Source organism: Rufibacter roseus (assembly GCF_001647285.1).
Classification (GTDB): domain Bacteria; phylum Bacteroidota; class Bacteroidia; order Cytophagales; family Hymenobacteraceae; genus Nibribacter; species Nibribacter roseus.
The window spans coordinates 115,344-230,686 of the sequence record NZ_LRML01000001.1 but is presented as its reverse complement, the minus strand read 5'-3'; the positions used below and the strand labels follow the sequence as shown (position 1 = coordinate 230,686).

The window sequence follows — 115,343 nt, the reverse complement described above, 5'->3', positions numbered from 1 at the left end:
TTGTACAATAATATTTGCTGTGATCGCCACACCTCTGGTTGAATAACAGATGGTGGCATTAAGAAGGGTGTCTTGTATGAAAAGAAGGAAGAAAGGCTTTCCTTTTCAAATAAGGAAAACTCTGTTTTTAGCTTATTTTTCCAAAAACAAGCCAAAAACAGATACTGCTCATACCCTTCTGATTTAAAGCGTAAAAGCAGAGATTAAGCTAAACTCTTTACCTGAACCATACGGGTGGCTTTAAATTCAGAAGGGCTCATGTTAAAATGGTTTTTAAAAGCGGTAGAGAAATAAGTTGGAGAAGAAAAGCCAACTTCATAGGCTACTTCTGAAATGTTTAACTGGCTATTCAGCAATAAATGCCGAGCCTTCTTTAAACGGGCATCTACCACGAAGTCGTTTAGAGAGCGGCCTATGAGGGCTTTCATTTTACGATAGACGTGCACCCTTGACATTCCTAATGCAGCAGCTACATCATTGGCACTTAACTCAGGATTCTGTAGGTTTTTCTCCACCAGCGCTGTCAGGTCATTTATAAACTTCTTATCTAATTGTTTGGGAGCAGTAGCAGTAACTTTATGATCAATGGCAATGGCACTGTTATAGTAAACCTTCAGCAGCTCACGGTTCCTGATTAAGCCTTTTACCCGTTCCAGCAGATAGAGAAAGCTGAACGGCTTTGTGACATACAAGTCTGCACCTGCCTGTACTCCGTTAATTTTATTCTCCAAAGCATCCTTGGCTGTAAGCAACACGATGGGGATATGTGAGGTTCTAATGTCTTGCTTAAGGGCAGTTGTAATTTCATATCCGTTTTTCTGCGGAAGCGACACATCGCAAATTATCAGATCAGGTACATGTTCCAGGGCCTGCTGCAGCCCAAAGGCACCCTGGGGAGCATCAATGACAGTAAAATCATTCTGCAACCGAGTCACTAAAAACTCCCTCAGTTCTCTATTGTCCTCTATTACAAGCACTACATGATCCTTCAATGCCTCTGTCTCTCCAGTAAATTCCTCCTGGGTCCACTCCTGATCTGCATCTAACACACCTGCCATTAGCGGTGCCTGCCGGTCTTGCAGGCTTGCCTCGTTTATGATTTGTTCTGCCTGTAAATGTGCAGCACCCAACGGCAGGGCAATGATAAACCGTGTACCTTCCCACTCCTTGCTCGTTACAGAGATTTCTCCCTGATGCAACTTGACAAACTCCTTTGATAAAGCTAAACCAAGCCCTGTTCCAAAATTACTGCTGTCTTCTGCGGTATAGAATCGGTCAAAGGCATGCGCTAGTTGGTTCGCAGACATTCCTTTTCCATTATCTTCTACAGAGACAACAGCATAATCTTTATTATCAGAAAGCTCTACAGATATGGTAATGCGGCCTTTGTCCTTGGTGAACTTAAAGGCATTAGACAAAAGATTGAAGAGCACTTTGTCTAACTTATCACGGTCAAAATACACCTTAGCTTCTTTAAGGTCAGTTTTAAACCGTAGTTGAATCTGGCGTTTACGGGCTAAACGGTCAAAAGAAAAAACTACATCTCTCACAAATCCAACCAAATCACTCTCTGTTGCCTGAAGCCGCATTTTTTTGCGCTCTACTTTTCTAAAATCCATCAGTTGGTTAACCAACTTCAGCAAACGCAAAGCATTTTGTCTAACCAAAAGCATGTCTTTCTTCAAGCCAATAGAGATATTGCTTTGCAAAGCATCTTCCACCGGCCCCAAAATCAGAGTCAGAGGAGTACGGAATTCATGGGAGATGTTCGTGAAAAACTTCAGCTTTGCTTCAGTAGCTTTTGCAGCTTGTTGAGCCATGGCTTCAATCTCATTACGCTGGCTTAGTATTTCCTCGTTTTTAGCCAGAAGCGCTTTGTTTGCCTCTTGCTTGGCCTTTAAAGAATGCAAAGCTAACGCCCCCAATATGACTATACTTACAAGGCAAAATACCAACACATAGAGCAGGGTGCGTTGGTTGTTATATATTTTTATTTGCTCCTTCACCTTGGCTTGCTGACGCTTAATACTTTCTTCCTGTTTCAGAATTTTGTCAGCCTGCTGCTTCATGATGTGCACATTACGCCCATCAATTACGGTTGTACCCAGGAGGGTTTCTTTCTTGTAGGCCTTATGGTTTAGAATATTAAAAGCCAACTGCATGATTTCCTCACCACCCGTTGGATAAAGGAAAGTTGCGTCTAATCTTCCGTCTTTCACAAATTGCAGACCGCCATTCGCTCCACCCAACCCGTCAAACCCGGTAAACTTTAAGCGGTCTCGTACATTTTTGTCTGCAAAGCTCTCATAAGCACCTAGTGCCATCATATCATTATGAGCAAAAACTAAATCTGCATCCGGATTCTTTTCAAAAATGAGAGGGAAACGTTTTTTTGCTACTTCTTTTTCCCATTCGCCTTTTACCTCTGCCACTATACTAATTAAGGGGTATTTGGAAATAGCTTCTACAAACCCTCTATGCCGCTCAATAGCAGGAGAAGAGCCCTCTAATCCCCAAACTTCTATGATCTTTCCGCTGCCGTTCAATAAGTTTGCTATATACTCACCAGCCAGCTTCCCAATCTGGTAATTATCTGCCCCTACGTAGGCACTATAAAGCTTTGAATTAACTTTTCGGTCTACCAAGATTACAGGAATCCCTTTCTCAAAAGCCTCTTCTATTACTGGCGCAATCGGCTCAGATTCATTGGGAGAGACTATCAATAAATCCACTCCTTCTCTTATAAATTCTTTGATTTGTTTTATTTGGGTAGCACTGTTGTTTTTAGCGTCTTTGATACTAAGCATAATTTCAGGATGGAATGACGCCTCTCGCTCTATCTCCCTACGCATTGTTTTTCGCCAAGCATCGCCTTCGGTACATTGAGCAAACCCAATGGAAACTTCTTTAACCTCCTGCTTGGTGTTACATGACACTAAAATATTGGCAACAACTAAAAACACTATGGCTAAAAAACTTCTGGATAGTACTTTCATTTGATCACCAATTGCCCAATACAAAACATTAATTTTTTAGTGTTTAATTAAAAATAACAAAAAGTTCTTAATACACACTCCTCTTTTCTAAGATTTATTGATAGAATATTAATACACCCTCCCGCTATGTGCATATGAAATCTTCGCACTCAACATACACCAACCGCTTTCAATGCTCCTAGAGTCTTTGTAGTGACTTAAATCTATTTAATCATTAGCTGGTACAACAACTTGAAAATTTAGATGAAAGAGAAACCTTAATCCAAATTGTTAGAGCAAGTGAATTACCCCCTAAAAAAGACCAAAAGGGATGGTTACCGGAAAAGCCCAACGTTTCTAACAACATAAAAGTCTAATCAATTATAAAAATAATGTAAGTGAGTAAGAGAAAGTGTATTATCTTTGTGTCCCCCCTTTTTATAAATCCCCCGAAGTACATTTTAAGTAGTACAGCTGCTTAGGCGGCAATATTTATTTTAAAATATGGAAACGCGAATCACCTTTTTCTTTAAAAGCAGTAATTCGTCGGCCCTATTTTAAATATAGGGTTTATCGAATATCTTCTTTCACTGTAGCTTTCAAACAGGAGTAGTACGTCCTATTTGAAAACTTTTGCGAAGACCCTTTTTCATAATCAAGGAATTTAGCTTTCACCTCCATTTTAGTTGAATGAAGAACTTTTACCTGTTACCTTTTTTACTCTTATTCTCCTTTTTGTCATTTGGTCAAACCAAAGGTTTAATTTATAAACCAGCCTCTACCACCGCTGGCAGAGCAGTTTTAGACCCAAATGGAGATGGTTACTCCTCTCAAAACACTCTTGGGTATCAAAACAACGACAGAGGAGAAAGCGAGATAGACTACAAGGCTATTCCTATTTTGGAAAATGAGCCTAATCAAGACCCCTTAAGAGGAGCTGGCTGCGGCTTCACAGACATGGTAGATTCTGGCATGGGAGATCCGGTCATGTTCTACTTTGATGGCATTAACTTCCTGGCACGCTTCCGACTCAACAAATCTTCCCCTAATTCAAAAGGATACAGTGTGCTGATCGATATTGATCAGAAATTTGGATTTACAGGACCAAATGCTGATCCTAACGCTATTGCCGGCAACCCAGGTTTTGAAATGGAACTGGTGCTTAGGACAAACCATGGGGTTTCACTTTACAACATTGACGGCACCACCACCCCTTCGCTTATAGTCAATAAAGACTATGAAGCGCATACACAAAAGTCTATTGCGTTTACTGAAGAATGTGGCGATTTTGACTACTTCTATGACTTTTACATGCCGTGGTCTGATTTTGGTCTACCAGTAGACACTAAGCTAAGAATGGTAGCCTTAACGGTCATGAACCCACATGCATCTACCGGCAACAATGCGAAGTCAGATGTAGGCGGAGTAGATGACAGAAAGTACGTTGGTAACTATGACAAATTATTTGAGGACTTCATTGAAAACTATAACCCAACCTCACCACGAGACAATAACACGGGCATTAACGCCAGAACCCTTTGCCCTTCCATCAATGCACCTATACTGATCACCTCAACAAGTATTACCGGTACTTCTACAGAAGCTGCCGGAACCATTGTCACGGTCTATAAAAACGGTACTCCCCTAGAAAACAAAGCCATTGTATCTGCCAGCGGAACCTGGGCTCTTTCAGTTTCTGGTTTATCTGTAGGAGACGAGATTACAGCCTCTGCAAAAGCCGCGGGCAAAGCTGAATCAGAAAGCAACTGTAGCGGAGTATTTGTTGGGCAAGTATGCGTAAACCCAGCAGCTCCTGTCATTAGTGGCTCAAACGGAAACAGCAACAAATATGTCACGATCAATGTACCTGTCGCTGGCTTGTTGTCTTTGTACTTTGGCGACCAGGTAATGCTAACCAATGTACCTGTTTCTGCAGGTACTTATTACTTTTGCCCAGAGGGGGGGTTAGGAGACAGAACAAATATATGCTCTGGAGCACAAAACCTACAGGCAGGAGTATACCGGGCAACCATTACAGTAGCAGGCTGTACATCAAACTCAGCCTTCTATTGCGTTAACGTTAGCACTGAATCTGGCACTCCTACCATCAACAGTCCCATCACTACTCAATCCAGAACCATTACTGGTACCGCAGCCCCTAATGCGCAGGTAATTCTTAAAATTAACGGTTCTGAAAAAGCCCTAACAACAGCTGATGCTGCTGGCAACTGGTCTGTCCCAACGGCTTCTCTTGGTTTAACTGGCTTAGAACTGATTTCAGCCTTTGCCATAGAAAACGGTAAATGCCAATCTCCAGAAACTGCCCAGATAACAGTTGCAATACCTGTTTCTGTAGCACCTGGTATAACCGGCACCTATTGCGGCACTACCAGCATAGTTACAGGTACTTCGTCAGAAATTGCCGGAACAATTATTAAACTATTCGCTGGCTCAGCTATTGTTCCTATAGCCATTACCACTACCGATGCAGAAGGCAAATGGTCTGTTTCAGGACTCTCCCTTGCACCCGGCACTCAACTGACTGCCAGAGCCACCGCCCCTGGCAAAGCAGAAAGTAACCCCTCAGTAATAGTACAAGTCAAGGCTATTTCAAGTAATGTCGGCTTTACCGTCAATAGTTTAACAGACCCAGCCACTTCTGAAAGATACATATCAGAAAGTGCTACCACTATCTCTGGAACAGGTCCGGCAGGAAGTGGAACAGTAAGCCTGTACTTAAATGAGATATTTATTGGCTCAGGCACGTTGGCTGGAGGAGTATGGTCAGTCAATCAAGAAAACTTCCCGAACGATTTCCGACTTTTTGCAGGAGCTACACTAACGGTCACCTACACCGCACCTAACGGCTGCGAAAGCGCTCACCTTCCTGCAAATATTGAAATAAGATGCGCCCCTCCAGTAGACAAAACGATTACTCCTACTAATCTTATTCTTTGCCCGGGCACAATTCCAGAGGTAACAGTAAAGGCATCTGAGCCTTTCATGATTTACCAGCTTTACCATGAAACCACCCCAATCAGCACCTCCAGATTGGGTACAGGCGAGGACATCATATTAAAAGCTACGGAACCGTTTTCTTCTACTGTTCCTAATACCCTGCTCAACTTAAGAGTTGTAGTTTCCAAAATCCCATATGTACAGGGTTTCAACTGTGCATTACCCTTATCTGAACAGGTAGCGGTTATTTTAAATCCGGAGATAGTTGGCAACACCATCAGTATTTCTGGAGGGGAATCTCTTTTTTGCGGTGCGGAACAAGTAAGCCCCCTCACTGGCTCTACCCCTACTGGCGGAGGTGGAAATTATGTATACCAATGGCAAAAGAGTAGTGACAATATAACCTGGGTAGATATTACTAACGCCGTTAACAAAGATTACACCCCGGGGTTAGTTTCCACTACCACCTATTACAGAAGAATAGCAACTGACGGCGCCTGCACTGAAGAAAGCGCCAGTGCCTCAGTACAGATAACTATACTTCCGGCCATCATTAATACAATCTCCTACAACGGTCAGTCCTCTTTCTGTGTCTATGGGAACCCTTCTGAATTACAGGGAAATACAGATGTATCTTTTGTCCGTTATCAGTGGCAGAGCAGCTTAGATGGCACCAATTTCCAAGATATTGACGGCGCAGTTTCTGCCAATTATACACCAAAAACTCTTTCTCAAACCACTACTTACAGAAGGCTGGTAAATAACGGCAACTGTGACCATTACAGCTCTACTGTTACTATTACCCTTCTCCCTGCTTTAGAGAACAATAAGTTAACCGCACCAGCAACTACCCTACTTTGCGGCCCGGGCAATGTTGGCGAGATACTAGGTTCTACCCCTGATGGCGGTGATAACACCTACACCTTCAAATGGCAGAAAAGTACCGACAATGGAGCAACCTTCACAGATATCCTGCCAGCGGTCACCTCTAAGAACTACACTCCGGGAGCTGTCACATCCACTACGTACTACAGAAGAATAGTATCTAGCGGGCCTTGTACCGATTTAGTGAGTGATCCGGTAAAAATCACGGTAGTTTCTTTAGAGAAGTCTACCATCACCACTGATGAGAATACGCTGGCAGCTGATGGCACCAGCAATACTATAGTTAGAGTACAGCTAAAAGATGAATTTGGAACTGACATTGACACAGACGCCTGTACACTACTTATAGCAACAGACAAAGGCACTGTAACTAATGCAGAATATGCTGGCAACGGAACCTACACAGCTACTTTTACAGCCGGCACTGTAGCTGGCATTGCACAGATTTCCGCTACTCTTAATGGCAGAGCATTTACCAATGTAGCTGAAGTTACTTTGACTCCAGCCCTGAAACTTTCCGCCACTACTATAACAGCTAACCCTACCACACTTTTTGCCAATGGCACCAGTACCTCTCTTGCTACCGTGCGGTTCAGAGACTATGCGGGCAATTCAATCAATGTAGACCCTACTAAACTAGTGGTAATGTTAAATGGGGTTGTCGCTACGGCAACTGCCAATGGCATTGGTGTATTTGAAGCAACCGTTCCAGCTAGAACTGTTGCCGAGGTGGTAGAAGTGACAGCCATGTATGACGGAACTGAAATCACAGATAAAGCATCTGTAGAATTCATCGCAGCTCCTAACTTAGCCGTTACTATTGTGTCTGCCATACCAACTACGGTACAGGCAGATGGAACAAGCATCTCTATAGCCAGAGTATCTTTCAAAGACTATGCAGGCAACAGCATTTCTGTAGACGCGGCAAAACTTACCTTACTAGAAAAAGGTGTAGCATTAGCGGGCTTAGTAGACAAAGGCAATGGCGTTTATGAAGCAGTGGTACCTGCCAGAACAGTTGCTGAACTGGTGGAAATAACAGCAAGATATGACGGGACCCTTATAGATGATAAAGCCACAGTAGAATTTATAGCTATAGTAAATTTGGCTGCCACTCAAATAACGGCTACTCCAGCTGTAGTACATGCAGATGGCACCAGTACCGCTTCAGTTAAACTAGAGTTTAAAGATTATGCCGGCAACCCTATAGCAGTCAATTCTACATATGTGACTATACTGTTGAACGACGTAGCTGTGACAGCTGTATTGAGCTCACCAGGCATCTATACAGCCACCGTTCCAGCACGCACTGTCGCAGAAACAGTAGAGGTGACAGCTAAGTTTAATGGAAATACTCTTCCAGACAAAGCGGAAGTACAATTTATTCCAGTTGTTAATTTAGCCGCTACAGAAATTTCTGCGTCGCCCACTGTAGTAAATGCCGACGGCAGCAGTACATCAACGGCTTCTATTCAGTTTAAAGACTATGCAAACAACCCTATCAGTGTAGACATCGCAAAAGTAGAGCTTCTCCTGAATGGTGCTTCAGCTACTTTAACTCCAGGCGGCTCAACAGGAAAATTCACCACCGTTGTGCCAGCCAGAACAGTGGCTGAGATAGTTGAGGTAAGAGGGAAATATGATGGTGATTTACTGAATGGAAGTGCATTAGTTGAGTTTATAAGAGCTGTTAACCCACTTGCCACAGTAATAAGCGCCACACCTGCCAGAGTAAATGCAGATGGCACAAGTACCTCTACCGCACGGGTTACCTTCAAAGATTATGCGGGCAACAACATTGAGGTTGCTTCTGCTGATGTTACTCTGCTTCTAAACAACACTGCTGTCACATTTATTTCTATTGGCAACGGGGTATTTGAAGCGACAGTGCCTGCCAGAACCGTTGCCGAGGTGGTGGAGGTAACCGCCAAGTACCAGAATACATTAGTTAATAACAATGCTACTGTAGAATTCATCCCAACATTGAATTTAGAGGCCACGACCATCACGGCTAACCCCGCTCTAGTGGACGCTGACGGAGTGAGCACCTCTACTGCAACTGTCACCTTCAAGGACTATGCAGGTAACCTGATGAACGTGACTGCCTCAGAGGTGAAGATTTTCTTAGACGGCGCGGAAGCAACGGTAACCTCAGCAGGCACAGGCATATTTGAGGCGACGGTGCCGGCCAGGATCGTGACCGCAACCGTTGAAGTCACCGCCAGCTACAGCGGGGCGCCTGTCACCGACAAGGCGTCCGTGGAGTTCGTTCCTGCCCTGAACCTTACCGCGACCGTGGTCTCCGCGAGCCCGGCCACCGTGGCGGCCGACGGCACCAGCACCGCCACCGCCAGGGTGGAGTTCTTCGACTACGCGGGCAACGCCTTCGGCGTGGAGGCCTCCGGCGTGCAGCTTCTCGCGAAGGGGGCGGCGCTGGCAGGGCTGCAGGAAACAGGGAAAGGAGTGTTTGAGGCCACTATACCTGCCAGAACAGTGGCCGAACTGGTGGAGGTAACCGCCAGCTACAACGGAACTGCCGTAAGCGACAAAGCAGAGGTTCAGTTCATCCGGACCATCAACCTTTCCGCCAGCCAAGTGACCGCTACACCTGCCACCGTCAACGCCGATGGGGAGAGCACCTCTACCGCACAGGTAGTTTTCAGAGACTACGCAGGCAACCCCATGGCTATAGACGCCGCCAACGTATCTTTACTTGCCGATGGTTTAGTATTGGCAGGGCTACAAGACAAAGGAAACGGAACGTATGAAGCGACGGTGCCAGCCAGAACAGTGGCCGAAGTGGTGGAGATAACGGCCAGCTACAACGGAACATTGGTTACAGACAAGGCATCCGTTGAGTTCGTTCGTACAGTTAACCCCCTCGCCACCTTGGTAAGCGCCTCACCTGCCAGGGTGAACGCCGACGGCACCAGCACCGCCACCGCCAGGGTGCAGTTCTTTGACTATGCTGGCAGCAGCATGGAGGTTGCCCCCGCTGATGTGGAGCTGCTGCTAAACAACACCGCCGTGACGTTTGCCCCAGTAGGCAACGGGGCATTCGAGGCAACGGTGCCTGCCAGAACAACAGCCGAGGTGGTGGAGGTAACCGCTAAGTATCAAAATACTTTAGTCAACAGCAGAGCCAACGTAGAGTTCGTGCCGGCATTGAACATTATGGCCACCACCATCACAGCCATCCCTACGCAGGTCAACGCGGACGGCGTAAGCATCTCTACCGCTACTATTGTATTTAGGGACTACGCAGGCAACCTGATAAATGTGAATGCCTCGGAGCTGAAGCTCTTCTTAGACGGCACGGAGGTAACCGCAACCGCTGCCGGCACGGGCACCTTCGTGGCGACGGTGCCGGCAAGAACCGTGGCCGCGACCGTTGAGGTCACCGCCAGCTACGGCGGAGCGCCTGTCACCGACAAGGCGTCCGTGGAGTTCATCCCTGCCCTGAACCTTACCGCGACCGTGGTGTCAGCGAACCCAACCACCGTGGCGGCAGATGGCACCAGCACCGCCACCGCCAGGGTGGAATTCTTTGACTACGCGGGGAACGCCTTCGGCGTGGAGGCCTCCGACGTGCAGCTTCTCGCGAAGGGAGCGGCGCTGGAAGGGCTGCAGGAAAGAGGGAAAGGAGTGTTTGAGGCCACCGTACCGGCCAGAACCGTGGCCGAACTGGTGGAAATAACCGCTACATATCAGAACGCCTTAGTTAATAGCAAGGCAGCCGTAGAGTTTGTGCCGGTAGTAAACCTACAGACCGCCACCGTCACAGCTAACCCCGAGCGGTTAGACGCCGACGGCGTGAGCACCTCTACCGCAACTGTTACTTTCAGGGACTATACAGGTAACCTGCTGAACGTAGACGTCTCTGAGGTGAGTATCTTCTTAGATGGCACCGCAGTTACAGTAACTGCTGCCGGTACAGGCATTTTTGAGGCGACAGTACCAGCAAGAAACGTGGGCGCAACCGTAGAGATCACCGCTAGCTATGGTGGTACGCCTGTACCTGACAAGGCATCTGTGGAGTTTGTGCCGCTTCCAGTACCTGTTCTTAGTTTGCAATTATCAACGGTTGAAGCAAGCCCTACCATAGTAGTAGCCGACGGAGTAAGTGCTTCTATTATTACCGTCAAACTAAAAGACACTGATGGCAAGGACTTCATCACAAATGACCCTGTTACAATTTCCACCAGTTTTGGTACCATCGGAACAGTAACCAATAATGGGAACGGAAATTACACCACCACCCTTACATCTACTAGGGTTGGCACTGCTACCATAACTGCACAGGTTGCCACACAAGAGCTACAGACCAAACCTGTTGTAACATTTGTTGTAGGAAGTGCAAGTGGCGCAACATCTACCATAGCTGCCTCAGAACCATCCATACCTGCAAATGGCACTAGTACTTCTGTTATAACTGTGGCCTTATTTGATGCACAAGGCAACGAGATTACCACAGGCGGACACACGGTAGTACTGTCTACTACCTTAGGTACTTTAGGCGCTGTTACTGACAACAACAATGGAACTTATTCCGCTGTGCTTACTTCCGGAACAATAGACGGCGTAGCCCTAATCAGCGGAACAGTAAATGGAGCCCCTATCAGTAATACGGCAAGTGTGGTGTTCACTCCGCTTATACCACCTAACCGAGCACCTGTTGCTGTTAATGACACTTATACCGTCAACAACCACGAAAAGCTTACCGCTAATGTACTCTTGAACGATACAGATCCAGATGGAGACGAATTACGAGTGAAGACTACTCTGATACGTCAGCCGCTCAACGGAAGTATTGTAATACAAGAGAACGGCAACTTCACCTATACTCCTGATAAAGGCTATGATGGTGAAGATAGCTTTACCTACGAAGTGTGCGACAACGGCAATCCGGCATTATGTGCGCAGGCAACTGCTACTATTCAAGTAAAACAAAGCCTGGTATTCATTCCTGAAGGATTCTCCCCAGATGGTGATGGCGACAATGATGTGTTTGTAATCTATGGTGCCGAACAGTTGAGGGTTTCTCTAAAAGTGTTTAACCGGTGGGGAGACATAGTTTATGAGAACAGCCTCTATAAAAATGATTGGAATGGAGTGGCAAACAAAGGAGTTGTGCTGGGGAATAAACTTCCAGATGGCACCTACTTCTATATCATAGACCTGAACAACGGCGAAAAACCAAGAGCTCACTCACTCATCATCAAAAGAAGATAAATAAATACAGTTTAGGTGGCGGGCAAGTTAGTTTTCCTGCCGCCTAAGCTGATAATTATAATACCGTATGAAAAGTATTTTCCTTAAACTTTGTTTTCTTGCAGGCTTCCTGACCATGACGTCAGCTGCTGCCCTGGCCCAGCAAGAGGCTATGTACTCACAGTACATGTTTAACGGCCTTATCTTAAACCCTGCTTACGCCGGAAGCAGCCAAGGCCTTAGCGTAGCCGCGCTCTATAGAAACCAGTGGGCAGGGCTAGAAGGCGCACCTGTAACTCAAACTTTTTCACTGCATGCCCCTGTACAAAATGATCAGGTGGGCGTTGGATTTTCTGTTGTAAACGACAAAATAGGGGTAACAAATACCTTGAACGCAAATGGCGTGTATGCCTTCAGAATTAAGATGGCCTCAGGTGTACTGTCAATGGGTTTGCAAGCGGGGCTCACCCGACTTCGTGCAGATTATACCCAGGTTGCTTTAAACCCTCAGGGCAGAACAGATGCTCAATTCAACGAGATACAGAATTTTCTTGTGTTCAACTTTGGTACCGGCATGTACTATCACACTGACAATTTTTATGCAGGCATTTCTGTCCCAGATCTGGTTAAGTCTAAAATAACTGGCTTAGGCGCTGAAGAAGCAGCGTTTCCAGATTATGCCCGGCACTATTTTCTAAGTACCGGTTATGTATTTACATTAAATAAAAAAGTAAAAATTAAGCCGTCTACCATAGTAAAATTCACCGAAGGGGCTCCCGTACAGGTTGACCTGAACACGAATGTGTGGCTACATAATTTTCTGGGTTTAGGAGCATCTTATCGTACAAATAATTCCTTAGTAGGTTTAGTGGAAATGCAGCTTTCAAAACAATTCAGGGTAGGCTATGCCTATGACCTACCTATGTCTGAACTGAGCCGCTACACCGCTAACACTCACGAGCTCATGCTTAGGTTTGACATGCTTTCTGCAGGTCGGCGCTATGTTTCGCCAAGATTATTTTAACTATCAACATAAAAAGAACAAGACAGTATACTCTACCCCAGTGGGTGGGATGAAAGCACCAGCATGAAAAAACGTTACGTGTTACCCTTGTTACTGCTATTAGCCGGCTCAGCAGTTGGACAAACAAATCAAACCGCCAAGGCCGATAAATACTATGAAACTTATGACTTTCCTGCCGCAGCAAGCGCTTATGAGAAAATACTCAAATCTCAACCAAACAACACAACGGTTATCATCAAACTCGTACAATCTTATGCAAGATTAGGGAATACTGCACAAGTAAACTACTGGCTAAACAAAGCACTTGAAGCCCCTATAACCGATAATAAGCAATACAAAGAGTTAGCTGCGCTTTTGGCAATGAACAACCGCCATGCCGAGGCTGAGCAGTTGTACCAAAAAGCAGTTGCGCAGAACGATGAAGAAAGTATCAAGTGGCAGCAGGCGTACCAGAACATACATTCCTTCTATGAAGATTCTTTATTATACGAAGTAAGCAAAGTCCCTTTCAATTCTGCTTATTCAGATTTTAGCCCTGCTTTTTACCACAACGGAATTGTATTTAGCTCTGCACGAGGCAGCAAAGAGAATGCGAACAAACAAGACAACAATTATGCAAGATTCATTGACTTGTTTTACGCCCAATCTGGAAGCAGCGCCCCAGTTCCTTTCAGCCCTGAGCTAAACTCAAAATACCACGAAGGTCCCCTCTCCTTTAACGAAACTAAAGACACCGTCTATTTTACCAGAAGCAGTAGCCAACAAAAAAACGGTTCTCGCCCAAATGCCACAAATCATTTGAAGGTGTACACTGCAGTTTTTGTAGACGGGAAGTGGCAAAAGATTGAAGCTTTGCAATTAGGGGCAGAAGGGTTTTCGTACGGTCACCCGGCTTTGGCAGGTAGCGAAACCTTATACTTTGTATCTGACATGCCAGGCGGATTTGGCGGTACTGACTTATACAAAACAGTGAAAGTAAACGGGCAGTGGCAGACACCTACCAATCTTGGCTCACAAATTAATACATCCGGCAACGAAATGTTCCCTTTTATCGATGATAAGGGCACTCTGTATTTTGCCTCAGATGGACATCCTGGTTTAGGTGGCTTAGATATTTTTTATGCACCACAGCTCGGCAACCAATTTGGGCAGGTTACCCCCATGAGCTATCCGCTCAATTCACCCGGCGATGACTTCGGATTGATCATTAAAGGAGACAGTGGCTACTATAACACAAATTATAAGTCAGCCTATGATGATCTGTATGCATTCAAGATTAATAGAACAAAGCAAGTGGTACTACTTCCTGTAGACCGCAAGGGAAAACCTTTGGCAGGTGTACAGCTTGAGGCAAGTTCAGCTACAGCACCCGTTAGCACCACTATGCTACAAAACGCTCCCGCCGTCTTTACCTGGAATTTCGGTGAAGTTGATAGGCTTTCCCTAAGCAAAAAAGGGTATGAAGCAGGTGAAATCAAGCTTACCAAAGCTGATTATTTCCGGTACAACAACCTTGACACCATACGGGTAGAAATGCCAAACACTGCTATCCAAAAGGGGAACAGAAAAGTACAGGTGGCCCTGTTTCAAGATGGAGACAGAAGACCACTTAGCGGTATAATTGAGTTAACAGATTTGGGCACAGGTAAAAGGAAATCTTATACAGTCAAAGAAAATGGCTCTGCCACAATAACACTTTTACAAAACAAACACTACAGCATACGAGGAAGTAAAGGAGGCTTTCTAGATGCTCTCCTCATACTTGACCCTCAGGAAATTGATGAGATCTCCTCTAATGACCAGCTCAACCTCTCCCTTAAACCGCAAGGACAACAAGTTCCTTCAGCCCTTGCTGATGCAATAAAATTGGAGATAAATTATGATTTCAACAAAGCTCATATCAGACCAGATGCAGCCAAACGATTAGATAAGCTGGTGAGTTTTTTAAAAAGAAACCCTGAAAGAACAGTAGAGCTTAGTGCGCACACTGATAGCCGTGGCACAGCCAGCTATAATAAAGCACTTTCTGAAATAAGAGCAGAGGCCGCCAAGGTATATGTTGCTTTGAATGGTATAGATGAAAGTAAAATATTAACTGTTGGCTATGGTGAAACAAGGCTAAAGATTCCGAATGCGAAAACAAAAGCTGAGCACCAGGAAAACCGCAGAGCTACTGCTCAACCCATACCTGATGGAGCTACAGAAAGCGAAGTAGCCGCTTCAAACACAGCAAGCCGCATCATTAGAACTAAAGCAAAACGGTACTATGTTATAGTGGGCGGATTTGCTAAATTAGAGGGAGCTACCAGAAAATTCAGTGAGTTATCACGTTTAAGCGACAAAATCAAAATTATTGTTCCTGTTGATAGCCCAAAAATTTACAGACTTTCAGTAGCTGACTTTGAAAACAAAGAAGATGTTTTAAAAGCATTGCCAATCCTGAGAAAGAAGTACGGTAATAGCGCATGGATTCTATTCCACTAAAGGTTATGCACGAGCAGGAAGTATAATCAGTTTTTTTACTGAAGGTTACTAAGTATACTATCTAGCCAAAGGATGAGGTTGTAACATATCTTTTCAGACCGTTTGCCCCTAGCATAGATAAGAATAATAGAAGGGCCTGATCATCAAGCTATAGCTTTGTGATCAGGCCCTTCTAATTTCCTGTTTATCGAGCTTATTATTCTAACATTTACTACTCAGACAGCAGCAGAGACTCCTGCTTAAAGTGATTAAATATCTCTATTTTGCTTCAACTCTTGACCTAACTGTTATTATTATACCCACCTACGCAGTACCTACTGAAAAATCTAATTCTCTACTGAATCTACTTCTGCTAACAGTCTTAGTTTGTGTGATATATTTGCCTGAGGGCTAAAAGCAATCACGTTTCTAATGAAACGGAAGACTAAATAATGGCAAGTGTTATTTTATCTTTAACTTTATTGCCCTCAAAATATTCAAAGCAGCCTTTAAACATAACATACTGCTTAGAACTAAGTTAAAACTCGGTTGATTAAATTTAACATGCACGCGAAAGGAAGGTTTTGGGTAACAGGGTTGCTGCTGTGGATTTTTTCTTCCTCTGGGGCTTGGTCTCAAGTAGCGCAAGACTTTAGCTTTCCTTTCGTACAGAATTACTCTAAACTGGTGCATCAGGCTGGTAACCAAAACTGGTCTATCACCGAGGGCCCTAACAAAGTAATGTATTATGGCAACTCTGACGGACTTCTCGCATTTGACGGGCATTTCTGGCAGCTCTACAAAATGCCAAACAAAGTTATAGTACGTGCTGTAGCTTCAGATAAAAAGCAGAACAGGGTGTATGCGGGGGGCTTTGGCGAATTTGGCTACTGGGGCTACAATAATCAAGGCCGGTTTGTTTACCATTCACTCATTCCGCTGGTTCCTAAAAACCAAGAGCTAAAAGATGAAATCTGGAAAATATACGTGGAAGATGACCGTGTAATTTTTCAGTCATTTTCGGCCATTTACATTTATGAGCAAGGGAAAGTGCAAGTAGTTAAAGGCGAACACACCCTTCTCTTTCTCTTAAAAGCAGGTAACCGCTACTTTGTGGAGGTTATTGCCAAAGGTCTATATGAGCTAAAAAAAGACAAACTCTCTCTTATACCTGGTAGTGAGTTTTTAGGGAATGAAGGAGTACTTTCAGTTATCCCCTTTCAAGACAGCAGTTACTTGATCGGAACCGCTAAAAGTGGTCTTTTCCTTTATAATGGCACTACCATTACACCATGGGCGAATAAGGCAAACAATTTCTTGATAGCCAACCAGCTAAACAACGGGGTGACACTGCCAAATGGTTTTTTTGCCTTTGGCACCATTTTGAGCGGAATTGTGATTCTTGACCAGCAGGGCAATATTGTGCACCGCATTAACAAGGCGAGCGGCTTGCAAAATAATACAGTATTAAGCCTTTATTCAGACCAGGAACAAAACCTTTGGGCAGGGTTAGATAATGGCATTGACCGTATTGAGGTGAACTCCCCTTTTTATTTCTACTTTGATAAAACCGGAAAATTCGGAACAGTTTATTCCAGCATCATCCATGATGGAAAGATATATTTAGGAACTAATCAAGGCTTATTTTATAGCGACTGGCCTTCCCAAGGCAGCCAAAGTTACCAATCTTTAGACTTCAAAATCATAGAGGGATCACAAGGCCAGGTGTGGGAGTTAATCTTACTGGATGGGCAGCTTCTGTGCGGACACAATGAGGGTACTTTTAGGGTAACCGGAAACCAGATACTTAAAATTTCTGATTTCAAGGGAGGTTGGACGCTCAAGAAACTGGGCTCACATAGTAACATGCTCATTCAGGGCACCTATACAGGTTTAGTGCTATACAAAAAAGATACAGCAGGCAATTGGGTCTTATCTCATAAGCTGGAAGGGTTTGGGGAACCATCAAGATATGTGGAGCAAGACAACAACGGTCATATATGGGTAAGTCATGCATACAAAGGCCTGTATAAGCTAGCCCTAAGCCAAGATCTTAAGCAGGTAGAGCAGATGAAACTGTACAACCAGCAACAAGGTCTTCCGGAGGAATATCACATCAATACTTTCCGGCTCGACGGACGCATTGTGTTTACCTCAGACGCTGGTTTTTATGTGTATGACGCCATCAGTGATTCTTTTTCTAAATATACTGAACTAAATAAGAAGCTAGGTCAATTTGCCTCTTCCAATAGAATCATAAAAGCGGCAGGAAACAACTACTGGTTTATCAACCACGGCAAAGTAGCCCTTGTAAGCATTCCTCAGGCAGGCACTGTGAAAGTCAACGCGAACCCGTTTATCATGCTAAACGGCCGTATGGTGCAGCACTATGAGAACATCAGCAGAATTAGTAATTCTATCTATCTGATTAGTATAGATGAAGGCTTTGTAGTATATAACGCAGATGCTCAACCATCTAAAAAAAGAATTATTCCACCGGTGCTCATCCGAAAGGTGCAGCAAAACTCTGAAGATAATTCCATTCTTACAGAGCTTAGCTCTCACAGAATTGAGCTTCCCTACCGCAAAAACAACATCAGCTTTGCTTATTCACTGCCCTACTACAGCCAGCTACGCCCTAAGTTTCAATATTTTCTAAAGGGTTATTCTAAAGAGTGGTCAGACTGGACGCATGCCACCCAAAAAGAATTCACTAATCTGCCACAAGGAGACTATACCTTTCTGGTAAGAGCTAGAATTGAGAACGAAGCAGACTCTCCGGTAACTGAATTCAACTTTGTGGTTGGTCCGCCTTGGTATGCAACCTATTGGGCAGCTATAGGCTACATTTTAGTGGGCTTCTTGCTTCTTTATCTTTTCAAATATTTGTACCAGCGTAAGCTTCAAAAAGACAAAGAGCGGTACCGATTAAAAATAGAGCAGGAGAAAGAAGAAGTTCTGAGGCGGGAAGCTTTGATCAACGAACAGAAATTGGTAAAGCTCCGGAATGAGCAGCTGGAAAATGAATTGGCATCTAAAAGTAGAGAACTGGCTAATTCTGCTTTAAGTATAGTTTCTAAAAATGAATTGTTAGAGGGTATACGAGCCGAGATTCTGCAGCTCAAAGACGCTACGGGCAAGAAACTTTCTCCTGAGCAACTGAAAAAGCTCCAGAAAGTGATAGACGAAGGACTTGACAACGACTATGACTGGAACTTGTTTGAAAGCAGTTTTAATGAGGCTCATGAAAACTACTTCAAGAAACTTAAAGCCTTACACCCAGATCTTACCCCTAAAGACCTTAAACTTTGCGCCTATCTACGCCTGAACATGAACAGCAAAGAGATTGCTTCCCTTTTGAATATTACTGTCAGAAGTGTAGAAATAAGTCGTTACCGCCTCAGGAAGAAGCTTAACCTAGACCATGAAAAGAATCTGGTAGAATTTCTGATGGAAATGTAGGCTTTGTCGTTTAGGTCTGTTTTATAGAAAACAGACCTAAACGACAAAAATTCTCTGTACCTAAATTTTGGCCACCATTAAATAAAAAACGGCCACTATAAGTGGTATCAAACAGAGTCATTCCCCGCTGGCCCATCCTATACATAAAGCAAATCCCGCCATAAAAAGAGACAGCCAACGCATTTAACAATTCTTGTACTTTTCCTTTTCAGCTTTCAATCTACATGCTGTTATTCTATACCCCACACAAATCTGCTGGCTATAGTTTCAATTCTGCGCCTACAACATAAATGACTTTTAATAAACAAAGACAGACGATCCATCCTAAAAGCTACTTTTAAAGCCAAATCTGCTAGATAGCATTGCCGAAGTGCAATGCTTTGCACCTCACATCTCTTATCAAGCTCCTTTATTTCACCTCAACATTACCACACAAACAGGTAAAATAGCCCATAACTGTTAATTGACAAATTTGTAAAACCACCTGCAGCAATCTCACTCTATTCAACAAATTAGGCCTTTCTTTTATCTTAAATTAACATTATTGCATTTGATGTAGCCATGTATAGGTCATTTTTTAAGATTATTGAAAATAAGTCGGCAGTTTTGAAGACACAACCGGCCCACATAAAGGGCATCACCACTAACCTATTCCTACAATGAAGAGACCACTACTATTATTACTCATTAACCTTTTACTGTTACCCTCTCTTTATGCTCAGGAGACGTTAACAGTAAGTGGCAAAGTAACAGGGGGCACTACCTCTGAGCCTCTTATTGGAGCCAGCGTCCAAGTGAAAGGCGCTACTACCGGTACCCAAACCGATGTAAACGGACAATATTCACTTTCTAATGTTCCAGCAAACGGCACACTAGTAATAAGCTACATTGGTTATTTGTCTCAAGAGATAGCTGTGAACGGAAGAAACCTGTTAAACATCCAATTACAGTCAGATGCTCAGACATTGGAGCAAGTGGTGGTGATTGGCTACGGCACCCAGGAAAAAAGAGATGTAACGGGTTCAATTGTCTCTTTGAAAGCCGAAGAATTTGAAGATGTGCCTGTGCCCAACGCTCTTAATGCCATTCAAGGCAAGGCGGCCGGGGTATTAATTACCAATAACGGTTCTCCCGGATCAGCACCCAGTATCAGAATAAGAGGGGTTGGCTCTATTAATGGGCTAGAGCCTTTATATGTGGTAGACGGAATTTTCACCAACAATATTGACTTCCTAAACCCCAACGACATTGCTTCAATGGAGATTTTGAAAGACGCTTCTTCTCTGGCAATCTTCGGTTTACAGGGAGCAAATGGCGTAGTCATTATAACTACCAAAAGAGCAAAAGAAGGCCAAACCAACATCAATTTTAACAGCTACGCTGGCGTGCAGCGGGTAGGGCAAAAGATCAAATTGGCCAATGGCCCTCAATTCCGGCAGCTGTACAACGAACAGCTTTCCAACCTGGGGCAGTCACCCTTTGATTTCGATTTTAACGGCTACACTGCCGATACTGATTGGCAAGACCAGATTCTGCGTGAAAATGCCTTTATCAGCAACAACAGTATTAGTATCACTTCAGGTACCGAGCGGAACTCAGCCAGCTTTAGCTTAAGCTATTTCAACCAGGAGGGTTTGGTAAAATATGACTCATACAAAAGATACACGGCCCACTTACGCGATGAATTTAAAGTAAACGAACACGTAAAAGTGGGAGGTGACATAAGCCTATTCCGCTGGGACCGCACCCCAGCCACTGGCAATATCTTAGGTTCGCTATGGGCAGCTCCAGTGTATAATCCTTACCATGAGACCGGAGTCTTCAACTCTGGACCGTCTTTTCAAAGAGCACAAGTTGCCAACCCTGTGGCTTTCATGGAAATAAACAAAGGCACGGTTATCAGCAATGGGTACCGTCTGTTGGGTTCAGCTTTCGCTGAAGTGAAATTCTTAAAGAACTTCACCTGGCGCTCCACTTTCTACACTGACCTGGGCTTTAACCAAGAACGTGGCTACACCCCTATCTATTCCATAGGATTTGGAGACCAAAGAGCTCAGTTTAACAACATAAGTGGGGTACGGCAAAACAAAAGCACTTTTACCAGCTGGCAGCAAGACCACACCCTTACCTATAACAGAAATTTTGACAAGCATGATGTCACTGTTTTGCTAGGAGCAACTGCCCAATACAGAGGAGATGATCATTTAAACGGCTCAGTACAAGGCATTACTGCCCCTATCCCTAATAATCCAGATCTATGGTTCTTGGGCATCAGCAACGACCTGGAAACACAGCGTAACGGAGGCGGGGGTAGTGAGGAAGCATTGGCCTCTGCTTTCTTCCGGATTAACTATTCTTTTGCAGACAAATATTTGCTAAACGTGTCTTTGCGAAGAGATGGAACATCAAGGTTTGGCCCCGACAACCAGTTTGACAATTTCCCGGCAATAGGCTTGGGTTGGGTGATCACTGAAGAAAGCTTCATGCAGAACCAGAACTTTATTGACTTCTTAAAGCTGAAGGCGTCTTGGGGTAGACAGGGGAATCAGAGCATCGGGAACCGGTATGTTACTTACCCAACATTGAATACAGGGGTTTCTGCCGTGTTTGGAGATAGAGTTTATCCGGCCGCAGTACCAGCCTATGTACCTAACCCAGGTATTCGCTGGGAAGTTATTGAAGGCTTTGACGCGGGTATAGAGCTCAACCATTTCAACAACAGACTTACCATTGAAACCGATTACTACAACCGGAAGTCTTCAGACATACTCACGTTAGTTCCTAGCTTAGGTACTGTGGGTATTGACAGAACTTTCCTGAACGCAGGTGACATCTTGAACCGCGGCTTTGAATTTACAGCCACCTGGCGTGACAACATCTCAGAATTTGGTTACAGCGTAAGTGCTAACCTGACCACCATCCACAATGAGGTTCTTTCTATTGGAGATACTGGCTATGAGTTAATTGAAGCAAACTCCAGAACATCTGCCGGTAACCCTGTAGGCTCTTTTTACGGCTATGTGCATGATGGCATCTTCCAAACTCCTGAAGAAGTATCTAATTCATTGCAGGCAGCCACAGCTAAACCTGGTGACATACGTTTCAAAGACGTGAACGGTGACGGTGTGTTTAATGATAAAGACCGTACTTACCTTGGCTCTCCTACCCCAGACCTTACGTATGGCGCTTCCATCAACCTGACTTATAAAGGCTTTGAACTAGGTATAGATGTACAGGGTGTGGCTGGTAATTATATCTATAACAACAGAATTGCCCAAAACTTCTCTATTCTAAACTACGAAGCCAGAAGACTTGACCGCTGGACCGGTCCGGGTACCTCCAATTTTGAGCCCATCTTAGACAACACCCGTGCTCAAAACTTTCTGCCGTCTAACTACTTCCTTGAAAAAGGAGATTACTTCCGGATCAGAAACTTAACGCTTGGTTACAGCCTTGGTGCAGATCTTTTAGCAAAACTTCGCATGAAAGGCGCTAAAATTTATGTAAATGCCCAAAACCTGAAAACTTTCACAAACGCTACTGGCTATTCGCCTGAAGTGGGCGGCGGCACATTGAGCTTTGGCGTAGACAACGGCACTTACCCTGTTCCTACCATCTTTACCGGAGGCGTTAACATTAACTTCTAATTCCCATGAAAAACATAGCAAAATATACTTCCATTGCCCTACTAGGCACTCTTTCGCTTACAACTCTTTCCTGTGATGATTTTCTGGATCGGCAGCCACAAGGTAGGTTTACTACTGAAACGTATCCTGCCGGAGGTTTAACACAATATGTGTATGGCATGTATTCAGACCTACGGGCTTGGGGTGTTCATGCCTTCGCATTTGTAGGTATTACCAGCATTACCTCTGATGATGCAGACAAAGGCAGCACACCCGCTGACGCCGCTGATCAATTAGCGTTAGATAACTTCACTGTTCTGCCCAACAATGGCTTGATCACAGACTTTTACAGATCACATTACACTGCCATAAGCAAAACCAATATTGTGCTGCAGCAGGCAGAAGAATTTAAAAATTCCATCAGTCCTGAAGATTATGTCAGATCACAGGCTGAGGCCAGGTTTGTAAGAGGCTATCTGTATTTCAATTTAGTTAGAACGTATGGCCGCGTTCCTATTGTAGACCGGGTTTTCAAAGAAGGCGATAACTTTAACATTCCACAGTCATCTAAAGCAGAAGTATATAACTTCATTGAACAGGATCTGCAGTTTGCCGCCATGAATTTGCCTACTACCTGGGGCCCGGAATTCCCTGGCAGACCTAATAGCTATGCCGCTCAGGGCATGCTGGCCAAAGTGTATCTGTACCAGCAGAAATGGTCCAGCGCCCTGGCCAGCGCAAAAGCTGTCATAAACTCTGGCATGTATAACCTAAGCACGCCATACAACCAGATTTTCACTGAAGCAAAAGAAAATGGTCCTGAATCAGTTTTTGAAATTCAAGCTGTCTATACCCAAACCAACCGTTTCGGCACCCAATATGCCCAGGTGCAAGGGGTTAGAGGATCCGGCGACATGGATTTGGGCTGGGGCTTTAATGTTCCTTCACAGCTTCTGGCTAATGCCTATGAAGCAAATGACCCTAGAAGGGATGCCACTATTTTGTTCAGAGGCGAAATCACTCCCTATGGTGAAGTTATTCCAGCATCAGTGCCAAATGAGCGCTATAACCAGAAGGTTTATACTGACCCTAAGATCAGAGTAGAAGCCAACAACAGACAAGGCATGTGGGTGAACATTCGTATTCTGCGTTATGCAGACGTAGTGCTTATGGCCGCAGAGGCAGCAAATGAATTGGGCGGAGCCGCCAACACAGACGATGCTTTAATGTATCTGGAGATGGTAAGAGCCCGCGCCCGCGGTAGCAACGCAGCCATTCTGCCAAGAATCACTGAGCGCAACCAAGCCGCGTTACGAGATATCATACGGCACGAACGCCGCATAGAACTGGCCATGGAGCACGAACGCTTTTATGACCTGGTGCGCTGGGGCATAGCCGGGGAAGTACTACGCGCTGCCGGCAAAAACTTTGTGACAGGCAAACATGAATTAATGCCTATTCCACAAGGAGAAATAGATAAATCTGCTGGAGTATTAACTCAGAACCCAAACTACTAATGGTTGAAGTGCGGCAGGTTGAAAGAAACTTTCTGCCTGTCGCACCCCATACCGCACAAGAAAAAGCTATACCCTGAAGCTGCTGTTTTTGACCTGTTTTCAGAAAAACAGCCCTAAACCGCCCCTCTTTCAGAGTGGGACTGGGTGCTTACTTTCTTTAGTTTACCAAATACAACTTTTACAAACCAGTAACCGGAGCTTATGATGGAATTGTTGAAACGCCTCCCGCTTTTGCTAATCACCCTCTTTTGCATGGAATATACCCTAGGCTGCAAAGAGAAAGAAGATCCTACGCCTGACCCAGAACCTATTCCGCCAACCTCCACGGTAGAGGACAAAAAGTTATTGGACCAGGTGCAACAGCAGACGTTCAACTACTTCTGGGACTTTGCCCACCCTACCTCAGGAATGGCAAGGGAAAGAACCACTTCCGGCGATTTGGTTACCAGTGGCGGAACCGGCTTTGGCATTCAGGCTATTATTGTAGGTACCCATCGCAATTTCATCACTCGCACTCAAGCAGTAGACAGATTACTTAAAATCACCAACTTCCTGACTACTGCTGACCGGTTTCATGGAGTTTGGAGCCATTGGCTCAACGGCAACACAGGCAAAGTAATTGCGTTCAGCGCCAAAGACAACGGCGGTGACGTCATTGAAACTGCGTTCTTGGTAAACGGGTTGCTCACGGCCCGGGCCTACTTTAACGGATCAGACGCTAAAGAAACGGAGCTGCGTAACAAGATCACTCACCTTTGGGAGACAGTGGAGTGGGACTGGTATGCTTCTAGAGGCGACAACAAACTGTATTGGCACTGGAGCCCCAACTTCGGCTGGGATATGAACATGCCTATTAGTGGTTGGAATGAGGGTCTTATTCCCTATGTGTTGGCGCTTGCCTCCCCTACCCATCCTATTGCTCCTGCGGTATACCAAAACTCCTGGACCCGGAACGGAAGCTTTGTGAACGGCAACACATATGAAGGATATAGATTACCCCTAGGCCCTGCGTTTGGCGGCCCGTTGTTTTTTGCCCATTACTCGTTTATCAGTTTAGACCCACGTCAGCTGCAAGACCAGTATGCTAACTACTGGAGGCAGAATGTCATCCACACGCTCATCAACAGGTCATACAGCATCAACACCGCCCCTAAAAATTACGGTTACTTTGCCAGTCTTTGGGGCTTAACGGCTTCAGACACGTACAATGGTTACACAGCGCACAGCCCTACCAATGACAACGGCACCGTAACACCAACGGCGGCTCTTTCCTCCTTCCCTTACACACCTTACTTCTCTATGCAGGTGCTTCGGTACCTGTACAAAAACTTAGGCAATACCATGATTGGCCCTTACGGTCCTTATGACGCCTATAACAAAGACAAAAGTTGGGTTGGCACGCAATACCTCGCCATTGACCAGGGGCCTATTGTTACCATGATTGAGAATTACCGCAGTGGTCTGCTATGGTCTCTGTTCACCGATTTACCGGAAATACAAACCGGCTTGGCGAAAGCGAATATCTCCAAGCCAAACTATGAGACCGGATTCCCGCTGGCTATAGTTGAGGTACAAGCCAATTTGGTTGACCTGTTAAAGCACCCTGACTATGATGCCTATCAGATAGCGGTAAGCGTGCAAAACGAACAAGGTCTCACCCTAACTGTGGAGAAAGGAGACGGCACCGTGGTTGAAACGGTATGGAAAGATGAAAACAAAGCCAACGGGTTGCATACAGCCAATTTTGGTAAAAATCTTTCTCCAGCCACGTATCGCCTCCGGCTTAAAAACAGCACTGTCAATAAAGAGCTCACCGTTTTTCTCCATTAAACCTTTTTGCTCTTATGCCTGAGAATTCTTTAGCATAAGCTTTAATCACTTCAGAAACTAACTAACAATTTCTACCATGCGAAAAAATTTACTCAACCTATTCTGCCCAAAGTTCCTGGCGCTCTTGCTAGTAACTTTATTTCAGTACTCTTTTGATATTAGCGCTTCTGCTCAAGGCACAAAAGACACCATCAACATTGACTTTGGTAACGGTACCAGGCTTTCAACGGGAGGTTGGAACAACGTAACTGATTCTAAAGCTGGTGCTGTGGCAAACCTTGTCAACTACCAAGGTGTCAATTCAAACATTGCTGTGGCCGTTACAGATGCTTTTAATGATGGTAGCAACACAGCTGGCGCCGCTGCCGATGATTCCCTACGGATTCCGTACAATGCTTCTTCAGACAGCTTCTTCGGGAGTAAAAGATCTGCGGTAGGTGGCTTTGAGCCAACGGGTGGAGTAACCTTCTCTAACCTCAACCCTCAGACAGCTTACAGCTTTGCCATTTTTGCCAACAGGGTAGATCCTGTAGCTAATGCTAACCGTGAAACCAAATATACTGTTACCGGAAAAACCACTCAGGTAGTAGCCTCTAACCCAGCTGGGCCTAAAGGATATTTTGTGCGGGTAAGCAACATGATGCCTGCCGATGACGGAACCATCACGGTTATTGCCACCACTGGCGACAATAATACGAACGCAGATGGTTATTACTACTTGGGAGTAATCAGAATAACCTATTTAAACACCTCTTCTACCGCTGGTCCAAAATCAGTAAAACTTCTTTCTCCAAATGGCAATGAAAGCTGGGAAGCCGGAAAGCAGGTAACCGTTAGCTGGCAGAGTGAAAATATTATCTCCGCCGATTTGGAATACTCCACAGACAATGGAACCAGCTGGTCTCCAATTGCCTCTTCAATAGCCGCGATAAATAAAAAGTATACCTGGACAGTTCCATCTACCCTTACAAACCAAGCCATAGTGCGCATCAAAGACCATGATGACGCCACCGTTTCAGATGTGAGCAACAATCCATTTACCATTAGGGCAGACAACGGAAAAGACTATACTATTGTAGTATTAGGTTCTTCCACTGCGGCAGGTGCTGGCCCTACCGTACAAGACAGTGCCTGGGTGTGGCGGTACAGAACTTACCTTACTCAAAAAAGCACAGACTTTAACGTAGTGAATTTGGCTGTGGGCGGATATACCACTTTTAGCATTTTGCCAGACAACAACCCGCAGAACAACATTACCAAGGCTCTTTCTTACAACCCTAACGCCATAATCATTAACATGCCGTCTAATGATGCAGCCCAAGGGTATTCAGTGCAGACTCAAATGGGCAACTACAATACCATAGCCCAGTTAGCTACTGATGCCAACGTGCCTCTATACGTCACCACCACCCAGCCTAGAAACTTCAGCGGCGACCAAACCAAAATTCAGATTCAGGTAGACATGGTGCAGGCAACCAGAGACAAATTTGGCGACAACACCATTGACTTCTGGACCGGCTTCCCAGATGAAACAAACCAAATGAAAACCATCTACAACAGCGGCGATGGCGTGCACATGAATAACCTGGCGCACCGTATCTTGTTTGACCGCGTGGTAGGTATGAATATTGACCAAGCCATCATCAATAATGATCCGCTAGGAATATCAAAAGAAAGAAATGCGAACTACAGCGTTTACCCTAACCCTACCTCAGGGCTGTTGAACATTGCCACCAAAGACGGTAGCACCATTCAAAAGATCACGCTTATTACTGCTTCTGGCCAAAAGGTGCTGGAGAAAGATTTTGCCAAAACAGGAGTGCAGCAAATTGATGCCTCAGGCTTGGGCAAAGGGCTGTACCTTTTGAAAGTGCAAACGGCCAAAGGCACCACCACCTCCAGAATTTTACTTCAGTAAAATACCTCCGGCAAAGGACTCTTTTCACCTGAGCCCTTTGCCGGATTACTTCAAGTTCAAGATGACAGTTCCTGAAATTCTCACTCAATAATAGTTACCCATTAAATTAAAACGCACACATGAAAAACAAACTAAATCGTTGGAGTGTATGGCTGGCAGCCATAGCGCTTATTTCTTTTACCGCCTGCGGCGATGACGATGCAGCAGAACCTACCAAATTTGAGCTAAAGTCTTTGATGGCCGGAACGGTAGACCTCAACACTACTACTGCAGTTACTGATGTGCCTACTGATGCAGCTATCAAAGCTACTTTCTCTACCAATGTAGACGCCACCTCTGCAACAAACACTACTGTAACGCTTACCAAGCAGGGTGAAACCACAAGTGTACCTGCTGCTATAGCAGTGAGCGGTTCAGAGGTTACGTTAACACCTAATGCAGCCCTTACCGCCGGTACCGCCTACACGTTGACTTTAGGATCCATTAAATCTTCTGACGGGCAAACATTAGCCACCAAGACAAAGAACTTCACTACTGCTGGTACCGCACCCCTGGTTGGCACGTTGGCACACTGGTCTTTTGACGGAAACACTAATGCCATAGTAGGCAACTTCAACCCTGCCGCCAGTATTGACATTACCTATGGCCCAGACAGAAAAAACCAAGCTAACAAAGCGGCAGTGTTTAACGGTTCTACATCCATCATTGAGATCGCCAACGGAAGCCAGTTACTGAATGCAAACAACTTCACCTTGAGTTTCTGGATGAAACTTAATTCTGACAATGGTGACAGAGACCACTTTGTGATGGGTCTGGGTGCTTTCCAAGGCTTGGGAATTGAAGTACCAAAAAGCTATAACTCCATTAAAATTGCCGCTCAATATGAGTGGGCAGATGGTAGCACCGGAGCGAATGACTTTTCTTTCAACGGAGACGGTAAAACCGGAACTAACGGAGGCTGGGCAGCCATTGAAACCGAGAAAGATTTAACTAACGCCGGCGGATTATCTGCCTTAATCAAAGACAAGTGGGCACATATTACTTTCGTGGTGAATGGTGCCACAAAATCTAGGTTCCTCTACGTGAACGGAGAACTTATGGAAAAAGACAACTTCACGTTACTGCCTGACGGTGAAAAGTTAAAGACTATGAAAGGTCTTAAGTTCAGCGGAAGCACAGAAGTGGAAGACAAATTAGCGTTTGGGTTCAACCAATCAAGAGGAGGCACCATGTGGGCAACAGAGCCTTGGGGCGGCTACAGCTTCCCAACAGCTAACCACTTCAAAGGAAGCTTAGACGAGATCCGTATTTTCCACACAGCTCTGACGGGTGCCGAAGTGCAGGCCATGTACAACTCAGAGAAATAAGAACAACAAAAGTATGTTTCGGGGCTGCTCTTATGAAAACAGCCCCGAAACATCTTGTTTCTAAACATTTTATACTCAACCCCTTTTTTCTTAATCCTGTTTCTATCTGAAGCAAAAGCTTCTGACAGACCACCTTCTTACCTGAAATACCCCAAAGAGAACAGGCGGCTTTTTCAATTTAATGCCTACTAAACCATGAAGCAATCTTTCATATACTTCCTTCTATTCCTCTGCCTTTTCACCTCAGCCGTTGCCCAAAAGAAAAGCGCCGTAAAACGCCCACAGAATTTAACAGATGAGCAATTGCTGGATCTGGTGCAGAAGCAGACGTTCAAGTATTTCTGGGATTTCGGTCACCCGGTAAGCGGCATGGCAAGGGAACGCAGCAACACCTCCTTTGACTATGGCAATGAAGTAGTGACCACCGGTGGCACTGGTTTTGGGGTGATGGCCATTATAGTGGCTGCGGAAAGAGGTTGGATTACCCGTGAACAGGCATCTGAAAGGGTACTTAAAATTGTGAATTTCCTCTGGAAAGCCGATATGTTTCATGGCGTATTCCCTCATTGGCTTAACGGTGAAACCGGCAAAGTCATCCGTTTCAGCCCCAAAGATGACGGCGGCGATTTAGTAGAAACGTCTTTTCTGTTTCAGGGGCTGCTCTGCGCCAAGCAATACTTCACTAACAATAATAATACTGAAAACCAGCTTCGCAACAAGATACAGTGGCTTTGGGATGGGATTGAATGGAACTGGCACACGAAAGACAACCAGAACGTGCTGTACTGGCACTGGAGCCCTAACAACGGCTGGAGCATGAACCACCAGATAAGAGGCTTTAATGAATGTCTTATTACCTATGTATTAGCTGCCTCCTCACCGCGCTACTCCATTTCACCACAGGTGTACCACCAAGGCTGGGCCAACAGCAATCACTTCCGGAATGATCGGGAGTTTTATGACATAAAGCTGCCGCTGGGCTTTGACTACGGCGGGCCACTCTTCTTCTCCCATTACTCTTTTCTGGGCTTAGATCCACGCGGCCTAAAAGACAATTATGCTGATTATTGGGAGCAGAACAGAAACCACACCCTTATTAACCGTGCTTATTGTATAGACAACCCCAAGCAATACAAAGGCTACGGCCCAAATAGCTGGGGGCTCACCGCCTCAGATAGCTACCGCGGCTACGCTGCCCACTCCCCTACCGAGGATTTAGGCGTGATCACTCCTACCGCTGCCCTGTCTGCTTTCCCCTACACTCCTGAGTATTCTATGCAGGCGCTCAAGCATTTCTACAACAACCTGGGCGATAAAATCTGGGGCGAGTACGGCTTTGTAGATGCGTTCAGCGAGCACCATAACTGGTACGCCAACTCCTATTTGGCCATAGACCAGGGTCCTATCATTGTCATGATAGAAAACTACCGCACCGGCCTTCTCTGGAAACTGTTCATGTCAAACAAAGACGTGCAGAATGGACTCAGAAAACTGAATTTCAAAAGCGACAAAATACCCGCGGAGGCAGCAAAATGAGATTAAAACTTTTCCTTTTCTTCCTGTTCATCGGGTATATGGCACAGGCGCAGCAAAAGCAGCTGACCTACTGCAATCCCATGAATCTGGACTACGGCTACACGCCCATCCCTGACTTTACGCAGTCTGGGAAGCACCGCGCCACCGCAGACCCTGTCATTGTGACCTACAAAGGTGATTATTACCTCTTCTCCACAAACCAATGGGGTTACTGGTGGAGCAGCGATTTATATAACTGGAACTTCGTATCCAAGTCGTTCCTGAAGCCGCACCACAAGGTCTATGATGACCTCTGCGCGCCCGCCGTGTTTGTGATGGGTGACACCATGCTGGTCTTCGGGTCTACGCATGACAAGAACTTCCCACTCTGGATGAGCACCAACCCCAAAGGAAACGACTGGAAGGAAGCCGTAGAGCCTTTTGAAGTGGGTGCCTGGGATCCGGCTTTTTTTCTGGATGATGACGGCCGCCTGTACCTCTACTGGGGCAGCAGCAACGTGAACCCGCTCTACGGCATTGAGATTGACCGCAAGACATTCAAACCAATCGGCGAAAAGAAAGAGCTTATTCACTTGAACCATGAAAAGTTTGGCTGGCAGCGCTTTGGCGAATATTTAGACAACACCTTTCTGGATCCGTTCATGGAAGGTGCCTGGGTAACCAAGCACAACGGCAAATACTACCTGCAGTATGGAGCCCCCGGCACTGAGTTCAGCGGCTACGCCGATGGTGTGCAGGTAAGCGAACACCCCTTAGGCCCCTTTAAGCCGCAACCGCACAACCCGTTCGCATACAAACCAGGCGGCTTTGCCCGGGGAGCGGGCCACGGCAACACCTTTCAGGACCAGTGGAATAACTGGTGGCATGTATCTACCATGGTCATTTCGGTGAAGAACAATTTTGAGCGGCGTTTAGGCGTATGGCCTGCGGGATTTGACAAAGACGGCGTGCTGTACAGTAATACCACCTTTGGCGATTACCCACACTACCTGCCCAATGGCCCGGCTGACCACCTGAAGAGCCGCTTCACTGGCTGGATGCTCCTGAACTACAACAAACCTGTAATGGTCTCTTCTACCCTGGCCGCTTACGCCCCTAATTATGCGGTAGACGAAAGCATTAAAACCTACTGGAGCGCTGCCACCGGAAACAAAGGTGAATGGATTCAAACAGATTTAGGCGCCTTAAGCACCGTTCACGCCATCCAACTGAACTACGCAGACCAAGATGCTGAATTTCTAGGCAAACAAACCAACACCTACCACCAATACAAAATCTACCACTCCACAGACGGTAAAAAGTGGAAAGTGCTGGTAGACAAAAGCAAGAACCAAACCGATGTACCGCATGACTACATAGAGCTGAAAGAGCCGGTTAAAACGCGCTACCTCAAGCTGGAAAACATTCATATGCCCACCGGCAAGTTTGCAATCAGCGGGTTCAGGGTGTTTGGCAATGGAATGGGCAGCAAACCCAAGCCTGTTGATAATCTGGTGGTGTTGCGCACCGAGAAAGACAAACGCAGCGCCTGGCTCAAGTGGTCACAGTCGCCAGACTCGTACGCCTACAACATTTACGTGGGCATTGCGCCAGACAAGCTCTACAATGCCATTATGGTGCACGGCAGCGGCGAGTACTATTTTAAAGGAATGGACAAAGACTTGCCTTACTACTTCCAGATAGAATCTATCAATGAAAATGGTATATCTGAGAGAAGTAGCATCATAGAATCAAAATGAGAGGCTGCGTTTTAAGCTAGTTTTTAGAAAAACAGGTCTAAAACAGAAAAAGCTCTCTCAGCAGAAGGGCAGTACTCTCTGCTCCAATAATATCAGAATTAAACACCGACACAAAACACGCATAAAAATGAGAAATATTACCCTCGCCCTGGTTTTGCTTATAAGTGGAAGCTGCACGCAAATGAACCCACAGAAACCCCAGGCAACACCTACTGAAACTGTAAAAAGTCAGCCAGAAGCTGGAGCTCAGAACGCCGCAAAGCCACGGGACCCCAAGATGGACGCCTTTATAGATGACCTGATGGCAAAAATGACGCTAGAGGAAAAAATAGGACAGCTGAACCTGGTGTCAGTGGGCTTCACCGTAACAGGCCCAGTGGTAAGCGAGAACGTAGACGAGAAAATCACCAAAGGCCTGGTAGGCGGTGTTTTTAACACCTTCACACCTATTGCGGTGCGCAAGCTGCAGGAGAAGGCGCTCAACCAATCGCGGTTAAAAATCCCGTTGCTTTTCGGGTATGACGTAATCCATGGACACCGTACCATTTTCCCCATGCCGCTTGGTCTTGCCGCCAGCTGGGACTTAGGCGCCATTGAACGCAGCGCCCGTATTTCCGCTGATGAGGCCTCGGCTGACGGCCTGAACTGGGTTTTCTCGCCCATGGTAGACGTTGCCCGTGATGCCCGCTGGGGTCGTATTTCTGAAGGTTCTGGCGAAGACACCTGGTTAACTTCTCAAATAGCAAAAGCCATGGTGCACGGGTACCAGGGCTCTGACCTTACAGCCTACAATACTGTAATGGCCTGCGTAAAACACTTCGCATTATATGGTGCCGCTGAAGCTGGTCGTGACTACAACACCACTGACATGAGCGACCGCCGCATGTTTGATGAGTACCTCCCCCCTTACAAAGCTGCTCTGGATGCAGGAGCCGCCAGTGTCATGTCTTCTTTCAACGACATTAACGGCATACCCGCCACGGGCAACAAATGGCTCATGACTGATCTGCTGCGCAAGCAATGGGGCTTTGATGGCTTTGTGGTAACCGATTACACCGCTATCAATGAGCTGATACCGCACGGTATGGGTAAAAATGAATATGAGGTTGCCAAAGTAGCCCTTGACGCCGGTATTGACATGGACATGGTGGGCGAGGTGTTCCTGCAACACCTGAACCAGCTGGTAAAAGACGGCAAAGTAACCGAAGAGCAAATTAACATTGCCTGCCGCCGTATTCTGGAGGGCAAGTACAAGTTGGGTCTGTTCGAAGATCCTTTCCGCTACGCCAACGAACAACGCGCCAAAGAAACATTACTTAAGAAAGAGTACCGCGATGCCGCCCGTGACATTGCCCGCCGCACTATGGTGCTGTTGAAAAACCAGAACCAGACGCTTCCACTCAAAAAAACTGGTTCTATTGCCTTAGTTGGCCCGCTGGTAAAAAGCCAGATTGACCAGTTAGGCAACTGGAACGGCGCCGGCGACTGGAAACAGGCGGTGAGCGTGGAACAAGGCATTAGAAATGTGGCTCCTAACGTAAAAATCACCTACGCCAAAGGCGCGAACATTGCCAGCGACACGCTCATGCTCAAGCGCCTCAACGCGCACGGCGGAATGCTGGAGATTGACAAACGTACTCCGGAGGCAATGATTCGTGAAGCCGTACAGGTGGCCCGCAAAGCTGATGTGGTAGTAGCCGTGGTAGGCGAATCACAAGGCATGACCGGTGAAGCCTCTAGCCGCGCAGATATTACCCTGCCTGGTCATCAGTTGGAGCTGTTGAAAGCCTTAAAAGCCACTGGTAAACCGCTGGTAGTGGTATTAATGAACGGTCGCCCATTGGCCCTGAAGTGGGAAAATGATAACGCAGATGCCATTCTGGAAACCTGGTTTGCCGGTACTGAAGGCGGTAACGCCATTGCCGATGTTCTCTTTGGGAATTACAACCCATCTGGCAAAATCACGGCTACGTTCCCGCAGGTGGTAGGGCAGGTGCCTATCTACTACAGCCATAAAACCACGGGCCGCCCATATGGTGGCGAAATGTTGGACAAGTATAAATCCCGCTATTTAGATGTGCCTAATGATCCATTATATCCTTTCGGATTTGGCTTAAGCTATACCAACTTTTCTTACACCGCCCCTACCTTAAACAGCAACACGTTAAGACCAGGCGGAACCATTGAGGTAACGGTACAGGTGAAAAACACCGGTAACTTTGACGGTGAAGAAGTAGTGCAGCTGTACGTGCAGGATTTGGTGGGCTCTGTGTCAAGACCGGTAAAGGAACTGAAGAACTTCAAGAAGATTTTCCTGAAGAAAGGCGAAACCCAAACCGTCACCTTTACCCTTTCTGAGGATGATTTGAAGTTCCATGACATCAACATGAACTACGTAGCAGAACCAGGAGAATTCAATGTATATGTTGGCACTAACTCCCGTGATGTGCAGAAAGCCTCTTTCACTTTAGTGAAATAAATATCTTTTAGTAGCTTCGTTTTCGGCTTGCTTTTGCAAAAACAGACCGAAAACGAAGCTCTTTAGTTAACTAGTCTTTATGTTTCTATTTAGAACCAATACGCTTACAAAATTTTCTTATCTGTGGCTATTCCTGCTGAGCATGGCATACTCTAACAGCCAGGCTCAGGACTTAGCTCAATTTGAACATAAGCAGTTTATTTTTGGGGCAGACACCCTCCGCTACCGCATACTGTACCCCCAGAATTTTGATGCCAATAAAAAATACCCCGTTCTTTTCTTTCTGCATGGAGCTGGGGAACGGGGCAGCAACAACGAATCACAGTTGGCTCACGGCGGCAAATTATTTCTGCGAGACAGTATAAGGCAGCAGTTTCCAGCCATAGTTATTTTTCCGCAGTGCCCCAAAGACAGCTATTGGTCAAACGTGAACATAGTGACAGAACCAGGGGGTAAGCGACACTTCAACTTCCTCACCGGCTGTGACCCTATGCCTCCTATGCAGCTCTTGCAGGAACTGGTAAAGCAAACTCGCTCTGAAAAGTATACTGACAAAAACAGAATGTATGTAGGTGGTCTCTCCATGGGTGGCATGGGCACCTTTGAGTTATTGCGGCGCGAGCCGAAAACCTTTGCCGCCGCCTTTGTCATTTGTGGCGGAGACAACGTGGGCAATGCCAAGAAATACAAAAAAGTACCGCTCTGGGTCTTTCACGGGGGCAAAGATGACATTGTGGAACCTCATTTATCTTCTAGGGTAGTTTCTAAATTACATGAGATTGGTGCCAAAGAGGTTAAGCATACCCTTTACCCCAATGCCAACCATAACAGCTGGGATGCTACATTTGCCGAGCCCAGGCTGTTGCCATGGCTGTTTTCCCATAAAAAATAAGGTATAGATAGTGGCCAAATAATTTTTTCTGTTTAAGTATAGATTTCATAAAGCCCTGTTGTTTTGATAGCGGGGCTTTTGTTTGCGGTTAATCTTCTCATTTCCATCAAAAGGTTTCCTCTTTCAGCCAAAACAGTCACCTAACCAGATCTTCTGTATCTGGAAAACATTCTTTTTTTATAATTTTTAACAGATCCTAGCACTAATATTACCTTCCTTATATCTCCCCCTTTGGTAAGCTTTTATTGCTTCATCATTTATCTAATTTCTTCAACCCAAAAAGCAAGGCCTCGTATAGCGTGAGTAGAAGAATATTCACAGATATACATATACCACTATGGCCAAACTAAAAAGCTTAGACGACTTGCTGGAGCACCAGCTAAAAGATTTGTACAGCGCTGAAAAGCAGTTGATAGACGCCCTGCCTAAAATGGCACGTAATACAGAAGACGCCAAATTGAAAAAGGCATTTGAGAATCACTTAGAGGAAACCAAAGAGCATAAAGCCCGCCTTGAAAAGGTGTGCGAGATTTTAGGCATCAGCCCTGGCCGCATGAAGTGTAAGGCTATGGAAGGCTTGATTGAAGAAGGCCAGGAAGCCATTGACGAAAAAGCTACGCCTGAAGTAAGAGATGCGAACTTAATTGCCTCTGCCCAACGCATTGAGCATTATGAAATTGCCGGTTACGGTACTGCCGCTCACTTTGCCGAGCGTCTGGGCCACAAAGAAGCCGCTGAAATTTTAGGCCAGACCTTAAGCGAGGAAAAGAAAACCGATACGTTGCTGAACAAGCTAGCGAAGAATTCTATCAACGAGAAAGCAGAGAAATAATCTGGTAACTCAATGATAAAAAGAATAGGGCTCCTGAAAACAGGAGCCCTATTCTTTTTATGGCTGTTTCTTATTTAGTATGGTTAAGAATGGCGCAAGCGTCCGCTTGTGCCTATACACATTGCCTTCTATGGCGCGGTAGTTACTTCCGTGGCATTGAAGGTAAAGGGCTGCTTCTGTTTCAAACCTGTTTTTGAAAAATAAAGCCTAAAACAGAAGCAGTGTTTCCCATTATTACTCCTACACCCCAGGCACTCCACACGCAATGTAGATCAGGAATGCGTGTGGACACAAGCGGACGCTTGCGCCATATTGCGCCATATTGCAAAAGCCGTCTCTGTTTTAGGCCTGTTTTCGCGAAAACAAGTCTAAAACAGAGACGGCTTCTGTGTTCTCTACTTACTCCTGAATACCAGGCACGCCAATTGGCATGGCACTGTGCCAGTCAAAGTCTGGGGCTTTCTTTTTAGTTGGAGCCAGTTCATCTAAGGTATTGGCATCATATAAGCGACCATTGCGCACCACGTACTTCACCGTATTGGTGTTGCGGATGTTTTCCAGCGGGTTTTGGTCCATGATGACCAGATCAGCCAGTTTGCCGTTCTGAATAGAACCTAAGTCACCATCTAAGCCAAGCGATTTGGCACCCAAAATGGTAGCGGTCTTCAAGGCGTCTAACGTGCTCATGCCGCCCGCCTGCATAGACCATAGCTCCCAATGGAAGCCTAAGCCCTGCAGCTGACCGTGTGAACCTACTCCAGCCAGACCACCGGCTTTCACCAAGTTATTTACAAATTCAGCGTGTTTGTCAAAGATGTGCTCTTCTTTCATGAACCAGCCTGGTCTGCGGCGCGACTTCTCATCTAACTCCACCTTAGGTGTGAAGTAATTCAGCTTTTTATCGTTCGCCAGATCTTCGGTGGCATAATAGTAATTCTCAGCCCATGGTCCGCCGTAAGACACCAGCAGCGTTGGCGTGTACGCAATCTGCGACTGCGACACAAACTCCACGAAGTCTTTGTAAAGCGGGTACACCGGGTACGAATGCTCATGGCCTGGGTAGCCATCCAGTACCTCCGTCAGGTTTAGTTTGAAATCAAGACCTCCTTCAGTAGTAGGCATCAGTCCCTGCTCCTTGGCGGCCATAATGATCCACTGCCGGTGCTGGCGGTTACCCACCAAGTACATCTTGATTGTCTTGGTGTTGTAGTATTCAGAATACTGCTTCAGCACGCTCTTGGCATGATCCAGGCTCTTGAGGTTGTAAGACCAATAACCAACTCCAGGGCCGGTAGAGTACACACGCGGGCCAATCATCTTACCCGTTTCGACCATGTCAGAGTAAGTCAAAACATCGGTAGTGGCGGTCTGTGGGTCGCGGGTGGTGGTGACGCCGTAGGCCAGGTTTGCAGCGTAAATCCAGACTTGATTGGAGTGAACGCCCCAACGCGGCCACATGTGCGCGTGAGTATCAATAAAGCCTGGCGTAATGGTTTTGCCATTCACATCTACCACGGTGGCGTTGCCAGCTTCCAAAGTACCGGTGGCTCCCACGGCTTTGATGCGGTTGTTCTCAATGAGTATGTCCCCGTTTTCAATCACTTCATCACCGTTCATGGTAATGATGCGCCCCCCCTGCAGCAAGATAGTTCCCTGCGGAATGTCACGCGGCACCTCAATGGCTATTCTGGTTTCAATTGGTTTGTAGCCTTCAATCTTTACAGCCTCTTTGGCACCGGTGCTGTCTTTCTTGGCCTCGGTGTCAGGTTTGGTTTCTTTCTTCTTTTCCTCCAGCGCCTCTAGCTCTCTTTTCTTGGCGAAGGCTTGGTCTAGATTGTAGGCGAAGAAAGCGTTCCCGATTGACCAGAAAACGGTTTTTCCGTCAGCAGACCAGCTTGGGAATTGCCCGCCAATGTCGGTCAGTTTCCAACTCGGGAATTGAGACGAAGCTACATCGGCTACGGAAATGGTTGGCGTTTCGCCGCCCACAAACGGGATGGTCACTACGTAAATCTCGTTGTTGATCAGGGCCAGAGCTTTGTCGCCTTTAGGGGCTTTGATCACGGTAGTGGCGGTTGAGGCCTGCATCTGCGGCTCACGTTCGTTCAAGTGGTGGTTGTGACTCATCTCCTCCTCCAGCATGTCGGCGTGGGTACCAAACGTGGTGATGCCTTTCACTTTCACGTACGGCTTCTTATCGGTACCATCCCACCGTATAGAAATCAATCCGTCTGAAGAGCTGTAGAGGTAGATGCGGTCATCGCCTTGTACAAAGTGCGGGTTGGCACCCAAGTTAGCTTTGGTTACAAAGGTGCTGGCACCGCCTTTGGCCGGAATCCAATTAATGGTTTGGCGCGAAGCAAATGCACCCGGCCCAGCCGATTCGCGGTAGGTCTGGGCGGAGCCTTTGATGAATACGATTTTGTCTCCCTTAGGCGACCACACCGGCTCCTGAAAAACAGAATTCTCTACGGTCAGTTTCTCTGGCTTACCTTTCCCGTTGGCGGCTACTTTGTAGATGGCTCCGCCGGTTTTCTCGTGCCAGGTCACAAACACCAGGCTTTTCCCGTCTGGTGACCAGGCAGGCTGAGCCTCGGTGAAGTCATGGTTCGTTACGCGTTTTGGCTTGCCGTTCGGGTAAGCTGATACGTACAGGCGGTCTAGTGCCGTGAAAGCCATCCACTTGCCATCCGGCGACACAGTAGCGTCCCTTATTTGGGTCACTTTCATGGTCTTTTCATCGGTGATGGGATATTTAAAATCCAGCTTCGGGCCGATGGCAATCTGGGTTTCTACTTCAAACGGAATTTCTTTGGCGGCACCACCGGCTACGGGAATGCGGTAGATTTTACCACCGTAAGAGGCCACCACTTCTTTGTTATCTGGCATAAACGACATGGCCGGCAACACGCCCAGCGGCGCAATGGACTCCTGCTCATCGCGTTGCACCGGGTAGGCCAGCCATTTCTCATCGCCTGATTTCAGGTTCTGAAGCACCAGTCCGGTTTGGTTGTTGTAGCGCGTACCGTACACTAGCCAGTTGCCGTCAGAAGAAAGCGTGGGTGAAAAGGCCGAGCCGTAGCGGGCGGTTCTGGTTTCTGTCTCGCCGGTTTCGCGGTCAAGGGTGGCCAACTGGTACTGGGGCAACTGGGCGTTGTAGTTCCAGGCACCGGTGCGGCGGGCGAACCAGATGTAGCGGCCATCCTTACCAAACGCCGGCTCCACCGTTTTCAGGTTCTCTGGCGTCTTGATCAGCTCCATGCCGCTGCCACTGTCTTTATGGTACAAGTGCAACTTCAGGTTACGGCGGCCCTTAGACACCACCAGGTACTCACCATCGGGCGTCCACTCGGCGGCCTGAAAGTTTTCGTTTTTGCTTTTGCTTATCTGGCGGGGCTTCTTTGTAGTCAGATCCATCACCCACACGTTGTCAGCACCATCGCGGTCAGAAATGAACACAATAGACTTACCATTAGGGCTGAAACGAGGCTGCACGTCCAAGGCCATACCTTCTGTCAGTTGCTCGGCTTTACCACCAGAAATTGGCAATAGGTAAAGGTCGCCCAGCATACTGAAGATTAACTTACTTCCGTCTGGGTGTACGTCTAGCGCCAGCCACGAACCCTCATTGGTTTTAATATCGATTTTACGGCCCGCCTCCAGGGGCAGGTCTTTTTTCTCCTCTTTCTTAGGAGCGTCTTTCTTTGCGGCCGGTACCTCCTGCGCCATCATCGGCTCAGAAAATAAACCTAGGGCGCAAAGCAGGAACACAGATTTTTTCCAGCGGTGGGAACGGCTGGCAAATGGCTGCTTCATGAAATAAAGGTTTAGTGTGGGTGATGTTTGTGTGTTGAAGTAGTGAAGGTAAGAATAACTTCAGAAAGTTGAAGTATATACACAAAATGAAACTTCTTTCGCAACGGATTAAGCTGCTTTCTTGGCAATATTATTCTTCCTCAAAAAACGCTCATAAACTAGCTCACATACCACCTCATCTTTCTTTACACCAACTACTTACATAAACAAAAAAAACAGAACCCTCTCTACAGGCCCTGCCTTTCTGCGGCTGTTTCAGGTCTGGTTTTCAAAAAACAAACCTAAAACATAAATATAATTATTAGACAATCCTCATGACTATGGACATCCCAACATTCATCTGAACCATCAAGCATTCATTTTTCTTACCGGCTTCATGTTTTTTGCTTTTTATTGCTGAACCCTCTTCAGAAATAAGCACAATGTGGGAGTTTAGTTTATCGCAAAGCGGTTTGTCAGCACTCAGTTAGTAGAAATTCATATCATGAAAAATGACGGGCTGTTTTGGTGCTGTTTTCTTAGAAACAGCACAAAACAGCCCGTCATTTTTCATGATATGTAGGAGCCTATGGGTTTCTTTAGCTCCAGCAATTCATTATGCCAACAATGAGTCTTTGACAAAACTGTGGCTTTGCTTGATGCTTTGGAATGGGTCCATGTTAGCGGCAAAGTTTTCCTGCTCCACAAAAATGCGGTCTACGCCAGACACTTCCGCTTTGTCAAATATGCTTTGGTAGTCTATGCTTCCTGCCCCTATCTCGGTATTCAGATCTGGACTGTTGTTGTCCATGTCTTTCACGTGCCACATCACAAAACGCCCCTGGTTTTTCTGGAAGATATCTACCGGCTGGTGACCCGCTCTTACTATCCAGTACAGATCAGCCTCAAAGTTCACTAAGGCAGGGTCAGTTTCTTGCAGGAGCACTTCAAAGCCAGATGTATTACCGTATGGAGTAAACTCAAAGTCATGGTTGTGGTAGGCTAATTTCAGCCCAGCCTCTTGGCAAAGCTGCCCGGCGTTGTTCAGTCGCTGTGCAATGTGTTTGTAGTCGTCTAGGCTGTTGCGCAATTCTTCTGCCAGCCAGGGCACTGTTATATACGTTTGCCCAATGGTTTTACCGGCTTCAGTGTACCGCTTTACTATGTCTGGGTTACCATCTGTCATGAATTGGGCAAAATCATAGTGCCCGCTACTAGATACTATGTTATTGGCAGAAAGAAGCTCTTTGAACTGTTTAGGGTCTAATCCCCAGTAGCCATCTTTTACACTGTACCCATAGGTTTCTACATCATTGTACCCTGCCTCGGCTACCTTTCTAACCACATCTTTTATGTTGTGGGGCAACAGTTCGCGTAAGGTGTACAGCTGTAAGCCAATGTCTTTGATAGTGCCTGTAGTAGCAGTGGTGGTAGCGGTACCTCCTGCGTTTTCACCAGCTTCTGTGTTCTTCTGCGTGGAGGAATCACAGGAAGTAAGTATTGCAGGCGCAAAGGCCACCCCCGCAGATAGTAAACCGAGTTGCTGTAAGAAGTTTCTTCTGTTCTTCATTTTATATTGATAAGTAGAAGGATGAGTATTAATGGCTTATTATGGCCGAAAATCAGACATCACAAATCTGGACAGCCTGTTTTATGGAGCCTAATTTATCTTTGGCCTTAGCGATGAACTCCTGCGCCACGTATCCTTTGAACCCTGTTTCTTTGATGGCACGCATAATAGCCGGATAATTCAACTCCTGAGAGTCATCTATCTCATGGCGGCCTGGCACCCCTGCGGTGTGGTAGTGGGCAATGTAGGCGTGGTTGTCACGGATGGTTCTGATGACATCTCCTTCATCAATCTGCATGTGGTAGATATCATAGAGCAGCTTGAAGTTTTCAGACCCCAAGCGTTTAGCAAGCTCCACGCCCCAGGCGGTGTGGTCGCATTGGTAGTCTTTATGGTCTATCTTGCTGTTCAGCAGTTCCATCACCAACACCACCTTATGTTTTTCCGCCAGCGGAAGTAGCTTTTTTAAACCTTCCACACAATTCTTCAAGCCGGTTTCATCATCTAGCCCATTGCGGTTGCCGCTAAAGCAGATCAGGTTGGTGTACCCGGCCTTGGAAACCAACGGAATCATTTCAGAATAATTTTTCTGGAGCTTGGCGTGGTACTGCGGATGGTTAAACCCTTCGGTCAGGCTGATCTCGGCGCCATTGCACATAGTAGAAACCAGACCGTACTTCTGCAACATAGGCCAGTCTTTAGGGCCTACCAGATCAATTCCTTTTAAGCCTAATTCTTTAGCCGCTTTGCACAGTTCCTCCATTGGCATATCATTGAGGCACCAGCGACAAACAGAGTGGTTTATATTTCCTTTGAGCATGTAGGCAGGTTCTTTTTTCTCAGAGGCAAAACTAGAGATGCCGCCGGTAGTAGCCACTGCCGCGGCACCGGCCAATAAACCTTTCAGGGCAGTTCTTCTTTGGCTTACGTTTTTCATGAGAATTCTAGTTTAGGGTAAGCTGGTAATTGCCGGGGCTTTATCAGTTTCGGGCTCAAAAGCAGGTACTTCTTTGTTGGGGTCTTTCTCATCTTTGAACGTTAACAAGAACAGCAGCGCTACCGCAGCCGCAATGCCAGCCGGCACCAGCCAAATGCTCTGCCAAATATTTTCTCCGCCCAAGCCTCTGTAGTACTCGCCTATATAACCGGCTACCCAGAACCCAATTAACATACCCACGCCGTAGGTGGCCAGTGTCACTAAACCTTGCGCAGAACTCTTGTACTTCTCCCCTGCCCGGGCATCGGTGTAAATCTGGCCAGACACAAAGAAGAAGTCATAGCAAATGCCGTGCAGGGCAATGCCGATAATCAGCATGAACGACAGTTCCCCCGCGTTGCCATAGGCAAACAGCACGTACCGCAGCGCCCAGGCCACCATGCCCACCAGAATGGTCTTCTTAAAGCCGTATTTGGAGAAGAACACCGGAAGCAGCAACAGGAACAACACCTCTGAGATTTGCCCAATGGTCATTTTACCGGTAGGGTTGTCCAAACCGATGTCGGTCAGGAAGGGGTTAGCGTTCTGGTAGTAAAAAGCCAGCGGAATACAGATCAGTACCGAAGCCAAAAAGAAAATCAGGAAATTTTTGTTCTTTAAGAGCTTTATGGCGTCTAGCCCTAGAATCTCAGAAATGGAATTGCTTTTGCCGTCATTTTTAACCGGTGGCGTTTTAGGCAACATAAAACTGTAAATACCCAGTATGAGAGAGGCCACACCGGCCATCATGAACGTGTTCCGGAGCATGCCCTGCCCAATGCCCTCGGCAGAATCCCAATGAAAAATATAGCTGATAGATAAACCTGCCGCAATCCAGCCAATGGTACCCCACACTCTGATCACCGAAAATTCTTTCTCGGGGTTCTTCATTTGCCGGAACGAAACAGAGTTTACCAAGGCCAAGGTAGGCATGTAGGCAATCATGTACGCGAGCACATACGGGTAAAAAGTACTCACATCATTAGAATTGTACATCTGGTACATCAAAAAGGCGCCCACCAAATGCAGAATCCCAAGAATCCGCTCCGCATTAAAGTATTTGTCAGCAATGAGCCCTATAATAAAAGGCGCGATGATGGCCCCGAACGACTGGGTGGAGAACACACTGGCGGTCTCTAGCTCAGAGGCTTTCAGGTTATTGCCCAGGAACGTGCCGAGGGTGACAAACCACGCTCCCCAGATGAAAAACTCCAGGAACATCATGGCTGATAATTTGGTGCGGGTAAGGGTATTCATGGTTTGTTTGTTAGTTGTAAGGTTTGTTGTTCGTTATTAGGAGCAAAAGTTCTGCAAAAACGCTAAATCCTGTTTTCAGCCTACTTTAAAGAAAACAAGCTAAAAACAGAAGAGCAGCCCATCCACCTCTTTTCTTCTGCCGCAAGTTTAGCAACAGCGTAACTTGTGGCTCCTATGGTGAAAGTTTTCAACTTTAGTAATGCACCTGCCTTGTCACGCAAGTTGAAAACTTGCCGCAATGTTGGCTCCAAGTTACGCTGTCGCTAAACTTGAAGCAGGCAAGCTGACATACAAGTGCCTCCTATCGGCAGTCGTTTCTGATGCTTTCTGATTTTGGCAGGATTTCTAAAAACCAAGCCTAAAACAAAACTACAGTCGTTTGATCATGATGTTCTTGAACCACACATCATCACCGTGGTCTTGCAGGGCAATCTTACCCGATTTAAACGTACCGAAACCAGGCATCTGAGAGAATTTGCTGCCCGCAATCATGTTCCGCCAGTTATCGTCCCACATGGTGGTGGTGAGCACCTTTTGGCCGTTCTGCACAACCTCCAACTTTCCGTTCTGGCTGATGATTTCCACCCGGTTCCATTGCCCGGCAGGCTTTACGGTTTCAGGGCTGCTGGCTACCAGATCGTACAGGTCTCCGGCGCGGTGCTTGTGGATTTTGGCATCTGGGTGGCCGTCGTTGTCCAACACCTGAATTTCAGGGCCAGTCTGCCACACGTACTGGTATTTGGCTGGCTCATCCTGCACATAGATGATAATGCCGCTGTTGCCGTTCTGGGCTATTTTCCAGTCTAGCTTCAGGTGGAAATCTTCATAGCTTTCTTCGGTGACAATGTCACCGCCTTCATTGGTTTGCCAGTCTTTCTTGGCCGAGGCGTCCAGACGCAGCATGCCGTCTTCCGCTTTCCAGGCTTTGCCGGCGGTTTCCTTTCCGTAGCTGTGCCAGCCGTTGGTGGTTTTGCCATCGAACAAGGGCTTCCAGTCAGAGCTCTTGGCATTGGTTTGTGCGTTTGACATGGTGTTTCCAGTTTGTGAGGACTGGCAGGACAAAAGTGCCGCCAATGATAGCACGGGTAATATTCTTTGGATCAACATCAGTTTCAATTATTTTTTAAGAGACATTACATATTGAGCCATGGCTTTGGCGTCTTCTTCGCTCATATTTGGGTGAGGGGTCATAGGAATCTCGCCCCATACACCTTTGCCTCCTTTAATAATTTTCTCAGCCAGATAATCCAGTGTTTTTTCGTTCACCTCATACTTTTGAGCTACGGCCTCATAGGCCGGCCCTACTAATTTCTGGTCGTTACGGTGGCAGGCGGTACAGTCAGACTGGGCCACTAACTTGGCGCCTTTGTCGGCATCAGGCAGGGCGGTGGTTCCGGCGGTGCGGTCAGTGCCAATATTCATAACATTGGTGTCTACATCGGCGGGCTGACGGGTGGCCGCACTTAGCTGGGCAGAACTGGTAGAGTCTTTGTCCTGGCTTTCGTAGTATTTGTCATATTCGTTTGTAGAAGACTTACTGTTGCAAGCTGCCATGAGGGCGCAGCAGCTAAAAAGGAGTGCTAATTTTTTCATGATTTGTGTAAGAGGTAATTGGTAAGTGGTTTTCTTTTAGTGCCTTTCTTATTTCTGTTGATGTTTTTGATCCGTTTTCAGAAAAACAGGCCAAAAACAGATGATGTTAGTTAAAAATCAAACCACAAAATCTGTCCATTTCTCAGCGCTGGCGCTGCTGGCTACCACGGTGTCTATAAAGGCCATGCCGCGTACACCGTCTTCAACCGAAGGAAAATCAAGTGCCTCTTCAGACGGTGTGGTTCCTTCTAACCTAGCAGAAAGCGTTAAGGCAAAATTGCGGTACAGATTGGCGAAGGCCTCAATATACCCTTCGGGGTGGCCACCGGGCGTGCGGGTATTGTGCTGTGCGTAAGACGTAAGTCCGCCGGTTCCGGTCCGTAGAAGTTGGGTAGGTTTGTCCAGCCATTTCACCACCAGGGTATTAGGCTCCTGCTGCGCCCACTCCAAACCTCCGTCTTCGCCGTACACGCGTATTTTCAGGCCATTTTCCTCACCGGCCATCACCTGGCTTGCCGTTAACACACCGGTGGCGCCCTCGTTGAACCGAAGCAGCACGTTACCGTCGTCGTCTAACGCGCGGCCTTCTACCACGGTATTCAGTTGCGCGCACACCTGCTGTATCTTTTGCCCAGAAATGTATTCTGCCAAGTGGGCGGCGTGTGTTCCAATATCGCCCATGCAGCCGCTTTTGCCGGACTTGCTGGGGTCGGTGCGCCAGGCAGCTTGGGCGTTGCCCTCTTGTTCAGACAGCCTGCTGAGCCAGCCTTGGGTGTATTCTACCAGCACTTTTCTGATTTTGCCCAGCTCCCCTGCCTGCACCATTTGCCGCGCCTGCTTTACCATGGGGTAACCTGCGTAGGTGTGGGTGAGCAAGAGCAACAAACCAGTTTCCTGTACTTTCTGCTGTAATTGCCTGGCCTCTTCTAAGGTGAAGGCCATTGGTTTTTCAATCACCACATGAAAGCCTTTGTCAAGCGCCTTCAGGGCCGGGTCTAAGTGCACGTGGTTGGGCGTTACAATGCTCACGAAGTCCATCCGCTCGCCTTCCGGCAGAGCGCTTTCTTTCTCCAGCATCTCCTCATAGCTGTTGTAAACCCGGTGCTCGGGCAGAAACAATTCCCGTCCGCTCTGTTGCGCGTTTTCGGGGTTGGTACTAAGGGCACCACAAACCAGCTCAATGGCTCCGTCCATGGTGGCGGCTATTCTGTGGATGGCCCCAATGAAGGCGCCTTTGCCGCCCCCAATCATGCCCATCCGTAATTTTCTTTTCATGTTTTATGTATGCAGTATTGTCAAAAAGCCGAACCCGCCCCTCTTAAGAAGAAAGTTTGGTGTAGCAGACTTTTCTTTCAGTAATAACTTATTTCTGTTTTGCGCTTATTAATTATAAAAACAGTTCCAAAACACTGCCATCGCTGTGACACTAGTTAGTACACCTCGCATTGTGTTACAGACCTGCAAATATCTATGCCACTGCGCCAGAGTGATTCCCATTTCGCTCTTCCAGATTTACCAGTCTGGAAGTTTTCTGTCGGGGACTTATTAATCCCCATGCAGTCGCTTTCTGAATTAGCCCGCAACGGGGATTACAACTCCCCGACAGAGTGGTTCAGACTAACCGGTAGTGTCTGTTTTGGATTTAATTTCTGAAAAATAGGCCTAAAACAGATAATATCTCAATGTTTGGAGGAAAAACACTCTTCCTTACTTACGCCCAGGCTCTGTCTCCTTTTTTGTATGGAATACAGGCTTCATACTTGCCTGGCACCTCCACGTAACGAAGCGCCTGCGTCTGACCTACTTCTGAGGTAAAAAAGCCCAGCATGGTCAGCTCTTTCATCATCCGGAAATAATGGTTCGGTTCGCCTTCTTTCTTGTTTAACTGGTGCTCTTTCTGCTCTTTATCTAGCTGGGTAAGCAGAGCGGTGCGCTCTTGGGGCGTAGCTTTTAAGAAACCCTTATTGAATTTCTTCTTACTCGCTTCGTCCAGCTGGTCTATGCCTTTCATGAAGATTTTCTGGTCTTCTTTGGTATAGCAGTCTTGCACCATAACGGCCATAAAACTGCCAATTTCAGCAGCTTTAGCCCCAGGGGTGCTGGTGGCGGGCAATATAGTTTCGCCTACCTCATCTAGAAAAGTCACCTGATCTTGATTAAACAGGTCATTTACCTTAGCTGAGGAGGAGGAGGTGCAGGATACTAAGAGCTCGGCCCCGATCATGGTACCGCCCAATATCCAGCCTACAGCGGCAATTGCTTCTCGTCTGTTCATGTTATTTTGGTTTAGGCATTTCTGCCATAATTTCTCTATCCGTTAGTTGCTTCAGATTCTTCTTCAAAGCTCTTTCCGTTAAGCCCCAAGAGTCCAGCCTTTGCGGTACTCACGCTTGACAAATTGGTTTACTTCATCAAAATTGGTGACCCGCATGTTTTGGTTGTCCCACATCAATTTAATGTTGCGGCCTGGGTAGTCAAAACCACTGCCATCTGCTTTGGGCCGCTGCACATCAATGCCTCTAATGGCGAGGTTGGCCATGAGCAAAGCCTCGGTAAGCGGACCGGCAATTTCAAAGGGGGCACTGACTTCTTTTTTACCGTGACCGGCAATACCGGCCTCTACCCACTGGGCGTAGTGCCCGCCAGCTCCGCCGGGTACGCGGGCAAATTTTTGTTTCACGTTTACCTGCTCGGTACGCGAAGTAGGCAATAGTCTTGGGTTGGCTCCGTAGGTACTGCACATCATCTTGCCTTTGGTGCCCACGAACAGAGTACCGTTGCCACCATCGCCAAACAGCTCATTCGGACCTAATTCTTCTGGCCGAACCGGTTGTATGCCCCCGTCCATCCAGTGTAGGGTAACAGGGCCTTTGGTTTTGTTTGTCTTCGGGAAGGTAAGGGTAACGTGGCTAGATGGCGGGCAACTTTCAGGGAAATAACCCCGTTTGAATTCATCTACGTACACGCTGCCCACGCTGGCTTGTACATCAGTGGCGTATTTGAGATTCAGCACGCTGAAAGGCGCTTCAATTAAGTGGCAGCCCATGTCACCTAGGGCGCCGGTGCCGTAGTCCCACCAGCCGCGCCAGTTGAAAGGCACCAGTTTTGACACGTATTCTTTATAAGGGGCGGTACCTAGCCACAGGTCCCAATCCAGGTCTTTCGGCACTTCGGCTTTGGCAGTTGGCCACGGAATGCCCTGAGGCCACACCGGCCGATTGGTCCAGGAGTAGATGGTGTGTACGTCACCGATAATGCCGGCGTCATACCACTCCCGCAGTTGCCGCACTCCATCGCCGGAGGCGCCCTGGTTGCCCATTTGCGTTACTACTTTGTAGCGTTTTGCCGCATCGGTGAGCAGGCGGGCCTCATAAATATCATGCGTGAGCGGTTTCTGCACATACACGTGCTTGCCCAGCTGCATGGCCGCCAGGGTGGTGATGGCGTGGTTATGGTCTGGGGTGGAGACGGACACGGCATCAAAGTTCTTGTGCTCTTTGTCAAACATCTCGCGCCAGTCTCTGTAATACTTGGCCTTCGGGAACCGCTTTCTAGAATTGGCGGCACGACTATCGTCTACGTCACAGAGAAACGCTATGTCGGCTTTGCCGCTGTCATAAAAGCTCTTGATGTCGCTTTCACCCTTGCCACCAACGCCTACGCCGGCAATGATTAATCGGTCACTAGGAGCTAAAAAGCCCGGACCACCCAATACGTGGCGGGGCACAATCATGAACCCTGCCGCCGCTAAAGCGCCCGCTTTTAGAAACTTTCTTCTGGCACCGTTTTCCGGAAGGCTCTTTTTATCTTCTTCGGCCATTGTAATTGTGAAATAAAAATAATGCTTGAAAGGTAAGATATCAGATGTTCATTCTTTTCAGCTCACCTACCGCGTGATCAACGGCGCGCGCTGTAAGGGCCATGTATGTAAGTGAAGGATTCTGGCAGCCTGCCGAAGTCATGGCCGAACCGTCTGTCACGTACAAGTTGGGCGCATCCCACACTTGATTATGTTTGTTCAGCACTGAGCTTTTCGGATCACGCCCCATACGAGCGGTGCCCATTTCATGGATACCCTGCCCCATGGCGTAGCCCGAGTCAAAGGTAGACACGTCTTTAAAACCGGCTATTTCCAACATTTCTTTTGCGTCTTCAGCCATGTCTTTGCGCATCTTGAACTCGTTTTCTTTTATCTCACAGCTGATATCCAGCACCGGCAGCCCCCATTTGTCTTTCTTATTTTTGTCAAGGCGCACAAAGTTCTCGTGGTACGGAAGGGTTTCACCAAACGCATTGATGCCCATTCGCCATTCGCCCGGCTCGCTGAGGGCATCTTTCAATTCGCCACCAATGTTCATTTCAGCAATTTCGCGGCCCCAGTTAGAGCGGCTGGCGCTGCCTTGGTAACCGAAGCCCCTGATGTAGTCACGCTTGTCACCGTTCACGTTCCGGAAACGCGGTATATAAATACCGTTAGGCCGGCGGCCGAAATAATATTTGTCTTCGTAGCCTTCCATGGTACCGCTGGCGCCGGTTCTGAAGTGGTGGTCCATGAGGTTATGGCCTAGTTGCCCGCTGCTGCTGCCCAAGCCTCCCTCCCACACATCGGTGGCTGAGTTCATGAGTACCCAGGTGGAGTTCAAGGTAGAGGCGTTCAGGAAGACTACTTTGGCGAAGTACTCGTACGTCTGGTTTGTTTCAGCGTCAAGTACCTCTACACCTGTGGCTTTCTTGGTGTCTTTGTCATACAAGATCTTCGTCACAATAGAGAAAGGCCGCAGCGTGAGGTTTCCGGTAGCCATAGCCGCCGGCAACGTAGCAGACTGGGTGCTGAAATAGGCGCCAAACGGACAACCCAACCAGCACTTGCTTCTATACTGGCAATTAACGCGGTCGTGGTGAGGTGCCGTGAGGTTGGCTACCCTACCAATAATCATATGCCGGTTGCCTTTGTAGTGGGCTTTAATACGGGCAGCCACATCTTTCTCCACGCAGTTCATCTCCATTGGGGGCAGAAAGTCACCGTCTGGCAAATGCGGAATGTTTTCTTTAGAGCCGCTAATGCCCGAGAACTTTTCAACGTAGCTGTACCATGGCTCCAGGTCTTTGTAGCGGATGGGCCAATCAACAGCTATACCGTCTTTGGCGTTGGCTTCAAAATCTAGATCAGAGAGCCGGTAGCTTTGCCGGCCCCACATAAGTGAGCGCCCCCCCACGTGGTAGCCGCGGTACCAGTCAAACCTTTTGGACTCTGTGTAAGGGCTTTCTTTTTCGTTTACCCAATATTCCAGGTTCATTTCATTCAGCGGGTAATCGCGCTTTAGAACAGGGTAGTTCTCTATCATTTCCTGGGTACGGCCTCCACGGTGGGGAAATTCCCATGGAGCCTTGCTCGCGTTCACATAGTCTTTGATGTGCTCTATGTTTCTGCCGCGTTCCAGCATTATTGTCTTTAGTCCTTTTTCGGTTAATTCTTTGGCGGCCCAGCCACCAGAAATTCCGGAACCAATGACAATTGCATCGTAATGATTATCGGCCATATGCTTTTGTTAGCTTAGTAGTATAAGGGTTTTCAGGTTTGGTTTTAGGAAAGTAAAATGCCGCAATGCCAACATTAGACCTTTCTTCTCTGCCTTTGTTAAAAGGATAGCAACAGAAAAGACTTTTAATAATAATTTTTTAAATCCTGAAAAGCAAACCACCTTTCTTAAACAGCAGGCTTTATGAGAGAATTAATAAAGTTTTGCCGCTTTATTCTAAAAGGGTTCTTATAGGCGTTAGGCTTAGAGATAACGTAGGCGAGTGTAGCTCTACCTTTCCTGCATTTCTTCTTCTTAAGGGATGCCCTTCACTACAGACAGACTATTAGCTGTTCTGCAAGTGGAGAAGCAGAAAAGAAATGAGGCCTGAGTGCAAGCTATAATTTCCGAAGCTCCTGTTTCTGCTGTTTTTAAGAAAACAGGCCAGAAACAGGGGCTTCGGGAAAATGAGACTCAGTAAAGTGAGAAGCCGTTACTCTTTCACACCTAAGTCTTGCATGGTAACCAACGGAGTATCTTTTACCACCTCCTGCTTTAACTCCTGAAATCCGTTTTCTGGATACTGGTAGCCGTCTTGGGTAAGCTCCCATAGCATGGGCGCCAGATTAAGGGTGGTAGCCTTGTAGCCTTGCATGATAGCACCCATGTTACCGGTTCCTTTTGACAGGCTGGCTTCATTTTCAATTTCAAAGGGGCCGGTAAAGCCTTTTTGCTTTAAGGTATTCACAAAGGCCCTCCAATCCATGCTGTCAGAACCTCCGAAACCGGGTAGCATTGCCTCATAGTTATGACGGTCCCACTCGTGCTGTGCGGTGGGTACTCCGGCATTTTGCGCCAACTGGGAATCTACTTTTTGCAAGGGGTACATGTTGCCCCAGTACACATTGTTTCCGTTGCGGGTGCCTTTTACGTGTATGCGGTGCAGGCGCCCCATGTCTGTGTGCTGAATTACCTGACTTGGGTCTACATGCTGCCAAACGTCATGTGATGGGTCGTAGATTTCGCCGTGGGCTTTGCTGGGAATAAGCTGGTACATAAGTTTACGCGCCGCCAGCACGCCAGGAAGATTGTTGAATGTACCGGTATAGCCAGCGGAACGCCAGCCTTCCATGGGGCAATTCTCATACAGCACGGTCACGCCTAAATCTTCCGCATATTTTATGATAGGGGTAAAGATGCGGGCGTACTCTTCCAGATTTTTCTGGAAGCCGTTTTCTTGGTTTCCGAGGTCATGGTTGTAGCCTACAAAGGTGCCTACCTTTACATCATTGGCATCGCCGCCCAAGAGGTGCGCCATCCGAATGAGCCTGAGCAGGTGGTTCTGGTTTTTCACGCGTTCTGCCGGGTCTCCCCCAATCAGGTTGTCAAACGCTCCCAATGATAGTCTCAGACGGTTTTGGTTGAATTTCTCCAACAGCGCCTTTGCATCTTCCGGCTCAAAACTCTCATAATTCAGGTGGGTGGCTACAAAGTCATCGCGGGTGCCGTCTTTTCTGAACACGCACACATCCAGCCCCTGCACTCCTACTTCCTTTGCTTTTACAATTACTTCGTCTAAGGTTAATTGGTCAAAAGCTGAGGTCATTATCCAGATGGGGTTGTTCATGGCGGTGTTAGTTGAAAAGAGTTTTACAATTGTTAGTGAACCCGCTACAGGAAGGCTCAAAGCCATACAGCCTGCCACTCCTGAGCCGGAAAATCTAAAATTATTAATTCTATGCTTCCTGCCAAACCATTGCTACAACTCTTTCCTGAAGTTTACCTGTACAAGGCACTCGTTTTAGCCCTGTTTTCAGAAAAACTAGGCTAAAACGTCTTTCTTATCTATTTATACTTTTCATGAGGCCTCCCTGCCAAATGGCAACAGAATGAAAATAGCAGACCGTTTAGGCAAGACACACAAAAAAAAGCTCCTGGCAATGCCAGGAGCTTTTGAAGCAGGTTAGTGCAAAAATCTTGCACGTTCAATTATCTAGTTACTACAAAGCGCTTAGAAACAGTTCCGCTGTTAGACACCAGGCGAAGTACGTATACACCCGGAGCCAACGTTGAAGAGTTTTCAGGGGAGAACCAGGTAACGTCATGGCTTCCGGCCGCAAAGGTGCCTAGGTCTTTTGACAACACTTTTACGCCGTTCAACGAGAACACTTCCAGCTGAACAGCAGAAGGCTTGGCCAAACCAAATTTAACGGCACCTTCAGTTGCCATTGGGTTAGGGTAAACCGAGGTCAGCACGAACACGGCTGGAGTGCCAAAATTACCACTAATAGAAGTTAAAGACGCTCTGTTCACTACTACCGTGTACGTATTTACGGTTGTACCGTCTTGTGCTGTTACCACAGTAGTGATGGTATTTTCGCCTACAGCCAAGTCTATGTTGCCAGAGGCGCTTCCGCTGGCAACGGCAGTACCGTTAACCGTAACGGTTGCAGTCTCGTCGGCTACGGTTGGGGTTACTGTCATTGAAGTAACACTATTGGCTACAGATGCGGTGTAGTTCATGGTAGCGGCATCAAAAGCTGGAGTTAAAGTTCCGGCACTCAGAGCCAACCCAGAAAGCGCTGCATTGGTAGAGGCCGCAGCTCTATTTACCGCCACGGTGTAGGTTTTAGTTGTAGCACCGTCTTGTGCCGTAACCACAATGGTAATGGTATTGTCTCCAACGACCAACGGAACGTCAGCTGAACCGGTGGCTCCCGTTAAAGGTGAGCCATTTACCGTAACCTGCGCATTGGCATCGGCTAAAGTAGGCGTTACCGTTAAAGAAGTAGTTGAAAATGGCACCGTAGCTGTGTAGGACAAAGTAGCCGCATCAAAATCAGGAGTAAGAGTACCGGCGCTAATGGTCAGGTTGGCTAAATCAGCATTAGTAGAGGCCGCAGCAGTAGTAAACTCTTGTACCGCTCCGTAAGATGTACCCACTTCATTCATGGCATACGCTCTTACATAGTATTTGGTGTTGAAGGCAAGCCCTGAAATGGTTTCAGAGAACACACCTGAACCTCCGGTGGTAAAGCTATCTTTCACATGACCATCAGTACCTATGGTTGGTTCTACAGCTGTTTCACTGGCCACGTAGACCACACCACGCTCCGTAACTTTCGCTCCGCCGTTAGCGGTCACATCTCCACCTAAGGTAGCACCCACACCCGTTATGTTGCTGGCAGTGGCAGTGGTTACAGTTGGAGCCACCGGTGCCATCATCTCGCTGGACATTTCTTCTGTAGCCGAGCTAGAATTCTGAGGGTTTGGTGTAGACAGTACAAAGTCAAAGCTATTGTCGTTGCTGTCAAAGCCATTGCCTTTGAGCTCATCTGCACCACCTGCTGCCATGGTAGCAGCTGTTGAATAGTTGTTAGCTTTTCTTTCAAGGGCAGTCAACTCATTTGTATTAGGCGCACGGAACGTTTCATAACCATTGGCGGCACCGACTGTACCCGCGGCGTTCGCCTCACCCCAGCCAAGTAAATCAACAATCTGAGCATCAGTTGGATTGGCTCCGGTAACGGCAGTGTTGTTGTTCGCCAACAATATTTTTCCTCTAAAACCTGATATGTTTAATGAACCAGAGGCATCTGGCGTTGGAATGGCTGAAGCACCTGAGCTACCTAATTCTTTCACCAGGAAGTAACCCTTGGCTTTAACAGTACCAGAAATAGTATGCACCGCCCATGAAGAGCTGGTAGAGCCCGCATATTGAATAGACCAGTTTTCCATTACTATATCCTGATCAGTAGGGTTGTACAGCTCTACATAGTCTGAAGAGTAAAGAGCGCCAGCGTTACCGGCTCCTCCGTATACTTCACTTATCACTAAGTGATCTGTCAGCGCTCTGTTCACCCTAATGGTGTAGGTGCTGGTAGTAGTACCATCTTGAGCGGTAACTACCACATCAATTGCATTGGCACCAGACTTCAGGGCAATTTCACTAGAAGCGCTGCCGCTGGCCACACTTTGGCCATTTATGGTAACAGAAGCGCCAGCATCGGCCACGGTAGGCGTAATCATAATAGAAGTGGTAGCCGAAGAAACAGAAGCGCTGTAGCTCAGGGTTGCCGCATCAAACGCAGGAGAAAGTTTTCCGGAACTTAACGCCAAGCCAGAAAGGCTGGCATTTGTAGAGGCCGGGGTGGTGAAGGAGAAGACATCGCCGTAGGCGGTACCAGCCGCATTGATGGCATATGCTCTGGCGTAATAGGTGGTCATGCTGTTCAGACCTGCTATCTGCGCCGAGAATTCACCGGCTCCATTTTGGTCATGCGCTGCTTTCACAGCGCCGGTAGTTCCTATAAATGGAACAGCAGCCGAGGAACTAGCCATGTACACTACTCCTCTTTCTGTTACGTCAGAAGCACCCGCCTCAGTAACGTTTCCACCTAAGGTGGCGCTGTTACTGGCTACAGCAGTTGCCGTTGCGCTGACTACCGTTGGTATTTCCAGGCCTTCCGTAGCAGAACCGGAATATTGTGGGTTTTGAGTGGTAGCGATCATAAAGTCAAAGCTGTTTACATCGCTGTCAAAACCGTTGCCTTTGCGGGCATCAGCTCCACCTGCAGCCATAGTTTCTACAGTTGACGAGGCAGTAGCTTTTCTCTCAACGGCACCTGTAGTAGTAGCCACTGGGGCGGGAGCACCCTCATACCCTGTAGCCCTGTTAGCTCCGTCATTACCCCAACCAACTTTGTCTACAATGTGTGCACCGGTTGGGTTGGCGCCAGTAACTGTTTCGTTATTGCTGACCAACACTACTTTACCTCTTAAAGCAGCGGTACTTAAGGAAGTGTTGATAATATCAGCGTAAGGCACAGAAGCTCCGCCGTTACCGGTGGCACCTACTAACAAGAAATAGCTTTTAGGCTTAATCGTGCCGCTAAGCGGGAGTTTGGTCCAGGTGGTTCCGGTTTGGGTCGAGAATTGCAAAGACCAATCATCAAGCACCACATCTGCAGAAGTAGGGTTGTACAGCTCTATGTAGTCTTCTTTATAAGGAGAGGGTGTGTTTGCGCCTCCTCCTGACACCTCACTGATCACCACATGATTGGCTATTCCTCCGGTTTCATCGGATGCCGGGCGGTTAACATTAATAGCATAAGATTGTGTAGTGGTGCCATCTTCTGCTGTCACTACCACAGTAATGGTGTTGTCTCCAACTGCTAAATTCACAGGGGCAGAAGTTGCTCCGTTTGAGACCGCTGTGCCATTGATCGTGATGGTGGCATTGTCATCTTCCAGAACTGGAATAAAACTAACCAATGTGGTGTAGTGATTCACTGCAACGGCATAGCTGGTAGTAGCCGGATCAAAAGCAGGGTTGAATGTACCTGAGCTAATCTGCAGTCCGGCCAGGTTGGCGTTAGCACTGGCAACGGTAGTGGTAAATTCTTCTACCTGCCCATAAGAAGTACCCGCTGAATTGACAGCATACGCCCGAACATAATATTTTGTATTTGGTGTCAGACCAGAAATCACTTCAGTGAATGCACCTTCCCCGGCAGAGCTATTGGCGTCTTGTATATGGCCGGCTGTACCTATGGTAGGTTCTACGGCTGTGGCACTAGCTACGTAAACAACGCCTCTTTCAGTAACTTTTGCACCACCATTCAGGGTTACATCACCACCTAAAGTAGCCGTTTTGGCATTTACATCCTCTACAACCGCAGTATTCAAAGTAGGCACAACAACAGGCACCAAAGCGGCAGGCTCTTCAATAGAAGAACTCATATTCTGCGGATTGGGCACACTGGATATTACAAAGTCAAAGCTGTTGTCATTGCTGTCAAACCCGTTGCCTCTTTCATAGTCTGTTCCGCCCGCAGCCATAGATGCTCGGGTAGAGGTGTTGGTAGCTTTTCTTTCTATAGAGGTAGAGATAGAAGTGGCTGGACCAGCAGCTGTTTCAAAATCGTTGGCCGTACCCCAACCTATTTTATCAACTATATGATCACCGGTAGGGTTGTTGCCAGTAACTAAAGTATTGTTTTTCACCAATACCACTTTACCGCCTAATGCAGAAATACTAAGCCCGTTATGGCTGTCATCAGCAGTTGGAAGATCTGCTTCACCATCTCCGGTGGCTCCCCTGAACAGGAAATAACCTTTTGCTGGAATAGATTTAGCTGGCAAATTTGTCTTAGCCCAGTTTGAACCAGTGGCATCTGCTTCCTGAATAGACCAACCCGTTAAATCAATAGCTTGATTGGTTGGGTTATACAGCTCAACAAAGTCACTTTTATATGGTGCACCAACGTTTCCGCCACCACCGTATACCTCGCTAATTACTACGCGAATAATAGCTGGCTCAGTACCGGAACCCAAATGCTGGGGCGTAGGCGTGCTTGACACAATAAAATCAGCGTTGTTGTTATTGCTGTCAAAGCCATTGCCTTTTTTAGCGTCATCACCACCGGCTGCCATAGAAGTGGTTGTAGAAGTGCTGTTTGCTTTTCTCTCAACAGACGTGGAGTTAGAAGCAGCTGGCGCAGCTCCCGTTCCTTCATAGCCATTAACAGTACCGTAACCTACTAGATCTATAATGGTAGTACTAGTAGGATTGGCTCCTGTCAATTCAGTGGTGCTACTTACCAAAGCTACTTTACCGTTACTACCAGCTAAGTTAATGTTGGTTTCAAGATCAAAAGCCGGCAAATCTGGCATTGTAGTTCCAGTACCTGCTGCACCCTTTATCAGGTAAAAGCCTTTAGCCGGAATAGTAACATCAGGTAAGTTTACTTTATTGTTCCATGTAGTTCCTGTTGCAGACGCATACTGCACTGACCAACCATTCAGACTTACGGGAGCATCAGTAGGATTATACAACTCAATGAAGTCATTTTTAAAAGTTGCTCCATTGTTTCCGCCGCCGCCATACACCTCACTTATTACTACATGATTGGCCATTTGCCCGTTTGCCATTCCTGAGAAACAAAGAGCAAAAATTAGCAGGAAAAGGATCTGTTTCAGTTTAGGCAGAACAGCCCTTAGAGCAGCACTGTCAAAACTCTGCTGGTAAAGTTTTAGCATAAAGAATTAAGGTTAAAAAGTAAGAGTTATGGTTGTTGAAAAGGTATATGCAATTGGAGCTTTTATTATCAGAGAAGACATAAGCATTCGGAACTTTGCTGCCTTATCCGTTCCTGATGGCTGGCGCAAGTTTCACTTCTTTGCCTATTTATAAGTATGCAGCATTCCCACTGCTAAACTTAGCTTATTTTTTTGAAAGAGCAGTTAAAACTTTGACACCCAGCTAACAGACAAAAGGCAAAACTAAAAATTCATGACCTATTCCAACAAGGTGCCTCTCGATGTACTCTAGAGGCACCTTGTTATCTTAAAGCGGGTGGTGGTGCCTTCCTGATCTCATTATTAGCAGGCAAGCCTTCATCATTATCTTGTGATCACTACCCGTTCTGATACTGTGCCGCTGTTTGAAGTCAGGCGCAGTATGTAGGCACCAGGGGCCAATTTGTTTTCAGTCACCGAGAAAGCCTTTACCTCATGATAACCTGCTGCAAAAGTGCCTAGTTTTTTCTCCTGAACTTTTGCGCCAGCCGCAGAGTACAGCATGAATTGCACGGCAGATGCCTTTGGCAAGCCAAATTTTATTGTACCCTCTGCCTGCACAGGATTAGGAAACACGGCAGAAAGAACAAAACTTTTAGGTAATCCGGCCCCTGCTAATTCTTCACCTGCACTCGCCACTGTAGGTGATTCAGTAGGTGAGCCAGAGTATTGAGGACTTGGCGTTCCAGTAATTACGAAATCTTGATTATTGTTATTAGAGTCATACCCGTTGCCTTGGTTAACGTCTTCCCCATTAGGTCCCATAGATTCAGCGGTGGAAGTGGCAAAGGCTTTTCTTTCCAGCACCGAGGTAGTATTAGACGTTGGGGCAGGCATTCCCTCAAACCCAGTAGCCGCTGTACCTGTTTGGCCCCAACCAACCTTATCAATAATATGCGCCCCCTCAGGATTAGCTCCTTCCACAGGAGTAGTGGTGTTAACCAACACTACTTTCCCACGCAAAGAAGCAATGGAAGTACCACCTTGCAAATCAAAATGAGGCAAATCTGCCAAGCCGTTACCTGTGTATAACTTAATAAGAAAGTACCCTTTAGACTTTACAGTGCCGGTAAGTGGAGTGGCAGACCAAGAAGTTCCGTCTGCAGGGGAATATTGCACCGACCAATCGTTGATACTGATGTCAGCGGACGTGGGGTTATAAAGTTCAATATAATCTGAGTTGTAGGGAGCATCTGGATTCCCGCCGCCACCTGACACCTCACTAATCACCAAATGATCGGCAAAATCCTGACTAAGGGCAGAGCCAGCAGAGAGTAAGGCCACCATAAGCGGCAGGGCCATTTTTTTTAGGTTAGGCAGTAAAGATCCTACCACCACCCGTGAAGAATCTGGGGAGTAAAGTTTTTTCATAAAAAGGAGATAAGGGTAAAAAAGTGTTAGTTCGTTATATGTGAGAAGCTAAGAATAGTACTCATATTCAAATAAAGCCCCAATTAGAGAATCTCCCCCTTGGCCACTACAAGTAGCGCCCTATCTCCCTTTCAAGAACTGCTCTAAAAGCTATTTTTCATGTCTAATAAAATAATTTATTTTCAATATTGAAATAGGTTAATTAAAATATTTCACAACTAAGTATTGATACCTAACATTATAGACTTCCTCCAGACTTTGACATTCACTTTGCCTAAAACTGAGCTTTAGGCTCTATTTTTTGAATATAGAGCAAAACCAGCTTCTTTCGCAGTTATAGGAGGGGTAAAAAAAGAGCGGAAACCGTTAAAACGGTTTCCGCTCTTTTCATAACTCAAAATATTGGTAAGAAATTACATAGTCGAATTCGGGCTGCTGTCAGTTTCCACAATGTCGCTTTGGCGCAGTTGCACTGGCTGTGTTTTCTTGCGGAGCTTCATGTTCAGCATCTCTACTACCAATGAGAAGAACATGGCGAAATAGATGTAGCCCTTAGGAATATGCGCGTGCAGAGCCTCTACCATGAGCATCACCCCAATCAGAATCAGGAACGAAAGGGCCAGCATTTTCACGGTTGGGTGGTTGTTCACAAAATCACTCACCACTTTGGCGAACGCCAGCATGATACCCATTGAGATGACCACGGCCACAATCATGACACTTATGTGGTCTACCAAGCCTACCGCGGTTAAAATAGAGTCAAAAGAGAAGACAATGTCTACCATGATAATCTGAATCAGAATTTTACCCATGGTAGCCGTACCGCCAGATGGGCCATGGCTCTCTTCTTCGCCTTCCAGTTTGTTATGGATTTCGGTAGTGCTTTTGGCCAGCAGGAACAAGCCTCCGCCAAACAGAATGATGTCGCGCCATGAAACGGCAAACGGCTCATCTAGCCAGAACAGGTTCCAGGTAAAGAGCGGTTGGTTGGCGTTTACTATGTAGCTGATAAAAGACAGCAGAATAATCCGGAACACCAGCGCCAGCATGAGTCCTATGGTGCGTCCTTTCGCCTGCTGCTCTTTTGGCAGCCGCGACACCACAATAGAGATAAAGACAATATTGTCTATACCCAACACCACCTCCATAAAGGTAAGAGTGAGCAAGCTTAGCCAAACATCAGGGCTAGAAAAGACTTCAAACATAGTTTTAGGTTATAATAAGTAGTAGCTATAGCGCAGCAAGATAAAGCAATTAAACGCAGCTTGTACTACTTAGTTAGGCCCATGGGTGGTGAACAAAAGAACTGATGCAAGCCAAACCAAGCAGCCTAAGATTTCATGTTCACGAACTGTACCGGAAAACCTAGTTCGGCACCGCGCAGCATGGCTATAACATCTTGTAAATCATCTATCTTTTTGCCGGTAACGCGTACCTGGTCATCCATTATGGCCGGGGTAACTTTTAGCTTGCTATCTTTGATGAGCTTTACAATTTTTTTGGCGTCTTCTTTGTCAATACCGGCCCGAACCTTCACATCTTTCTTGACCATAGGCCCGCTGGGTTGGGCTTCGTTGCTGAAGTCAAGGGCGGTGGCGTCTATCTGCTGCTTTACTATTTTGCTCAAGATAATGTCTTCAATCTGACGCAGGCGCATGTCGTTCTCTGTGGTGATGTGCACCACATTAGACTTTTTGTCTAACTCTACAGAGCCTTTGGTGTCACGGAAGTCATAGCGTGTCTGAATCTCCTTCTTTACCGTATTTATGGCGTTGTCTAAGGTCTGGGGATCTACTTTGCTTACAATGTCAAATGAGGGCATAACAAAAATTTAAGGTAAAAGGATAGTATATAGTACCTACTTTGGTTGCTTTATGAGAAACAAACTTAGTAGATTTAGGCGATTTTAAAGAATTGAGATTAATTACGCAGTCATGCAGATTATAAAACCATCGACTTTTCACGAGTTTGAACAATATTACCGCTTACGCTACGAAATGTTACGGCGCCCCTGGCACCAGCCTCTTGGCAGTGAGCGCATGGAAGACGACGACACCGCCGTACATTTAATGGCCATCAATGAAGATTCTGGTGAAATTATGGGGGGGTGCCGCGTACACATGGAATCTGACACCGAGGCTCAGTTGCGCTTTCTGGCGGTTGGCCCTAAATACCAGAACAAGCAGGTAGGCCGTAGATTATTGCAGGCCGTGGAAGAAGAAGCGCGTAAATTGGGAGCCAAAGAGTTAATTGTGCAGGCCCGTGAGTACGCCAAAAACTTCTACAAGCGTAACGGGTTCACCGAAGAACACCCCACGCACCTTCTCTTCGGAGAGGTACAGCACTATCAGATGCGCAAGCCGCTTTATTAACCTTGTTTAAAGTTGTTTTTGGCCTGTTTTTAGAAAATCAGACCAAAAACAGCTCTCCCCCCATCTTTTGCAGAGCTACAACAACTGCTCTCAGTCTTCCTTTCCCCCATTTGCAGAGGTATTACCATCAGAGCCTTTAGGCTGATTTTGCTGGGCCAGCGTAGTCAACAGCGTTTCTTTTAGTTCTCTTACCTCTTGGTGCAACTGTGCCAATTGGCTGGCTCCGGCTATTTCGGTTTCTTTGCTGGCGGCGTCTCGGTCTAAAAAGAAACTAGCCAGTAAAGCTGTAAAGTACCCAAACACCGCAAAACCGTACAGGGCCAGCACGAAGCAAAGAGCCCTCCCCTCGGGCGTTTGTGGCCAATATTCGCTGCCCAATGAAATCAAAATCATGGCGGTCCACCACAGGGCTTCCCCGTAGGTGGCTAAACCGTTATCGGCTTCTTTTTCAAAAGCGTACATACCTGCTGAACCCGCCAGCAGCACCGCCAGCGTCAAGGCCATCATATAGCCGAAGCCCCGCCGCCCCATGGTGGCTCCCAAGCTTTTCATACCCCGGTTTAGGGAACTTAGCACCCGCACCAGCCGAATACCCCGCACCGCCCGCACCGTACGGAACACGCGCCAGAACCGGGCTAACCTAAATATCCGCAAGGCAGGCACCACGAGTGAAATAGCCGTGAGCCAATTTTCTTTCAGGAACAGTGCCTTCTCTGGAGCCAGAAAAAACCTCAGCAGAAAGTCCAGTATGAAAATTCCCCAGATACAATAGTTCACCAACTCCAGCACCGGCCCCAAGCCCCTGATAAACTCTACCACCAACAGCACCAGCCACACAAAACCCAGAAAAATCATGGGTCCTTCTAAAGCATGCTGAATCCGGCGCAGCAGTTGGCGACGCTCTTGGGTGAGGGCAGAATCAGAAGGTTGGGGCTTGGTAGAGGAATATGGGCGCATGAGAGGCACTGCTGTTTTCTACCCCATACGCAAGCAAGGCAGCTAAGTATATTTTAGACACACTTCGCTTGTAAGGCTGTTTTTGGCCTGTTTTTCTAAAAGGAGGTCAAAAACAGTTAACCTTCTTCTGAACTGGCTGTTTCTAATGTAACCACTGTTCTCTCTCTTGAGTACAAGTATCATCTTATCATAATACTATATAGAGATTTTGTCTACGCATACTCTTAAAAAATATACGCTCAAAACGCTGTCAGTCATCCTCTGGATAATTGGCTCTATTCTGTTTCTGGTGGTGCTGATTTGGGTGGCACTTCTGATTCCGGCTGTACAGGATTTTGCCACCCAGAAAGCGGAAAACTGGCTAGAGAACAAGATTGGCACTAAGGTGGAAATTGGCAAGTTCCGGAGCGACCTACGTAAAGACCTACTGCTGGAAAACGTGTACCTGGAAGACCGGCAAGGCGATACGCTCTGGTACTCGGAGCATTTGGCGGCCAATCTTGACATCTTTGGGCTTATTCAGTCTAAAGTAGGTTTATCGTCATTGGAGTTGCGCAACGCCACTGCCCACATTGAACGCACCCTGCCCGACAGCGCCTTTAACTTTAACTACATTTTAGAAGCCTTTGCCACGCCCGCTGACACTGCCGCCGTTGACACCACCAGTGCTGGCTTTACCTATGACATTGGCTCCATTGATTTACAGAACATCTACCTGACCTATAAAGACGAGGTAAACGGCCAGAACGTGCGTACCCGCGTAGGCAACCTGAATGTGGGCATGGATGAGCTGGACCTGGAAAAAGAAATCTATCGCATTGGAGACATTGCCCTGAAAGATACCTGGGTAGACATGGTGCAAACCAAAGTGCCGCCAGACACTGAAGAGGAAACGCCCCTGACCATGCAGTTTGGGCTGAAGAACGTGGCCTTAGACCGGGTAAAGCTGAAGTACCGGAACGGGGTGTCGCGCCAGTACATTGACGCCAACATTGGTACCGCGCGCTTAGATGCGCAGGATATTAATCTGGAGGAAACCCGCATTGACCTGAACACGCTGGAGCTGCACAACAGCGTGCTCGCGTACGGCCACAACGCCGACCTGCCCGCTGAGTACCGCGTGGTGAACCCCAAAAAAGTAATTGAGGCACTGGAGAAGTCTGTAGAAAAGTCTACCGGACAAACCGTGAACTGGGTGGTGCGGCTAGACAAACTGAACGTAACTGAGGTAGATGCATCTTTTACTAATTATGACGCGCCTAAGCAGCCCAAAGGCTTAGACCCTAACTACCTGCTGGCCCGGAACCTTAACATACAGCTGCAAGACCTCTACTTCAGCAACAACAGCACTACAGCCCAATTAAACCAACTGAGTTTTCAGGAGCAAAGCGGCTTTGAAATAGAGCGGTTTACCGCCGGCATTGTGTTTGACTCAGTGCAGACCGAGCTGAACGACCTGGTGCTGAAAACCGGAAACAGCCGCATTGCCCGCCACATCAGAGTAGGATATCCGTCTTTAGAAACAGCCGCCGAAGATCTTAGCAAACTCACGCTGAACGCCGACTTTGAAAACACGTACATCGGTTTTGAGGACATTGCACTTTTGCAGCCGGCCTTGGCAAACCAACCTCCTATTGCAGGAAACCTGAACCAAACCGTCCGGCTGAACGGCTCCGTGAACGGGCGCATGGACAACCTGCTCATCAGTAACCTGCGCGTAAGCGGGTGGCGCAACACCGAACTGGCCGCTAGCGGCCGCATTAGAGGCTTGCCTAACGTAGACAATCTTTTTGCCAACGTACAGGTGAACCGCCTGCACACTACCGCCGCTGATATAAAATCATTGCTTCCGGCGGGTACCCTGCCAGCCAATATTACCTTACCGCCCTCTATTGACTTAGAAGGTTCTTTCAGCGGCTCCATGACCGCGTTTGATGTAGATGCCACTCTTCGTACCACCTTCGGCAACGCCATAGCCAAAATTGACATGGAGCCAGGCAGAGCACCGGGCCAGGAGCAGATAGACGGTACCGTTCGGCTGATCAGGTTTGATTTAGGCAGGCTGCTGCAAGATACTACCTTGGGCCGGGCCACCTTGGTAGCCAATATTGACGGCACGGGCATTACACCAGAAAATATGGTTGCCAACATTGAGGGAACGGTGCAAAGTCTGGAATACAACGGCTATAACTACCAAGGCATTGCCTTTGATGTAGACGCCAACCGTAACAGTTATGCCGTTAACGCCACCAGCACCCAAGACGAAAACCTGGATTTTGACATCAATGGCACCATTAACTTAAGAGGCGAAGAGCCGGTAGTAAACCTGAACACTAACATCCGCTCCATAGATTTTCAGGCACTAAACCTGTACCCTGAAGACCTCCGGTTGCGCGGCGATATAAAAGTAGACATCAACGGGGCCAATATTAACACTTTGGATGCCACCATCTCGGCTACTGATGCAGCCATTACCACTAACAACCAGCTCATTGAATTTGACACGTTAAACGTGACGCTGGCCCAGCGGCCAGGCCAAACAGAGTTACGCATCAACTCAGATGTTTTGACGGGCTTCTTAGACGGCAACATCCCGTTGGGTGAATTGGCACCCGTGCTCATGGCGCACATTGACCGGTACTATGACCTGGATGGTGACCCTTTCCAAACGCCTGACCGGCCCCAGCAGTTTACCTTTGGTTTAGACTTACACAAGCCAAGGGTGCTCACCGCCTTTGTTCCAGGCCTCGACCGGCTTCGGCTAGATACATTATATGGCTCATATGACAGCAGAACTGCTAACCTGCAGATAGTAGGGCAAATTCCGAGGATGCGCTACAGCGGCTTCCGGTTAGATTCTATTGCACTGGCCGTAGACTCTAACCCTGACCAGCTGAACTACAACATCAGGGCCAACCAAATCAGGCAAGACACTTCCTTTAGGGCTAATAACATTGTCTTGAGCGGCAACGTGCAAGACAACGTGGTGGCCTTGCGGGCTGCCAATGTAAGTGAAGCCGGAGAAGACGAATCGCATATTGGGCTGCGCCTCCAGCAGATAGCCGGAGGCTTTGAGATCAGCTTGGCTCCAGACCTGCTACTCAACCGAGACCCTTGGCAGGTAACGCCTGATAATTTTATCCGCTATTTTACAGAGTCAGGTGCCATGGTGGCAAACAATCTGAATCTCTCCAATGGGCCCATGGCCATTAACCTGCAGAGCCAGAACCCCAACAGCCGCACCTCACCGCTCAGCGTGAACCTGCAGAACATTGATGTAGGGTACTTCGCCCGCGCCATTATGCAGCAAGACAGCCTGATAGACGGTACTTTGAACGGACAAGCCACCATCACTGACCCCACAGGCGATTTGACCTTTACGGCAGATATGAATCTGGCCAACTTTAAATACCAGAACATGCCGGTGGGTGACCTGACCCTTGATGCCAGAAATGCTGGTGGCAGCCGCTACGAAGTAACCGCCGCCCTAACCGGCAACGGCAACAACGTTACTTTAGGCGGTTATTATTTGGCCACTGGAGATCAGCCTATGTCTTTTGACGTGAACTTTGAGCAGTTCAACCTGGCCAGTGTTCAGCCTTTCACCTATGGCATGCTCAAAGATATGAGCGGTGCCATATTAGGCTCGGTTGCGATTAGGGGCACTATGGAAAACCCCAGCGTGGCAGGCGATCTAAGGTTTAATGACGCCGCCTTCAACGTAGCCATGCTCAACTCTGTATACCGCGTACCAGATGAGCGCCTAACCATCAATAACCAGGGCATCCGGTTCGATGAGTTTGCGCTGCTGGACTCTCTGGGCAACCAAGCCGTGATCAACGGACAAATTCTGACTACCAACTTCCTTGACTACCGGTTTGACCTGCGCGCCACTACCGATGACTTTTTGGCGATCAACAGCACAGCAGCTGACAATTCGCTGTATTACGGCACTGTATATGTAGACAGCGACACCCGCATTACCGGCGACCTGAATGTGCCCATCATCAATACCACCGTTACCGTTGGGCCTAACTCTAACTTCACGTATGTAATGCCCGATGAGCCTGTTACCCCGAGCAGGGAAGGCATAGTTGTTTTTGTAGATGTTGACAGTACCCGCAACCGCTTCCTGGGTCGGCAGAAAGAAATAGATACGGTAGACGCAGTAGTACAGGGCATTGACCTGACCATGACCTTGAGCATTACTGACGATGTACCTATAACGGTAATTGTAGACGCCAACGCCGGTGATCACCTAACTGTGCGAGGCAATTCCACCCTTAATGTGGGGTATGACGTAAACGAAGATATTACCCTGACTGGCCGCTTTGATGTGACAGAGGGAGCTTATGAGATGAGTTTATATGAACTGGTAGAGCGCCGGTTTGAGATTTCGCCGGAAAGCTACATTGTCTGGAACGGAGACATGTTTGACGCTGACGCCAACATTACGGCTATTTACAATGTAGATGCGGCCCCGTATGAACTCATGGCTTCGCAACTCTCCGAAGTGCCGGACCAATACAAGCAGAAGTTACCGTTTGAGGTACACCTGAACATGAAAGGAGAGCTCATGAACCCTGCCATCTCTTTCAACATAGAGTTAGAAGACGAGGCCCGTGGTGAGGGCGACATTGAGGCCCGACTAGAGCAGTTAAGCCAACCTACCCAGGAATCTGAACGCACCAAACAAGTATTCTCGCTTTTGGTACTGGGCAGGTTTATGGCGCCTGACCCATTGGCCAGCTCTGGCGGCGGCGGCCTTGGCGGCGCCCTGCGCGGCAGTGCCAGCGGGGTGCTCACAGACCAGCTTAACGCCCTCACCGGAAAATACCTGGGCGGACTTGGCCTTGATTTAGGGGTTAACTCTTATGAAGACTATTCTACCGGCGAAGCCGAGAACCGCACCCAACTTAACGTGGCCCTACAGCAACAGTTGCTGAATGACAGGTTAACTATACGTTTCGGCAAAAACTTTGACTTGGAGGGCAGTGACCAAGGTGCGACGGCAAATGCCAGTGGGTTTGCCGGCGATGTCTCTGTGGAATATTCCATCACGCCAGACGGGCGCCTGCGGATGCGGGTTTTCCGCCAGAACAGCTACGAAGGCTTCTTAGACGGGCAGCTCATGAGAACAGGCCTGACGCTTATTTACCAGAAAGAGTACGACAACCTGTCTGAGCTTTTCAAAAACACCGGAAAAGTAAAATAATGACCATACACTTTACCCATATTTTGCGCACCTCCTCTCCTGCACTCTTAGGGCTGATTCTGCTTGTTCTTTTCTCATTGGCAGGGTGCAGCAGCACCAAGAGTGTGCCCCAGGGTGATTACCTCTACATTGGCGGCGACATCACGGTGAAATCTGAATATCCTGAAACGGCCACCAAAGACCTGGAAGGGGAACTCCAGGAGGCCATTCGGCCGCAACCTAACTCCTCTTTTCTAGGCATGCGCCCTAAACTCTGGATCTACAATGCCTTTGGCGGAAACAAAGAAAACAAAGGCATTGCCAAATGGATTAAAACCAGACTGGGTCAACCGCCGGTTTTACTCAGCGAAGCTTATCCAGAGAAAGTACAGGGTCAAATGGCAAACCGGCTCTACAACCTGGGTTATTTTAACCCTGCCATTGCCTATGAGGTAGACAGCACCAGCAAAAAGAAAATGGCTAGTGTACATTATACGGCCACTGTACAAAAGCAGTATACCATCCAGAAGATACAATTCCCGCAGGAACAGGACAGTATTTCTGAACGAATAAGAGCCACTGAGCCTAACTCACTGCTAAAAGTGGGCGACCCTTATAATCTACAGACCCTTATTGCCGAGCGGCTGAGAATAAACGAAGTCTTAAAAGAAGAAGGCTACTTTTTCTTTGACGAGAATTACCTGGTATTCCACGTAGACAGTACCCAAAACAACAAGGTAGATGTGTATGTGCGCATTAAACGCGAAGCACCTAACAAAGCTCTCATTCCGTACCGCTATAACCAGGTAACTATTTACTCTGACTTCGCTTCTGGTGACACCCTTGACCCTCAGGCTCCGCCAGTTCAGTATGAAAACTATAAGTATTACCCAGATGAGGAGACCTTTAAGGCAAGGGCAATTCTAAACGCGGTATTTATTACCAATGATGACTATTACAGCCGCAAGAAACATTTGCAGACCATCAACCGCCTCATGGATTTGGGCACTTTCAAGTTTGCCGAAGTAAGGTTCACGCCCCTTGATTCTGTTGGCCGAAATGGCTTGCTGAACGCAGACATTCTGCTTACCCAAGCCAAGAAAAAGTCACTGCAGGCCGAGGTGCTCATGGTTACCAAGTCGAATGGCTACGCAGGGCCCGGCATCAGGATTAACTTCAGAAACCGAAATGCTTTGAGGGGTGCCGAACTATTGATGCTCAACCTGATAGGCTCTATTGAATCGCAATCTGGAGGCGGAGCCCCTGAGCGCTCAAGTAACCTAACTTCTTTTGAACTTGGAGCCGATGCCGAAATGCACATTCCGCGCATTATTTCACCATTCGACATCAGAATATCTAATAGTATGTACCAACCCCGTACCAGGTTTATGCTTGGTTTCCGGTTTATTGACCGGCGGGAGTTTTTCCAGCAGAACTCATTCACGTTTGAGTACGGCTACAACTGGCGGCAAAGGGCTACTACTCAAATTTACATCAACCCCGTGCAGGTGCAGCTCTCCAGGTTAGGCAGCGTGACCCCAGAGTTTGAAAAGATTCTGGAAGACAGACCATTTCTGGCCCGAAGCTTTGACCAGCAGTTCATTATTGGGGGAAATTACCGGTTTGTGTACAACTCACAAGGCGTGGCAGGCAAAAAACACCAGTTCTACATCAGCCCAGGGCTTGACATGTCGGGCGGATTGTGGGGACTTATTTTCAGAGTAAAGAATGGCCGCCCCGCTGATCCTGACTTTCCTAACACCTTGAATGGGCAGGCCATCTCGCAGTACGTAAAGACCGATTTAGAAACACGCTACTACTTTAACATTACTGATAAGCTGGTATTAGCCACGCGCTTTATTGGCGGTTATGGCTTACCCTACGGTAACTCCAGAGTGTTGCCGTATATCAAGCAATACGGGGCAGGTGGCCCTAACAGCATCAGGGCGTTTGCGGCTCGTAGCATTGGACCGGGAACCTATGACCCCACCTCCGTCACCCGTGAAGGCGGAGTGGCGCCCGCTTTCTCCTTCTTTGACCAAGTGGGTGACATCAGGCTGGAGGGTAACGCTGAGTTCAGGTTCCCGCTCATGGACCCGTACCTGAAAGGAGCTGTATTTGTGGATGCCGGTAACATCTGGCTTGTAAATGAAGACCCAGACCGCCCCGGCGGACAATTCAGCGGCAACTTCCTGAATGAACTGGCTGTAGGTGCCGGTGCCGGCTTACGCATTGACGTGCAGTTCTTTGTTATCCGTCTAGACCTGGCTTACCCTCTCCGTGATCCTAATTACGCCGACCGCCCCACCAGTGGCCTCTTTGGCTCTGGGGTGCTGAACCTGGCAATTGGGTATCCTTTTTAATTGTTGGTTGTTGCTGGTTGATTGTTGCTCATGAATAGCGTCTGTTCAAAAGACTTTGTAGCGTCTAGAGGATCTGCGAGCCTCTACGCCACTAGTCGTTTTTGACGTGTTTTTAAGAAAATAGCCCTAAAACAGAGAATTAACCAGAAGAATACAAGAAGCCAATACAGCTAATTACACCTGGCAACTGGAGCAGAAATAGGTAGCCCTTCCGCCCACATAATCTTTCTGAATATTTGATGCGCAGTGCGGGCAATGTAAATGCGCATCGGCTGAAGCTGCGGCGGGAGCAGTATCCCACTCTCGGGCATGGATGAGGTAATGGGCCGGGAAGTTCCGGTAAACGGCTTCCGCTTCTATAGCTGTTTTCAGCACATCTCTTATTTTTTCTGCCAACAGCTCCACTTCTTTACCTACCAAAGAACCAGCGGGGCGTTCCGGATGCAAGCCAGCCTGAAATAAAACCTCATCGGCAATCCAGTTTCCTATCCCTGGGGCAATGCGCTGATCTAACAAAAGAGCTTTAATGGGTGCCTTTTTCCGCGTCAAGCCTATAGCCAACTCTTGGGAGGTGATTGTAAGAGCATCAGGTCCCAGCTTTTTTTGCTTCCGGAAGACTTCTACACTTTCTGTTATACCTATTCGGCCAAACTTACGGGAATCCAGAATGGCTAGCTTAAAACCATTTTGAAAGTGAAACATAGTACGGGCAAACCTTGGCGTATCAGCTTCATCTTTAAAATACGCCACATCGCCGGTCATTCCGAAATGAATAGTCACCACCTGCCCTTTCTCAGTAAACAAAAACAACTGCTTCCCCAGCCGCTGGCTTCCTGTGAACATATTCCCAATTAAAGCGCGCCTGAACTCATCCAGATCTAACAGAAGCTGACGTTTGGGGTCTTGCACCTCTACCTCGGATATGGCCTGCCCCAGGCTGGTTTCTTCTATAAAGCGACGGAAAGTTTCAACTTCAGGTAGTTCAGGCATTCTGTCTTGTTTTTTGCCTGTTTTACGAAAACTAAATCAAAAACAGTAGAGCTTATTCAAAATTTAGATTTCATCTGACAAAGGCCATTGCAGCTCTTAAGTCAAAACTCTATCAAAAAGACCGTATTTAATCCGCAACTTTAGATGGCTAGTACCGTTTGGTGTGTACCCCCTCTTTAGTAAATCCTTCTCCTGTTTTCCGGCCATTTTTTAAAAATCAGCCAGAAAGCAAAATTTGAGTTGCCAAGTTTACATCCTATTAAGAAAATTTCCCGCAGTCATGGAAACACCTACCCTCACTATTGAACAGCTCCGCTTTCCGGTGGGCCGTTATGAGCTACCTACTGTTTTTCAATCTAAAATAGTTAAAGAAGCCATGGCAGCTATTGAAGACTTACCTGCTCAATTAGTAGATGCTGTCTCTGGTTTATCAGAAGAGCAACTTGACACACCCTACCGCCCCAGCGGGTGGACCTTACGCCAGGTAGTTCATCACCTGCCAGACAGCCACATGAACAGCTATATTAGGTTTAGGTTGGCGTTAACCGAGGAGCGCCCTATCATAAAGCCCTATGATGAAACTGGCTGGGCGCAATTACCTGATGCCTGTACTGCTGACCCCGCTGTTTCTTTACAGCTATTAGCTCCTTTGCACGAACGATGGACCATGTTACTGCAATCGCTTACGTTTGAGCAGTGGCACCGCACCTTTGTGCACCCTGAGGGCGGAGAAATTTATCTTTTTCAGGCAGCTGGCCTCTATGCCTGGCACGGTAGGCATCATTTGGCCCACATCATGTCATTAAAAGAACGCATGGGCTGGTAAGACTATCAATTCCAACAGAAATTAACCTTTCCATCAAAATCTTAAGCTGAATAAGAACAGGAGGCGTGTTAAAAAGCTGATTTATAATCAAATTTAATTTAATTTAGTCGGAAGTTTTTTTTCTGACGATGCGCCTTACTGTTACACTTTTTTTCATTTCAGCCTACTGGTCCATACTCCAGCTTTTTACCGGAGCCCCTGTACCAACTACCAAGCCCCTGCCTGCCTCTACAGTGTCAATGCCTGCTCCTGTCAGTGTACATGATGACCGTTCCCTTGAGTTTGTGGAAAACAAGGGGCAATGGCCGGCACAGGTAAAGTTCTCTGCTGAAATACCATCCGGACGCATGTTTCTGGAACCCACAGGTTTTTTGTATGTGCTACAAGACCCCGCCGCAAAGGCCAAGGCTCACAATCATGACTCTGGCACAACCCAACCCACCGCAAAATCAGCCGACACTGGCAAAGCAAAAGCTCATGCTTATTCTGTTTCTTTTGAGGGAGCAAACGTTCACTCGCTTACTCAAGGGCAAGAAATCACTCCGGGCGTAAGAAATTACTACTTGGGCAAAGACCCTAAAAAATGGGGCAGCGGCGCTAAGGGGTATAGGCAGGTGCAGTATAAAAGCCTTTACCAAGGCGTAGACATGGCTCTATACGAGCAAAACGGAAATCTTAAATATGATTTACACGTTGCCCCCGGCACCTCCCCGGCACAAATAAAATTGAAGTACAAAGGCGCCACCCGGCTTTCTTTGAAAGAGGGCAATCTTCTCATTGAAACATCAGTGGGAACAGTGACAGAGCAACGGCCGGTGGCTTTTCAGGTAGTGAACGGGCAGCGGCAGATTGTGCCCTGCCAGTATGTGCTGAAAGGGGAAACTCTTTCATTTGCTTTTCCCGAAGGGTATAGCACAGAGCTGCCACTGGTCATTGATCCGGTAATTGTATTTTCAACTTTCTCCGGCTCATTTGCTGACAACTGGGGATTCACCGCCACCCACGACAGCGAAGGCAACATGTACTCAGGGGGCATTGTGGATAATGTAGGTTTTCCGGTTTCTTTAGGAGCGTTTATGATGACCCATAATGGAGCCTGGGACATTAGCATCATCAAATATAACACCCAGGTAAGCGGTACAGCTTCCCGGTTATATGCCACCTACCTGGGCGGCAGCCAAACCGATACACCGCATAGCTTGGTTGTAAACCAAGACGATGAACTTCTGATTTTGGGCACCACCGGTTCTAATGACTACCCCACGTCTGCCAACGCTTTCAGCCGAAGCTTTAAGGGCGGAACGCCTATTACTCCCTTGGGTGGCTCGGGCAATCCCTCTTATAATGGCGGATCTGACTTAATTGTCACCAGGCTTAGCAAAAATGGGGAGCAAATGATTGCCTCCACCTTTTTGGGCGGCACCGAAAATGATGGCATAATGGCTTTCCCGAGCGGCATAGGTCTTTCTTTGGTGAAGAACTATGGAGACCAATATCGTGGCGATATTGTGACTGACCCTGCTGGAAACGTGTACATAGCCTCAAACACCATGTCCACTGATTTCCCGGCCAAAAATGGATTTCGGTCTCAGTCTAACGGCGGACCTTATGATGCCATCATCACCAAGTTATCACCTGACCTTAGCAATATTGTCTGGAGCAACTATTTTGGAGGCAGTGGCTTAGATGCCGCCTACTCTATTCAGGTAGACAAAGATTACAACGTTTTTGTAGCTGGAGGCACCACCAGTGCCACTTTACCCGGCAGTAACTTGGGCTACCAAAAATCATTGAGCGGCAACGTTGACGGTTTCGTGGCTAAGATTAACTCTGCGGGCAATGGAGTACTGGCTACTTCATATTTGGGCACCACCAACTATGATCAGGTCTACTTTTTACAGCTCGACGCCATTGGAGACGTGTATCTTTTTGGCCAAACTCTGGGGAATTACCCAGTTACCAACGGTACTTACCGCAATGCCAATGGGCGCCAATTCATACATAAATTAAGCGCCAACTTAGCTACCTCTGTCTTCTCTACCGTGTTCGGGGCAGGCAGAAATACCGTTGACATTTCACCCAGTGCGTTCTTGGTAGATGACTGTCAGCGTATCTATGTCTCTGGCTGGGGGGGTGGCTCCAACGCAACTTCTTATAATAACGGTAACACCTTTGGCTTACCAGCAACCAGCAACGCGTTACAAACTACTACCGACGGCGGTGATTTTTATCTGATGCAGCTTGGCACGAATGCCTCAGAGTTGCTGTACGCTACTTTTTATGGCGGCGACCAAGGCGTAACTGGAGGTAGTACTGAACACGTAGATGGTGGCACCAGCCGGTTTGACAAACGAGGCTTCGTTTATCAAGCAGTTTGCGGAGGTTGCCAACGGAAGTCTAACTTTCCTATGCCACCTGGCGCTAATTACTTTTCCAAAACCAATCCTAGTCCAAACTGTAATAACGCCGCCTTTAAATTTGATTTTGTGGAGGAGCTTTCTGCCGATGCCGGAGAAGACAAAAAAGTTTGCTTTAACGGTGACCCACTCCGTCTGGAAGGGTTTCCGGCTGGCGGAGTCTGGTCAGGCACTGGCGTATCGGTGAGCAATGGCGTGTACTGGTTTAATACCATGCCGGAATTAGTAGGTAATCATGTGCTGACTTATACCGTAACTGGTACAGGGGCCTGCTCCCGCAATAGCACCATGGTTCTGACGGTAGAACCTCCCACGGAGCATACTATCACCATGGCCGCCAATGAATTTTGCTCTAATTCGTCAGAACCCGTTTTAATGGAAGCTCAGCCTGCGGGCGGAACATTCTCTGGCAAAGGAGTAGTGGGCAACACCTTCATTCCTTCTGTAGCCGGAATAGGCAAGCACACTATTATTTACAAAAACACTGGCCAGAACGGTATTTGTGGTGAAATCACAAAAGAGGTAACTGTGTATATTCCTTTGTTAAACCTTGGCCCAGATACCGTGCTATGCCCTGGCAGCACAACTCCTTTCCAGCTTAAGGCCAATTTTACCGGCGGTACCTGGTCAGGGCAACACGTAACAGCAGATGGCACATTTACGCCTCCGGCCAACTTTACAGGCTCGGTGGAACTTACCTATTCTATAGCGACACCTTGTATAGCTACTGCTACCCGCCGGGTGCAGGTGGCACCCGTGCCTATTATTCAGGCCGCGTTAGCCAATCCTTGCCCAAATATTTCCACCATTTCCGGCTTTGCTCCTTTCAATGCGTCTTTCACCAACACCACTACCAACGCCACCGGCTATGTCTGGGACTTTGGTGATGGCGAAACCTCAGAGGAACAAACTCCACGTCACCTGTACACCAAACCCGGCACTTATAAGGTGCTGCTTACTGCTATGTATGGCAACGGCTGTGAGATTCAGCAAGAAGTTGCCCAGGTGGTGGTAACCGAAAGTTTTGTACCCAACATCATTACCCCAAACGGCGATGGCAAGAATGATACCTTTGTACAAAACTTTAGCTGCCTGCCTACAGAACTGGTGGTTTACAATCGCTGGGGCAAAGAGCTATACCGCGAAAAAGAATATAACCAAAACTGGGACGGAGGAGTCTTGTCTGAGGGCACTTATTTTTATATTCTCACTGACACCGAAGGCAAAACAGCAAAAGGCTGGGTGGAAATTGTCAGGTAGGCCGTTCTTCCTCAACCCAATGTAGGCTGGCGCTGTTTTTAGCTTATTTTCAGGAAAACAAGCTAAAAACAGCGCCAGCCTATTCTTTTTTATCCTAGAATAACTCCGTCTGTACTTATCCTAGAATAACTCCGTCTGTACTGACTTTATACGGTAATTCAAACCTTTCTAAATCACTTTAAAGGAGTGGCAGCCTTATTAAAAGTAAGTTTTGGCTGATTTCTATTATAAATTAGTTTATTTTAGTCAACAGCTAACTGATACTGTGCCCCACCTCCATGCTACTTTTCGTTTCGGCCTTCTGGTCTCTTTTTCTTTTCTTTCAAGATAGGCCTACCCTGCTCTCGGCCCCCGAAGCTATTACCGCCTTAGAAGCACCCACTGCGGTAGTAAACGCACCTGACGAGCTTTTGTCGTTAGAGTTTGTGGAGAATAAAGGGCAATGGCCAGCCCAGGTTCATTTCGCCGCCGAGACCCCGGCCGGTAAAATGTTTCTTGAATCTACCAGGTTCGTTCAAGTTTTGCATGACCCCACACCCCGGCCTTCTGCTCATAACCCTGCGCCATCTATAGGCCAGGCCAATGCAAAAGCTGCTTCAGGGCAACTGCTAACGCATGCATATTCTGTCTCTTTTGAGGGAGCCAACAGGTCCACCACACCACAAGGGTCAGAAGGTACTTTTGGCATAAGAAATTATTTCATAGGCAACGACTCTAAAAAATGGGGTGCAGGGGCGAAAGGGTTTAGAAAAGTTCTGTACAAAGACCTGTACCAAGGGGTAGACATGGCTTTATATGAACAAGCTGGCAAACTTAAATATGACCTCTACCTCGCCGCAGGCTCCTCCCCTAGCCAGATAAAAATTAAATATGAAGGTGCCAGCCAGTTGAAATTAGTAGATGGCCATCTCGTCATTGAGACTTCCGTGGGCAAAGTAACCGAACACCGGCCGGTTGCCTACCAGATAGAGAACGGGCAGCGGATAAATGTGCCTTGCACGTACCAGTTAAAAGGCCAGACCCTTCGCTTTTCTTTCCCGGAAGGGTATGATAAAAAGAAAGAATTAATTATTGACCCTGTTGTAGAATTTTCCTCGTTCACGGGCTCTACTGCTATCAACTGGGGCTTTACTGCCACCTATGACAGCCAAGGCAACATGTATTCTGGTGGCATAGCTTTTAGCACAGGCTACCCAGTATCTCTAGGCGCCTATGAAACTTCTTTCAACGGCGCCATTGATATTGCTATCATCAAGTATAAAACCAATGTAACCGGTCCGGCCGCTCGGCTGTATGCCACTTACCTGGGGGGAGATAATACAGAAGCGCCTCATAGCATGGTAGTAAATGCCAAAGACGAGCTGGTAATTTTGTCTAGCGTGGGCTCAAGAGACTTTCCTACCAGCGCAACCGCCTTTGACCGAAGCTTTGGGGGCGGGCCCAACATCAGTCCTCTTGGCTTCCAATCCGGCAATCCTCATTATACCCAAGGCTCAGACATTGCCGTTACCATCTTAAGCCAAGACGGCAGCACCTTATTGGCTTCTACGTACCTAGGCGGAGGTGACAACGACGGTTTACTTGATCGGTTCCGGTCAATACCCAGCAATCCGTTGGTGAAAAATTACGGAGATCAGTTTAGGGGAGATATTATTACAGATACAGATGGCAATATTTACCTGGCCTCCAGCAGTTCTTCCGGTGATTTCCCAACCATAGGCGGTCTCAGCAACCAACCGAACGGTGGCTTAAACAACGCTGTTATCTGCAAGCTTTCCCCCTCCTTAGATAAATTAATTTGGAGCACCTATTATGGTGGTTCAGGAGCGGATGCCGCCTATTCCATTCAATTAGATAAAGATCGTAATGTATACGTGGCTGGTGGCACCACCAGCACCACTCTACCTGGTACTGCCGGAGGGTTGCACCCAACATCATCTGGCTCAGTAGATGGCTTTGTGATAAAATTATCCAGTACCGGAGACAAAGTTCTGGCTGCTACGTTTATAGGCACCGCTGCCTATGACCAAGCCTACTTTTTACAGCTAGACCCCAGTTCCAATGTCTACTTGTATGGGCAAACCATGGGCAACTACCCTGTTTCTGCGGGCGTGTACAGCAAACCTAACAGCCGTCAGTTCATTCACAAACTCACTCCAGACCTAAGTTCAACGGTTTTTTCTACGGTATTCGGTTCAGGCACCTTTAACATAGACATATCACCCACGGCCTTTTTAGTAGATGACTGTGAGCGCATTTACATAAGCGGCTGGGGAGGAAGGGCCAACGTTGACAGCTACGGCAATGGGTACACTACTAATTTGCCCGTCACTCCAGATGCGCTGCAAAGCACCACCGACGGAAGCGATTTCTATTTAATGCAGTTAAGTGCCGGAGCCCTTGAATTACAATATGCCACCTTCTATGGTGGCCGCCAAAGTACTTCACTTTCCGGTGAACACGTAGATGGCGGAACCAGCCGATTTGATAAGAAAGGTGTAATCTATCAGGCGGTTTGCGGTGGCTGCAGCGGCCCTAACGACTTTCCGGTACCTCCCGGGGCACACTACTTTTCACGTGAAAACCACACTCGCTGCAACAATGCAGCGTTCAAGTTCAACTTTGAAGTCTCTAATGCAGGAGCAGGCCCCAGTATGCCTCTTTGCGTAGAAGCTGGCCCGCTTTTACTAACAGGTAGCCCTGCGGGGGGCGTTTGGACCGGCACAGGCGTGGAAATAAGAAACGGCCGCTATTATTTTGTCCCCACCCTCAGTATGTTAGGCGACCACACCCTCACCTATACCGTTCATGCCACTGGTACCTGTACCCGCTCCAGTTCCCGTACCATTACAGTTGTTCCCAAGGTAGAATATTCTTTTAGTGGGTTAGAGCCGGTTGTATGTCAGGGAGCTGAACCAGTTACTTTGGTGGGTACTCCCTCAGAAGGCACGTTCAAGGGGCCCGGTATAGTAGGCAACGTATTCAACCCCGCCCTTGCCGGACCAGGCACCCACACCATTACCTACAGCCGCGAAGGAGAAGGTAATTGTTCTTTTGTTTCAAAGCAGGTTCAGGTGTCTCCTACTGTCACTGTACGTGCCGGAGATGACCGTACTATATGTACAGACCAGGGCCGAATTCAATTGTTTGGTTTTCCGGGGGGTGGCAACTGGAGCGGGGAAGGAGTCATCAAAGAAAATAACCAGTTCTTTTTCTCCGCCTCTCCTGGAATGGCGGGCAAAAAGACCCTTACCTATACCTCCAGCGGCCCCTGTCCTTCATCAGACGAAATAATAGTAGAGGTGATTCCTAACCGAGAGTTAACTTTTACCACATTGCCCCCTCAGATTTGTATGGATGCGAGTCCTATTACCTTGCAGGGCTCAGAACCTAATTCCTATTTTTATGGCCAAGGAGTAGAAGATCACGGAAATGGAACTGCTACTTTTTACCCAAACAGAGTGGGGTTTTCTTTCTTTGCCTTTATCAGTTATGCCTCTAATCTGCCTTGCTCAAAACTGGTACAGCAGAGAATTGAGGTTATACCTCCCCCCATTGTAAGACTCTCTCCTGATACCCTTATTTGCTTAGGAACCACTACTCCGTTTCAGCTTAGGGGAGAACCGGCGGGTGGAAAATGGTCTGGACTTCATATTACACCAGAGGGAATCTTTACGCCACCCACCGGGTTTGTTGGTCCTTCTATGGTAACCTACACTACCACCTCCAGCAATGGTTTATGTACAGCTTCGGCCAGCAAATATGTGGCAGTGGCTCCCCTTCCCAACATTAATGTGGCTCTGGCCAATGAGCTTTGCTTCAACAACCCTGAGGTGACAGGATACGCTCCGTTTAACGCCACCTTCTCTAACGCCACCACCGGTGCCACTAGTTTTGTATGGGATTTCGGCGACGGCAGTCAATCAACAGAAGTAGAGCCTAAGCACACGTATACTCAACCAGGCACCTACAAAGTAATGCTAACCACCACCTACAGCACCGGCTGCCAAGATCAGCGGGAGGTAACCCAAATAAACGTAGCTCCCAATGGAATCCCCAATATCATTACACCTAACGGAGATGGGCTGAACGATGTATTTTTCCAGAGGTTCAGTTGCTTGCCAACTGAGTTTGTTCTTTACAACCGCTGGGGGAAAGAGGTACACCGGGAAGCTAATTACAGGCAAAATTGGGATGGCGGCTCCCTCTCTGAAGGAACTTACTTCTACCTGCTCAAAGACACTGAAGGTAATTCAGCCAAAGGGTGGGTTGAAATTGTACGGTAACTGTTTTACGTAACCACAACTAATCATTAAAGCGGCTGTTTGGGGCCTGTTTTTGGAAAAACAGACCCAAAACAGCCGCAGTCTTTTTACTGCTACATCACACATTCACATCGAACTCTTCTGGGTTCGTTAGAGTTTTTATACTTTTAGACCAATATTTTTTACATAACAGATACTATGGCCCAACGCCGGAAACACTCAACAGGGGTAAACCTGCTTCCCTCTTCTTCTAAAATGGGACGCTTTGTATTTGCCACCGTTCTTATTGTGGTGGGGTTAGTCCTCATTTTTGTGAAAGATTTAAGCGGCGGAGCCCGCTATGAGAAAGACTTGGTTACCAAAGAAGGCACCCTCACCAATTACTCTTTTAAAAAAAATGAAGCCGGAGAAAAAGCTTACGGCATATGGCTGCGTGAATTCACTGAGTTGCTGATGTTACCCCAACACCAAATGGCCAACTTTGACACCGCTGCCTTCAAAAACCAGATAAAGCCCGGTGACCGCCTGCAAGTACAGTACAACAAACGGGAGAACCCAATGAACAGCGGAGGCACGCGCACCCTGTACGGTTTATCTTCGCCTGCCAAAGACAAAATATTCTTCACCGGTGAAGAAACCATAAAGCAAGAAAAGTACGACTGGCTTGCCTGGCTATCTTATGCACTCATTGGTTTAGGTACTGCCTTGTTCATTTACCAGATCGTAAAACTGAAAAGAGAAGAGCAGGAGGCACCCGCGGATTAAGCTGTTTTTCACCTGTTTTCAGAAAATCACACCCAAAACAGAGAGAACAGCCTAAAGTGTGTTAGCCAAAGGCTACTTCTGCCGTACAAGAGAAGAAAGGACCCAACCACAGACCTATGAGCAAGGATAATATAAAAGCACCCCTCCAGGTTATCTATGCCTGCTCCGGCAGCAAGTGCCAGAAGCGGGGCGGCAAAGACATAAGAAAGATGATGCGCGAGCAGCTGAAGATGAATGGCATGAAAGACGAGGTCGAGATTATTAAGACTGAGTGCACTGACCGCTGCAAGCATGGCCCCATCTTCTGCTTTCAGCCCCAGAACCTCTGGCTGCATGACATGACCGACTCCCAGATTCTACAGGCTTTTCAAGAACAGATCTTACAACGCAACGCATAAAAAAATCCCGCAGCCTTTACCAGACTGCGGGATTTTTGTTTCTATTCTAGATTGGTTTTATTCGTCACCACCGTTATCATAGCTGATCTTACGAATGGCTTTGTCAATCTCGTAGCGGCCGGTGCCTTCTTCGCCAATCACATCAAATAGCTCAAGGGCACGACGGGCAACATACTCTTCTTCTACCTGCTCTTGCAAGAACCACTGCAGGAAGTTAAAGGTCACAAAGTCTTTGGCTTTCATGCAGTGGTCGGCCAGGCGGTTAAACTGCTGGGTCACGAAAATCTCCTGCTGCAAGGCTTTCTCAAATACATCACGGAACGAGTCATACTCCTGCGGAATGTTCACCACTTCCGGTGAGATGGCGTGGCCGCCTAAATCGCTCACGTAGTTGAAAAGCTTGAGCATGTGCTCGCGCTCCTCGTGGCTCTGCTTCATGAAGTAATCGGCGCTTACGTCAAAACCCTGACGGTTGCACCAGCTAGACATGGCTAAATATGTGGCTGAGGAGTGGGCCTCTACTTTTATCTGTTCGTTTAAGAGCGTCTCTATTTCTTCAGAAAGAGAGGTACGCATTCTCAATAAATCTTTCATGCTTTTATCGGTTTTTCAGAAGTGCTTTCAGGGGCACCTCCAATTCAAATATACCGGTAAAAGACATTAATTGTTTATCTGCACCCAACGGAAAGGGTAATACAGATTCAGTCTAAATACAGAAAAAGGGAAGATTAGCAGTAAGCGGGGCTGTACAGGCACTCATGCAAAATACTATTTAACGCCATCATGGCCTTAGCACCCTGCAACAGCTCCTGAAACCGAAGCACCTCGGTCAGTGTCAGCACGAAGCAGCGCTCAGAGCGGTTGGGCATCAAAACGTACACGTCAGCAGCGCGGGCCGGGTTCTTAGCCATTTCGGCAACGTTGATAGCATCAACGTGCTGTTTCAGGTCCAGAAAATCGGCTACCTTGAAAGGAGAAATACCGCCGGCAAATTCCACGAAATAACAGTTGTAGCGGTTACATTGGTAAACGGCACCAAAGGCGGTGCGGAACAGTTCGTGCAGGTTGGTAGGCGTAGGCATTGGGGTATTCTACTTGGTATTTCTAAATCAACACTACAAATGTAGGCTCTGTTTAGAATTAGTCCAAATAATTTAAGCTGATTTTTATCATCTTCGCTAATAATAACAAAGAGCATTTTGGGTTTGCTTTCTGAAAAACAGCCCCAAAACGCTCCTACCCTTCATAAAGAACCCTTAGTCCCTGTTCACCAATTTATTGAAGCGACTGTCTTTTTCGTCCTGGTACAGGAACGCCAGCTTCTTTTCTTCAAACCTCTCAAAAAACTCATCCCAGCTAATGTCCTCCAGGTTGTCTTCGGCGTAGCCCGGGAAGTTAATACGGAGCAACCCTGCCTCATCTCCGTCTCCGGTGCCTTTTACTGTGGCTGGCTTGCCGTCGCGGGCTTCGGCCCATTTTTTGATTTCATCGTGGTTGGTGGTAGTTTTCGCTGATTCTGACATAGTTTTATTTCTTTAGGTTAGCGGTTTCAATTATTAAGCACTATCCGTTTTAGCGGCCTGCAGCAGAAAATGTTACCTGAATCTTCAGAAACTATTGCCCTACCTTATCAGTTTTACTTATACCAGTTTATTACATACAAGACATTATGAGACTTCTAACATATAGCCTACTTCTGTTGCTGGGCATTGCCTCCTGCGCCCAGAGCCAAAGCAGCACGCAAACGGCACCAGCTGAGAAAGCGGTCACGCAATTACCAGCCTCCGCAAAAAAAGAAAATTTAGCTGTGGCCACTTTTGCCGGCGGGTGTTTCTGGTGTACCGAAGAGGCCGCCGAAAAGCTAAAAGGCGTGCATGAGGTAATTTCGGGCTACACCGGCGGCCATACCGCTAACCCTACATATGAGGAAGTAAGCACCGGTACCACTGGCCACGCAGAGGCGGTGCAGATTTACTATGACAGCACCGTTGTTTCTTACAACACGCTACTAGAGGCTTTTTTTGCCGCCCACGACCCCACCACGCTTAACCGCCAAGGTCCTGATGTTGGAACCCAATACCGTTCGGCTATCTTCTATAGCACACCTCAGCAAAAGGCGCAGATAGATGCGTACCTCAAAAAGCTAAATGCCACCCGCGCTTTCCAGGCGCCAATTGTAACGCAGGTAGCCCCGCTTACAGAGTTTTACCCCGCCGAGGAAGAGCACCAGGATTTTTACCGCCACAACCCTAACAACCCCTACATGCGCGCCGTGTCTAAACCCAAGCTGGAGAAGTTTAAAGAAAAGATGGAAGGGAAGCTGAAGGAGTAGGTTTCGTTGTTCGTTATTCGAAATTAGTGTTTAGTTGTTCAAGGCTTTAGAACCTACTCTCCCTCTATGGCGCGAAAGTTACTTCCGTGACTTATCCAGCTATAAACAGCCCGCTGCCAATCAATAGATTTTATGTTGGCTAATGGTGATGGCTGACACACTCGCATGTCAGCAAAGCACCGCGAAGGCTACTGTGCATGTATTCTTCTGTTTTTCCTTTGTTTTCCAAAAAACAGTAGCAAAAAGGAATCTTTCCCACTCGAATAACGAATAACGAGCAACGGATAACAAGTTTCAGTAACCAGAGAGAATGGCTAGCTTTGCCTCTGATAATCCTGAAAAGATTTACCTTTGAAAGCAACTCAATTTTTAGACCTGTACCGCCAAGACCCCGTTGTGCAGACGGTAGGCCAGCACCTGCAGGCTTCTGAACCGAAACATATACAGCTGAAAGGTTTGGTAGGCAGCCAAGATGCCGTGGTGGCCTCTGCCCTACAGACCTTGCAAGCCGGCACGCACTTATTCATCTTACATGACCGTGAAGAGGCCGCCTATTTCTACAGCGACCTATCCAACTTGCTGGAAGACCAACAGGAGGTACTGTTATTTCCTAGTTCCTACAAGCGCGCCTATCAGTTTGACCATACCGAAAATGCGAACATTCTGCTCCGCGCCGAGGTACTCAACAGACTGAATAACCGTGCGGGTGCCGGCGCTATGATAGTGACGTACCCTGAGGCGCTCACCGAGAAAGTCATCAACAAAAGATCTTTGGTGGCCAATACCTTAGGCGCAAAAGTAGGCGAGAAACTGGATGTAAACTTCCTGACCGAGGTTCTCAACAGCTATGATTTTGAACGCACAGACTTTGTGTATGAGGCAGGCCAGTTTGCTGTTCGCGGCGGCATTATAGATGTATATTCTTATGCCAATGATTTGCCGTACCGCCTAGAGTTGTTTGGTGATGAGATTGAAAGCATAAGAACATTTGACCCTAACACGCAGCTGAGTGTAGAGCAGAAAAAACAGATTTCCATCATCCCTAACGTGCAGACCAAGCTGCTGCAGGAAACCCGTGAATCTTTCCTTGATTTTATTCCGGAAGACAGCAAAATCTGGGTGAAAGATTACCGGCAGACCGTGGAGGTAATAGGTGAATCTTACGAAAAAGCCGAGCAATCTTTTCTGGAGATGCTGGAAGGCAGCGCGGGCGTTCAGATTGTCTCTAAACCCGAAGATCTTTTTGAGAGCGGCAAAGCCTTCAAAAAAAGGCTGGAGGCGTTTACACTGGTAGAGTTCGGCAAGCGGTTTAACTTCAAAAATGCCGAGGTGGTGCCGTTTCAGTCGCACCCACAGCCATCGTTCAACAAAGACTTTCAGCGGCTGGTCACTAACCTGCACGAGAACCAGAACAACGGCTTTGTCAACGTCATAGCTGCTGAATCTCCGCGTCAGGCAGACAGGTTGAGAACCATTTTTGATGAGTTAGACCACGACGTGCGGTTCCATCACCTTATGCTGGCTCTGCGCGAAGGGTTTGTGGACGACCAAGTAAAACTGGTGTGCTATACAGATCACCAGCTGTTTGAGCGCTTTTACAAGCATAAAACCAAAGAAGGCTATTCTAAGTCAAAAGCTCTTACTTTAAAGGAGCTCCGCACCCTAAAGCCTGGCGACTACGTCACGCACATGGACTACGGCATTGGCCGTTTTGCGGGGCTGGAGAAAGTGGAAGTAGGCGGTCGCATGCAGGAAGCTATCCGTCTCATTTACCGTGATGATGATCTGCTGTACGTGAGCATTCACTCCCTGCACAAGATCAGCAAGTACACGGGCAAAGAAGGCACGCCGCCTACTATGAGCAAACTGGGCTCGCCGGAGTGGGAAAACAAGAAAAAGCGTGTCAAAAGCAAGGTAAAAGACATTGCTGCCGAGCTTATCAAACTGTACGCCAAACGCAAGAAAGCCCCCGGTTACGCCTTCAGCAAAGATGGCTTCCTGCAAGCCGAGCTGGAATCGTCGTTTATCTATGAAGACACCCCAGACCAAGGCAAGGCCACCGAAGACGTGAAAGCTGACATGGAACAGCCTCACCCCATGGACCGGCTGGTTTGCGGCGATGTGGGTTTCGGGAAAACAGAGGTAGCCATACGCGCCGCCTTTAAAGCCGCCTGTGACGGCAAGCAGGTAGCAGTGCTGGTGCCTACCACAATTCTGGCCATGCAGCATTACAAAACGTTCAGAGATCGTTTAGAGGCGTTTCCGGTGAATGTAGAATACATAAACCGCTTTAAAACAACCAAACAGATAAAAGAAACTTTGGGCCGCCTGGCCGAAGGCAAAACCGACATTCTCATTGGCACGCACCGCATCGCCAGCAAAGATGTTAAGTTTAAAAACCTGGGCTTGTTGATTATTGACGAGGAGCAAAAATTTGGGGTAAAGACGAAAGACCGGCTTAAGGAAATAAAAGTCAACGTAGACACCCTCACCCTCACCGCCACCCCTATTCCGCGTACGCTGCACTTTTCGCTGATGGGTGCCCGTGACCTTTCTGTCATTGCAACGCCGCCACCCAACCGCCAACCCGTACAAACGGAACTACATGTGTTTGATGATGCCCTGATTAGAGATGCCGTAGCGCATGAGCTCAAACGCAAAGGGCAGGTCTTCTTCGTGCACAACCGCATTTCAGACATTGAGGAAATGACCAACCTAATTCTGAAGCTGGTGCCCGATGCCAAGGTAACCTACGCCCACGGCCAAATGGACCCCGAGGAGCTGGAAAAACGCATGATGCGCTTTGTAGAGGGCGAATACGACGTGCTGGTCAGTACCAACATCATTGAAAGTGGGTTAGACATACCCAACGCCAACACTATTATCATTAACCGGGCGCATATGTTCGGGCTAAGTGACTTGCACCAGATGCGTGGGCGCGTGGGCCGCTCTAACAAGAAAGCCTACTGCTATTTATTAACGCCACCCGTTTCCGGACTACCGTCCGATGCTCGTAAACGCCTGAGCACTCTGGAAGAATTCTCTGACTTGGGTGAAGGCTTCAAGATTGCCATGCGTGATCTGGACATACGGGGCGCGGGCAATATGCTGGGGGGTGAGCAGAGCGGCTTTATCAATGACCTCGGTTTTGAAGCCTACCACCAGATTCTGGACGAGGCCGTTCAGGAGCTGAAAGAAACAGAGTTCCGCGATTTATTCTTCAAAGAACTGGAACTGGAAAAGCTGGTGGAGCCTCTGCGGGAATGCTCAGTGGAGACCGATCTTGAAATTCTGATTCCAGACTCCTACATCAGCAACATTTCTGAACGCCTGCAAATGTACAGCAAGCTAGACAGCGTGAAAGACCTGGAGAGCCTGGAGAAACTGGTGGCGGGCATGGTAGACCGCTTCGGCCCTATGCCGCCGGAAGTGGAGCAACTGGTGGCCATTGTAAAAATGCGCTGGGAAGCCTGCCGCCTCGGTTTTGAAAAACTCACTTTGAAGAAAGAGACGTTAAAAGGGTATATACCAAGCCAGAACAATGAATCTTTCTTTCAATCTGAAACCTTTAGCCGCATTTTGCAGTACGTGCAGCAGCACCCACGCCGTTCTAGGTTGAAAGAGGCCAAAGACAAACTCATTGTGATTGTTGAGGATATATCTACCTTGGAGGCGGCCAAAGCTGTGTTTGAAGACATGCAGACATAACTGCTGTTTTAGGGTTGTTTTATTGAAAACAGCCCTAAAACAGCAGTTATGTTCATTACCCTAATATAGCAACATGGGAGCTTAGGCCCCTTTGCCCAACTGAATGAATTCTCCGAGCATGAACGCCTCTACAGAACCTGCCACTGCCCTTGATCTTCAAGTGATCTTCAGGGCGCTGCCAGGGCTGTACCTTGTGCTTTCTCCAGATTTCATTATTCTTGAGGCCAGCGAAGCCTACCTGCAATCTACCTTAAAAGACAGGTCTATAATAGGTAAGTACCTGTTTGATGCCTTCCCAGATAATCCTGACCTACCGCAGGCAAACGGAGTGCTTAACCTGAAGCAGTCGCTTGAGTATGCCAGAGACAACCGCGTACCGCATAAAATGGCTCCTCAACGGTATGACGTCACCAAAGCAACAGCGCAGGAAACTGAGTTTGAAGAAAAATACTGGCAACCCCTCAACTCACCGGTACTAGATTCAGCAGGCGAGGTATTGTACCTTATTCATCAGGTAGAAGACATCACGCAACTGCAGAAGCAAAGGCAGGAACAGGAAATAGCTACGGGCAACCTGCAGTCTTTTGTAGAGGCCTCAGGCGGTGTTTCCTGGGACTATGACATCAAGAGCCAGAAGTTCTACTGGGGCAAAAGCTTTGAAAAAATCTTTGGCTACTCCGTATCAGATGCCGGTGAGTCGCCTTCGCTGTGGGACGAGCGAGTTCACCCGGAGGAGTATAAAAAATTACGCGACAGCCTGAACAAAGCTGTTAATCAGCAGGAAAAAGTTTGGACTGGAAAGTATCGGTTTCAGAAAGCGGACGGCACCTACACCCAGGTTATGGACCATGGCTACATTCTGTACGATGACGAAGGCAAGCCCTACCGCATGCTGGGCACTTTGGTAGACATTGATCGGCAGCAGAAACATGAACGGCTGGCCAAAGAAAATCTGGAGCGGTTTCAGCTGTTAGCCAAAGCAACCAATGATGTCATCTGGGATTGGAACTTGAAAGACGACAGTATTTGGTGGAACGAAGGGTTCAAGGTCACCTTTGGCTACAAACAAGAAGACATTGAGCATGACATCAACTCCTGGTACGGCCGTATTCACCCAGATGACGCAGAGCGTGTAGTTCTCAGCATACACCACGTAATTGACAACGGTGGCATTAATTGGCAAGACGATTACCGATTCAGGAAAGCAGACGGTACTTATGCCGACATCTTTGACCGGGGTATAATAGCCCGAGACAATAACGGCTCCCCAATCCGCATGATTGGGGCTATGGTAGATATCACAGAAAAAAACAGGTACGCCGCTGAAATAAGAGCCAGTGAGCAGCATGTGAAGGCACTGCTGGAAGGGATACCCGAGATAGCCTGGGTTGCCCACGCCGATGGCTATATCTATTACTACAACAAAGCTTGGTACGCCTACACCGGCAACACCGGCCCAGATGATGGCTGGGACGGAATAGTACATCCAGAAGACCTTGCATTCACTATTGAGAGATGGTCACGGGCGCTTGCCACTGGTAAAGAATATGTAAATGAAGCCAGGCTGAAGCGGGCATCTGACGGGCAGTATCGGTGGTTTACCATGCGGGCTACCCCCCTGCACGATGAGCAAGGGAATATACAAGCCTGGATTGGGGTAGACACCGATATTCAGGAGCAGAAAGACATTCAGCAACATCTGCTTGACCGCGACGAGTATGTGCAGCGCATGCTGGCACAGGCGCCGGTACAGTTTGCCGTCATCAAAGGGGAAGATTGGGTAGGTGATTTTGCCACTCCGCAGTTTAAGTTGCTGGTAGGGGGCCGCGACATAGTAGGCAAACCTTTCAAAGAAGCCCTTCCAGAACTAAAGGACCAAGGTTTTTTTGAAATACTGGAAGACGTATATACTAACGGAAAACTGCACCGGGGGTATGAGCAGCCCGCTTACCTTGACCGCAAAGGAAATGGAGAGCTGGAACTGGGGTATTTTGACTTTATTTATCAGCCTCTCTTCAATGCCGACACCACTGTTGAAGGTGTAATGATTCTAATAGTTGAAGTAACCGAGCAGGTTATTGCCAAACAACAGGCAGAGAGTCTCACGGCAGAACTCAAAGCCTCACATGACCGCCTCACCCAGGTAATGGATGCCATGCCACACATGACCTTTACCACTCAGCCAGATGGTTATGTGACTTATTACAGCCAACAATGGTATGAATTTCTGGGCGGCACCCGCGACACCCTCTCCTATTGGGGCTGGGAAGATTTCATTCACCCTGATGACATAGAGAAAACGCTTTCCGGCTGGAAGAAGTCCTTACGTACTGGCGAGAAGTTTACCATTGAAAACCGGTGGCGACCCAATGAAAATGTAGACTACCGCTGGTTTTTGATGCGGTGTGTTCCTGTCAGAGGCTCCAATGGTGAAATTATCATGTGGGTAGGTTCTCAAACAGATATACAAGAGCAGAAAGAGGCGCAGATGGCGCTACAGGAAAGTACAGAACAGTTCCAGTTCCTGGCGGAAAGTATGCCACAACTTGTCTGGACATCAGACCCTAATGGCTTTCATGACTACTTCAACAAAAAATGGGTTGAATTTACTGGTTATGATTTAGAGGCTAGCAAAGGAACACAGATGTGGAAAAACCTACTACACCCCGATGACCAGACAAGGGCGGCCAACCGTTGGCAAGAGTCATTGATGACAGGCAAACCCTACCAGATAGAGTACCGTTTTAAACGCGCCTCTGACGGTGAGTGGCGTTGGTTCCTGGCTCGAGCCCTTCCCATTCTTGACCAGGAGGGGAATATTGTACGTTGGTTTGGCACCTGTACCGATATTGAAGAGCAAAAACGTAATGAGGAGCTTTTGGCTGAGACAAACAAAGAACTCCACACCATTAATGAGGATTTAGACAGCTTTGTGTACACTGCCTCGCATGACCTGAAGCTGCCCATTATCAATATGGCTGGCATTTTCCATGAGCTGATTAAAAACGTCACGTTTCATGACTCAGATGCGGAACTACTTATTGGCATGTTTGATAAGTCACTGCAGCAGATTAACGCCACTATTTCAGATTTGTCTGAAATAGTGAAAGTACAGAAGAACATAAACGCTAACCGTGAGAAAGTACAGCTTACTGAACTAGTTGAGGAGGTAAAACTCAGTATTCAAGACATGATTCAGGCTTCTGACGCTAAAATCAATGTTGATTTCACACAGGTGCCAACCCTTACCTTCTCCCGCGTAAACCTTAAAAGTATTTTTTATAACTTAATCAGCAACTCGGTAAAATACCGATCAGAAGCCCGCACTCCGGTAGTGAATATAAGTACCCATAAAGAGGGTGATTACGTAATATTAACCGTACAAGACAATGGCATGGGCATGAACATGGAAAGGCATGGCCCTAAGATGTTCCAGATGTTCAAACGTTTTCACAACCATGTGGCAGGCTCCGGTTTAGGGCTTTACATTATCAACCGTATATTGCAGAAAAACGGGGGGCATATTACCGTACAGAGCCAGGAAGGTCATGGCACCACCTTCACTGTTTATTTTAAAGAAAGTTATTAAGCGATATAGCATTACCTTTACCCATGGACAAACTAAACCTGATATTGCTTGTTGACGACGATGATACTACCAATTACCTGAACAAGCGCCTGCTGGAACGCATGCAGATTGCCGAGGAAATTGAAATAGTCACCAACGGAGAAGAAGCGCTTCAGTTTCTAGATGATCGCGCGGCCAGCGAGTTGCCTCTGCCTGATCTTATGTTTCTTGATATAAAAATGCCGGTGATGGATGGCTTTGAGTTTCTTGAAACTTACCACCAGCTACCAGATCACCTAAAGCAAGGCATAGTGGTGATGATGCTCACCTCCTCCGCCAGCTTTTATGATTTAGAGCGACTTAAACAGTACAGCACCGTACAGCGCCATATTTCAAAGCCCTTGCAGGAAGCCCACGTGCGTGAAATTCTGCAAGAGCACTTTTCTTAATCAGCACTTAAGCAGAAAGGCCAGCCTGAAGTATCAGGCTGGCCTTTCTGCTTTTAGGTCTTGTTGATTTCTGCACTACACCTGTGGCAGAACATTTATAGGATAAAATTTCAGTTAATAAAACAGTTTCTCATGTGTTATCTGGCTCATCTGAGAATTGACTACCAGAAACGAATAGTTCATGAACGGTAAGACTTTGCTGAGTCTTTTCCGCCCGGGCAAATCCTGACACTACCAGAAAGAAGAGCAGGAATATGCCTAACAGAGGTAGATATCTTTTCATAAAGTAAGCAGTAAGTGGTGTATCTCCTATTACTGTTTCGTACCTGAAAAGTTGCTGCCACCCTCTCTCATTTTCTCAAGTTTCCCAAAAAATTCTTCTGCAGAAAGGCTTCAGAAATCTGCCTGCTTAACCCTCTGCCTAGGCTACCGTACATTCTATTAGAAAGTCTTTTTATAGACTGCTAATTACTGACATTTTAACCTATACTAACATGCAGAATAATCAGAGAAACTGGACAGGACCTGACCAAGACCGTCAGGAAGAAAACCACCGCGTTGGCCGTGACTTGTATAACCGCGACCAAGAGCGAGATAACAGAAACCAAAATTCTGACAACCATTCGCACAATCCTCAGTGGAACATGGGCAACAACTTCCATACAGGCTACAGCAACCAAAGCCGCAGTCACTTCCCAGAGGACACGCACCAGCGCACCAGCAACGCAGACTGGGGCGGCAGCCATGACAAGCATTACGGCGTGCGGGAATACAGCACATACCGCAGCCCTAATAACCTGAACTACGGCGACGGCCGTGGCCACAGCTCAGCGCATACCCGTTTTGAGGACAACACTTCTGCTAACCGCCAGCACAATTCTGGTAGCCAGAATCACTCCTCTAACCAGCACAGCAGCAACTCTCACTTTGCGCCTTACGGCGACGGACGGGGCAACTACAATGCCCGCCAGGATTCTTATGGAAACGGTTACGGCAACGACCACATCCATTCTGAAAGAGTTTCACCGCAGCGCCGCATGGATGACTCTAACGAGAACTACTACCGCGGAGCCTATATGGATGACCGTGGCGTGAAGAAAGACCTGCCTAACCCAAGCCAGAACCCTTATAATGAATACCCTGGGTCGCGCAGCCGTTATAAAGATGATGATTACCGTTATGGTTCTGGCAACCACACCTGGTATGAAGAACGCCGCTATACGGATGACACCGGACGCCGGGCTGACCGGGACAAAGGTGACATTTTAGATGACATGGGCGCCGGTATACGCGATGCATGGCATGATCTGAAGCATGGCGCACAGAACATGTGGCACCGCGACAGCAGCGACAACAATGACAGAGACCGTAGCAACCGCCACGACAGTAACTACCGCGGCGGCAACAGAAATGACTATGAGTACCGTTCGCGCCGCGACCGGGGCTACGAGAGCGGCCCCAGATGGTCAGACGAGACCGATTCCGGAGACGACAGCTTCTTTTACTCCGATGGCCGGAACCCACGGTACTACTAATCCTTTAAACTACTAAGCTATGAAAGCCATTTTGATAGCCATTGTTCTTACAGGTGTGGCAACAGCGCTGTTGTTACAGCGAGCCCTTCCGCCTGTGAGACAAGACCATGATGCCATTAATCCTTCTTTACAACCTTAAGGGAGGAAGGGCAGACACGAAGAAGCCGGAACTTTACGTTCCGGCTTCTTCGTTTTAACACCAATCTGTTTTAGGGCTCTTTTTCAGAAAACAGGCTTAAAACAACATACACATCTGCCACCATACATGCTTGAAGAGCTACTAACCCAAATCAGAGCCTGCCAAATCTGCGCCACGTCACTTCCCCACGGCCCCAGACCCATTGTGCGGGCTTCAGACTCTGCCCGCTTGCTTGTGATAGGTCAGGCACCGGGTGCCAAAGTACATGCGTCAGGTATACCATGGGACGACCAGAGCGGCAAACGGCTACGGCAGTGGCTGGGTCTCTCTCCAGATGAATTTTACAACGAGAGTCAAGTAGCCAACATGCCTTTAGGCTTTTGCTATCCGGGCACCGGAACTTCCGGTGATTTGCCACCTCGCCCAGAATGCGCCATTCATTGGCACCAGCAACTTTTGCAGCTATTGCATAATATTCAATTTACCCTGCTGGTAGGCAATTATGCGCAGCGGGCTTTCTTAGGAAACCGAGCCAAAGGAAACTTAACTGAAACAGTGCAGGCTTGGCGAGATTATCTTCCAACCTACCTGCCTCTACCCCACCCATCTCCCAGAAACATTGCCTGGTTTAAGCGGCACCCGTGGTTTGAACTGGAAGTGGTACCTGCTTTACAAGAGATGGTGGCCATCACCCTTGGTAAAGATTCTCACTGATTTTGCAGAAGGGAAAACTGTAGAAGCGTTTTTTAGCTATTTTCACGAAAACAGGCTGAAAACACATGACACCACCTTTGCTGCAAAGTAAGTTACCAAACATAGGCGCCACCATTTTCACTACCATGAGCCAGCTGGCACAGGAGCATGGGGCTATCAACTTATCGCAGGGCTTTCCTGATTTTGGCTGCGCGCCAGAACTACTGGATCTGGCAAACCAAGCTATGCAAAACGGCTATAACCAATATGCCCCCAGCTCCGGCTTGCCCCTGCTCCGGCAGCAAATCAGTAAAAAGACAGAGCAGCTCTATGGTTACACAGCCAATGCAGACACACAAATAACTGTTACGTCAGGCGCTACCGAGGCTCTTTTTGCCGCCATTTCTGCCGTAGTCAGACCTGGTGATGAAGTGATTATTCTGGAGCCCAGCTACGACTCTTATGTGCCGGCTATTGATTTGAACGGCGGTGTACCTGTTTTTGTGCCACTTACTTTTCCGGAGTTTGCCATAGATTGGCAGAAAGTAAAAGATAAGCTTTCGTCTAAAACCCGGCTACTCATTCTCAACTCTCCGCACAACCCTTCTGGCGCAATATTGACTCCATCAGATTTGCAATTTCTAAAAGAGCTGACGCAGGAGCACCCGTTCCTCATCATCAGCGATGAGGTGTATGAGCACATGGTCTTTGACGGGAAAAAGCATCTGAGCTTGTTAACTGAGCCGGAACTGGCGGAAAGAGCCTTTGTGATTTCCTCTTTCGGAAAAACCTTCCACACTACTGGCTGGAAAGTGGGCTATTGCATAGCGCCACCTGCCTTGACGACTGAGTTTCGCAAAATACACCAGTACCTGACTTTCTGCACGGCCACTCCTTTTCAGCAAGCCATTGGTCAATATCTTGAGAACCCAGAGCCTTACCTCACCTTGCCCCAGTTTTACCAGCAAAAGAGAGATCTGTTTGCCGAACTGCTAAAGCCAAGCAAGTTTGAGTTGATTCCGTGCGCCGGTACTTATTTCCAGCTGGCCCGCTACAATCAAATCTCAGATTTACCAGAGGTAGAATTTGCTCAGTGGCTCACCAAAGAGGCAGGCGTGGCAGTTATTCCGGTGTCGGTTTTTTACCATGACCAAACGGACCACCGCCTTGTGCGCTTCTGCTTTGCCAAAAAAGAAGAAACCTTACAAGCGGCGGCGGAGCGATTGTGCAAATTGTAAAAAGTTCTGAGTTCTGAGTCTTGAGTTCTGAGTGGGTTTAACTTGACCTTTGTTTCCAAGAGTAGAAATCTACTCGTAATACTGCCATTCATCCCTGTTTTTGGCCTGTTTTAAAGAAAACAGGCCGAAAACCAGTCTTGACTACAGCAATTTGTCGGCCACCTCTTTCCAAGTGCTTACCCGCTCGAACTCCGTCAGATGCACGTTATGCGGGGAAGTGAAGAGTAATTTGCGCTCTCCGCTGAAAGGACGCAGGTTTTTGGGGCGGTCATCTATCATGATGTCGGCGCCAATTATACTTTTATCACCACAGAGAACATAGTTCTTCCAGCTTATGAACGGGAAATGGTCGTGCAGCCAATCGAATTTGTCTATGAGTGAGTTACGGAATTCCATGCCCGCGCTTACTATAAATACTTCATATTTTTCCTGCAGCGCCTTAATCACTTCCTGACTGTCTGGCATTACTTTTAAATCACGGAAGAAGCCCTCTTCGTTTATATATGTCCACACTTTGTCAGCGTGCTCTTGGGGTACGGCTTCGTATATTTCTTTGCCGTGCAAATGCTCAAGTGTCAGTTCCAAGCCGCAATCACGATTATACAAATCAATAAATTTAGCGATAGGGTCAGCCATGACTTCATCCATGTCAATGGCTATTTTTTTCTTTTGGTAATCCATTCAGAAATGATTGGTGTATACAGATTAAGTATCTTTATAAGTAATTCCTGCGTGTAAGTTACCTTGTCACCTACAGGTATTGCAAATTCTTAACATAGATTTCACATAATGGACCTACGCGTTTCTTTGATTCAGTCTGATTTACACTGGCATAATGTTGCCGCCAATAGAGCAATGTTCGAAGAAAAGATGCTCCTGCTGCCCGAAACAGATCTTATTGTGCTACCAGAAATGTTTTCTACTGGCTTTAGTATGGACGCCCCTGCCTTGGCTGAAGAAATGAACGGCGAAACCGTAGCTTGGATGCGGAAAATGGCACAGGCGCAAAAATCTGTAGTGATGGGCAGCCTCATCATCAAAGACCAAGGCAACTATTATAACCGACTCATCTGGATGCGCCCCGATGGCACCTTTGAAAAGTATGACAAACGCCACCTCTTCAGAATGGCCGGCGAGTGTGAAACCTATAGCCCCGGCAAAGAACGGCTGATTGTTGAGTTGAAAGGCTGGCGCATCTGCCCGTTGGTATGCTATGATTTGCGCTTCCCGGTTTTCTCCCGCAACACACCCATTACTTATGATGTGGTTATCTACATTGCCAGCTGGCCCAACAAACGCCGCTTGGCGTGGCAAACACTGCTCCGCGCCCGTGCCATAGAGAATTTAGCGTACAGCATTGGCGTGAACCGAGTAGGCACCGATGGGAACGGCCACCTCTACGCCGGCGACACCTCTTGCTATAACCTATTAGGCGAAGAACTGACGCACCACGAACACGAAGAAGCAGTAACCACCGTTGTTTTATCAAAAGAACACCTGGAGGAAACTCGTGAAAAGCTCCCCTGGAACATAGACGCAGACAACTTCACCCTTACAGATTAAACCAGAGTTCTTGGTTGGCCTACCGCTGAATCACTAATTTGTGGGTAGTAGTTTGCCCGTTGCTGGAAATGAACCGAAGCAAGTAGAGCCCTGCTGGCAAGTGCTGAGTGTCTAGCTGCTGCACTTTTTGAGCTTTGGTGTTCCCCTCGGCTACTTTTACTCCAGCTAAATTATGCAGGGTAAAGGCAGCAGGCTTCTCTGTAACCAATTGAACAAAGTCTTGCGCCGGATTAGGGTACACCTGCACATTTTCTGACCATTGGCTTGGTTCTTTAGCTCCCAACGGGCCTGAGTTGACCTGGAAGTAACGGATTCCGCCGGTATGGGTACCAACAAGTACTGCCGGTGTGCCACTGTTATAGAAATCTCCAGTGGCTAAGGCCATGCCCACTCCTAAGCGAAGCGGTGAGTATTTCTGATAGAAAGGCTGCCAGAGCACATCTTCTTCAGCCTGAAAAGTACCAGAGATGTTTTCCATGAAATTAGGGTAGAGCCGCAGCTGCCCACTGTCATCTGAGGTGAGTAAATTTGGCTGGTTGTCTTGGTTCAAATCAGAGACGGCTATCTGCAACCTACGGCGCTCCCCGTTTGCCACTATGCCTCCCAAGCCCTCAGATACCAGTTCCCAGGTTGGTGCGGTTGAACTGCCGCTGTTCCGGTAATATTGCAGCGCTCCGGAGGCACGACCTACTAATAAATCAAAGGTACCGTCCTGATCAATGTCAAACAGATAAGGAGTGTCACCCCTGAAGAACAGCACCCCCGTCATGGGCACTGCAGAGGCAAGCGTAAATTGCGCTGGCTGACCTGCAGATGCTTGGTTCAGCAGGTATTTCAACTCCACTCTTGTTGTATTTTGATTGTAGGCACTGTACACCAAATCAGTGGCACCATCAGCATTGAGGTCTATCAGTTGGGGCTTCAGGTTCAGTAGCAGTTGTTCTGACAAACCAAGATAATCGCTTTCTACTAACTGCAGGGTGGGCTTTCCGGAGATGATAACATTTTTATACAACGCCAGGGAAGCAGCGTACCTGTTGTTTTTCAGAACTGCGGTATTGCCTATCAGCAGGTCTGGGTTACCAGAGCCTAAGAGATTTCCTAAAGCTGGAGCCGCTCCCTCCCCCACATCTATCATCTGGTTTTGCAGGAAGGGCTGTTTTGCACTTTCAAAACGAGGTTGAGCAGCAGTTCCGGTATTAGCAAAAAACCATGTAGAAGTACCTAAGTCCACGTTTTGGTGAGAATTGGCAGTGGCATTAGGCGCCACTACTAAGTCAGGAACACCGTCAAACGTGACATCTAAATAATAAGCCGCCGGAAAAACGCTGAAATGTTTGCCTGCAATGTCGGGCGGAAGGTTGTATTGGGCACTTGTAATCTTAGGCAACAAATTAGTTCCGGTATTCATCAAGCTCACCAAATCTGGGCAGTCGTCGTGGCCTACCACTATATCTAACACTCCGTTGCCGTCAACATCTAACGGCAAAACGCTGGAGCCACCTATGTGATGCGAAGAGGGACAGTGGTCATTGAATCTGTAGTTGTTACAGGAGCCCACGCAACGGGTAACCTGCCCCCACCAATTGCTTGTTTTGGTGAACTTCAACTCATGACTTGGCAAACCCAGCTCTTCCCTTTGATTCTGAAAATACTCAAGTTTAATACCGCCAGACCACTCCCACGTCAGAATATCTAAATCTCCGTCACCATCCATATCTGCAATGGCTGGTAAATCTTCTGACCCAACTAATAAATTTGCATCCGTATTAAAATATAAAATGGGGTAAGCCAGATCAAACGCGAGCTTACCTACTGTGGCAGAAATGTTTTTATAAACCATTATACCCTGATTGGTAGCCGTGAATATATCTGGGTCTCCGTCATTGTTATAATCGCGCAATAAGGCAAACATCCGAAGGTCCGTTGGAAAAGCAGCTTCAAACTGTGGCGCATGTTGGTAGCCCCACTGCCCGTTGCGTTGTACTGCCAGAAAGGTGATGATACGTTGGGAACTTCGGTCAAAAACAAACAGATCGTCTTGCCCGTCTAAGTTTAAGTCAATGGCTGAAAACTGGGGGCTGTTTAAGCCCCCAATCCAAGGCTGCGGCAAGGTTTGCCCTTGTACCAAGACTTCTGGTCCTTGTACTTCCTGAAACCGGATGAGTTTTTGGCCAAGAACAGATTGCGCCGTTATGGCTAAACAACTTGTAAAAAAGGCTAGTACCTTTATTGCACGGTTCATTCTTTATTTATTCAGATAAGACTTTAAACCATTTTTAATATGATGGAGCCCCTTCAGCACCTTTACCAGAAATACCTGGAATGCCGGAAAGTAAGCACTGATTCCAGAGCGGAGCAAGATAACACCCTCTTTTTTGCCTTAGACGGCCCTAACTTCAAAGGCAGCCAATTTGCCCAGCAGGCTCTTGACAAAGGTGCCCGCTATGCTGTGGTACAAGATCCAGAGGTAACAGGCCCCAATATTATTCAGGTTACAGACACTTTAAAATCTTTACAGGCTTTAGCGCTGCACCACCGGCAGCAACTCTCTATTCCGTTTATCGGTATCACGGGTTCTAACGGCAAAACCACTACCAAAGAACTCATCAATGCTGTGTTAAGCCGTAGGTTCAATGTGCTCTGCACCAAAGGCAACCTGAACAACCACATTGGGGTGCCGCTTACCTTGTTAAGCATACACCCTGAACACGAGTTGGCCATTATTGAAATGGGTGCCAACCACCCCGGTGACATAGCCGAACTCTGCTCTTACTCACTGCCTACACATGGCATCATCACCAACATTGGCAAGGCGCACTTAGAAGGCTTCGGCAGCTTAGAGGGTGTGGCCCGCGCCAAAAGTGAACTTTACCTGCACTTAGATAAAACCAATGGCATAGTGTTCGTCAATACTTCTAACGATCACCTCATGCGCATGGTACGCAGACTAGCCAATAAAGTCACGTATTATCAACCTCAGGATGATTATTCTGCTGAATTACTGCAAGTCGCCCCACAAGTGATTTACCGTGCCGCCAACGGCGAAGAAGTACACACGCACCTCATGGGCTCTTATAATTTCGAAAACATGGCCGCTGCTGCTTGCATTGGTCAGTATTTTGGGGTTCCGCATGAAGAAATTAACGCCGCTATTGCAGGTTACGCTCCAGTAAACAACCGCTCTCAGATAGTCCAGAAAGACACTAACACTATCTTACTTGATGCTTACAATGCCAACCCTAGCTCTATGGCTGCGGCCGTTGCAAACTTCGCTCAAATGGCCGGAGACCGTAAGGTGGTTATTCTAGGTGATATGCTGGAAATGGGCCAGGAAAGTGAGGCAGAACATAAACTATTGGGAAATCAGATAGCTGGCTTAGGCTTCTCAGAAGTTTTTATCTGCGGGAAAGAGATGCGCTACGCCGCGGAGGAGCATCCTGAATTCCGCTATTTTGCTGAGAAAAGCGCTCTCATGCAATGGATTAAAGACCACCCCATCCGCGACAGCCATGTACTGGTGAAGGGCTCTAGAGGCATTGGTTTAGAGACAGTGGTGGATCTACTATAAAGCCATCTGTTTTTGGCTTATTTTTAGAAAAACAGGTGAAAAGCAAGAAAGCCTCCTAAGTCTGAAGTTAAACTTGGGAGGCTTTCTTGTTTTTTATTCCTTTTAAAAAGGAGATTCAAATTCAGCCAAGGTGGGCAGAACTTCATCTTTCTCAGAAACCAGCGGGTTTTCAATGCCCCAGTCAATTCCCAAAGCCGGATCATTCCAAAGCAAGCCTCCTTCAGACTCTTTGTTGTAATAGTTGCTGCATTTGTAGGTAAAGATGGTACCTTCTTCCAGAGCCACAAACCCATGGGCAAACCCTACTGGCACAAAAAGTTGGTTCCGTTTCTCAGCCTCTAGTATGCAAGTAGCATACTGTCCATAGGTTGGAGAGCCTCTTCTAATATCCACAACAACATCTTGTGCTTTACCTACCACGACGCTCACGATTTTAGCCTGTGCAAAAGGAGGCTTCTGAAAATGAAGCCCACGCAAGACGTCTTTTTTAGAAACTGAAAGATTGTCCTGCATGAAATTGTGTGTTATCCCTATCCCAGCATATTCTTTTGCGCTAAAGGTTTCTAAAAAGGCCCCGCGTTCATCGGCGAAAACCCGAGGGGTAATTTCCACCACATCTGCTAATGGATAGTTCTTTATTTGCATATCTTTTTAATGAGCGAATGAGTGCTTGAGGAATCTTATTCACTCAATCACTAATTCAATTATTATTTTGTTGCCTCTTCTATAGCCGCAAAATAGCGGTCAATTACGTACTTCTCGTCAAACTTATCTTCGGCCAATTGGCGGCTGTTCTGGCCCATGGTCTGCAGTTGCAGCTCCGGCAACAAGTATACCTGCTCCATTTTAGCAGCTAAATCGGCACCGTTACGCACCTCACAAAGATAACCATTATAGCCATCTACCACAGTTTCTTTACAACCGGGCACATTGGTCGTTACAATAGGTTTCCCTAGGGCAGCTGCTTCTAGCAGGGTACGGGGCGTGCCTTCGCGGTAAGAGGGCAGCACTACGCAGTCTGCGCCATGCACTACACTGGCTACGTCATCAGAAGTACCAAGGTACTCTAACCACCCCTCCTGCGCCCACTGTTCTACCAATGATCGCTTAATCCCGATATTGCCTTCCTCATCAATGGCACCTAATAGCTGCACGCGCACATTTGGGTACTTTGCCTTCAGTATTTTGCTGGCCTCTACGTACTCCACCAGTCCTTTCTCATAAAGCGCCCTTGACACCATCAGAAAAACAAAGGGTTCTTGCCGTTTGAATGCTGCCGCAGGCTGAAAACTCTTGGTGTCTATACCGGACCCTGGAATCACTTCTGTTATTTCTTCCCGCACCAGCTTACGCTCTAAGAAAAGCTGCTTATCATCATTGTTCTGGAAAAAAACTTTGGCAGGAAACTGGAATGAGAATTTGTATAAGGCCATCGCAATTTTTGACACCAGGTTTTGCACAATAAACACTGTCCCTAAACCCGACACATTATTGATGGTAGGAATGCCGGCCATTTTGGCGGCTATGCTTCCATAAATGTTGGGCTTTATAGTGTATTGCAAAATCACATCGGGCTTTACCTTTTTGTAGGCCTTGTAGAAATCCCGGATCAGCAGCATGTCCTTTACTGGGTTGGTGCCTTTGCTTTCCATGGTGAGCGGTACAAATCCACAACCTTCGGCAACAAGCTTAGCCGAGTAGGCATCTTCAGGAGCAATGGCTACTACTTCATGGCCGGCATGAAGTAAAGCTTTCACCAGACTGAGCCTAAAATTGAAAATGTTCCAGGATTTATTGATTACAATGGCAATGCGCATGAGCGAAGGGGAAAGTATAGTACAAAGATAACAGCGTTTACTCTAAACCTCTAGCAATACGCAGAAACTGTAGGTCTTACTGCAAATTTCGGCACCTTTGTACTTTCTTTGCGTTGCCACAGCTTACAACAAACTTTATTTATCAATGACCACCCCTCTCTTACATTCACACCTGTTAGTGGTTATACTGTTTCTGCTGCTTTTCTTGTACAAAGTGGCATTGTTGTTTATGAATAAGTCTACAGCGCTAGATAAGGCTCGTTCTTATACAAAAATGCTGGACATAGTTTTTGGCCTTCTGATTTTGGTGACTGGCGCCTGGTTGGCCTTCAGCTACAACGGCTCTTGGCCAACATGGCTAGGGGTAAAGATTCTGCTGGTGCTGGCAGCCATTCCATTGGCTATTGTAGGCATCAAGAAACACAGCAAGATACTGGCTGGAGTAAGTCTGCTGATTTTTCTGTACGTGTACGGGGTGGCCGAAACTAAAAGTTTAAAAATGCGTCCTGATAAAAGAGAGGCTGCGGCAAGGCTACAAGAAACTTCGCTTTCTGCAGAAGCACCTACCTCAAAGGCGGCAGGCAACCCTATACTGTCAGAAATGGAAGACACCCAGCTAGCCAACACCAAAGCTATTTACAGCCAAGTTTGTGCTACCTGCCATGGAGAAGACGGACAGAAAGGTACAGGCGGCGCTTCCAACTTACAGCAAAGTGAACTCTCTGCCCAAGAAAGGAAAGAAGTCATTGCCAATGGCAGCGGTTTAATGCCCGGCTACCGATCACAGTTAACGGAGCAGGAAATAGAAGCCCTGGCACAATACACGTTGTTAATGAGCAATGATTAATGACTAATGATTATTCTGAGTCTCCTAGTTTTTATGGGGAGCTGTTTTCAGCCTGTTTTCTGAAAAGGAGGCTAAAAACAGTAATTTCCATTTAATCAATAATTATAGTTCATTGCCCATTGTTCATTATTCATTAATCATTGTTCATTAATTATAATAGATGAGAAACCAACTGCACGTAACGGCCAAAGAACAGGAAACCGCTGTATTAGTGGCCGTACCTGCCTGGCGCCAAACCGACGAGAAAACGAAAGAGTATCTGGATGAGCTGGCGTTTCTAACCGAAACCGTAGGCGCTAAAACCTTAAAGCGCTTTATCCAGAAGCTGGATAAGCCAGACATGCGCACCTATGTAGGCAAAGGCAAACTGGAGGAAATTACCGCTTATGTGAAAGAGCATAAAGTAGACATGGTCATTTTCGATGATGATCTCTCCCCTTCTCAGGTACGAAACCTTGAGCGTGAGCTGGAGGTGAAAATCATTGACCGCAGCTTACTGATTCTGGATATTTTCGCGCTTCGTGCCCAGACGGCCACTGCCCGGGCGCAGGTAGAACTAGCCCAGTACCGCTACTTACTTCCTCGCCTGACCAACATGTGGACTCACTTAAGCCGGCAGAAAGGTGGGGGCGTGGCCATGCGTGGTCCCGGTGAAACCGAAATCGAGACTGACCGCCGGATTGTCCGTGATAAAATCACGTTGCTGAAAGAGAAGCTGGAGAAGTTTGACAAACAGAACTATGAGCAGCGCAAGTCACGCTCGGGTATAGTGCGTGTATCTTTAGTGGGCTATACCAACGTAGGTAAATCAACGCTCATGAACCTGCTCTCTAAATCAGATGTGTTTGCCGAGAACAAGTTGTTTGCAACGGTAGATGCCACGGTGCGCAAGGTGGTAATAGATAACATTCCGTTCCTGCTTTCTGACACGGTAGGGTTCATCCGGAAACTCCCCACCAAACTGATAGAAAGCTTTAAGTCTACGCTAGATGAAATCAGAGAGTCGGACCTGCTGCTGCACGTGGTAGATGTATCTCACCCTTCGTTTGAAGAACATATTGCCGTGGTGAACGAGACGCTGAAAGACATACAGTCGGCTGAAAAACCGGTGATTCTGGTATTCAACAAAACTGATTTGTACATGGAGCAGCGAGAGCAGGAGCTGCGTGAAGAACACCCCGATGCCCGCCCAGACATTGCCGAATTAGGCTCTTCGTACATGGCCCGTGAGCATACTCCGGCTGTGTTTATCTCGGCGGCCAACAAAACCAACATAGATGAACTGAGGCGCGTTTTGCTGGAACATGTTTCCAGAATTCATTTTGAGCGCTATCCTAACAATGCGCCGCCGCAGGAATAGCAGCAGGTTATACAGCCGTTTTTAAGCTAATTTTTGAAAATTAGCCCAAAAACATTCCATGAAAAACAAAGAAGAGGTGCCAGTCTATTTGACAGCACCTCTTTCCTTTTTTTTAAGGCATAACCATAACAAGAACAGTCCTTCTAACACCGCAGATTTCATCAAAGTATTCCTGCTGATCTCCGTTTGGTGGCTGCGGCTTTATCACAGCAAAAACTACAAGCAGTCAGCAATGCTTTGTTTAGCGGAACACCCTTTGAGCGAAAGGTATATTTGAACAAAACCAAGCGAAGCACAACCATTTAGGGGCGCTTTCAGTAAAGACAAAAGCCACTCTGACCTGATCGTCTTTGTGGCTTTTCCTGTTAGAAAATTTACATGAAGACGCTATATTTATTAAGACACGCCAAGTCGAGCTGGAAATTTGAGGAACTCAGCGACCATGACCGCCCTCTTAAGAAAAGAGGACGGAAAGACGTTCCTTTGATTGCCCAGGAATTGATTGAACGCAAGGTAAATGTTGATTTAATTATCTCCAGCTCAGCGGTGAGAGCCCTTTCCACTGCTACCTTAATGGCCAAAGAACTAGGGTTTGATCCTGAAAAAATTGGGGTGCAGGAAGAGCTGTACCACATCACCCCTACTGCCTTGCTTCAGTTTGTACAGTTGCTGCCCGATGAATATTCACACGTAATGCTGGTAGGCCACAACCCCACTTTTACGGAGGTGGCCAATATGTATTCTCCAGACAAGAGCATTGCGAACCTGCCCACCAGCGGTTTGGCGGCCATTCAATTTGACGTAACTTATTGGGGACAAGTCTCGGCAGAAAATGGCAATCTCCACTTTTTGGATTACCCAAAGAAGTACCGCTAGCCATGGCCTATCTGTAGGCGAAACACATTTTCAAGACCACCATGACTGCAAAAAACATACCTGACCAAGATAACCTCACAGACTCAGATTCTCAGGAACAGAACATGCCCCTGCTAAGCCGTGAGCTAAGCTGGCTTGCCTTTAATTACCGGGTGCTGCAAGAAGCCAAAGACCCAAGGGTTCCTCTACTGGAGCGCCTCAACTTTTTGGCCATTTTCTCTTCTAACTTAGATGAATACTTTAAGGTGCGGGTAGCTACCATGCGCCGATTAGTAAAGCTAAAAAAGAAGACCCGCGAGAAACTGAGAAGAGATCCGGCTCAGGAGCTTGATGAAATTTTAGAAGAAGTTACTCGTCAGCAGAAAGAGTTTGGGCAAGTGTTCAGAAATGAGCTGTTGCCTGAACTACGCAAAGAGCACATTCACTTAATTAACGAGCAGGAGTGCCATGACGGGCAACGCCTGATGGCACTTGATTACTTCCGTCGCCAGGTAAAGCCTCTTTTGGTGCCTATTATTTTCAGCTCTAACCCCAGCCCTTTGTTTCTGAAAGACCAGACTGTGTACCTCATGGTTAAGTTGGTGCCGCACGAAGACAAACAAGAGCAGCATGCTATCTTAGAGGTGCCAACCCAGAAGCACGGCTCGCGGTTTGTGGAACTGCCCGTTGAGCAGGGTGAGCACTACGTCATCATGCTAGACGACGTGATAAGAGTGGGGCTTGCGGAGCTTTTCCCAGGTTTTGCCCACGTAGAAGCCTATGCGGTAAAACTTTCCAGAGACGCCGAATTAGATATAGAAGAGGAGGTTTCGGGCAACTTGATGGCTAAAATCAGAAAGAGCCTGAAGAAGAGGGAGAAAGGCCGCCCTAGCCGCTTGTTATACGACCCTGAAACTCCTGGAAACCTACTACAGGCCCTTTTAGATCGCATTGGGCTTTCAAAAGACGAGCTGGTAGTGGGCAGCCGGTACCACAACTTCCGCGACTTTTTCAGCTTCCCGAAGTTTGACATGCCGGAGCTTTATTATGAGCCGCACCCACAGCTACCTCACCCAGAACTGGAAAATGCGACCAGTATTTTGGCTGCCATGAAGGAGAAGGAGTTTTTGGTGCATTACCCCTACCAGAAATTCGATCATGTGCTGCGCTTCTTTGAAGAAGCCGCCGATGACCCAGCTGTTACCAGCATTAGTGTGACGCTGTACCGAGTAGCCAGTAAATCTAAAGTTGCCAAGGCCTTGATCAGAGCCGCGGAACACGGGAAATTGGTAACGGTGGTGGTAGAGTTGAAAGCTCGTTTTGACGAAGAATCAAATATTTTCTGGGGTAATAAACTGGAGAAAGCTGGTGCCAACGTTATTTATGGAGTGCCAGACCTAAAGGTGCACAGCAAAATAGGTTTAGTCACCCGTCAGGAAGGCAGCAAGGCAGTGCAGTATGCTTATTTGAGTACCGGTAACTACAACGAGCAGACTTCTAAAATCTACACCGACCACGCCTTTTTCACTACTGACGAGCGCCTCACCAACGAACTGGCACACGTGTTTAACTTTCTGGTTGACCAAAGCCATGAGTATAACTTTGAGCATCTGTTGGTGTCACCTTTCAACCTGCGCAGCGGCTTTGAAGCGCTTATTCAAAATGAAATGCGTTTGGCGCAGGAAGGGAAACCAGCTTACATGATCATCAAGATTAACGCTCTGCAAGACCGGCGCATGATTCAGCAATTGTATGAAGCCAGCCAAGCCGGAGTGAAGATTGAGATGCTGGTGAGAGGCATTTGCTGCCTTGTACCAGGCGTGCCTGGCATAAGTGAAAATATTACCGTACGTAGTATTGTAGACCGTTACCTGGAACATGGCCGGGTGTATATTTTCGGCAACGGTGGCGATGAGAAAACTTTCATTGCCTCTGCTGATTGGATGAACCGTAACCTCAGCCGTCGGGTTGAAGTTGGTTTCCCGCTTTACATCCCGGAGCTGCAGAAAGAGATCAGGCACATTATTAATATTCAGTTGCAAGACAACCAAAAAGCCCGTACCACCGACAACAAATATTGGGTTTCAGATAATCCTTCTACCTCAACACGGGCTCAGTATGCTATCTATGCCTATTTAAATGACCAAGCTTCAGATGTACGTCGAACTGCCTCTGAGGACAGTAATTAGAACCAGAGGTCTTCTTATTTTCATTTTTTGAAATGGAAATTAAAAAGTAGGCAAAGGCAAAAGACACTTACTGATAAAACGGAAAGGGCCTTCTCATAAGAGAAAGCCCTTTCCGTTATTAGGCTGTTTTCGCAAAAACAGCTTGAAAACATGTTTCAGCTTATTGTTTTAAGAAACGGCGGGGTGGCACCAGAAACACTTCCACATTAAAGAAAACAGCATCTTTTATGTGGTTTTCAATGAGAGGCACTCCCTTTCTGTCACGGCCGTTGTATACGTTAAACCGGTGGTTGTAGCGGTAGCCTGTTTCAACGCCAAACCACAAAAAGTCGTAGATTTCACGGTCCCACCGCAGCCGGCCCCTGATTTCAGACTTCCGCAATTCAATTGTTTCAAATTGATTATAGGGTTCATGCTCTTCCATACCAATGTTGTAAGTAGCCCCCTCTATACGGTAGCCCATGTACAGAAATGATTTCTCTGAAAGGTTTCTCCGGAAGGTGACATTAGCAGGGAAAATAGCTTCTACTCCCCACCGGTCGTTAAAGGTACGGTTGTAAAGCAAGGCCGGGTAAATGGTCTGGCGCCCAAAGTTGTACCCTAGCTGCACACCAATACCGTAAGAAAGGAACGGACTTTTCTTCCAGCCGTAAATAGCTTCCATGGAAGTTCTCATGTACCGGCTAAAGCTGATGTCAGAGTGTTTTCCATAATCTCCGTTCAACTCACCTTTCAATCTGAAGACTAAGTAGTTTCTGTCATTTATTGGGCGCAAGAACAGAATTTGTCCGTTGAGCGAGCGCAAGTCTTTATCCTCCAGTGTGCGATAAAGAGGGTACTGCAGCACCGCCGGATCTTTGAAGTTAAACTCTTCAATCTGATAACCTCCACCTAAAATTATTTTCAGGTGTGGCCTGTTCCAAACGGGGGCGTAAGCTTTGAACTCAAATTGGTTACCTCTAAGTACACCTACCTCAGCGTCTTTTATCCCTTCACGCATTCCGGTAGACTTTAACCCAAAGCGCGGCTGTGACTCATAGCGCACCACCACTCCTCTGCTCTTGCCCATGCCAATTACTGAGGGGTTCGCCAATTCTTTGGGGCTAACGGCTGCCTGGGCCGCCCTGATTGAATCGGTGAAAAGACCTTGCGCTAAAACTGTCTCCTGTCCGCTTCCGCAAACAATACAAATTAATGCTGCTAAAATTTTCTTCATATCGCACCTGTTGCTTCCAATAAAACTTTGCGGTCTAGAACAAGAACCCAAAATTGAGATTAAACACGTTTTCGTCTTCTCCCTTAGAGTATGTGGCATTGATCACCGCCTGTTTTAGAATATCAACCCAAATACCGCCACCTACGCCACGGTGTATTTTGTCTGATGTCTCTCCGTCAGCCCAAACACGGCCGTGGTCTACCAGCCCCATGATACCAAACTTACCTGGGAACAGGTACATGTTGAACCTGAACAGCTCAAGCCGTAGCTCTGTGTTCTGATACAAGGTGCTGCGCCCGGCAAAACGGGTACGGCGGTAACCCCTCAGGTTGCTGAGACCACCCAATGTATTGGCCAGGTAGAATGGAAAATCACCGAAATTATGCGCTCCCCCAAACCGGGCTGCCAAGGTTAACTGAAATGGAAGGCGCGGTCCTATGTAGAAGATAAATTCAGAACCCACCCTGCCAAAGTTGGTCTTCTCACCGTTCAACTGATGGTTATAGGTAAACTCGTTCAGCCACTTTAAACCAATGCGCGGATTAACCGGGGTACTTACCGCCTGCAGATTAACAAAGGCTCTTACACCGGTAAATCTATCAGTCCCGAAAACTTCTTCGCCAAAGTAGTCATCTACGAAATGCCCAGGCCAGTGCTGCACCCTGTACTGGTCATAGTACGGGCCAATGCCCACCCTTACGTATCTGGAGTAGCCGGTATTGATAGTTGGTGAAAACAAAACGCGGGAAAGCCGAACTCTATAATATTCAACATCTTCGGTCATTTCGGTTTCGTTACCTAGTCCAAAGAAATTTATTTGGTACTGTGGTCCAAACACGGCTGCTTTTAAACCAATGTCCAGTTTGTCGTTGAATACCTGCTTGAATTCAGCGTCATACCGTATGTTGTAAGCGCTGGTGGCAAAGGCGTAGTTAGCCCTTAAATAATGTTCTGAGGCAAATGGCTCTTTTCTGAACTTATGATTCCGGTACATTACTCCGCCACCTAAAAACAAGCCATCGTCTACGTTGAATTCTACAGACAGGCGGGGCCCGAAGTAAGATAGTTTGTAATTGTCGCGGTCATATAGGTTTACTTCTCTAAAAGGCTGGGTTTTGTCTTCCGTTTCAGGCCCCCATGAGATCACGTTCTCTTCCTCTGAGTTATCATACACTTTCGTTTTGGCTCCCCAACCTTTCACCACCGATCTATCAATAATGGTGTCATTTCCTTCCCCGCCAATTATTCGGATCATGATACCGTCATCTACCGTTCCGTTTACCTCAAAAATATCATCGCCGCCAAGCCCGTAAAGCCTTATTTCTTCGGTTTCATTTTTGAAAAAGCGGCGCTGGTATAAGATTCGGCTAACTTCTCCTTCTTTGTTGATTTTGCGCATGGTTACCTCCGTCTCTTTATCGTTGATCCGGATAACCTCAAACTTTTCGCGCTTATCACTTCCTGTCACATCTACAGCCTCAGCCAGGTGAGTGTAGTACTTCTCAGCCACCTGCACCAGTTTGTCTCTTCTAGATTTCAACTTTGCAACAATCTCTGGCCCTGAAAGCGGATACACTTCTGGTGGCATTTGGCGCACAGCATCTGCTATAACTGAATCTGTTAGTGCTGCTTGTATGTCATTGGCTACTTTAACCCACTGACCGCGGGTAACGCTTGACAAAAACGTGCGGTCTGAGGTGAGCGCAGTCAGGTTTAGCCCTTTATAATCACTATAGTCATAGCCAAAGTTTTGAAAATTACGGATTGCCCACCGCCGACTAGCAAGCCATGGCACCAGACCGTCAGCTTTGAAAAAAGCCACATCACGGTCTTCGGGCACTGGTCTGAACAGACGGCTGTCGTCTCCAAACTTGGTTTCGGCCCACCTCCATTGGCCCTCGTGGCGGTCCCAGTCACCAATGAGCATGTCTAGCAGGCGGGCACGGGCAAATTCCACCTCATCCACTCGGTTGTCATGGTCATTGCGCTTGCGCTCCAATACTTTCTCGGTACCTACTAAATTGGTGGCGTTGCCCAAGCTGGCTACATCTGAATGATCTTCGTCTGCGTCTTCCTCAAAGAAAGCCACGGTGCTTCCAAACTCATCAAGGTACTGACGCAGGCGCGGGTCATTAGGCACATACACTAATTTAGGGTTGGAGTGCAGCACCCCAGCCGGCCCTGCCAAGCTAGCTGCCACCACTGCACCATACGGATGCTGTGCTGATATCTGGTCTTGCAACAAATCACGGGCAAAGGTTTCCTGCAACTCTTCTGGCAGTACACTGGTTGGATCTTTATTAACGGAACGGAGCGAGTACTGACGCCCTTCTTCGTTTCGCAACTTCAAAGTGGTGGTTTGCTTGCCTCCGCCTTTTTTGTAAGGCACTAAGCCTCCCTTTTCCTCGCCTAAGTCTATTACCGGCATTTTAACTGGCGTTAGCCACTCGGCCCGGTAGTGTTTGCCTAGGAATCCTTGCTTTAAGTTACCGGCAGCATAACGCGGATTGGCAGGCACCACAACCGTGCTGTCAGTGTAATCTATGTCTACCTGTGCCAGCTCTTCTTCTTTCACCTTGGCTTTGGTATACATAGGGGTACGGAACAACAATAAAGAACCGCCTTCCACATTTGGGTCAGCTGCCCAATACTCAACCCAAGCCTCACCGTTCCGGTAATAGTTCACTCTGGCAAAACCTTGAATCTTTTGGGCAAAAACAGCGTCTCCGCCATCTGATACGTGTTGGGTTTTACAGCCTGAACCGCTTACTATCTGGGGTAGCTTGCCCATTTTAAAATACTGCAGGTTGTGCTCATGGCCTGCCGCGTAAATGATGTTGTCATACTTCTCAAAGACACCAAGTAAGCCTTTGATGTAAGCCTGATAGCTAGGGTGCGGAATATCTTGGGCAATTCCGCCGTATTTGCGCGACAACGGGTAAATAGAACCAATGATAGGCAAAGGCAGAGCCCACCACTTCCGAATAATAGTAAGCGGAAACAAATGGTCTACTAGGTTAAAATATCCCCCGTGTATACCATTACTAAAGAGCGGGTGGTGTGCCACCACTACTATGTTTTTGTCTTTGTTTTTGTCAATGACATCTTCCAACTGTACTAGCATGTCTACTTCGTTCACCACTCCGCAGATGTTGTCATCACCATATGGCTTATCATAAGGGTGCAGCCACCAGTGCGAGTCTAGCGCAATCAAAACAATATCATCTGCAATACGCACCTCAAATGGTCCAGGGCATCCATTACCCGGCACAAAGAAGTCAGTACCTACCACTATATTACTGTCGGCAAGGTATTCTTCTACAAAGCGCTCTTCTCTGATTACAGCGTTCCAGCCGTCTGGTGAGCCACTGCCCCCGCCCCAGTCATGGTTTCCGGGTATCATGTATTTTTCGCCTTTGTAGCCCTTGAGCACATTCAACTGGGTCGTCATGCGTTCCTCGGCCGTTTTGCGATCATACGCATTGGGCTCGGGCAAGCCGTTGTGGTAAATATTATCCCCCAGAAACACCACAGCGCTGTTTTCACCAGCCACTTCAATCTGAGACCTGAGCAGCATAAGCGTAGGGTCGGGCTTATCCGTTACAGGTGCACCGGCATCGCCAATCAGGAAGACGCTGTAGGTAAGTTCAGAAGAATCTTGGGGGGTAGTCTGCTGCCAGTTTAGAGCAGGAGGAGCATAATATGGCTTAGAACTGCTACAGCTTTGTAGAAAGCAGAACAACACCAACGGAAGTAGAAGGAAGGAGTACTTTTTTTTCATGTAAAGAATGGCAAAGCGATCTTAGCTTTTCGCATTTGGTTTTCAGATTCTAATGCAACTGGGCCAGTAAATTGGTAGTTATACGTGTATATCATCCCTAGGATGAAAACCCTACCGTTAAATACTGTTCTAATTCTATATATCTATGCTGCCTAAGACGTAAGCTACCTTGTTTGGGTTATCAGGTTATGCCTATCAGCTCCATCACCACCCTCTCTTGTTTAAATCCCGACTTCAATAATTCGGCTGATACACCTTTCTTTCATGTGCGGAAGGTCATTCAATTCCACCATTTTGAAGTTTAGCGGCAGCATTACACCTACTGATCTTGCGCCCTACCTCTTCAACAGTTCATACATGTATTTTGAGCTAATTTTTCAAAAAAAGCTCTAAAACAGGTACGGCAGATAAGCCAAATGAGGTCATACAAAATTCAACTAAAACCTAACTTGTATAAAAGCCAATGAGTTATGTACTTGAACCATTATGGCTCAACATTATGGACAGCTGTTTTAGGCTTGTTTTTATAGAAACAGATGAAAAACGCAAAAAGATGAAGCTAACCTTGCAGGCACTTTTAGCGTTGTAAACCTTTGGATTCAACTATAACTGATGTAACCACTCTTGTTCTTGTGAACAAGCGCTACGGGCCTTACCGCTCCTACTTTATTTATGGAAAAAGAAGACCTCATCAGAAAAGCGGGCAATTATGTGTTTGCGCTTTTCAAAGAGAAGCTGTCTAAGAAACTAGTCTATCACAACTACAAGCATACGTTTGAAGTGGTGAAAGAGGCGCGCCAATTAGCAGAGGCCTACCAGCTACCCGAAGAGGAGATGGAAGTATTGTTGTTGGCAGCCTGGTTTCATGATACGGGTTATATCAGCACCTATGAAAACCACGAAGACGAAAGCATTGAGATTGCCACGGCTTTTCTGAAAGAAGAAAAATACCCCGAAGATAAAATTAACCAAGTTTCGCGTTGCATCATGGCTACCAAGCATGGTCAACTGACGCACCATCTGCTGGAAGATATTTTAGTTGACGCCGACATTGCCAACATTGGCAAAGAAACCTTCTTCGCTACCGCCGAGCTACTACGGGTGGAGTGGGAGATTTACCTGGACCGCACCTTCTCTGATTTGGAATGGGCCCAATACCAGCTGGACTTTCTGCTGTCTGTTAGTTTCAGGTCGCAGCCGGCTCAGGCCAAATACTCAAAGCAGTTAAGCGCAAATATTCAAGAACAGCGCAACCACTTACTTGACCTTACTAAAAAGAAAAAGAAGAAGGAGAAACAAAAGCGCGAAACACTGGCACAGCCTAAACGTGGTATAGAAACCATGTTTAAAAGCACTTATGACAACCACATTAGTTTAAGTGCCATTGCTGATAACAAAGCAAACATGATGATTAGCCTCAACGCCATTATCATGTCTATTATCATTACTTATTTAGGTACCAAGTCTTCTATCATTGGTGCTGAATTTACGCGCAACCCTATCTTGATGATACCGGTGGGTATACTGCTGGCCACTACACTTGCTTCCGTTATTTCTGCCATTATTTCAGCGCAGCCTGAGGTAACCAGTTTCCGACTAAAACCAAATAAGTTAAAGAGCAGACGCATTAACCTGCTGTTCTTCGGAAACTTTACTAAAATTCCGCTAGAAGATTTTCAGGCTGGTATGCATGACATCATGCGCGACAAAAGCTCGCTGTACAACAACATGATTACCGATATTTATTACTTGGGAGATGTTCTAAGTAAAAAGTACCGATTGCTACGTATTTCCTATACTATTTTTATGATAGGCATTATTTTAACGGTGGTGTCTTTTGTGGTTGCTATTTCACGTTAGTATATCTCCATCATGTAATGCAAAAGGGCTGTGGAAATCCACAGCCTTTTGCATTACATGATTTTAGTTTTATACAGTAGCAGTAATTTTCTACTCTTTCTTTTTATTAAGCTGCTCGCATAAATCTTTTAACCGCAATAGCGATGTTTTCATAAAACCTTTTATTTGCTTACGGCCAAAGAAATCATAAAAATAATCACCCACTGACACGCGGCTGTAGTGAAATTCAAGCACTAAGTTCGTCTGCTTACCGGCTGCATGTAAATAGAAGAAAAGCAGCGCATTAGGGAACATCTTGAAATTAGCAATCTTCTCAATGTACTCCACTTTATCAGCGGTCTCACGCATCTGTAACGTTTGTATTTCAATAATCCCCCCTTTTTCCATTTCACAGAGGTAATTGGTACCTATACGGTTTATTTTACGAGTGTCAAAGCGCACACTTTTTACCCGATGCAACCACTTTGGCTTGAGCCGGTAATTTTTTATGACCCGCAACACCAGCTCCATGGGTGCTTCTACCTTTGTTTTAATAGTGAAAGTATTTGGGTACTGTTGCCGTGTATGCTCCTCCTCGGGGTCAGTTAGCAATAACCTTAGCGGTGTCAGAAAACAGTATTTGTAGCGCACCTCCCCCACATGCTCATATTGGTTTACCCCTTCTTTTAGCTGAGACCATGCAAAACTTTGGGCAATAGCCTCAGGCTTTTGGGTTTTCAGGTACCCCTCTGTCAAGAGCACATATTCTGACCCTTCAATACTGTTCTTCAGTAAGCGGTGCGCTTTAATTACATCGGTGCCCATGAGCTTAATGTAATCTCTGATCTGAGTAATGCTGATGCGACCGTAGTGCACTATTATTTTAAGAGTAAGCCTATTTTCTGAAAGCTGCGGACCAGGTAAAAATTTATCGCGGTCCATAATGCGCAGGTAATTCTGA

Annotated in this window: 65 protein-coding genes (1 of these 65 only partly in view); 36 read left to right on the top strand and 29 right to left on the bottom strand. The window is 47.2% G+C overall.

Annotated elements, in window-relative coordinates; translation table 11 throughout:
• Positions 1-203: 203 nt before the first annotated feature.
• Positions 204-2,996, bottom strand: a complete 2,793-nt coding sequence (locus tag A8O23_RS00705) for a substrate-binding domain-containing protein (protein WP_066615354.1) — start codon at positions 2,994-2,996, stop codon at positions 204-206.
• Between the two features lie 669 nt (positions 2,997-3,665).
• Here A8O23_RS00705 and A8O23_RS00700 point away from each other — a divergent pair.
• The 14 genes from A8O23_RS00700 to A8O23_RS00635 all read left to right on the top strand — a co-directional run bounded on the left by A8O23_RS00700 (position 3,666) and on the right by A8O23_RS00635 (position 36,714).
• Positions 3,666-12,050: an invasin domain 3-containing protein gene (locus A8O23_RS00700; protein ID WP_066615352.1), complete on the top strand. Its 8,385-nt coding sequence runs from the start codon at positions 3,666-3,668 to the stop codon at positions 12,048-12,050.
• Positions 12,051-12,117: 67 nt separating this feature from the next.
• Positions 12,118-13,053, top strand: coding sequence for a PorP/SprF family type IX secretion system membrane protein (locus A8O23_RS00695; RefSeq protein ID WP_066615351.1), 936 nt, complete (start codon positions 12,118-12,120; stop codon positions 13,051-13,053).
• Positions 13,054-13,116: 63 nt separating this feature from the next.
• A complete protein-coding gene (locus A8O23_RS00690; protein ID WP_066615348.1) occupies positions 13,117-15,537 on the top strand; it encodes an OmpA family protein in 2,421 nt (806 codons plus the stop codon).
• 543 nt (positions 15,538-16,080) lie between these two features.
• On the top strand, positions 16,081-18,978 hold the full coding sequence (locus tag A8O23_RS00685; protein WP_066615346.1) for a triple tyrosine motif-containing protein: 2,898 nt from the start codon (positions 16,081-16,083) through the stop codon (positions 18,976-18,978).
• Positions 18,979-19,637: 659 nt separating this feature from the next.
• On the top strand, positions 19,638-22,625 hold the full coding sequence (locus A8O23_RS00680) for a SusC/RagA family TonB-linked outer membrane protein (protein ID WP_066615345.1): 2,988 nt from the start codon (positions 19,638-19,640) through the stop codon (positions 22,623-22,625).
• Between the two features lie 5 nt (positions 22,626-22,630).
• Complete coding sequence (locus A8O23_RS00675) at positions 22,631-24,121, top strand: RagB/SusD family nutrient uptake outer membrane protein (RefSeq protein ID WP_066615343.1); 1,491 nt, start codon at positions 22,631-22,633, stop codon at positions 24,119-24,121.
• Positions 24,122-24,373: 252 nt separating this feature from the next.
• Positions 24,374-25,951, top strand: coding sequence for a glucoamylase family protein (locus tag A8O23_RS00670; protein ID WP_066615342.1), 1,578 nt, complete (start codon positions 24,374-24,376; stop codon positions 25,949-25,951).
• Between the two features lie 76 nt (positions 25,952-26,027).
• Complete coding sequence (locus A8O23_RS00665) at positions 26,028-27,869, top strand: GDSL-type esterase/lipase family protein (RefSeq protein WP_066615340.1); 1,842 nt, start codon at positions 26,028-26,030, stop codon at positions 27,867-27,869.
• Between the two features lie 119 nt (positions 27,870-27,988).
• Positions 27,989-29,236 carry a LamG-like jellyroll fold domain-containing protein gene (locus A8O23_RS00660; RefSeq protein WP_066615339.1) on the top strand — a complete coding sequence of 416 codons (1,248 nt, stop codon included), beginning with the start codon at positions 27,989-27,991 and terminating at the stop codon, positions 29,234-29,236.
• 195 nt (positions 29,237-29,431) lie between these two features.
• A complete protein-coding gene (locus A8O23_RS00655; RefSeq protein WP_066615338.1) occupies positions 29,432-30,772 on the top strand; it encodes a glucoamylase family protein in 1,341 nt (446 codons plus the stop codon).
• The gene (locus tag A8O23_RS00650) at positions 30,769-32,511 is read left to right on the top strand and encodes a family 43 glycosylhydrolase (RefSeq protein WP_066615336.1); all 1,743 of its coding nucleotides are present in this window, start codon (positions 30,769-30,771) and stop codon (positions 32,509-32,511) included. The genes A8O23_RS00655 and A8O23_RS00650 overlap by 4 nt, the downstream gene beginning before the upstream one ends.
• Before the next feature lie 181 nt (positions 32,512-32,692).
• A complete protein-coding gene (bglX, locus tag A8O23_RS00645; protein WP_066615335.1) occupies positions 32,693-34,990 on the top strand; it encodes a beta-glucosidase BglX in 2,298 nt (765 codons plus the stop codon).
• A 142-nt stretch (positions 34,991-35,132) separates the two neighbouring features.
• Complete coding sequence (locus A8O23_RS00640; RefSeq protein WP_066615334.1) at positions 35,133-35,882, top strand: carboxylesterase family protein; 750 nt, start codon at positions 35,133-35,135, stop codon at positions 35,880-35,882.
• A gap of 337 nt (positions 35,883-36,219) precedes the next feature.
• Positions 36,220-36,714 carry a YciE/YciF ferroxidase family protein gene (locus A8O23_RS00635; RefSeq protein WP_066615333.1) on the top strand — a complete coding sequence of 165 codons (495 nt, stop codon included), beginning with the start codon at positions 36,220-36,222 and terminating at the stop codon, positions 36,712-36,714.
• A gap of 399 nt (positions 36,715-37,113) precedes the next feature.
• Here A8O23_RS00635 and A8O23_RS00630 read toward each other — a convergent pair whose 3' ends face one another.
• The 15 genes from A8O23_RS00630 to A8O23_RS00560 all read right to left on the bottom strand — a co-directional run bounded on the left by A8O23_RS00630 (position 37,114) and on the right by A8O23_RS00560 (position 61,697).
• The gene (locus A8O23_RS00630) at positions 37,114-40,530 is read right to left on the bottom strand and encodes an amidohydrolase family protein (protein ID WP_239693292.1); all 3,417 of its coding nucleotides are present in this window, start codon (positions 40,528-40,530) and stop codon (positions 37,114-37,116) included.
• Between the two features lie 595 nt (positions 40,531-41,125).
• The gene (locus A8O23_RS00625; RefSeq protein WP_066615331.1) at positions 41,126-42,079 is read right to left on the bottom strand and encodes a sugar phosphate isomerase/epimerase family protein; all 954 of its coding nucleotides are present in this window, start codon (positions 42,077-42,079) and stop codon (positions 41,126-41,128) included.
• Between the two features lie 52 nt (positions 42,080-42,131).
• Complete coding sequence (locus tag A8O23_RS00620; RefSeq protein ID WP_066615330.1) at positions 42,132-43,016, bottom strand: hydroxypyruvate isomerase family protein; 885 nt, start codon at positions 43,014-43,016, stop codon at positions 42,132-42,134.
• Between the two features lie 12 nt (positions 43,017-43,028).
• Positions 43,029-44,312, bottom strand: coding sequence for a nucleoside permease (locus tag A8O23_RS00615; protein ID WP_066615328.1), 1,284 nt, complete (start codon positions 44,310-44,312; stop codon positions 43,029-43,031).
• A gap of 369 nt (positions 44,313-44,681) precedes the next feature.
• Positions 44,682-45,341: a 3-keto-disaccharide hydrolase gene (locus A8O23_RS00610; RefSeq protein WP_239693291.1), complete on the bottom strand. Its 660-nt coding sequence runs from the start codon at positions 45,339-45,341 to the stop codon at positions 44,682-44,684.
• 87 nt (positions 45,342-45,428) lie between these two features.
• Entirely contained in the window at positions 45,429-45,905 is a 477-nt protein-coding gene (locus tag A8O23_RS00605) for a c-type cytochrome (protein ID WP_066615325.1), read from the bottom strand.
• A 117-nt stretch (positions 45,906-46,022) separates the two neighbouring features.
• Entirely contained in the window at positions 46,023-47,180 is a 1,158-nt protein-coding gene (locus A8O23_RS00600; RefSeq protein ID WP_066615323.1) for a Gfo/Idh/MocA family protein, read from the bottom strand.
• Between the two features lie 436 nt (positions 47,181-47,616).
• Positions 47,617-48,180 (bottom strand): gluconate 2-dehydrogenase subunit 3 family protein, encoded by a 564-nt coding sequence (locus tag A8O23_RS00595; RefSeq protein WP_066615321.1) that lies wholly within the window; start codon positions 48,178-48,180, stop codon positions 47,617-47,619.
• Between the two features lie 78 nt (positions 48,181-48,258).
• Positions 48,259-49,725 carry a Gfo/Idh/MocA family protein gene (locus tag A8O23_RS00590; RefSeq protein ID WP_066615320.1) on the bottom strand — a complete coding sequence of 489 codons (1,467 nt, stop codon included), beginning with the start codon at positions 49,723-49,725 and terminating at the stop codon, positions 48,259-48,261.
• A gap of 40 nt (positions 49,726-49,765) precedes the next feature.
• Complete coding sequence (locus A8O23_RS00585) at positions 49,766-51,445, bottom strand: GMC oxidoreductase (protein WP_066615319.1); 1,680 nt, start codon at positions 51,443-51,445, stop codon at positions 49,766-49,768.
• A 472-nt stretch (positions 51,446-51,917) separates the two neighbouring features.
• The gene (locus tag A8O23_RS00580; protein WP_066615832.1) at positions 51,918-53,051 is read right to left on the bottom strand and encodes a sugar phosphate isomerase/epimerase family protein; all 1,134 of its coding nucleotides are present in this window, start codon (positions 53,049-53,051) and stop codon (positions 51,918-51,920) included.
• 362 nt (positions 53,052-53,413) lie between these two features.
• Complete coding sequence (locus tag A8O23_RS00575) at positions 53,414-58,357, bottom strand: cadherin-like beta sandwich domain-containing protein (protein ID WP_153042025.1); 4,944 nt, start codon at positions 58,355-58,357, stop codon at positions 53,414-53,416.
• Between the two features lie 471 nt (positions 58,358-58,828).
• Positions 58,829-59,875, bottom strand: a complete 1,047-nt coding sequence (locus tag A8O23_RS00570; RefSeq protein ID WP_066615317.1) for a lamin tail domain-containing protein — start codon at positions 59,873-59,875, stop codon at positions 58,829-58,831.
• Positions 59,876-60,288: 413 nt separating this feature from the next.
• Positions 60,289-61,080 carry a TerC family protein gene (locus A8O23_RS00565; RefSeq protein WP_066615314.1) on the bottom strand — a complete coding sequence of 264 codons (792 nt, stop codon included), beginning with the start codon at positions 61,078-61,080 and terminating at the stop codon, positions 60,289-60,291.
• 125 nt (positions 61,081-61,205) lie between these two features.
• Positions 61,206-61,697 (bottom strand): YajQ family cyclic di-GMP-binding protein, encoded by a 492-nt coding sequence (locus tag A8O23_RS00560; RefSeq protein ID WP_066615312.1) that lies wholly within the window; start codon positions 61,695-61,697, stop codon positions 61,206-61,208.
• Positions 61,698-61,809: 112 nt separating this feature from the next.
• On the opposite strand from A8O23_RS00560, the gene A8O23_RS00555 reads away from it, so the two are divergent.
• Complete coding sequence (locus A8O23_RS00555) at positions 61,810-62,247, top strand: GNAT family N-acetyltransferase (protein WP_066615310.1); 438 nt, start codon at positions 61,810-61,812, stop codon at positions 62,245-62,247.
• Positions 62,248-62,337: 90 nt separating this feature from the next.
• Here the strand turns inward: A8O23_RS00555 and A8O23_RS00550 are convergent, their stop codons facing one another.
• Positions 62,338-63,204 carry an ion transporter gene (locus tag A8O23_RS00550; RefSeq protein ID WP_066615308.1) on the bottom strand — a complete coding sequence of 289 codons (867 nt, stop codon included), beginning with the start codon at positions 63,202-63,204 and terminating at the stop codon, positions 62,338-62,340.
• A gap of 208 nt (positions 63,205-63,412) precedes the next feature.
• Here A8O23_RS00550 and A8O23_RS00545 point away from each other — a divergent pair, with 208 nt between their 5' ends.
• Both A8O23_RS00545 and tamL read left to right on the top strand, forming a co-directional pair.
• Complete coding sequence (locus tag A8O23_RS00545) at positions 63,413-68,419, top strand: translocation/assembly module TamB domain-containing protein (RefSeq protein WP_066615306.1); 5,007 nt, start codon at positions 63,413-63,415, stop codon at positions 68,417-68,419.
• Entirely contained in the window at positions 68,419-70,761 is a 2,343-nt protein-coding gene (tamL, locus tag A8O23_RS00540; RefSeq protein WP_066615300.1) for a translocation and assembly module lipoprotein TamL, read from the top strand. The genes A8O23_RS00545 and tamL overlap by 1 nt, the downstream gene beginning before the upstream one ends.
• 174 nt (positions 70,762-70,935) lie before the next feature.
• On the opposite strand, the gene mutM is transcribed toward tamL, so the two are convergent.
• Entirely contained in the window at positions 70,936-71,751 is an 816-nt protein-coding gene (gene mutM, locus A8O23_RS00535) for a DNA-formamidopyrimidine glycosylase (RefSeq protein ID WP_066615298.1), read from the bottom strand.
• A 280-nt stretch (positions 71,752-72,031) separates the two neighbouring features.
• Between mutM and A8O23_RS00530 the strand changes: the two genes are divergently transcribed.
• From A8O23_RS00530 to A8O23_RS00510, 5 genes are all read left to right on the top strand, one after another.
• Positions 72,032-72,577, top strand: coding sequence for a YfiT family bacillithiol transferase (locus A8O23_RS00530; protein ID WP_066615296.1), 546 nt, complete (start codon positions 72,032-72,034; stop codon positions 72,575-72,577).
• A gap of 239 nt (positions 72,578-72,816) precedes the next feature.
• A complete protein-coding gene (locus A8O23_RS00525; protein ID WP_161486670.1) occupies positions 72,817-76,254 on the top strand; it encodes a DUF7948 domain-containing protein in 3,438 nt (1,145 codons plus the stop codon).
• A gap of 278 nt (positions 76,255-76,532) precedes the next feature.
• Positions 76,533-80,540: a DUF7948 domain-containing protein gene (locus A8O23_RS00520; RefSeq protein ID WP_066615293.1), complete on the top strand. Its 4,008-nt coding sequence runs from the start codon at positions 76,533-76,535 to the stop codon at positions 80,538-80,540.
• A 177-nt stretch (positions 80,541-80,717) separates the two neighbouring features.
• Entirely contained in the window at positions 80,718-81,284 is a 567-nt protein-coding gene (locus tag A8O23_RS00515; protein WP_066615292.1) for a hypothetical protein, read from the top strand.
• Positions 81,285-81,400: 116 nt separating this feature from the next.
• On the top strand, positions 81,401-81,682 hold the full coding sequence (locus A8O23_RS00510; RefSeq protein WP_066615291.1) for a (2Fe-2S) ferredoxin domain-containing protein: 282 nt from the start codon (positions 81,401-81,403) through the stop codon (positions 81,680-81,682).
• A gap of 57 nt (positions 81,683-81,739) precedes the next feature.
• Here the strand turns inward: A8O23_RS00510 and A8O23_RS00505 are convergent, their stop codons facing one another.
• The 3 genes from A8O23_RS00505 to A8O23_RS00495 form a co-directional block, all read right to left on the bottom strand.
• Entirely contained in the window at positions 81,740-82,276 is a 537-nt protein-coding gene (locus A8O23_RS00505; RefSeq protein WP_066615286.1) for a ferritin, read from the bottom strand.
• A gap of 134 nt (positions 82,277-82,410) precedes the next feature.
• The gene (locus A8O23_RS00500) at positions 82,411-82,764 is read right to left on the bottom strand and encodes a hypothetical protein (protein WP_066615284.1); all 354 of its coding nucleotides are present in this window, start codon (positions 82,762-82,764) and stop codon (positions 82,411-82,413) included.
• Between the two features lie 174 nt (positions 82,765-82,938).
• Positions 82,939-83,205, bottom strand: a complete 267-nt coding sequence (locus tag A8O23_RS00495) for a hypothetical protein (protein WP_066615282.1) — start codon at positions 83,203-83,205, stop codon at positions 82,939-82,941.
• Positions 83,206-83,351: 146 nt separating this feature from the next.
• Here A8O23_RS00495 and msrA point away from each other — a divergent pair, with 146 nt between their 5' ends.
• From msrA to A8O23_RS00475, 4 genes are all read left to right on the top strand, one after another.
• A complete protein-coding gene (gene msrA / locus A8O23_RS00490; protein WP_066615280.1) occupies positions 83,352-84,014 on the top strand; it encodes a peptide-methionine (S)-S-oxide reductase MsrA in 663 nt (220 codons plus the stop codon).
• 351 nt (positions 84,015-84,365) lie between these two features.
• Positions 84,366-87,722 (top strand): transcription-repair coupling factor, encoded by a 3,357-nt coding sequence (gene mfd / locus A8O23_RS00485; RefSeq protein ID WP_066615278.1) that lies wholly within the window; start codon positions 84,366-84,368, stop codon positions 87,720-87,722.
• 103 nt (positions 87,723-87,825) lie between these two features.
• On the top strand, positions 87,826-91,311 hold the full coding sequence (locus A8O23_RS00480) for a PAS domain-containing protein (RefSeq protein WP_082882817.1): 3,486 nt from the start codon (positions 87,826-87,828) through the stop codon (positions 91,309-91,311).
• 23 nt (positions 91,312-91,334) lie between these two features.
• Complete coding sequence (locus A8O23_RS00475; RefSeq protein ID WP_066615276.1) at positions 91,335-91,739, top strand: response regulator; 405 nt, start codon at positions 91,335-91,337, stop codon at positions 91,737-91,739.
• A 130-nt stretch (positions 91,740-91,869) separates the two neighbouring features.
• On the opposite strand, the gene A8O23_RS21510 is transcribed toward A8O23_RS00475, so the two are convergent.
• Positions 91,870-92,022, bottom strand: a complete 153-nt coding sequence (locus A8O23_RS21510) for a hypothetical protein (protein ID WP_161486669.1) — start codon at positions 92,020-92,022, stop codon at positions 91,870-91,872.
• 211 nt (positions 92,023-92,233) lie between these two features.
• On the opposite strand from A8O23_RS21510, the gene A8O23_RS00470 reads away from it, so the two are divergent.
• From A8O23_RS00470 to A8O23_RS00460, 3 genes are all read left to right on the top strand, one after another.
• Positions 92,234-93,274 (top strand): hypothetical protein, encoded by a 1,041-nt coding sequence (locus A8O23_RS00470; RefSeq protein ID WP_066615275.1) that lies wholly within the window; start codon positions 92,234-92,236, stop codon positions 93,272-93,274.
• A 265-nt stretch (positions 93,275-93,539) separates the two neighbouring features.
• Positions 93,540-94,127, top strand: a complete 588-nt coding sequence (locus A8O23_RS00465) for a uracil-DNA glycosylase family protein (protein WP_066615274.1) — start codon at positions 93,540-93,542, stop codon at positions 94,125-94,127.
• 65 nt (positions 94,128-94,192) lie between these two features.
• On the top strand, positions 94,193-95,344 hold the full coding sequence (locus A8O23_RS00460; protein WP_066615273.1) for a pyridoxal phosphate-dependent aminotransferase: 1,152 nt from the start codon (positions 94,193-94,195) through the stop codon (positions 95,342-95,344).
• A gap of 141 nt (positions 95,345-95,485) precedes the next feature.
• On the opposite strand, the gene A8O23_RS00455 is transcribed toward A8O23_RS00460, so the two are convergent.
• Complete coding sequence (locus A8O23_RS00455) at positions 95,486-96,025, bottom strand: 5' nucleotidase, NT5C type (RefSeq protein WP_066615272.1); 540 nt, start codon at positions 96,023-96,025, stop codon at positions 95,486-95,488.
• A gap of 108 nt (positions 96,026-96,133) precedes the next feature.
• On the opposite strand from A8O23_RS00455, the gene A8O23_RS00450 reads away from it, so the two are divergent.
• Entirely contained in the window at positions 96,134-96,907 is a 774-nt protein-coding gene (locus A8O23_RS00450; protein ID WP_066615270.1) for an amidohydrolase, read from the top strand.
• Positions 96,908-96,926: 19 nt separating this feature from the next.
• On the opposite strand, the gene A8O23_RS00445 is transcribed toward A8O23_RS00450, so the two are convergent.
• Positions 96,927-99,152 (bottom strand): T9SS type A sorting domain-containing protein, encoded by a 2,226-nt coding sequence (locus tag A8O23_RS00445; RefSeq protein WP_066615266.1) that lies wholly within the window; start codon positions 99,150-99,152, stop codon positions 96,927-96,929.
• Positions 99,153-99,191: 39 nt separating this feature from the next.
• Between A8O23_RS00445 and A8O23_RS00440 the strand changes: the two genes are divergently transcribed.
• Positions 99,192-100,478, top strand: coding sequence for a UDP-N-acetylmuramoyl-tripeptide--D-alanyl-D-alanine ligase (locus tag A8O23_RS00440; RefSeq protein ID WP_082882816.1), 1,287 nt, complete (start codon positions 99,192-99,194; stop codon positions 100,476-100,478).
• Between the two features lie 102 nt (positions 100,479-100,580).
• On the opposite strand, the gene rfbC is transcribed toward A8O23_RS00440, so the two are convergent.
• Both rfbC and A8O23_RS00430 read right to left on the bottom strand, forming a co-directional pair.
• Positions 100,581-101,123 (bottom strand): dTDP-4-dehydrorhamnose 3,5-epimerase, encoded by a 543-nt coding sequence (gene rfbC, locus A8O23_RS00435; protein WP_066615261.1) that lies wholly within the window; start codon positions 101,121-101,123, stop codon positions 100,581-100,583.
• 62 nt (positions 101,124-101,185) lie between these two features.
• Positions 101,186-102,295, bottom strand: coding sequence for a glycosyltransferase family 4 protein (locus tag A8O23_RS00430; protein WP_066615259.1), 1,110 nt, complete (start codon positions 102,293-102,295; stop codon positions 101,186-101,188).
• Between the two features lie 145 nt (positions 102,296-102,440).
• Between A8O23_RS00430 and A8O23_RS00425 the strand changes: the two genes are divergently transcribed.
• The 4 genes from A8O23_RS00425 to ppk1 all read left to right on the top strand — a co-directional run bounded on the left by A8O23_RS00425 (position 102,441) and on the right by ppk1 (position 107,546).
• Entirely contained in the window at positions 102,441-103,142 is a 702-nt protein-coding gene (locus tag A8O23_RS00425; RefSeq protein ID WP_066615257.1) for a SirB2 family protein, read from the top strand.
• A 160-nt stretch (positions 103,143-103,302) separates the two neighbouring features.
• Positions 103,303-104,502 carry a GTPase HflX gene (gene hflX, locus A8O23_RS00420; RefSeq protein ID WP_066615255.1) on the top strand — a complete coding sequence of 400 codons (1,200 nt, stop codon included), beginning with the start codon at positions 103,303-103,305 and terminating at the stop codon, positions 104,500-104,502.
• Positions 104,503-104,880: 378 nt separating this feature from the next.
• Complete coding sequence (locus tag A8O23_RS00410) at positions 104,881-105,378, top strand: SixA phosphatase family protein (protein ID WP_066615251.1); 498 nt, start codon at positions 104,881-104,883, stop codon at positions 105,376-105,378.
• 41 nt (positions 105,379-105,419) lie between these two features.
• On the top strand, positions 105,420-107,546 hold the full coding sequence (gene ppk1 / locus A8O23_RS00405; RefSeq protein WP_074988276.1) for a polyphosphate kinase 1: 2,127 nt from the start codon (positions 105,420-105,422) through the stop codon (positions 107,544-107,546).
• A gap of 160 nt (positions 107,547-107,706) precedes the next feature.
• Here the strand turns inward: ppk1 and A8O23_RS00400 are convergent, their stop codons facing one another.
• Both A8O23_RS00400 and A8O23_RS00395 read right to left on the bottom strand, forming a co-directional pair.
• On the bottom strand, positions 107,707-108,762 hold the full coding sequence (locus tag A8O23_RS00400; RefSeq protein WP_066615249.1) for a DUF6268 family outer membrane beta-barrel protein: 1,056 nt from the start codon (positions 108,760-108,762) through the stop codon (positions 107,707-107,709).
• Positions 108,763-108,796: 34 nt separating this feature from the next.
• The gene (locus A8O23_RS00395; RefSeq protein WP_066615247.1) at positions 108,797-112,543 is read right to left on the bottom strand and encodes a metallophosphoesterase; all 3,747 of its coding nucleotides are present in this window, start codon (positions 112,541-112,543) and stop codon (positions 108,797-108,799) included.
• A gap of 672 nt (positions 112,544-113,215) precedes the next feature.
• Here A8O23_RS00395 and A8O23_RS00390 point away from each other — a divergent pair.
• On the top strand, positions 113,216-114,403 hold the full coding sequence (locus A8O23_RS00390; protein ID WP_066615246.1) for a Pycsar system effector family protein: 1,188 nt from the start codon (positions 113,216-113,218) through the stop codon (positions 114,401-114,403).
• 90 nt (positions 114,404-114,493) lie between these two features.
• On the opposite strand, the gene A8O23_RS00385 is transcribed toward A8O23_RS00390, so the two are convergent.
• A protein-coding gene (locus A8O23_RS00385) for a DUF2652 domain-containing protein (protein WP_066615244.1) crosses the window boundary here: on the bottom strand, positions 114,494-115,343 show its 3' portion. The gene runs 290 nt beyond the window's last position; only the last 850 of its 1,140 coding nucleotides appear in the window; the start codon falls outside the window, past its right edge; the stop codon is at positions 114,494-114,496.

Bases quoted from the DNA above. Each gene is read 5' to 3' on its own strand.
- A8O23_RS00705 (WP_066615354.1), bottom strand. From the start codon at position 2,996: ATGAAAGTACTATCCAGAAGTTTTTTAGCCATAGTGTTTTTAGTTGTT.
- A8O23_RS00700 (WP_066615352.1), top strand. From the start codon at position 3,666: ATGAAGAACTTTTACCTGTTACCTTTTTTACTCTTATTCTCCTTTTTG.
- A8O23_RS00695 (WP_066615351.1), top strand. From the start codon at position 12,118: ATGAAAAGTATTTTCCTTAAACTTTGTTTTCTTGCAGGCTTCCTGACC.
- A8O23_RS00690 (WP_066615348.1), top strand. From the start codon at position 13,117: ATGAAAAAACGTTACGTGTTACCCTTGTTACTGCTATTAGCCGGCTCA.
- A8O23_RS00685 (WP_066615346.1), top strand. From the start codon at position 16,081: ATGCACGCGAAAGGAAGGTTTTGGGTAACAGGGTTGCTGCTGTGGATT.
- A8O23_RS00680 (WP_066615345.1), top strand. From the start codon at position 19,638: ATGAAGAGACCACTACTATTATTACTCATTAACCTTTTACTGTTACCC.
- A8O23_RS00675 (WP_066615343.1), top strand. From the start codon at position 22,631: ATGAAAAACATAGCAAAATATACTTCCATTGCCCTACTAGGCACTCTT.
- A8O23_RS00670 (WP_066615342.1), top strand. From the start codon at position 24,374: ATGGAATATACCCTAGGCTGCAAAGAGAAAGAAGATCCTACGCCTGAC.
- A8O23_RS00665 (WP_066615340.1), top strand. From the start codon at position 26,028: ATGCGAAAAAATTTACTCAACCTATTCTGCCCAAAGTTCCTGGCGCTC.
- A8O23_RS00660 (WP_066615339.1), top strand. From the start codon at position 27,989: ATGAAAAACAAACTAAATCGTTGGAGTGTATGGCTGGCAGCCATAGCG.
- A8O23_RS00655 (WP_066615338.1), top strand. From the start codon at position 29,432: ATGAAGCAATCTTTCATATACTTCCTTCTATTCCTCTGCCTTTTCACC.
- A8O23_RS00650 (WP_066615336.1), top strand. From the start codon at position 30,769: ATGAGATTAAAACTTTTCCTTTTCTTCCTGTTCATCGGGTATATGGCA.
- bglX (WP_066615335.1), top strand. From the start codon at position 32,693: ATGAACCCACAGAAACCCCAGGCAACACCTACTGAAACTGTAAAAAGT.
- A8O23_RS00640 (WP_066615334.1), top strand. From the start codon at position 35,133: ATGGCATACTCTAACAGCCAGGCTCAGGACTTAGCTCAATTTGAACAT.
- A8O23_RS00635 (WP_066615333.1), top strand. From the start codon at position 36,220: ATGGCCAAACTAAAAAGCTTAGACGACTTGCTGGAGCACCAGCTAAAA.
- A8O23_RS00630 (WP_239693292.1), bottom strand. From the start codon at position 40,530: ATGAAGCAGCCATTTGCCAGCCGTTCCCACCGCTGGAAAAAATCTGTG.
- A8O23_RS00625 (WP_066615331.1), bottom strand. From the start codon at position 42,079: ATGAAGAACAGAAGAAACTTCTTACAGCAACTCGGTTTACTATCTGCG.
- A8O23_RS00620 (WP_066615330.1), bottom strand. From the start codon at position 43,016: ATGAAAAACGTAAGCCAAAGAAGAACTGCCCTGAAAGGTTTATTGGCC.
- A8O23_RS00615 (WP_066615328.1), bottom strand. From the start codon at position 44,312: ATGAATACCCTTACCCGCACCAAATTATCAGCCATGATGTTCCTGGAG.
- A8O23_RS00610 (WP_239693291.1), bottom strand. From the start codon at position 45,341: ATGTCAAACGCACAAACCAATGCCAAGAGCTCTGACTGGAAGCCCTTG.
- A8O23_RS00605 (WP_066615325.1), bottom strand. From the start codon at position 45,905: ATGAAAAAATTAGCACTCCTTTTTAGCTGCTGCGCCCTCATGGCAGCT.
- A8O23_RS00600 (WP_066615323.1), bottom strand. From the start codon at position 47,180: ATGAAAAGAAAATTACGGATGGGCATGATTGGGGGCGGCAAAGGCGCC.
- A8O23_RS00595 (WP_066615321.1), bottom strand. From the start codon at position 48,180: ATGAACAGACGAGAAGCAATTGCCGCTGTAGGCTGGATATTGGGCGGT.
- A8O23_RS00590 (WP_066615320.1), bottom strand. From the start codon at position 49,725: ATGGCCGAAGAAGATAAAAAGAGCCTTCCGGAAAACGGTGCCAGAAGA.
- A8O23_RS00585 (WP_066615319.1), bottom strand. From the start codon at position 51,445: ATGGCCGATAATCATTACGATGCAATTGTCATTGGTTCCGGAATTTCT.
- A8O23_RS00580 (WP_066615832.1), bottom strand. From the start codon at position 53,051: ATGAACAACCCCATCTGGATAATGACCTCAGCTTTTGACCAATTAACC.
- A8O23_RS00575 (WP_153042025.1), bottom strand. From the start codon at position 58,357: ATGGCAAACGGGCAAATGGCCAATCATGTAGTAATAAGTGAGGTGTAT.
- A8O23_RS00570 (WP_066615317.1), bottom strand. From the start codon at position 59,875: ATGAAAAAACTTTACTCCCCAGATTCTTCACGGGTGGTGGTAGGATCT.
- A8O23_RS00565 (WP_066615314.1), bottom strand. From the start codon at position 61,080: ATGTTTGAAGTCTTTTCTAGCCCTGATGTTTGGCTAAGCTTGCTCACT.
- A8O23_RS00560 (WP_066615312.1), bottom strand. From the start codon at position 61,697: ATGCCCTCATTTGACATTGTAAGCAAAGTAGATCCCCAGACCTTAGAC.
- A8O23_RS00555 (WP_066615310.1), top strand. From the start codon at position 61,810: ATGCAGATTATAAAACCATCGACTTTTCACGAGTTTGAACAATATTAC.
- A8O23_RS00550 (WP_066615308.1), bottom strand. From the start codon at position 63,204: ATGCGCCCATATTCCTCTACCAAGCCCCAACCTTCTGATTCTGCCCTC.
- tamL (WP_066615300.1), top strand. From the start codon at position 68,419: ATGACCATACACTTTACCCATATTTTGCGCACCTCCTCTCCTGCACTC.
- mutM (WP_066615298.1), bottom strand. From the start codon at position 71,751: ATGCCTGAACTACCTGAAGTTGAAACTTTCCGTCGCTTTATAGAAGAA.
- A8O23_RS00530 (WP_066615296.1), top strand. From the start codon at position 72,032: ATGGAAACACCTACCCTCACTATTGAACAGCTCCGCTTTCCGGTGGGC.
- A8O23_RS00525 (WP_161486670.1), top strand. From the start codon at position 72,817: ATGCCTGCTCCTGTCAGTGTACATGATGACCGTTCCCTTGAGTTTGTG.
- A8O23_RS00520 (WP_066615293.1), top strand. From the start codon at position 76,533: ATGCTACTTTTCGTTTCGGCCTTCTGGTCTCTTTTTCTTTTCTTTCAA.
- A8O23_RS00515 (WP_066615292.1), top strand. From the start codon at position 80,718: ATGGCCCAACGCCGGAAACACTCAACAGGGGTAAACCTGCTTCCCTCT.
- A8O23_RS00510 (WP_066615291.1), top strand. From the start codon at position 81,401: ATGAGCAAGGATAATATAAAAGCACCCCTCCAGGTTATCTATGCCTGC.
- A8O23_RS00505 (WP_066615286.1), bottom strand. From the start codon at position 82,276: ATGAAAGATTTATTGAGAATGCGTACCTCTCTTTCTGAAGAAATAGAG.
- A8O23_RS00500 (WP_066615284.1), bottom strand. From the start codon at position 82,764: ATGCCTACGCCTACCAACCTGCACGAACTGTTCCGCACCGCCTTTGGT.
- A8O23_RS00495 (WP_066615282.1), bottom strand. From the start codon at position 83,205: ATGTCAGAATCAGCGAAAACTACCACCAACCACGATGAAATCAAAAAA.
- msrA (WP_066615280.1), top strand. From the start codon at position 83,352: ATGAGACTTCTAACATATAGCCTACTTCTGTTGCTGGGCATTGCCTCC.
- A8O23_RS00480 (WP_082882817.1), top strand. From the start codon at position 87,826: ATGAATTCTCCGAGCATGAACGCCTCTACAGAACCTGCCACTGCCCTT.
- A8O23_RS00475 (WP_066615276.1), top strand. From the start codon at position 91,335: ATGGACAAACTAAACCTGATATTGCTTGTTGACGACGATGATACTACC.
- A8O23_RS21510 (WP_161486669.1), bottom strand. From the start codon at position 92,022: ATGAAAAGATATCTACCTCTGTTAGGCATATTCCTGCTCTTCTTTCTG.
- A8O23_RS00470 (WP_066615275.1), top strand. From the start codon at position 92,234: ATGCAGAATAATCAGAGAAACTGGACAGGACCTGACCAAGACCGTCAG.
- A8O23_RS00465 (WP_066615274.1), top strand. From the start codon at position 93,540: ATGCTTGAAGAGCTACTAACCCAAATCAGAGCCTGCCAAATCTGCGCC.
- A8O23_RS00460 (WP_066615273.1), top strand. From the start codon at position 94,193: ATGACACCACCTTTGCTGCAAAGTAAGTTACCAAACATAGGCGCCACC.
- A8O23_RS00455 (WP_066615272.1), bottom strand. From the start codon at position 96,025: ATGGATTACCAAAAGAAAAAAATAGCCATTGACATGGATGAAGTCATG.
- A8O23_RS00450 (WP_066615270.1), top strand. From the start codon at position 96,134: ATGGACCTACGCGTTTCTTTGATTCAGTCTGATTTACACTGGCATAAT.
- A8O23_RS00445 (WP_066615266.1), bottom strand. From the start codon at position 99,152: ATGAACCGTGCAATAAAGGTACTAGCCTTTTTTACAAGTTGTTTAGCC.
- A8O23_RS00440 (WP_082882816.1), top strand. From the start codon at position 99,192: ATGATGGAGCCCCTTCAGCACCTTTACCAGAAATACCTGGAATGCCGG.
- rfbC (WP_066615261.1), bottom strand. From the start codon at position 101,123: ATGCAAATAAAGAACTATCCATTAGCAGATGTGGTGGAAATTACCCCT.
- A8O23_RS00430 (WP_066615259.1), bottom strand. From the start codon at position 102,295: ATGCGCATTGCCATTGTAATCAATAAATCCTGGAACATTTTCAATTTT.
- A8O23_RS00425 (WP_066615257.1), top strand. From the start codon at position 102,441: ATGACCACCCCTCTCTTACATTCACACCTGTTAGTGGTTATACTGTTT.
- hflX (WP_066615255.1), top strand. From the start codon at position 103,303: ATGAGAAACCAACTGCACGTAACGGCCAAAGAACAGGAAACCGCTGTA.
- A8O23_RS00410 (WP_066615251.1), top strand. From the start codon at position 104,881: ATGAAGACGCTATATTTATTAAGACACGCCAAGTCGAGCTGGAAATTT.
- ppk1 (WP_074988276.1), top strand. From the start codon at position 105,420: ATGACTGCAAAAAACATACCTGACCAAGATAACCTCACAGACTCAGAT.
- A8O23_RS00400 (WP_066615249.1), bottom strand. From the start codon at position 108,762: ATGAAGAAAATTTTAGCAGCATTAATTTGTATTGTTTGCGGAAGCGGA.
- A8O23_RS00395 (WP_066615247.1), bottom strand. From the start codon at position 112,543: ATGAAAAAAAAGTACTCCTTCCTTCTACTTCCGTTGGTGTTGTTCTGC.
- A8O23_RS00390 (WP_066615246.1), top strand. From the start codon at position 113,216: ATGGAAAAAGAAGACCTCATCAGAAAAGCGGGCAATTATGTGTTTGCG.